The following is a 109,542-nucleotide window of genomic DNA, read 5'->3' on the forward strand; positions in this document are numbered from 1 at the left end:
CTCAACACCATCGACACGCTCGTCATCGACGAGATCTCCATGGTCAACGCCGACCTGCTCGACGGGATCGACCGCAGCCTCCGGCAGGCGCGGCAGCGGCGCTCCGAGCCGTTCGGGGGCGTGCAGGTCGTCCTCTTCGGCGACCCGTTCCAGCTCGCACCCGTTCCCGGCGATCCGGAGGAGCGCGCCTACTTCGCCGACCGCTACCGCTCGCTGTGGTTCTTCGACGCCCTCGTCTGGCAGGAGGCGCCGCTGCGGATCGTCGAGCTCGGCCGGATCCACCGGCAGAGCGACGAGCGCTTCAAGTGGATGCTCAACGCGGTCCGCTTCGGCATGGTGACGAAGGAGATCGCCGACGTGCTGAACGCCGCGGGCGCGCGGACGCCTCCGGCGGACGACGCGATCACGCTCGCGACCCGCAACGACACGGTCAACCGCATCAACCAGGCGGCGCTCGCGCGGCTGAAGGGCCCCCTGAAGACCGCCTCGGCCGAGATCAGCGGCGACTTCGGCGGGCGCGCCTATCCGGCGGACCAGAACCTCGAGCTCAAGATCGGCGCGCACGTGATGTTCCTGCGCAACGACTCCGAGCAGCGTTGGGTGAACGGCACGATCGGCCGGGTGACGAAGGTCGCGGGGACGGTGTGGGTCGAGGTGGACGGTGAGGTCCACGAGGTCGAGCCCGCGACCTGGGAGCGCTACCGCTACTCCTACTCCGCCGCGACGAAGAAGCTCACCCGCGAGATCGTCGCCGAGTTCGCGCAGTTCCCGCTCCGCCTGGCGTGGGCGGTCACGATCCACAAGTCGCAGGGCAAGACCTACGACTCCGCCGTGGTCGACCTCGGGCAGCGCGCCTTCGCCCCCGGGCAGACCTACGTGGCGCTCAGCCGCATCACGAGCCTCGAGGGGCTCTACCTGACGCGGCCGCTCCGGCCGAGCGACATCATCGTCGACAAGGACGTGCTGCGCTTCATGTCCGAACGGCGAGCCGAGCCGGCCGCCGTCGCGGAGGCGTCCGCGGACTGACGCCCCGCGGAGGACGTGGGAGCAGGGGCCTCAGGCCGCCGCGCAGGTCCGGGCGAGATCGCGGAACAGCTCCGTCGTCAGCCGGTACGCCTCCGCGACCTCCGCGATGACCCGCTCGCGCTCCTCCTCGTCCCAGCCCGCGGCGTCGAGCTGCTCGCGATAGGTGGCGCGGAAGGCCGACGGTGCGGCGATCTCGCCGAAGAGGAAGAAGCCGACGCCGTTGGTCTCGAAGCCGAACCGCCGCTGCAGCAGCCCGCGGACGATCGCGCAGCCGGAGAGGTCACCGAGGTAGCGCGTGTAGTGGTGGGCGACGAAGCCGCCGCTCCAGCCCGAGGCCACGGTGCGGATCCGGTCGACGTAGGCGCTGGTCGAGGGCAGCGGGCGGATGCGCTCGCGCCAGTCCTCGCCGACGAGGAAGCGCAGGTCCTCCGCGATCGCGGGGAGCCGGGTGAGCTTGGCCGAGAGGAAGGGCTCCGCGACCGGATCGCCGGCCATGTCCTCCGCCACGGCCTCGAGGGCCTCGTAGACGAAGTAGTGCTGCGAGATGAGCGCGATGTAGTCGTCGCGACTGCCGGAGCCGGTCATCAGCGAGGTCATGAAGGCGGCGCCCTCGTCGTCCGCGCCGGACTGCCCGATGCGCAGGCGCAGGGCCTCGGAGAACGGGATGACGTTCGACACGGTGGCCTCCCTCGGCGACTGAGGTCTGCCTTACCTTAGCCGAGCGGAGCCGCTGGGACCAGAGGCGTCAGTGCCCGTGTCCGCCGTCGACGACGGAGTGCATCATCCCGCCCATGTCGCCCGAGCCGCCCGAGGAGGCGGCCATGGCGGGGGTGGCGAGGGCGGAGACGGTGAGCGCGCCGGCCAGGAGTCCTACGAGAGCTCGCGACGGCGAGACGGCCTTCTCCTCGACGCGCGGAGAGCGGAGCGAGACGGCCACCACGGCGACCGCGATCAGCTGGAGGACCGCGGCGGCCAGCGCGGGGAGGGGCTCGGCGAGTGCGCCGAGGGCCAGAGCGAGGGCGAACGCCGCCAGGGAGGCGACCGCGACCACCAGCGCGGAGATCGGCACGACGATCCGGCCGCGTGCCAGGACGAGGATCGCCCAGAGGATCTCGACGGCACCGAGCACTCCGATCACCGGGGCCTGCACGCCCTCGCCGCCGGCGGCGAGCGAGAGGTGGACGAGCCCGGCGCCGAGTCCGGCGAAAGCGGCGTTGCAGCGGGCCACGGTGGTCATGGCGGCTCCTTCGCTGGATCGGGGAAGAAGAGGAGGCCCCGGATCGACACACCGCATCGTGTCGTCCGGGGCCGTTCAGTCCGTCCGCCGCGGAAAACGGCGGGCCCACGGCGGACGGAGTAGAGGGGGGCGGCGGGTGCCGCCCGGGTCAGGCGGTCGCGGTGGTGCGCGTCCTCGCCGTCTTCTCGGTGCCGAGTCCGACTCCCAGGAGCACCAGCGCGCTGGCCAGGTGCAGGAAGTGGTCGGCGGTGTTCAGCGCCAGCACGTTCAGAGCGGTGTCGACCAGGAAGAAGCCGACGATGCCGAGCAGCAGGTACACCGCTCCGACGGTCACGTTGACGGTCTTCGCCGCGGCGACGGTCGACAGGCCCGCGATCAGCAGCGCGCCTCCGATGAGCAGGTGGGCGATGTTGTGCAGCGGGTTCACCTCGAAGATGCCGAGCAGGAGCCCGCCTTTGGTCGAGAGGAACTGCACGCCTCCGGTCACGACGAAGCCGAGGAGCCCGACGACGACGTAGACGGCTCCGAAGAGAGTCGCCAGCAGTCGATTGGGGGATCTGCGCATGGTCTCTTACCTCCTTCGAGCAGCGCCTCTGCGCTGTACTCCCTCTCTTCGTAACCCGGCGCCTGCCGGTTTGGGAACGGGGTGGACTCCGCCGGTCACGGTCAGGACACGAATCGCGATCGCGCGCTCAGCGGCCCTCTCCGGCCCGACGGAGCCCCCGTACAGTGGTGCCGTTCGCAGACGACGGGGGAGTCGCACGGCATGGGATCTCGCAGACGGACGCGGACGGGGCTGCTCGTCGTCCCGGTCCTCGTGCTCGCACTGGCTGGCTGCACGCCCGCCGCCGCCTCGCGCGTGGCGGAGGCGCCCGCGCAGGCGGCGTCGGAGGAGCTCGCCTCCGCCCTGTCGGGGTTCCTCGACGAGACGGTCGGCGTCGCCGGCGCGACCGGAGCGGTCGCCGGGGTCTGGTCGCCGTGGGGCGGCAGCTGGGAGGGCGCGGTCGGCTGGGAGTCGGACGAGCGCACCACCGCCCTCACCACCGACGTGCACCTGCGGCTCGGCACCGGCGGCACCGAGGCGATGACCTGCGACGTGGTCCTCGCCCTCGCCGACTCCGGCCGGGTCGACCTCGACGCCGACGTCGGCGAGATGCTGCGCTCCCTGCCCGGCATCGACGGGCTCACCCTGCGCGAGCTCTGCGCGCACACCTCCGGCCTGGCCGACTTCCGCTCGGCGCTCTGGCCGACCGTGCTCCAGAACCCCCCGCGGCAGTGGCCGACGCTCGAGCTGCTCGCCGCGGCCCAGGTGCGCGGTGCCTCGGCCGAGCCCGGAGCGGCGTGGTCCGACTCCGCCACCGGTCCGCTGCTCGCCGGCATCGTCGCCGCGCAGGTGACCGGTCGGAGCATCGGGGAGCTCTACGACCAGTACGTGGTGCCGCGGTACGGGCTGCGGAGCACGGAGCTGCCCGGCGCCTCCGAGGTCGACCTGCCCGCTCCGTCCCCCCGCGGCTATGCGGTCGCGCTCGACCCGGCGACCGGGGAGAAGCGCTGCGACGTGCGCCTCGACGTCACCGCCGCGTCCCCGTCCGCCCTCGGCGCCGCCGGCGGAGCACTGACCGATCTGGAGGACCTCCGGCGGCTGGCGACGGGTCTCGCGGCCGATCCCGCGGACGACGCCATGTGGCGGGACCCGGTCGTCCAGGGCCAGGGCCGCGCCGACTACCTCCGCGCCGGGCTCGGCGGGCACGAGGCGGGACCCCTCCGCGGCTTCTCGGGCCTCGCGCCCGGCTTCGTCACCGCGGCGTACTCCGACCCGGTCTCGGGCCTGACCGTGGCCGTCTCGATCAACAGCTCGACGCCCGGCGGGGACTTCGCCGCGACGGTCGCCCGCACCCTGGCCGCCATCGCGGTCGAGCAGGGAGCCGCGGCGGGAGCCGAGGGCCTGCCCCAGCTCCCGTGGACGGCCGACGGCGAGCGCGGCGCCGTGCAGGGGACCCCGACGCGCTGCTGATCCGGCGGCGCCCTACTCTGGTGCCATGCCGATCACTCCCGACACCAAGGACTGGACCTGGGTCCTCGAGCGCCCGTGCCTCGAGTGCGGTTTCGACGCCTCGCTCGTCGACGCCGACGAGGTCGCCGAGCTCATCCGCGAGAACGCCGCCGCCTGGCCCTACGTGCTCGACCGCGACGACGCGGCGGGCCGGCCCGACGACGAGACCTGGTCGCCGCTCGAGTACGCCGCGCACGTGCGCGACGTGCACCGCATCTACCGCACCCGTGTGCAGCTGATGCTCGCCGGCGACGACCCGCTCTACCCCAACTGGGACCAGGACGTCACCGCCGTGGAGGAGCGCTACGACCAGCAGGACCCCGCGACGGTCGGCCGCGAGCTGGTCGAGGCGGCTGAGCGCATCGCCGAGGTGTTCGACTCCGTCGCCGGCGCCCAGTGGCAGCGCCGAGGCCGCCGCAGCGACGGCGCGGCGTTCACGGTCGACACGATCGCCCGCTACTACCTGCACGACGTCCAGCACCACCTGCACGACGTGCAGGGCTGAGCTCAGGTGTCGATGAGCTGGGGATTGAGGAACGAGAGCGTCCGCGCGTAGGCGAGCGCCGCGGAGGCGGGGCTGACCGCGTCGCGCAGGTTGCCGTTCGCGAAATGCCGCTGCGTGTCCGGGTAGGTGTGCGCCGTGACCGGCGTCCCCGACTCCTTCAGCCGTCCGACGAACGACTCCGGGTCGTCGCCCGCGGGCCACTCGTCGCTCTGCGCGTAGTGCAGGAGGGTGGGGCACGGGACCAGCACGTGCTCCTCCGCACCGAGGGTGGCGTAGTACGCGACCACCGCGTCCACGAGCCCGGTGCCCGCGGCGAGCAGCCCGAGGCGGCCGCCGAAGCCGAAGCCGATGACGGCGCTGCGCGGCGCCCCGGCCGCGACTCCGGTGCCGACCGCCTCGGCGACGGCGGCGAGGGTGCGGTCCTGCGCGGCCATCGCGGCGAGGTCGCGCGCGTCCTCCGGGGAGAGCGTGGCCCAGCCGTCGTAGAGGTCGGGCACGAGCACGTGGTAGCCGTGCTTCGCCACGGCCTCGGCGAACGGCTCCAGCCACGGCAGGCGCCCGAACACGTCGTGCAGCACGACCACCACGGGCCGGCCGGGGTGCCCGTACTCGAGGGCGACGCCCGGCGACGGGATCTGGACGAGCTCTGTCACCCCTCCACCCTGCCCTCTGCGTCCCGCGATCCCGCGCGCTGCCGCGGATCCGCCCGGCGTGTCGCGTCGAAACGCCGCGCGGGCGCCTCACCGCTCCGCGCGGCCGTGCGGCTTCAGCGGCAGGACGACCTGCTCGCGCAGGTGCTCGTAGACGACCGAGGTGCGCACGTCGGCGACCTCGCGGCGCTGCGTCAGCTCGTCGATGACGAAGGCGTAGAGGTCCTGGTTGTCGCGGACGGCGACGTGGATGATGAAGTCCTCCGAGCCGGAGGTGACGAACACGCCGACCGTCTCGTCGAGGCCGGCGACCCAGTCGCGGAAGGCCTCGATGATCTCGCGCGACGGCGGACGGATGCGGACCGCGATCAGCGCCTGCACGCCGCGCCCGAGGGCCGCGAAGTCGAGAGTGAGCGTCGCGCCGGTGATGACGCCGCGGCGCCGGAGGCTCCTCGTGCGGTCGAGGGCGGTGGTCGGCGAGACGTGCACGGCGGCTGCGAGGTCACGGTTCGTGATCCGTGCATCCGACTGCAGGACCTGCAGGATCCGGACGTCGAGTTCGTCGAGTGCCGCTCCTGGGCCGTTCTGCTGGTCGTTCATACGGAGATCCTGCCGAAGGGGAGCCCTCCTGCCTACTCTTCGTGACGTCACTTCGCACGAACCGAGGAGCAGCATGACCATCCCCGCCCCCGACGCCGTCGGCTTCCACCCCGACGAGATCGACACCGCCGCGCCCACCCGCTCGGCCCGCCTCAAGTGGGTGGTCGTCGTCGACGAGTCCCTCCCCGCCGGCCGCGCCGTGAACGCCGCGATCTGCGTGGGCGCCGCGACGGCCGCGCACGTCGCGGGACTGCTCGGACCGAGCCCCGCCGACGCGTCCGGATCGCTGCATCCCGGTCTGCCGTGGGCCGGCTGCACGGTCCTCGCCGCCGACGCGGCCACCCTGCTCACGATCCGCGCGAAGGCCGAGGCGCACGACGGGACGTTCGTCGCCGACATGCCCGCGTCGGCGCAGGCCACCCGGGTGTACGACGAGTACCGGGAGGCGGTGGCGGCGAGCGGCTCCGACGAGCTGCAGTACCTCGCGGTCAGCCTGGTGGGGCCGAGGAACCGGATCGACAGGATCGTCGGGCGGCTGCGGCTGCTGGGATGACGGTCGCCGCTGCGCTGCCGGACGCCGCTGGGCTGACGGACGCCGCTGGTCTGCCGGTTGCCGCTGCAGCGCCGGAGGAGGAGCCGCTCGCGTCGGGCCGGAGGAGGAGCCGCTCGCGTCGGGCCGGAGGACCGGCCGCAGACGAGGGGGGGAGGAGAGCGAGTGACGGGAATCGAACCCGCGCCATCTGCTTGGGAAGCAGAAGTTCTACCATTGAACTACACTCGCGTGGCGCCGCTCGGGCGCACCAGGACATCGTAGCAAGGCCCGGAGCCGGCCCATGCCCCCGGGTCGCGCCACGCCCTAGGATCGCAGCGTGCTCCTCTCCGACCGCGACATCTCGCTCGAACTCGCCTCCGGCCGCGTGGGGCTCGCCCCGCACGATCCGTCGATGCTGCAGCCGTCGTCCGTCGATGTGCGCCTCGACCGCTTCTTCCGGCTGTTCGACAACCACCGCTACCCGTACATCGATCCGGCCGAGGACCAGCCCGAGCTGACCCGCCTGGTCGAGACGCCGCAGGGCGAGCCGTTCATCCTCCACCCGGGAGAGTTCGTGCTCGGCTCGACCTACGAGGAGGTGTCGCTGCCGGACGACATCGCGGCGCGCCTCGAGGGCAAGAGCTCGCTCGGACGGCTCGGACTGCTGACCCACTCGACCGCCGGTTTCATCGATCCGGGCTTCACCGGCCACGTCACCCTCGAGCTCAGCAACGTCGCGACGCTCCCCATCACGCTCTGGCCGGGGATGAAGATCGGCCAGATGTGCTTCTTCCGCCTCAGCTCGCCCGCCGAGAAGCCCTACGGCTCGGCGGAGTACAGCTCGCGGTACCAGGGCCAGCGCGGTCCGACCGCGTCGCGGTCGGCGCTCAACTTCCACCGCACGGACGTCTACACCGACTGACTCCGGCGCAGGGATCAGGGCGCGGGGGTCAGCCCAGCAGGCGGGGGAGCTGCAGCACGAGCCAGGGGGAGAACGCCCAGGGGGTCGAGCGGACGGCGGCGAGCGTCGCCTCGGCGTCGACCCACTCGTAGTCCATGACCTCGTCGAGGCGCGGATCGAGGGCGTCGCGGCTCGACAGCGTCGCCGTGTAGACGGGGCAGATCTCGTTCTCGACGACGCCGGACGCGTCGACCGCGCGGTAGCGGAAGTCCGGCAGGGCGACCTCCAGCGTGGCCAGCCGGGCGCCGAGCTCGCGCTCGGCCCGGCGGACGACGGCGTCCTCGATCCGCTCGCCCGGGGCGGGGTGCCCGCAGAAGGAGTTGGTCCAGACGCCCGGCCAGGTGCGCTTCTCGAGTGCGCGGCGGGTCACCAGAAGCGCGCCGTCCGGGGAGAAGACGTGGCAGGAGAACGCGAGGTGCAGGGGAGTGGCCGTGTCGTGCACGGTCGCCTTGTCGGCGACCCCCACGGCGTTCCCTGCCTCGTCGAGGAGGACCACCTGCTCGATCCGGTCCGTCTGCACAGTGGCGGCTGGCGAAGTCATACCCGCAAGTCAAGCACGCCGCAACACATCAGCCGGCTTATCGTCCTGGTTCTCCCCTTTGTTAGCCTTCCCACGTGGATACGCGCGACCCCGTGGTTCTGTCCCGGTTGAGGCAGGAGCACGTCGATGCCGTCCTGGACAGGTTCTTCTCGTTGGCGAGGTCCCGGGCGGTGCGTCTCGGACCCCGCTACCTGACCCTCTGGCAGACGCTGGAGGCCAACACCCGCGGCGGCAAGCGCTTCCGCCCGCTGATGGTGATCTCGGCGTACGAGGCCCACGGCGGCCAGGATCCGGAGGCCGCCGCCCATCTCGGCGCGGCGTTCGAGCTGCTGCACACCGCGCTGATCGTGCACGACGACGTGATCGACCGCGACTTCGTGCGCCGCGGCGGCCCGAACGTCTCGGGCAGCTACCGCGACGAGGCGACGACCGCGGGCCTCTCCATCCCGATCGCCGAGCACCGCGGCACCTCGGTGGCCGTGATCGCCGGGGACCTCGCCCTCACCGGCGCCCACCGCCTCGTCGAGGGCGTCGGCGCCTCCGACGGCGTGCGGGCCCGCCTGCTCACCCTGCTCGACGAGGCCGTCTTCGCCTCCGCCGCGGGTGAGCTGGCCGATGTGGACTTCTCCCTCATGCCGGGCATGCCCTCGGTCGACGAGGTGCTCGAGATGGAGCGCCTCAAGACGGCCGTCTACTCGTTCGAGGCGCCGCTGCAGGCCGGAGCGATCCTCGCCGGGGCCTCGGACGCCGCGGTGGACGCCCTCGGCGAGTTCGGCCGCTGGATCGGCATCGCCTATCAGATCGTCGACGACCTGCTCGGGGTCTTCGGCTCGGAGGGGCAGACCGGCAAGACCACGCTGGGCGACCTCCGCGAGGGCAAGCGCACCGTCCTCATCGCCCACGCGGCCGGCACCGACTGCTGGCCCGACATCGAGGCGCTGATCGGCGACGAGCACCTCGCGCCCGAGACCGCGGAGAAGGTGCGCGGCATCCTCGAGGAGTGCGGCGCCCGCAGCTACGCCGAGGGGCTCGCGAACCAGTTCGCCGATCGCGCCTGGGCGGCTCTGGAGACGCCCGCGGTGTCGGAGGCGTTCCGCAACGAGGTCCGCCCGCTCGTGGCCAGCGTGGTCGGGCGCACCCGATGAGCGCTGTCCGCCACGCGCGGATGCGCGCGACGATGCGCTCCGCCCGGCCGAGCCCCCGTACGGTGGCACGATGAGCCGCCAGAGCGAACTGTACGACCGCGTCGCGCACGAGTCGTCCGCGCAGGTGATCCGCCGCTACTCCACCTCCTTCGGGCTGGCCACGCGCCTGCTCGCCCCGGGCGTCCGCGAGCGGGTGGAGGACGTCTACGCCCTCGTGCGCGTCGCCGACGAGATCGTCGACGGCGTCGCCGAGGAGGCCCGTCTCGACCGGGCCGCGGTGGAGGAGTCCCTCGACGCCTTCGAGGCCGAGACCGAGCGCGCGCTCGCCTCCGGCTACAGCTCCAACCTCGTGATCCACGCCTTCGCTCGGACCGCGCGGGCGACCGGATTCGGCACCGAGCTCACCCGGCCGTTCTTCGCGTCGATGCGCGCCGACCTCCGCGAGACCGAGCACACCCCCGAGTCCTTCGAGGCCTACGTCTACGGCTCCGCCGAGGTCGTCGGGCTGATGTGCCTGCACGTGTTCCTCGCGGCGCCGGACGCGGGGCTCGTCTCCGAGGCCGCCCGCGAGCGGCTCGTGGCCGGAGCGCGCCGCCTGGGCGCCGCGTTCCAGAAGGTCAACTTCCTCCGCGATCTCGCCGCCGACGTCGACGGCCTCGGCCGCAGCTACTTCCCCGGAGTCGACCCGCGGGCGTTCTCCGAGCGCGACAAGGCCTCGCTGCTCGCCGACCTCGACGACGACCTCGCCGAGGCCGCCGCCATCGTGCCCGAGCTCCCGCGCTCGAGTCGGCGCGCGGTCCTGCTGGCCCACTCCCTCTTCGCCGCCCTGGCCGACCGGATCCGCGCGACGCCCGCCGAGGAGCTCCTCCGCGCCCGCGTCAGCGTGCCCACGGCCGCCAAGGCGGCGCTCGCGGCGAAGGCGGCCGTGTCGACGCTCGGCCCGCGCCTGGGCCCCGGCCCCGTCCGCGCGACCCGCTCGAGGACAGGCCCGCACCGCGCCGTCGTCATCGGCGGGGGGATCGGCGGACTCGCCTCCGCCGCGCTGCTCGCGCGCGACGGCTACGACGTGACCCTCCTGGAGGCGCGCGAGGCCGTCGGCGGCCGCGCCGGCTCGTGGGAGCACGAGGGCTTCCGCTTCGACACCGGTCCCTCCTGGTACCTGATGCCCGAGGTGTTCGACCACTTCTTCCGCCTCATGGGCACCAGCGCCGAGGAGCGCCTCGACCTCGTCACGCTCGATCCCGGCTACCGGGTCTACAGCGAGGGCGTCGACGAGCCGATCGACGTGCTCGCCGACCTCGAGTCGAACCTCGCGCTCTTCGAGAGCATCGAGCCCGGAGCGGGCGAGCGGATGCGCGCCTACCTCGACTCCGCGCGCGACACCTACGAGATGGCCAAGCGCCGCTTCCTCTACACGAGCTTCTCGTCCTTCCTCCCGCTGCTGCGCCGCGACGTGCTCAGCCGGACCGGGAGGCTCGGCCGCCTGCTGCTCACTCCGCTCGACACGTTCGCGGCGACGGCGGTCACCGACAACCGGCTGCGCCAGATCCTCGGCTACCCGGCCGTCTTCCTCGGCTCCTCGCCGTTCGCCGCGCCGAGCATGTACCACCTGATGAGCCACCTCGACCTCGCCGACGGCGTGCTCTATCCGATGGGCGGATTCACGAAGCTGATCGAGGCGGTCGCCGACGTCGCCGAGGAGGCCGGCGTCACCGTCCGCACGTCCTCGCCCGCGACGCGGATCCTCACCGCCCGCTCGCCCCGCGGCCGACGCCGCGGCGCCGAGGTCGTCGGAGTCGAGTTCACGGGCCCCGACGGCACGGAGCGGATCCCCGCCGACCTGGTCGTCAACGCCTCCGACCTCTTCACCACCGAGCAGTCGCTCCTCCCCGAGGAGCTGCGGACCTACCCGCCCGCCTACTGGGAGAAGCGCGAGCCCGGCCCGAGCGCCGTCCTCGTCCTCCTGGGCGTGCGCGGGGAGCTGCCCGAGCTCGAGCACCACACCCTGCTCTTCACGAAGGACTGGCGCGACAACTTCGACAAGATCTTCGGCGAGCACCCGACCGTCCCCGATCCCGCGTCGATCTACGTCTGCCGCCCGAGCGCGACCGACGCGAGCACGGCTCCGGAGGGGCACGAGAACCTGTTCGTGCTGGTGCCGATCCCGGCCGACACCTCGATCGGCCACGGCGGAGTCGACGGCGCGGGCGACGCGCGCGTCGAGGCCATCGCCGACCAGGCCATCGCGCAGATCGCGTCCTGGACCGGCGCGACCGACCTGGCCGAGCGGATCGTCGTCCGCCGCACCATCGGCCCGGCCGACTTCGAGAGCGACCTCGGCGCCTGGCGCGGCTCGATGCTCGGACCGGCCCACGTCCTCTCGCAGAGCGCCTTCTTCCGGGCCGGAAACGTCAGCCGGCACGTCGACGGCCTGCTCTTCGCCGGCAGCTCCACGATCCCCGGCATCGGCCTGCCGATGTGCATCATCAGCGCCGAGGTCATGCTCAAGCGCGTGCGCGGCGACGTGTCGACCGAGCCGCTGCCCGTGCGGGAGGCGCCGTCCGCTCCGGTCGCGCCCGTCGCCGTGGGGGAGTAGGCGTGGGGATCCTCTACCTGCTCGCGCTCCTCGTCTCGATCACCGGGATGATCGTGCTCGACCGCCGCTTCCGGCTGTTCTTCTGGGCGGACGCGCGACGCGCGGCGATCGTGCTGCCCGTGGGCGTCGCGTTCTTCCTGGTCTGGGACCTCGTGGGGATCGGCCTGGGCGTCTTCTTCCGCGGAGAGACCTCCTACATGACCGGCCTGCAGATCGCGCCGGAGCTCCCGGTCGAGGAGGTCCTCTTCCTCACCCTGCTCTGCTACCTGACGATGGACGTGCACGGCTTCCTCTCGCAGCGCGTCGCCCGGCGAGCGGAGGCGCGCGCGTGACCTACCTCCTCCTCAACGCCGTGTTCCTCGCGGTGGTGCTGGTGCTGCTGCTGCTCGCGCTGCGCCGACGCGTCCTGCGCCTGCCCGCCGTCCTCGGCACGCTCGCCGTGCTGCTGGTGATGACCGCCGTGTTCGACAACATCATGATCGGAGTGGGCCTGCTGGTCGCCTACGACGACGACCTGATCTCGGGCATCCGGATCGGTGTCGCTCCGATCGAGGACTTCGCCTACGCGATCGCCGCGGCCCTCGCCCTCCCGGCGCTCTGGGTGCTCCTGCCCTCGCGTCGTCGGAGCGAGCCGTGAACCGGCTGCGCGCGCTGTTCGTCTCGAGCCGCCCGCTGAGCTGGGTCAACACCGCCTACCCGTTCGCCGCGGCGTACCTGCTGACCACCCGCGAGATCGACCTCGCCTTCGTGCTCGGCACGATCTACTTCCTCATCCCCTACAACCTCGCGATGTACGGGATCAACGACGTCTTCGACTACGAGTCCGACCTGCGGAACCCCCGCAAGGGCGGCGTCGAGGGCGCCGTGCTCGACCGGAGCGAGCACCGCGCGACGCTGATCGCGGCGGTGGCCACGAACGTGCCGTTCCTGGTGGCGCTCGTGCTGCTCGGATCCCCGGTCTCGTGGCTGGTCCTCGCGATCAGCGTCTTCGCGGTGATCGCCTACAGTGCGCCGGGGCTCCGCTTCAAGGAGCGTCCGTTCGTCGACTCGCTGACCTCGGCGACCCACTTCGTCAGCCCGGCCGTCTACGGGATCGCCCTCGCGGGCACCGTGGTCACCGGACCTCTCGTGGCGCTGCTCGTGGCGTTCTTCCTCTGGGGGATCGCGAGCCACGCCTTCGGCGCGGTGCAGGACATCCTGGCCGACCGGGCGGGCGGCATCGGCTCGATCGCGACCGTGATCGGAGCGAAGGCGACCACGCGCTTCGCCATCGCCGCCTACGTCGCGAGCGGCCTGCTCCTGCTCCTGCTGCCCTGGCCGGGGACTCTCGCGGCGATCCTCGCGGTGCCGTACGCGGTGAGCATCTGGCCGTACCGGTCGCTCGAGGACGCCGAGGCGGAGCGGGCGAATGCGGGCTGGAAGCGCTTCCTCGCGCTGAACTTCCTGACCGGCTTCCTCGTCACGCTCCTGCTGATCGTGTTCTGGATCGCCACGGTCTGATCCGCGGCCGCCGGCGCGGGGAGGTCCTCGCCCGCGTCTCCGCGGGCCGGGCCCCGTCAGTCCCGGCGGGCGGGCGGCGCGAGCCGCGGCTCCGGCACGACGGGGGCGGTGGCCGGCGGGCGGCGCACCGGCAGGAGCAGCACCAGCCCCACGGCGAGGACGAGGACGAGCCCGAGGATGCCCCAGTACTGCACGTTCGCCTCGCCGCTGCCCGAGACGGCCGCGGCGATCGAGACGGCGGCTGCGAAGGCGGCGGGCGCGAGGAACGAGGCCGCCCGCCCGGTGGTCGCGTAGAGGCCGAAGATCTCGCCCTCGCGTCCCTCCGGGATGAGGCGGGCCAGGTAGCTGCGGCTCGCCGACTGCGCCGGGCCGACGAACAGGCACAGCAGCAGGCCGAAGATCCAGAACACCGTGCTCCCCCCGTCGTGCAGGACGAAGACGGCGGTGCCGCAGACGACCAGGCCGATGAGCGAGGCGACGATCACGGCCTTGGGGCCGATGCGGTCGTCGAGCGCGCCGACCGAGATGGTCGCCACTCCGGCCACGACGTTCGCGGCGATGGCGAAGAGGATCACCTCGCCGGCGTCGAAGCCGAAGGTGCCCTGCGCCAGCACGCCGCCGAAGGTGAAGACCCCGGTGAGCCCGTCGCGGAACACCGCGCTGGCGATGAGGAAGGCCACGGTGCTGCGGCTCTCGCGCCAGAGGGCGGCGACCTGCGCGAAGAGCGCGCGGTAGGAGGCGATCACGCCGACGCGCTCCGCCCGGCTCGCGCGCGCCGGCGTCTCCGGCACCGCGACCAGCACAGGGAGGGCGAAGACGGCGAACCACACGCCGGCGACCAGGATCGAGACGCGCACGTCGAGGCCGTCGTCCCCCGTCACTCCGAAGAGCCCGACCTCGGGCGAGATGAAGCCGAAGTACACGATCAGCAGCAGGACGATCCCGCCGACGTAGCCCATGCCCCACCCGAAGCCGGAGACGCGGCCGATGGTCGCCCGGGTCGAGACCTGGAGGAGCATCGCGTTGTAGTTGACGCTCGCGAACTCGAAGAAGACCGTGCCGACCGCGAGCAGTCCGAGTCCCAGCCAGAGGAGGGCCGGGTCGGGGCGCACGAGGAACATCAGCAGGATGCAGAGGACGACGACGGCGGAGTGGATCCCCAGCCAGAGTCGGCGGCGCCCGCCGAGGTCGGCCCGGCGGCCGGTGATCGGCGCGATGACGGCGACGACCACGCCGGCGGCGGCGAGGGACCAGCCGAGCGCGGCCGAGACTCCGCTCGAAGTGCCGAAGAGCCCGTCGGTGGTCAGGTAGACGGTGAAGACGAAGGTGGTCACCACCGCGTTGAAGGCCGATCCGCCCCAGTCCCACAGGCCCCAGGCGAGGACGGGCCAGCGGCCGGTGCGCGTCGTCATGGGCCCACCGTAGGGGGAGGAGGTGAACGGCCGGAAGCGGCGGGACCCGTGAGTCCGAGAGTTGAGCCGATGCGACTCAACTTCTCGCCTCCGGACTTGACGCGAGACGACAGATGCGTAAACTTGAGCGTGCGGGGCTCAACTCCCGCAGAGGATTCCGCACCACCCGTCAACTGACCGGCAGCCGCCCGCGCGACGCCGATCGCGAAGGAGAACAACGCATATGTCCCGTGCCGTAGGCATCGACCTGGGAACCACCAACTCTGTCGTGGCCGTCCTCGAGGGAGGCGAGCCCACCGTCATCGCCAACGCCGAGGGCTTCCGCACCACGCCGTCCGTCGTGGCGTTCACCAAGGACGGGGAGGTGCTCGTCGGCGAGACCGCGAAGCGCCAGGCCGTCACCAACGTCGACCGCACCATCGCGTCGGTCAAGCGCCACATGGGCACCGACTGGACCTTCGGCGTCGAGGACAAGAAGTACACCCCGCAGGAGATCTCGGCCCGCATCCTGGGCAAGCTCAAGCGCGACGCGGAGCAGTACCTGGGCGACAAGGTGACCGACGCGGTCATCACCGTCCCGGCCTACTTCAACGACGCCGAGCGCCAGGCGACCAAGGACGCCGGCGAGATCGCCGGACTCAACGTCCTGCGCATCATCAACGAGCCCACCGCGGCCGCGCTGGCCTACGGCCTCGACAAGGGCAAGGAGGACGAGCTCATTCTCGTCTTCGACCTCGGCGGCGGAACGTTCGACGTCTCCCTCCTCGAGGTGGGCAAGGACGACGACTTCTCGACCATCCAGGTCCGTGCGACCTCGGGCGACAACCGCCTCGGCGGCGACGACTGGGACCAGCGCGTCGTCGACCACCTGGTCAAGCGCTTCAAGGACTCGACCGGCGTCGACGTCTCGAAGGACAAGATCGCGCGTCAGCGCCTCAAGGAGGCCGCGGAGCAGGCGAAGAAGGAGCTCTCCTCGAGCACCTCGACCAGCATCCAGCTGCCCTACCTCTCGCTCACCGAGAACGGCCCGGCGAATCTCGACGAGACGCTCACCCGCGCCAAGTTCGAGGAGCTCACCAGCGACCTGATCGAGCGCACCCGCAAGCCCTTCACCGACGTCATCGCCGAGGCGGGCGTCAAGGTCGAGGACATCGCGCACGTGGTCCTCGTCGGTGGCTCGACCCGCATGCCGGCCGTGGCCGAGCTCGTCAAGAAGCTCACCGGCGGCAAGGAGCCCAACAAGGGCGTCAACCCGGACGAGGTCGTCGCCGTCGGCGCCGCGCTGCAGGCCGGCGTCCTCAAGGGCGAGCGCAAGGACGTCCTCCTGATCGACGTGACCCCGCTCTCGCTGGGCATCGAGACCAAGGGCGGGATCATGACCAAGCTCATCGAGCGCAACACCGCGATCCCGACCAAGAGGTCCGAGACCTTCACCACGGCCGACGACAACCAGCCGTCCGTCGCGATCCAGGTCTTCCAGGGCGAGCGCGAGTTCACCCGCGACAACAAGAACCTGGGCACGTTCGAGCTGACCGGCATCGCGCCGGCCCCGCGCGGCATCCCGCAGGTCGAGGTCACCTTCGACATCGACGCCAACGGCATCGTCCACGTGTCCGCGAAGGACAAGGGCACCGGCAAGGAGCAGTCGATGACGATCACGGGCGGCTCGTCGCTGCCCAAGGACGACATCGACCGCATGGTCCGCGAGGCCGAGGAGCACGCCGCCGAGGACAAGGCCCGCCGCGAGGCCGCCGAGATCCGCAACAACGCCGAGACCCTGGCGTACTCGATCGACAAGCTGATCAAGGACAACGAGGACAAGCTGCCCGAGGACGTCAAGTCCGAGGTGCAGGGAGACGTCGACGCGCTGAAGACCGCGCTCGCCGGCGACGACGACGCGGCCGTCAAGACCGCGTTCGACGCCCTCAACGCCTCGCAGACCAAGATCGGCCAGGCGATCTACTCCCAGGACCAGGCCGCGCAGAGCGCCCCCGCGGACGCTCCGGCCGACGGTGACAAGAAGGACGACGAGGACATCGTCGACGCCGAGGTCATCGACGAGGACGAGCCGAAGGACACGAAGTAGCCATGGCAGCCGAGAACGAGCCCCAGGACCTCCCCGAGGAGCAGCCGGCCACCGGCGGCGAGGCGGGAGCCGAGGCGGCGCAGGACGCCCAGGACCAGGAGGGCCTCATCGAGGCCGAGGGGCCCGACGTCGAGACCAGCCTCTCGGACGCCGACCTCTCGTTCCTCTCGGGACAGTCCAGCGCCGAGACGCTCGCGGCCGAGCACCTCGCCGACCTCCAGCGGGTGACCGCCGAGTACGCGAACTACCGCAAGCGCACCGAGGCCAACCGCCAGGTCGACAAGGAGCGGGCGATCGGCGACGCGGTGAAGGTCATCCTCCCCGTGCTCGACGACCTCGACCGCGCCGAGAAGCACGGCGACCTCGCCGAGGGCGGGCCCTTCACGGCCATCGCGCAGAAGCTGCGCGGCGGAGTGGAGAAGCTCGGCCTGGTGAAGACCGGCGCCGTGGGCGACCTGTTCGACCCGAACATCCACGAGGCGATCTTCCAGCAGCCCACCCCCGGCGCCGAGACCTCCACGGTCGCGGACGTCGTCGAGGCGGGCTACTACCTCGGAGGCTCGCTGCTGCGGGCCGCCAAGGTGGTCGTGGCAGTCCCCGCCGACTGACCCCGCCACCGGCACCACCACCGCGGAGGACCCCGCCCCGCTCGGCAGCACGCTGCCGGACTTGGGCGGGGTCCCTCGCCGCATTCGACACAGGAAGAGGCACATGGCCAGCCAGGATTGGTTCGACAAGGACTTCTACAAGGTCCTCGGCGTGTCCAAGGACGTCTCCGCCGCGGACCTGAAGAAGACCTACCGCAAGCTCGCCCGCCAGTTCCACCCCGACTCCAACCCGGGGGACGCGAAGGCCGAGGCGCGCTTCAAGGAGATCAGCGAGGCGTACACCGTGCTCTCGGACGCCGAGCAGCGCAAGGAGTACGACCAGATCCGCGCCATGGGCGGCGGGGCGCGCTTCACCGCGGGCGGCCAGCCCGGAGGGTTCGACGACGTCTTCGGCGGCATGTTCGGCCAGGGCGGGCGCACCTCCTACAGCACCCAGCAGGGCCCGCCGCCCGGCTTCGAGGACATCCTCGGCGGCATGTTCGGCGGCGGAGGCAGCCGTTTCGGCCAGCCCAGCGGCGGCTACCGCGGCTTCGGCGGCCCGCAGAAGGGCGCCGACGTCACCGCCAGCACCACCATCGACTTCCGCACCGCGACCCGGGGTGACACCGTCCAGCTGCAGACCGGCGACGGGCGCACCCTCTCGGTGCGCATCCCGGCCGGCGTGGCCGACGACCAGAAGATCCGCGTCCGCGGCAAGGGCCGCCCCAGCCCGGACGGCGGTGATCCCGGCGACCTGGTGCTCACTGTCTCGGTCCGCAAGCATCCGGTGTTCGAGCGCGACGGGCTGAACCTGCGCGTGACGGTCCCCGTGACCTTCGTCGAGGCGGTCTTCGGCGCGACGATCGAGGTGCCGACCCTCGGCGGCGAGCCCGTCAAGCTCCGGGTCGCCGCAGGCACCCCGAGCGGCCGCGTCCTGCGTGTCAAGGGCCGCGGCGTCACGACTCCCAAGGGCACGGGCGACCTGCTCGCCGTCCTGCAGGTTGCCGTCCCGAGCCACCTGTCCGCCGCCGCCCGTGAGGCCCTCGAGGCCTACGCCGCCGCCGAGCCGGACGAGGACCCGCGCGAGGACATCCTGGAGAAGGCCCGCTACTAGCACCGGATCGGCGCGACCGGTCGGAGGAGGAGACATGGACGAGAACACGCCCGTCTTCGCGATCGCCGTCGCCGCCGAGCTGGCGGGGATGCACCCGCAGACGCTCCGGCAGTACGACCGGCTCGGGCTCGTGAGCCCGACCCGCACCGCGGGCAAGTCGCGCCGCTACTCGATGCGCGACGTGGTGCAGCTGCGCGAGGTCGCCCGGCTCTCCTCCGAGGGCGTCTCTCTCGAGGGCATCGCGCGCATCCTGCAGCTCGAGAACCAGGTGCAGTCGCTCTCGCAGCGGGTGCGCGAGCTGGAGTCGGCCCTCGCCGACGAGCTCCTGAACCGACCGGGCCGCCGCGTGTTCGCCGCCGGACTCGAGGGGGACGTGGTCACTCTGCGCCACGGCACGCGCGCGCAGCGCCGGACCGAGCTGGTCGTCTGGCGCCCCGCGCCACGATCAGGGGCCGCCGACGACGCCACACCCTGAACGAGGGGTAGCCTGACCGGGCGCCGCCCCGTCATCGCGGCGCCCGTCCCTCCGCTCGGGGCGGAGAGCAGGAGGACCGCCGTGGACCACGACAGCAGCACCCCGCGCGACGAGCGCGACGCCCGCCGGGAGCAGGCCGCCCAGGAGCAGTCCACCCAGGAGCAGGTGTCGAACGCTGCTCGACAGGAGCAGGCCCCGGACTCCACGCGCGCGTCCCGCAGGACGCCCGTCGTCCCCGACAACGGGTTCTCCCGCGAGTCCTACGCGATCCACGCCACCCGCAGCGACCTCCCCCTCTTCTCGGAGGCGCTGAACGCCGGCCGCGACGACTCCGGCTGGCTGTCGTCGCTCTCGAGCACCCTCGCCGGACCCACCGGGCCGGTCGGCTCCCCGGACTCGGCCGCCGAGACGGCGCAGGCCGCGCTCGACCGCCGCACCCGCCGTCGGAGAGACGAGTCCGACTCCTGAGCCGCGGCTCCGGCTAGTCGCGCAGGCGCGTGGCGGCCATCCGGGCGTCGACCAGGCGGCCGCCGCTGAGGCGGGCGAGGATCACGGAGCCGAACGGCAGCGCGCGCACGAGGGGCAGACCCTCGACCCGCTCCTCGTCCGTGTAGCCGAGGAGGACGTACATCCCGACCACGGCGATCGCGGCGATCGTCGCGACCCGCGCCGGGATCTGGTCCATCGTGCCGCCTCCGCCGTCGATCGGCTCGGCGAGCGTGACGCACATGAGGAAGATCGACGCGTAGACCGCCAGGTGCACGTGGGAGCGGCTCCACGGGCGCGCGAGCGCGGCGATCGGCAGGATCCAGAGGGCGTACCAGGGGTGGATGGCGGTCGACGCCGTCACGAACGCGAGCAGCGCACCGGACAGGCGGGCGAGCGGATCGATGGAGCGCCGCGACAGCATGAGGCGCGCAGCGATCAGGCCGGCGAGCCCGAGCGCGAGGATCTTGACCACGGCGATCGCCGCGGCGGGGTCGTGACCGGTGAACTCGACGGCGCGGGAGACCGAGACCGTGACGAACGACATCGGCGCGTACCAGTGCAGGATCGAGCCGGGCACGACCATCGCCGCGACCCAGCCGACCCCGACGCCCGCGAGCAGCCCGACGGCGACCACGAGGCCGAGCGCTCCGGCGCCCGTCCAGAGCCAGCCGCGGGTGCGCTCACGCCACGTCGCGTCGTGGCGCAGCCACAGGAGCGCGAGCACGGGGAGCGCGATCACGGCGATCGGCTTGATCGCGATCGCTCCGGCCATCAGCACGACGGCGGCGATGCGCCGGTCGGTCTGGGCGTAGTAGAGCGACGCGAGGATGAGCGCCAGCATCACGGAGTCGTTGTGGCCGGCGACGACGAAGAGCACGAGGGTCAGCGGGTTGGCGACGATCGTCCAGGCGGTGAGCGGGACCGAGAGGCCGCGCAGGCGCGCCAGGCGGAGCGCGTAGACGGCCATGACGGCCACGCCCGCGACCGACACGGCGCGGAGCATCGCGATCGAGAGCTCCGGTGCGCCGTAGCCCGCGAACTGCACGGCGGTGCGCTCGATCAGGAGGTAGAGGGGCCCGTAGGGCGTGGGCGTGTCGGCCCAGAGCGGGTCGACGCCGAGGTCGAACCAGCCCGGGAGCGTCGCGACGCCGTGGGTGTAGGGGTCGATGCCCTGGGTCATCAGGCGACCCTGCGCCACGTAGGAGAACATGTCGTGGCTGAACAGCGGCACCGTCACGAGGAGCGGAGCGGTCCAGGCGAGGGCCGCCACCACGATGGTGCGGACGGAGCCGGGGCCCGCCGCGAGCGCGACCGTGCGCAGGCGGAGCCACGCGATCAGCAGCAGCATCCCGCCGCCCACGACGAGGGCGCCGCTGGACTCGGTGAGCCAGCCCGTGGCGCGGATCGAGGCGACGAGAGGCCAGTCGCGGATGGGTGAGCCGGCGGGCAGGTAGCCCACGCCGAGCGAGCCGAGGAGGATCGCGATCGAGCCAAGCAGGCCCGTCGCCAGCGGTGCGGCCTCCATGAAGCGGAGCCGCGGTCGGCGCTGCCGTCCCGTTGCCCGGGCCGTGTCCGGCCGCTCGATCGTCCCCCGTGAAGCCATCGGAGCCACGCTAAAGGATGGGACTCCGAAGTGCATGGACGGCCGGTGAACGGTTGATCAGTCGGCGCTCAGGTTGTACAAGCACCCTCACGTGCACCGATCAGGGCAGGCGCGGCACCGGGGCCGGCTCCGCGAAGCGCAGCTGGTTGCCGAACGGATCGATCACGTCGAGCGCGAAGCCGAACGGCGTGCGGGTGATCCGCGGGTTGAGGTAGGGGTACGCCTTCGCGTCGAGCTCGGCGTGCAGCTCGCGGACACCGCGGAGGGCGACGTGCACCGCGGCGCCGGGACTGCCGTCGCGGTGGTGCTCGCTGAGGTGCAGGCGGAGCCCCGAGCGCGACACCTGCAGGTAGAGGGGGGCGTCGAGCGCGGCGCGGTGCTCCCAGTCCACCTCGAAGCCGAGGTAGTCGACGTAGAACTCGCCCGCCTTGGCGACCGAGAAGATCCGCAGGATCGGCACGGCCGCCTCCAGTCGCACCGGCTCGAGCCGGTCCGGCTCCTCCGCGCTCGACCGGTCCCGTGCACGCCGTCTCGTCTCCACGCCACGAGGCTAGCCGCCCCGCGGTCGGCCCGGAGCCGGAGGGTCAGTCGACGAGATCGAGACCGCGCAGCAGCCGGAGGGTCTCGACCCCGGCGGGCGGGCAGCGGCCCGCATCGGAGCCGTCGACCCAGTGCAGCGAGTCGACCTCGCCGCTCGGGCGCGCCTCGCGGTCGAGCTCGGCGGCGAAGACGCTCATGTGGACCTCCCGCCCCTCCGGCTCGCCGTGCGCCTGGGTGCGGACGGTGAACAGGGGCTCGAGGCCGAGCGCGACGGCGCCGAGCTCCTCGCGGGCCTCCCGGGCCGCCGCCTCGATCCCGCTCTCGCCCTCGTCGACCTTGCCGCCGGGGAGGTAGAGGACGTCGCGGCCCCGCGCCGTGACCATCAGGACGTGCCGGTCGCGGAGGACGGCGACGGCGGACACGACGATCGGCGGGAGGGTGCTCATCCGCTCATCATGCCCGCCGCGGGCGGACCGGCTCGGCGCCCCCGCGGCTACCATGGGGGCACACCAGAAGGACGCGCGCAGCCGGCGCGCGCCGGGGCCCCGTGCGCCCGAACAGCTGAGGAGCAACCCGTGGCAGAACCCACCACCCTCGACAAAGTCATCACCCTCGCGCAGCACAGGGGATTCGTCTTCCCCTCGGGTGAGATCTACGGGGGCACCCGCTCCGCGTGGGACTACGGGCCGCTCGGCGTGGAGTTCAAGGAGAACATCAAGCGCCAGTGGTGGAAGACCTTCGTGCAGGGCCGGGGCGACGTCGTCGGCCTGGACTCCGCGGTCATCCTGCCCACGGCGATCTGGCACGCCTCGGGACACGTCGGCGTCTTCTCGGACCCGCTGACCGAGTCGCTGATCACCCACAAGCGCTACCGCGCCGACCACCTCTTCGAGAAGTACGAGGAGGTCAACGGCCACCCGCCCGTGAACGGCCTCGCCGACATCCCGGACCCGGAGCACCCCGACAAGGTCGGCCAGTGGACCGAGATCAAGCAGTTCTCGGGCCTGATGAAGACCTACCTCGGCGTCGTCGACGACGAGTCGGGTCTGCACTACCTGCGTCCCGAGACCGCCCAGGGCATCTTCACCAACTTCGCGAACGTGCTGCAGAGCGCCCGTCGCAAGCCGCCCTTCGGCATCGGCCAGATCGGCAAGGCGTTCCGCAACGAGATCACCCCCGGCAACTTCATCTTCCGCACCCGCGAGTTCGAGCAGATGGAGCTCGAGTTCTTCGTCGAGCCCGGCACGGACGAGGAGTGGCAGGAGACCTGGATGCAGCTCGCCTGGGACTGGTTCGTCGGGCTCGGGATGAACCCCGAGAACATCCGGCAGTACGAGCACCCGAAGGACAAGCTCTCCCACTACTCCAAGCGCACCGTCGACATCGAGTACCGCTTCAGCTTCGCCTCGGGCGAGTGGGGCGAGCTGATGGGAGTCGCGAACCGCACCGACTACGACCTCAAGACGCACATCGAGCACTCGGGCAAGGACCTCTCGTTCTTCGACCAGAACAAGAACGAGCGCTACGTGCCGTTCGTGATCGAGCCGTCGTTCGGCCTCACCCGCGCGCTCATGGCGTTCCTCGTCGACGCCTACGAGGAGCAGGAGCTGCCGCCGAACGCCAAGGGCAAGGTCGAGACGCGGACCGTGCTGCACCTCGACCCGCGCCTGGCGCCGGTGAAGGTGGCTGTGCTGCCGCTCTCGCGCAACGAGGCCCTCTCGCCGCTCGCGCGCCGCGTCGCCGACCAGCTGCGCCAGCTCTGGAACGTCGACTTCGACGACTCCGGAGCGATCGGCCGCCGCTACCGCCGCCAGGACGAGATCGGCACCCCGTACTGCGTGACCGTCGACTTCGACTCGCTCGAGGACGACGCCGTGACCGTCCGCGACCGCGACACGATGAAGCAGGAGCGCATCCCGCTCGAGCAGCTCGAGTCGTACCTCTTCACCGGGCTCCGCGGGGCCTGACGCTCCTCCCGGGACGCCGCCGACCGGACGGGCCGGCGGCGTCCCGGAGGGCGCGGACCAGCCGGCCCTGCGGTCAGCGCTCGCGGGCGAGCAGGGCGAAGACGAGGGTCGAGGTCCACTCGCCCTTGCAGAACTCGTCCTCCCGGTGGTGCGCCTCGAGGCGCATCCCGAGGCGCTCGCAGAGGCGGGCGGAGGCGGTGTTCCGAGCGTCGAGCTGCGCGATCACGCGGTGGGCGCCGAGGGTGTCGAACGCGAGGTCGAGCAGCGCCCGGGCGGCCTCGGTCGCGTAGCCGCGCCCCTGCGCCTCCGGGTGCAGAACCCAGCCGATCTCGACCGCCTCCTGCTCGACGGACGTCGCGATGAGCGTGAGGTCGCCGATCATCCGCCCGGCGAGGACGCCCTCCCGGGGGACGATCGCCAGCACGGCCACGTCGCCGTCAGCGGCGAGCCGTGTCGAGGGGAGGCGGCGCTGCAGGTGCGCCCGCGACTCCTCGGGGGTGCGCACCGGCCAGCGGAGGAACCGGACGGCGTCGGCGTCGCCCTGGTAGCGCGCGTGGTCCTCGGCGTCCTCCGGTCCGAGGGGACGCAGGAGCAGGCGCTCGGTGAGCAGCGGCGCGGAGCGCAGCGGCTCCGCGTCGAAGGGGAGCCGGAGGCTCACGCGGTGGCGGCGTCCGCGTCGGGGCGGGCGGCGGCGGCGGGCTCGGCCGGGACCTCGATGCCGAAGAGCGCCTCGAGCCCGGTGAGGTAGGCCCCCTGGGCTCCGGCGCGCGCGTAGTCGCGGGCGCGGACGCTCGGAGTGTGCAGCAGGACGCCGGCGAGGTGGCGGAGCGCCTGCTCGGTGCGGCCGTCCTTGTCGCCGCGCGAGCGGGCCCGCTCGATCTCGGCGTCGAGCGCGTCGAACACGTGGGCGCGCAGGGCGACGACGGCCGGAGTGAGGCTCTTCTCGTCGGCGACGTCCGAGAACTTCCGGGCCGCCTTGTCGACGAGCGCGCGCGCCTGTTGCGACGCGTCGAGCACGTCGAGAGGTGCGTGCAGGCTGATCGTCTCGAGGTCGAGGAGCTCGACGCCGGCGACCGAGGTGACGTCGGAGGCGACGTTGCGCGGCAGGCCCAGGTCGATCACGAGCTGGCGCTCGCGGGAGAAGCCCTGGAGGCGCCCGGCGGCGAGCAGGGCGGCGTCGAGCACCGGCTCCTGGGTCGTGGTGCAGGTGATGACGATGTCGGCCGAGACCGCCTCGAGCGGGAGATCGGAGGCGGCGATGGGCCGGAGCGAGCGGCGGGCGGCGAAGCCCTCGGCACGGCCGGAGGGGGAGTGCACGGCGATGTCCACCACTCCGCGGTCGCGCAGGGCCGCGACGGTCGCCCGCGCGTAGCTGCCGGTGCCGACGAGGAGGACGCGGGCGGCCCGCCAGTCGGTGACGCGGCTCGCGGCGAGGTCGAGCGCGAGGCGCACGATCGAGCGGCCGGCGCTGCCGAGGCCGGTGCGGTTCTTGATGCCGCGCGAGGTCTGCGAGGCGCGCTGGAACAGCCGCTCGAGCTCGGAGGAGGTGGTGCCGAGGCGGCGCGCCTCCTCGAGGGACCGGCGGACCTGGCCCGCGATCTCGCCCTCGCCGACCACGACGGACTCGAGCCCGCTGGAGACGGCGAAGAGGTGCTCGGCCACCCGGTCGCCCGAGACGACGTCGACGCTCCCGCGCAGCTCGTCCTGCTCGACGCCGGTCGCGGCGCTGACGGCGGCGGTGGCGGCCTCGACGGCGACGGCCTGCGCGGCGGTCAGCGGCTCCTCGATGTCGAGGTAGGCCTCGAAGCGGTTGCAGGTCGCGACGACGACGGCTCCGGAGACGAAGTCGATCCCCTCGGAGAGGGCCGCGGTCACGGCGGAGGAGTCGACGGAGAGCTTCTCGAGGAGATCGAAGCTGGCGTTCTTGTGCGACGCCGTCAGACACAGAAGCACCACGTCAGTCTACCCGCGCTCTGCGGGGCGGGGTCCCCGGACTGGGGAGGAATGCACGGATGCGCCTGGAATAATGCCGCGGTGACCTCCCCCACCGACGGCCTGCTCGATCCGCTGCACCCCCTCTCCGCCGGCCGCACGGCCGACTCGCTGCTCCTGCGCGCCTACCGCTCCGAGCGGGGCGAGAGGACGCCCGTCTGGTTCATGCGACAGGCCGGCCGCAGCCTCCCGGAGTACCGGGCCCTGCGCACCGACACGAAGATGCTCGACGCCTGCCTCGACCCGGCGCTGGCGAGCGAGATCACCCTGCAGCCGGTGCGGCGCCACGGAGTGGACGCGGCCATCTTCTTCAGCGACATCGTGATCCCGCTGCGGCTCGCGGGCGTCGGCGTCGACATCGTCCCCGGTCGCGGTCCGGTGCTCGAGAAGCCGGTGCGCACGGCCGCCGACGTCGCCGAGCTCGCCTCGATCGACCCGTCCGTCCTCGACGAGACGCTCGAGCCCATCCGCGAGGGCGTGCGCCTCACCGTCGCGGGCCTCGGCGACACACCGCTCATCGGCTTCGCCGGCGCTCCCTTCACCCTGGCCGCCTACCTGGTGGAGGGCGGCCCGTCCAAGGACCACCTGCGTGCGCGGACGATGATGCACGCCGACCCCGCCGCCTGGGCTCAGCTGATGGAGTGGACCGCCGAGGTCACCGGCCGCTTCCTCCGCGCGCAGGTGCTCGCCGGGGCCAGCGCCGCGCAGCTCTTCGACTCCTGGGCCGGGGCGCTCTCGCTCTCGGACTACACGACCCATGTCGCTCCCGCCTCCGCGCGCGCCCTCGTCCACGTGCGCGACCTCGCATTCGACCACGGGGAGACGCGCCGCAACGTCCCGATCGTGCACTTCGGCGTCGGCACCGGCGAGCTGCTCGGAGCGATGCACGGCATCGGCGCCGACGTGGTCGGCGTCGACTACCGGATCCCGCTCGACGAGGCCAACCACCGCCTCGGCGGCTTCGTGCCGGTGCAGGGCAACGTCGACCCGGCGCTGCTGACCGCGCCGTGGGAGGTCCTCGAGGCCCACGTCGACGACGTGCTCCGCCGGGGCCTGAGCGCCCCCGCGCACGTGCTCAACCTCGGCCACGGCGTGCCGCCCGAGACCGACCCCGACGTGCTCACGCGCCTCGTCGCGTTCGTGCACGCCTGGCGGCCGTGAGCGAGGAGCGCCCCCGCGACGCGGCGTCGTACGACGTCGCGGTCGTCGGCGGCGGAGTGGCGGGGCTCGCCGCCGCCGCGGAGTGCCTGCGCATCGGCCTGCGCGTCGTGGTGCTCGAGGCGGGGGAGCGGGTCGGCGGCTCCGTCTCTCCGCTCGCGCTGGCCGGAGCCGCGCTCGATGCGGGCGCCGAGAGCTTCGCCACCCGCGGCGGCCACGTCGAGCGGGCGCTCGCCGCGCTGACCCTCGACGGCGTCCCGCTCGCCGAGTCGATCGTCGAGCCGCGGACGCACGGCTCGTGGCTGCACCTCTCGAACGGCCGCTCCGTGCCGTCGCCCCGGGCCGGCATCCTCGGCATCCCCGGCACGCCGCTCGCCCCCGACGTCGTGCGGGCGATCGGCCGCCGCGGTGCCTGGCGCGCCTGGCTCGACACCCTGATGCCCGTGCTGCGCATCGGCCGCGCCCACTCCCTCGCCGAGCTGGTGCGAACCCGTATGGGCGAGCGCGTGCTCGAGGACCTGGTCGCGCCGGTCGTCTCGGGCGTGTACTCGAGCCGGCCGGACGACATCGACGTCGACCTGGCCGCACCCGGACTGAACGGCGCGCTCACCCGCGCGGGCTCACTCGCCCGGGGCGTGGCCGCCCTCCGCGCGAACCTCCCGGCCGGAGTCGCGATCCGCGGGCTCGAGGGCGGGATGCACCGCCTGGTCGCCGCGCTGGTCCAGCGGATCGACTACCTCTCCGGCGAGATCCGCACCGGCGCCTCCGTGCAGCGGCTCGAGGGCTCCGACGGGGACTTCGTCCTGACCCTCGCCGACGGCGCTCTGAGCGCCCGAGCGGTGATCGTCTCGACCCCGGAGCGCGACGCCCGGGCGCTGCTCGCCGGCCTCGCCCCCGCCGTCGCGGAGCGCGCCGACGAGGCGCCCCACGACTCCGTCGAGCTGGTGACCCTCGTCCTCGATGACGCCCGCCTGGACGCAGCCCCCCGCGGCTCCGGTGTGCTCGTGGCGCCCACCGCCACCGACGTCACGGCCAAGGCGATCACGCACGCGACCGCGAAGTGGGACTGGCTGGCCGCCTCCCTCCCTCCCGGGCGCCACGTGCTGCGCCTCTCCTACGGGCGCCCGGGCGAGCGCCCGCCGCTCGAGGGGCGCACCGATGCCGAGGCGGCCGCGATCGCCCTGCTCGACGCCTCGACGCTGCTCGGACTCGCCCTCGATCCGGCGTCGCTCGTCGACTCCGCCCGGGTGCGCTGGGCCAACGTCCGGCCCGCCGCGGCGCTGGGCCGCCGCGCGCACCTGGAGGCGTTCCGCGAGGCGCTCCTCCCGATCGAGGGAGTCGCCGTGACCGGCACCTGGATCGCGGGCACGGGCCTCGCCTCGGTGCTCCCGCACGCCGCCGAGACGGCCGCCCTTATCCGGCGCCGACTGGTGCGTCAAGGAGTCGGGCTGCCGAGCGACGCCCACGACGCCGACGGCTACTCTTAGGCCCAGGCATCCGCGCGAGCGCGCGGCGTGCCCCGGCACGAGTGGTCACCGACCGCGTGGACGATCGCGAGAGCGACCCAGGACGAGGAGTAGGCGTGAAGGGCAAGATTCTTTTCGTGGCAGGAGCCGCAGCCGGGTACGTGCTGGGAGCACGCGCCGGCCGCAAGCGGTACGAGCAGATCGCCTCGGCGGCAGGCCGCTTCTGGCGGACCCAACCGGTGCAGGACGTCGCGGGCGCCGTCGGCGGTGCCGCGAAGACCCAGCTGAGCAGCGTCTCGGACAAGGCGTACGAGGTCGTGCGCTCGGTGGTCGTCAAGGCCGTGTCCGGCGGCAGGAAGGCCCAGGGAGCGAGCGACGCGGAGGCGTCGGCCGCCGCCCGCAAGGCGGCCTCGAAGGTCGACGAGGCCGCGGCGTCGGCCGGCTCCGGCGGGTCGACGACGTCCACCTCCACCAGCAGGGCCTAGTGCTCATCCCTCCGGCCGTGCCAGGCGCGCGCCGGCCGGCACGTCCCACCCTCGAGGAGCTCCCGTGGTGAACGAACGCAATCCCAAGAACGCCCGATCACTGGGAGAGCTGGTCAGCGACCTGCCCGGCCTCGTGATCGAGCTCGTCAAGGCCGAGGTCGCCTCGCTGAAGAACGAGCTGGCGGGCAAGGCGAAGAGCGCGGGTCTGGCCGTCGGCCTGTTCGCGGTCGCGGCCTTCCTCCTCCTGACCGCGTGGGCGACGCTGGTCGCCTTCGCGATCATCGGCATCGCCTCCTGGCTTCCGGCCTGGCTGTCGGCGCTGATCGTGACGGTCTTCTTCCTCCTGGTGGCCGTGATCCTCGCCCTCGTCGGCGTGCGCACCATCAAGAAGGCCGTGCCGCCGGTGCCGCAGGACTCGATCGACAGCATCAAGAAGGACGTCCAGGCGTTCAAGGGAGTGGGCAGCTATGACAACTGAGCGATCCGTCAGCAGCACCACGCCCCGCTTCGTCGACCCGGCGGAGCTGAAGCCCGGCCAGCTGAAGGCCGACATCGAGCGCGCTCGCTCCGAGCTCGCCGCGACCCTGGACGCGATCGAGTACAAGGTCAACGTGCCGCGCAAGGTGCGTACCGCCCAGCGGACGATCGAGCGGAAGCTCCAGGTGGTGCGCCGCCAGAACCCCTCCGCGCTGATCGCCGGGGCGGTCGGCGCCGCCGCCGCCGTGGGCCTCGTCGTCTGGGGCGTCGCGAAGCAGATCATCGAGGACTGAGTGCCGGCGGGCCCGGGGCGCTAGCGTCCCGGGCCCTCCGGCGCCAGAGCCCCCGCCGCTTTTGTGCATCGGCACGAGCGGAGGGATGATGGATCAATGACCGATCAGACCGCCGGCACGGCGGGTCCCGTTCAGTCCGCCCCCGACACGAGCGCCGCCGCTCCGGCGCCGCAGCCCCCCGCCGATCAGGATCACTCCGATCAGGCCCTGGGATACACGCTCTGGGCGGTTCTCCGCAGGGATCCCGCACGTCCGTTCACCCTCTCCAGCGACGCCGTGGATCCCGCGGTGAAGCAGTACGAGCACCTCGTCGCCCAGCTTGAGGGCCAGGGTGTGACCGTTCGCGGCACCTACGACGTCTCGGCCCTGCGCGCCGACGCCGACATCATGCTGTGGCTCACGGGCCCGGCGCCCGAGGAGCTGCAGCGGGCCTACCGCGAGCTGCGGCGCACGGAGCTGCTGGTCGGCCTCCTGCCGACGTGGAACGCGATGGGCGTGCACCGCGACGCTGAGTTCAGCTCGAACCACCTCCCCGCCTACATGCGCGGGAAGGCGCCGGCCCGCTGGCTCACGGTCTACCCCTTCGTCCGCTCCTACGAGTGGTACATCCTCCCCGAGGAGGAGCGCCGCGCGATGCTCGCCCAGCACGGGCGCCAGGGCTCGCGGTTCCGCTCCGTCCTGACCAACACGGTCGCCTCGTTCTCGCTCGGCGACTACGAGTGGATCCTCGCCCTCGAGGACGAGGAGCTCGTCAACCTCGTCGACCTCATGCGCGACCTGCGCGCCACCGAGGCCCGCCGCCACGTGCGCGAGGAAGTCCCCTTCTACACAGGCCGGCGCATCGACGCCGACCAGATCGCCGAGGTGCTTCGATGAGCGACACGACCAGCGAGCCGATCCTCGTCCGCGGGGCCACCCCTGCGGCGGCGTCCGGCCCCGAGCACGTCGAGGTCCCCGTGGCCTACGACGCGATCCTCCTCGCCGGCTTCGGCGGGCCCGAGGGCCAGGACGACGTCATCCCGTTCCTCCGCAACGTCACCCGCGGCCGCGGCATCCCGGAGGAGCGCCTCGAGGAGGTCGCCCACCACTACCGCCACTTCGGCGGCGTCAGCCCGATCAACGCGCAGAACCGCGCGTTGAAGAAGGCGCTCGAGGCCGAGCTCGCGAACCGCGGCATCGACCTCCCCGTGCTCTGGGGCAACCGCAACTGGGCGCCCTACATGAGCGAGGCCGTCGCCGAGGCGAAGGAGCGCGGGTTCACCAACCTGCTCGCCATCGCCACCAGCGCGTACTCCTCCTTCTCGTCCTGCAGGCAGTACCGCGAGGACTACGCGGCGGCGCTCGACGCGACCGGCCTCGAGGGCGAGCTGCGGATCGACAAGGTGCGCCAGTTCTTCGACCACCCCGGCTTCGTCATGCCGTTCGTCAAGGCCGTCCACGACGGGCTCGACGAGCTGCGCGAGCGGATGCCCGACCTCGATGTCACGTCCGAGGTGGAGGTGCTGTTCTCGACGCACTCGATCCCCATGGCCGACGCCGAGCGCAGCGGACCCCACGAGCGCCACGACGACGGCACCGTCGTCGACGTGCACGAGTTCGGACCGGGCGGCGCCTACGAGGCGCAGCACCTCGCCGTCGCCGAGGTCGTCATGGCCGCCGCCACGGACGAGGACGTGCCCTGGCAGCTGGTCTACCAGTCGCGCTCCGGCCCGCCCACCCAGCCCTGGCTCGAGCCGGACATCAACGACGCCATCGCGGAGCTGCCGGCCCGCGGCCGCCGCGCGCTGCTGATCGTCCCGCTCGGCTTCGTGTCCGACCACATGGAGGTCATGTGGGACCTCGACAACGAGGCCCTCGAGACCTCGGAGGAGCACGGACTCGTCGCGCTCCGCGTCGCGACCCCCGGCACGGACCCGGTCTACGTCTCCGGCCTGATCGACCTGGTCCTCGAGCGCGTCAACGGCGTGCCGACCGAGGACCGGCCCTCGATGACGGCGCTCGGCCCCTGGTACGACGTCTGCCGCCCCGGCTGCTGCGAGAACGTGCGAGCGGGGTTCAAGCCCGCCCTGGCGGGAGTCGCACCGTGATGAGGAGTCGTCTGTCGTGAGCATCAGAGTCGGCACCCGCGCGAGCGCGCTCGCGGTGGCGCAGACCCGGATGACGGCCGATCTGATGTCGGCCGCCGCGGGGGTCCCCGTGGAGCTGGTGCGCATCGAGTCGGACGGCGACCGCATGCGCGGCTCGCTCGCCTCCCTCGGCGGCACCGGCGTGTTCGTCAGCGCTCTGCGCGACGCGCTGCTCGCCGGGCGCTGCGATGCGATCGTGCACTCGTTGAAGGACCTGCCCACCGCTCCGGTGGAGGGCCTGCTGCTCGGAGCGGTCCCCGAGCGGGAGGACCCGCGCGACGCGCTCTGCGCCCGCGACGGGCTCACCCTGGCGACTCTGCCGGTCGGAGCCCGCGTGGGCACGGGCTCGCCCCGCCGGCGCGCGGCGCTGCTGGCCGCCCGTCCGGACCTCGAGATCGTGGACATCCGCGGCAACATCGACACCCGGCTCCGGAGGGTGCTGCCCGGCAGCGACTCGCCGCTGGACGCGATCGTGCTCGCCCTGTCCGGCCTGCGCCGCCTCGGCCGGGTCGACGCGATCACCGAGGTGCTCGGCTTCGACGTCTCCCCGCACGCCCCCGGTCAGGGAGCGCTGGCCATCGAGGTGCGCGACGAGGAGCCGTCGGAGGAGCTTCGCGCCGCTCTCGCAGCGGTCGAGCACGCGCCGACCCGCGCGGCGATCACGGCCGAGCGGTCGCTCCTCGCCTCCCTCGAGGCCGGGTGCGCCGCTCCGATCGGAGCCTCCGCGGTCGTCGAGGAGGACCGCGTCGTCCTGCACGGCGTGGTCTTCGCCGTCGACGGCACGGCGTCCCTCGCACGGGAGGTCGCCGAGCCGGTCGATAACGGTTCGGTCGGCGGTGGTCGACACCGGGCGGATCCGCAGTATGGTGGTCGCGAACTGCCCGTCGTCGAAGCCGCGTTCCGTTGCGGCTCTCTGCTCGCTGACGCGCTTCTCGGTGCGGGTGCCGCCGAACTCGCACCCCTGGGAGCCCCTTCGTGATCGTCCCCGCCGCCTACTCCCAGTGGGAGAAGCCGTTGCAGGGGTGGCGCATCCTCGTCCCCCGCGGAGGCCCGTGGGGGGACGGTGTCGCCGCCGCTCTCCGTGCCAAGGGAGCCTCGCCCGTCGTCGCTCCGATGATCAACTTCGCGCCGACCGACGACTTCCCCGCGCTCGAGCAGGCCCTCGCCGACCTCGAGGCCGGCGCCTTCGACTGGATGACCGTCACGAGCGCCACCACGGTCGACGTCCTCTCCCTCCTGCGCACCACCGTGCCCGCGAGCACCAAGGTGGCGGCGGTCGGCGAGACCACGGCGGCCGCGCTCGTCGCCGCCGGCTACTCCGTCGACCTCGTCCCCTCCGAGGACAACTCCGCCCGCGGCCTCCTGGCCGAGTGGGAGGAGGCGACCGGCGGTCGGCACCCCTTGCGCGTGCTGACGCTGCGGTCCGAGATCGCCAAGCCGCTGCTCACCGAGGGCCTCACCCGCATCGGGCACGACGTGCGCTCCGTGGTCGCCTACCGTACGGTCGGCGTCCCGGTGGAGGAGCGCGTCGTGGCGGATGTCGCCGGCGGAGCCGTGCACGCGATCCTCGTCACCTCGGGCAGCGTGGCGGAGCAGGTCCAGAAGCAGCTCGGCCCGGTGCCCGAGTCGATCCTCGTCGCCGCGATCGGCCCGCAGACCGCGAAGGACGCCCGCGCCTTCGGCCTGCGCGTCGACGTCGTCGCCGACGAGCGCTCGGCCTCCTCCCTCATCGACGCGGTCGCCGCCGTCGCCACGGAGCGCGCTCCCCGCTGAGCCGCCTCCCCGGCGCGACGTCGGCCGGGAGGGGCGGGCCTCGCCCCGCAGGCCAGGGATCCGCCTCTCGGCTGATGTCGTGCGTCCGGAGCACCTCCACGGGGTGAGGCGTTCGCGCTCCCGGGAGGTGCTCGGCGGGGCGGGATTACGCTGGAGGACATGACTGCCATCCGCCCGCGCCGCCTCCGCACGACCCCCGCACTCCGCCGTCTCGTCCAGGAGACGCGCATCCACCCGGCGCAGCTGATCCTGCCCCTCTTCGTGGCCGAGGGGACCACCGAGGCCCGGCCGATCGGGTCGATGCCGGGGGTGATGCACCACTCGCTGGACAGCGTCCGCGGAGCGGTGACGGAGGCGGCCGAGGCGGGGATCGGCGGCGTGATGCTGTTCGGCGTGCCCACCACGCGCGACGCGGTCGGCTCCGGTGCGACCGACCCCGACGGCGTGCTCAACGCCGCGACGCGGGTCGTCGTGGAGGAGGTCGGCGACGCGCTGGTCGTGCAGAGCGACCTGTGCCTGGACGAGTTCACCGACCACGGCCACTGCGGCGTGCTCGACGACCGCGGGCGCGTCGACAACGACGCCACGCTCCTCCGCTACGAGGAGATGGCGCTCGCCCAGGCCGAGGCCGGCTCCCACCTGCTCGGGCTCTCGGGGATGATGGACGGCCAGGTCGGAGCGATCCGCGCCGCTCTCGACGGCGCCGGGCACCTGGACACCGCGATCCTCGCGTACTCGGCGAAGTACGCCTCCAGCTTCTACGGTCCGTTCCGCGAGGCCGTGCAGTCCACGCTCGAGGGCGATCGCCGCACCTACCAGCAGGACCCGGCGAACCGCCGCGAGGGCCTGCGCGAGGCGACCCTCGACCTCGCCGAGGGTGCCGACGTGGTGATGGTGAAGCCCGCCATGAGCTATCTCGACGTGCTCTCGGACGTCGCATCCGTCTCGGACGTGCCGGTCTGGGCGTACCAGGTGTCGGGGGAGTACGCGATGATCGAGGCCGCCGCCGCGAACGGCTGGATCTCGCGCGAGCCGGCGATCCTGGAGTCGGTCACGGGGATCCTCCGCGCGGGGGCCGACGCGGTTCTCACGTACTGGGCCGTCGAGATCGCTCGCGACCTGCTGAAGTAGCCGCTCCTCCTCCCGGGAGCGAGCCTCGGCATCTCGTCCGAAAGCGCCTCTCCGGCGCGAGGGCGCCGGGCGGCGCGCGTACCCTGGAGGGGTGACCACCTCGGCGAACGACACCCTGTACGAGCGTGCCCGGCACGCGATCCCCGGAGGCGTCAACTCGCCCGTCAGAGCGTTCCGCTCGGTCGGCGGGACCCCGCGCTTCATGGTCTCGGCCGCCGGCCCGTACATCACGGACGCGGACGGGCACGAGTACGTCGACCTCGTCTGCTCCTGGGGCCCCGCGGTCCTCGGGCACGCGCACCCCGAGGTCGTCGCGGCGGTGCAGGAGGCGGCCGCCCGCGGTCTCTCGTTCGGCGCGTCCACTCCCGCCGAGACCGACCTCGCCGAGCTGGTCGAGGCGCGGATCACGGCCGGGGGAGTCTCGCCGATCGAGAAGCTCCGCCTGGTCTCCACCGGCACCGAGGCGACGATGACGGCGATCCGCCTCGCCCGCGGCGTCACCGGCCGCGACCTGCTGATCAAGTTCTCCGGCCACTACCACGGCCACTCCGACGGACTGCTCGCCGATGCCGGCTCCGGTCTCGCGACCCTCTCGCTGCCCGCCTCCGCCGGCGTCACGGCCGCGACCGCGGCCCAGACGATCGTGCTGCCGTACAACGACCTCGAGGCGGTGCGCGCGGTCCTGGCCGAGCGCGGCGCCGACATCGCGGCGGTCATCACCGAGGCCGCGGCCGCCAACATGGGCGTCGTCGCTCCGGACCCGGGCTTCAACGCGGCCCTCGCCGACCTCGTGCACGCGAACGGCTCGCTGCTGATCATGGACGAGGTGCTCACCGGCTTCCGCGTGAGCGCCGGCGGCTGGTGGGGGCTCGAGAACCGCGGCGCCGAGGCTCCGTACCGGGCCGACCTCTACACCTTCGGCAAGGTCATCGGCGGAGGGATGCCGGTCGCGGCTCTCGGCGGCCGTGCGGACGTCATGGACCACCTGGCGCCGCTCGGGCCGGTGTACCAGGCGGGCACCCTCTCCGGGAACCCGGTCGCGGTGGCCGCGGGCATCCGGACGCTGCAGCTGGCCGACGACGCGGTCTACGCCTCGCTGGACGCCACGGCGCTGACGCTCCAGCGCGAGGTGTCGGCGGCGCTGACGGCCGAGGGCGTCGCGCACACGGTGCAGACGGCCGGGAGCCTCTTCAGCTTCATGTTCACGGACCTGGGCCGGCCGGTGCGCGACTACGCCGAGGTCCAGGCGCAGGAGTCGTTCCGCTACCCGGCGTTCTTCCACGCGATGCTCGACGCGGGCGTCTCGTTGCCGCCGTCGGTGTACGAGGCCTGGTTCGTCTCGGCCGCGCACGACGACGCGGCGATCGGGCGCATCGTGGACGCGCTGCCGGCGGCGGCGAAGGCCGCGGCGGCCGCTCGGGCGTAGGCTCCGGGGCCACCCGCGGATCAGTCGGAAGGCGCCCGCCGCGCTGAAGCGGCGGACGTCCCGCGCGCCCGGCCGCCGGCGTGCGGCGACCGGGCAGGGGCCCTCAGCCCCGGCGCGAGACCGACTTCGGCAGCACGAACACCAGCGCGAAGGCGGCGACCGCCATCAGGGTGCTGAGGAGCATCGCGGGAGCCGCGGCGTCGAGGAAGCCCGAGGCGACCGTGTCCGGACCCGTGATGACGAGGCTCCCGAACAGCACGCTGCCGATGACCGCGATGCCCACGGCCGAGCCGATGCGCTGGATCGCCGAGATCACGCCGCTCGCCGCGCCCGCGTCCTGCGGGTCGACGGTCGAGACGATGAACTGCACGTTCGGGGCGATGAAGAAGCCGTTGCCGAGGCCTGCGATCAGCAGCGGCGGCAGGAGCTGCCAGTTGCTGATCGAGTCCGGGGTCGCGGTCAGCAGCACCAGCCAGACCCAGCCGAGCCCGATGGCGAGGAGCCCGCTGCCCATCACCAGGACGTTGCGCCCCAGGCGCGCGGTCATCCGGTTGCTCTGCGAGGAGCTGATGATGCTGCCGATCGCGAAGGGGATCGACACCAGGCCCGACTCGAGCGCGGTGTGGCCGAGGCCCGACTGCCAGAGCAGCGAGATGGTGAAGAAGATGCTCGTGAAGGCCGCGAAGTAGACCAGCGCGAGGATCACGCCTCCGGTGAAGGCCGGGTGGCGGAACAGCGACGGCGGCACCAGGGGAGCGCGGCCGCGGCGGACGTGGAGGACCTCCCAGGCGCCGAACGCGGCGAGGAGCAGGACTCCGCCGGCGATCGAGAGGAAGGTCCACAGCGGCCAGCCCTCGTCCTCGCCCTGGATGAGCGGGACGAGCAGGGCGACCAGGCCGCCGGAGACGAGCACGAGGCCGAGCCAGTCGACGCCTCCGCTCGGGGCGCGGTCGCCGGCCTCGAGGTCGCGGCGGGCGGGGAGGAGGACCGCGGCGGCGATCAGGGTCGCGACGCCGATGGGCAGGTTCACCCAGAAGACCAGGCGCCAGCCGTTCTCGTCGCCGAAGGCCTGGATGATCAGGCCGCCGATGATCGGGCCGAGCGCCGACGAGACGCCGAGGACCGCGCCCATCACCGCGAAGGCCTTGCCGCGCGAGGGACCGCGGAAGAGGAGCTGGATGTAGGCGTTGACCGCCGGGACGAAGACGCCGCCCGCCAGGCCCTGCACGATGCGGGCGACGACGAGCTGGGTGTCGTCCGCGGCCAGTCCGCACGCGAAGCTGGCGACGGTGAAGAGGGCGATGCCGCTGACGAAGACCCACTTGTGCCCGAAGCGGTCGCCGAGGCGGCCGGCAGGGATCAGGGCGAGGCCGAACGCGAGGGCGTAGCCGGAGATGATCCAGGAGAGCGTCGACTCGGAGGCGTCGAGCGTGGTGCGGATGGTGGGAAGCGCCACGTTCACGATGGTCGTGTCGAGCAGGGCGATGAACATGCCCGCGAGCAGGACGATCAGCGAGCGCCAGGCGCGCTTGTCGGGGGCGGGAGGGGCGCCGGTCGATCGGGCGGTCGACGTCTCGGTCATCGCAGGAGTGCCTTTCGAGCAGGGGGGGGAGGGGTGGTCCGTCAGACCTGTTCGAGGGACGCGACCGGATGTGAATGCTCGCAGGAGAAACCGGGTTTCCGCACGCCGGGATCTGTGGGGGCCTTCAGACGGAGGGCATGCCGCAGGCTCGCCTCGCGGGGCGTCAGCGGATGCGCGACTCCGCTAGCCGGGCGCAGTCGATGCAGAGCTCGGCCGTGGGCCGGGCGGCGAGGCGGGCGGCTCCGATCGGGCGGCCGCACGAGGCGCAGTCCCCGTAGCCGCCGGTGCCGAGGCGGGTGCGAGCGGCGTCGAGCTCGCGCGCCGTGCGGGCGAGAGCGTCGCGGACTCCGGCCATCCGCGACCACTCGGCCGAGAGCGGCGTGCCCTCCGGGTCGTGCTCGTCATCGGCGGTGCCGTCGGCACGGTCGCGCAGGAGCTCGGCCAGCGAGGCCTCGAGCCGGGCCGCCTCGTCGCGCGTCTCGGCCTGCCGCTCGGCCAGCAGCGCGTCGAGGAGGCGCGCCTCGTCCGGATCCATCGGCATCCGACCATGCTGCCACCCACGCGGGCGGCGGGGCATCGTTGTGCGATCCGGCGCTGACCCGGCGGCGGGCGGCGGGGCAGACTAGAGGCATGCCCGTCGTGACCGTGCTCCCCGACCGCCTCGAACTCCGCCTCACCGCGGCCGAGCGACTGCTCGCGTTCCACCGCAGCGACGTCGTCGTCGACCGGTCGAGCATCCGCTCGGCGACGGTCACCGAGGACCCCTGGATCTGGGTGCGGGGCATCCGCGCGCCGGGCACCGCGGTGCCGCTCACGCTCGCGGCCGGCACGTGGAAGTTCCACGGCGGCAAGGACTTCCTGCTGATCAAGCGCACCGCCTCGGCCGTCGTGATCGACCTGGTCGACGAGGACTACTCCCGCCTGATCGTGAGCACCAAGCACGCTCCCGAGCTGATCGCGGCCCTCCAGCTGGGAACGACGACCGCGGCGATCCCCGTGATCGAGACCGACGACCTCGTGATCGTCCCCGAGGTCGCCGAGCAGGCGGAGCGGGCCCAGGCGGCCGCCGCGGAGAAGCGCGCGAAGAAGAAGGCGAAGGCGGCGGAGGCCGCGGCGGTGGCCGCGGAGGCGGCGGGTCCGGCGACGGTGGTCGAGGGCCGGGAGGCTGCGAGCAGCGGGAGCGCGGCGACCGCGACTCCGGAGGCGGACGGCGCCGCGGAGGACGTCGCGGCGCCGACGGAGTCAGGAGCGGGGGGCGCTCCGAAGAGCCCGAAGGCCACGCCGAAGGCCGCTCCGAAGACGAGTGCTCGGACCGCCGCGAGCACGCCGGCCGGGTCCGGGGGGTCCGCGCCCGTGGACGTCATCGGCTCCGAGCCGATCGAGTCCGCAGCCCCGATGAAGCCCGCGGAGCCGAAGCCCGCCGAGCCGAAGCCCGCGGAGCCGAAGCCCGCCGAGCCGAAGTCCGCGGGATCGAAGCCCGCCGAGCCGAAGCCCGCCGGATCCGAGTCCGCCGAGCCTGCCCCCGCGAAGCCGGCTCCGGCCGCGAAGCCCGCGCCGAAGCCCCGCACGCCGGCGAAGCCCCGCGCCGCGCGCCCCGACTCCTCCGTCGGTCACGCGTCGGCCGAGCCGAGCGGCGCCACCGAGGCCGCGGAGTAGCGCACCGCCGCACGAGCAGCCGCCCCGCAGCGCCGGCCGAGGCGCCCCCTCCTCCACGCTCGAGGCGGGCGGACGCCCTCCGGCGAGGCCGAACCGTCAGGCGCGGACGTCCACCACAGTCCGACCGTGCGAGCGGCCGGCGAGCACGTCCTCGGCCGCGTCGACCGCCCCGCCGAGCGGCACCGTCGTCGTCAGCTCGTCGAGCAGCTCCAGGTCGAGGTCGTGAGCGAGGCGGCGCCAGGCCTCCTCGCGGAGCTTGCGCGGCGCCTCCACCGAGTTGATGCCGGCCAGCGTCACTCCGCGCAGGATGAACGGCATCACGCTCACCGGCAGGTCCGGGCCCTGCGCGAGACCGCACGCCGCCACGGTGCCGCCCCACCGCGTCTGCGCGAGGGCGTTCGCGAGCGTGTGCGAGCCGGCGGAGTCCACCGCTCCCGCCCAGCGCTCGGACTGCAGCGGCTTCCCGCCCTCCTGCAGCTCGGCGCGGTCGATGACGTCGGAGGCGCCCAAGCGCTGGAGCAGAGCGCCGTGCTCGCCGAGCCGGCCGGTCGAGGCGACGACCTCGTGGCCCAGGCGCGCCAGGAGCGCGACGGCGAGCGACCCCACGCCTCCCGAGGCCCCCGTCACCAGGACGGGACCGCTGCCCGGCCGCACGCCGTGCCGCTCGAGCGCCAGCACGGCCAGCATCGCTGTGAAGCCCGCGGTGCCGATCGCTCCGGCCCGTGCCGCCGAGATGGCGCCGGGCAGCCGGAGCAGCGACGCGGAGTCGACACGCGCCCGCTCGGCGAGCCCGCCGTCGTGGCGCTCGCCGAGGCCGGCGCCGTTGAGCACCACCCGGTCGCCGGAGTCGAAGCGCTCGCCCGCCTCGCCGTCCGCGTACTCCACGGTGCCGACCAGGTCGATGCCGGCGACGAGCGGGGTGCGGCGCACGATCCCGGGCCGCCCCGCCAGCGCCAGGGCGTCCTTGTAGTTGACGCTCGAGTACTCGACGGCGATCGACACGTCGCCGTGCGAGCGGTCGGGATCGTCGCGCTCGAGGAGGCGGGCTCGGTTGGGGGTGTCGGTGTCGGAGTCGGAGTGCCGCTCGACGACGATGGCTCGGTACATGGGCCCACGCTACGCCCGCGGGCCCGCGGCCGGGCGGTCAGTTCAGGGGCCGGGTGCCCTCGGGGAGCGATCCGCCGGAGTAGAGGGCGGAGGCCGCGTCCTGGAGCGCCGTCAGGGCGACGCGCTGCGTCCACGGACCGTAGGAGACGCGGGCCAGCCCGAGCTCCTCGAAGCGGGCGGGGGACTGCGATCCGGGGACGCCGATGACGCTGACGCGCTGCCGCCCGAGGGCGGCGACGAGGGACTCCAGCTCGGCGTCCTGGAGCAGCCCGGGGACGAAGAAGCAGGTGGCGCCGGCGTCGAGGTAGGCGCGGCCGCGCTCGATCGCGTCGGCCAGGACCTCGCCGCGGTCGCGGTCGCCGGCGCGGAGGAGCACGTCCGTGCGGGCATTGAGAGCGAAGGGCACCGCCTCCTCCTCGGCCGCGGCGACGGCCTTCTCGACCGCCCGCAGCGCCTCCGGGAGCGGCTTCGCCTGGTCCTCCAGGTTCGCGCCCACGACGCCGATCCCGATCGCGCGGCGGACCGTCTCGCCCGTGTCGCCGTAGCCCGCCTCGAGGTCGGCCGAGACCGGGACCTCGACGGCGGCGACGATGCGCTCGATCATGCCCAGGTGCAGCTCCAGCGGGATCCGCTCGCCGTCCTCGTAGCCGAACGCCGCCGCGATGGAGTGGCTGGCGGTCGCGAGCGCCCGGGTCTCCGGGAGTGCGGCGATCGTGGTCGCGCTGATCACGTCCCAGACGTTCACCACCTGCAGCAGCTCGGGGGCGGTGTGGAGGTCGACGAGGGTGCGTCCGCGCGCTTCGATGCTCATGGCACGAGCGTAGGGCCCGCGTGCGCGGCGCAGGCCGCCGCATCGCAGTCGGCGCAGACCACGAGCTGGGCGCGGCAGGAGAGGTCGGTGCAGTTGCGCATCCGGCTGGTCGGCGCGGCGCACGAGGTGCAGCGGCCGAGCGCCTCGGCGTCGGGGGAGAAGGAGACGGAGCCGCGGCCGTCGAAGACGTACAGGGCCCCCTTCCACAGACCGCGGTCGCGCCGCGCCTCGGCGTAGCGGACGACGCCTCCGTCGAGCTGGTACACCTCGCCGAAGCCGCGCGCCGTCATCAGGCTCGACAGCACCTCGCAGCGGATGCCGCCAGTGCAGTACGTGACCACGGGCCGGCCCTTGAGGTGGTCGTAGACGCCGGCGTCGAGCTGCTCGACGAACTCGCGGGTGCTGGAGACCCCCGGCACGATCGCCCCCTCGAACCTGCCGATCTCGGCTTCGAAGGCGTTGCGGCCGTCGAAGAGCACCACGTCGTCGCGCTCGGCGACGAGGGCGTCCAGCTGGTCCGGGTCGAGCCGCGGCGCCGTCCCGACGACCCCGTCGGCGTCGACCCGCAGCTCGTCGGGCGCGCCGAACGAGACGATCTCGTCGCGCACCTTCACCGAGAGACCGGGGAAGTCGAGGCTGCGGCCGTCGTCGTCGAGGCCGGAGCCGTCGCTCCACTTCACCTCGAGCCCGTGGAAGGCCGAGTGCTCACGGGTGCGGCGGACGTAGCGCTTCAGGGCGTCCATCCCGCCGCCCAGCGTGCCGTTCACCCCGTGCTCCGAGATCAGCAGGCGCCCGCGCAGGCCCAGCGACTCGCACAGCTCGCGCTGCCACAGCCGCACGGACTCGGGGTCGGCCAGCGGCACGAAGCGGTAGAACAGCAGGATCTTCGGCAGCACCGGCACATCCTACGAGGACGTCCGGACCGGGGCGCGGCGTGTGGCAGCATCGTCGGGTGCCCGACGCCTCCGCCCCCGTGCCGCACTCCCGCCTCGAGGACGTCTTCGGTCTCGTCACCGGTGCGTTCGTCGTGTCGCTCGGCCTCTACCTGCTGCGCGCGAGCCAGGCGGTCACGGGCGGCACCGCGGGTCTCGCACTGCTGCTGGGGTACCCGCTCGACATCCCGTTCGGCGTGATCCTCGTCACGGTCAACGTGCCGTTCCTCGCCCTCTCGCTGTGGAAGAAGGGCTGGCGCTTCACGCTGCGGACCATGTTCTCGATCGTGCTGGTCTCGGTCCTGGCGGGCCTGCACCCGCTGGCGTTCGGCGAGCTGCGGATCGAGCCCGTCTACGGCGTCCTCACGGGCGACGTGCTCGCGGGGATCGGCCTCCTGATCCTCTTCCGGCACGGGTCGAGCCTGGGCGGATTCAGCATCGTCGCCCTGATCGCGCAGGAGCGGCTCGGCTGGCGGGCGGGCTACGTGATGATGGCGCTCGACGCGTGCGTGGTCGCGGCCGCGCTGCTGGTGGTGCCTCCGCTGAACGTGCTGATCTCGGCGGCGGGAGTGGTGGTGCTCAACCTGGTCCTGGCGTTCAACCACCGGCCCGGGCGCTATCTCGGGTCCTGACCCCCTCCGCAAGCCCTTCGGCGCGCACCGCCGGGTTCCTAGGCTGAGGGCGCGGGCCCCCGCCCGCCCTTCCCGAACGGAGAAACCGGATGTCCGACTGGACCTACGACCCCTACGCCCGCCTCGGCGAGGTGCCGACCTTCGCGCTCGAGAGCGACGACATCGCCGACGGTGCGCCCCTGTCCGCCCGCCACTACGGCGAGGGCTCCGGCGGGGAGGACGTCTCGCCGCACCTGCGCTGGTCGGGAGCCCCCGCCGAGACGAAGAGCTTCGCCGTGACGGTGTTCGACCCCGACGCGCCCACCGGCTCCGGCTTCTGGCACTGGGCCGTCTACAACCTCCCGGCCGACACCACGGAGCTCCCCACGGGAGCCGGAGCCGCCGGCTTCGAGCTGCTCCCGGCGGGCGCGCAGACGCTGCCCAACGAGATGCGGCTGCGCCAGTTCGTCGGAGCGGCGCCGCCGGACCGCGAGCACCGCTACTTCTTCGTGGTGCACGCCCTCGACGTCGAGTCGCTCGACCTCGATCCGGAGTCGACGCCGGCGATCCTCGGCTTCAACGCGCACTTCCACACCCTCGCGCGGGCGCAGATCGTCGCCACGGCGACGCCGGACGGCGCGAAGGGCTGACCCGCTCCGCGGGGAGCGCGCGCTACCCGAAGAGGGTGCGCGCCTCCTCGTAGCGGGCGTCCGGGACCGTCTTGAGGGTGCCGAGCGCCTCGGCGAAGTCCACGTGGTAGATGTCGGTGCCGCGCAGGGCGACCATGCGGCCCCAGTGCTCGGCGACGACGGAGTCGATGGCGGCCATGCCCAGGCGGGTCGCGAGGACGCGGTCGAACGCGGTGGGCGTGCCTCCGCGCTGGATGTGGCCGAGCGTCGTGGCGCGGGTCTCGATGCCGGTGCGCTCCTCGATGAGCGGAGCCAGCAGCTCGCCGATGCCGCCGAGGCGGGGCCGGCCGAAGGCGTCGAGGCCGCGCTCGGAGTGGGCGTCGTCCATCGTGTCGAGCGAGAAGCCCTCGGCGACCACGACGAGCGGTGCGCGCCCGCGGTCCTGCGCGCTCTGCACCCACTCGACGATCTGGTTTAGGGAGGTGCGCTTCTCCGGGATGAGGATGACGTGGGCGCCCGCGGCCATGCCGGAGTGCAGGGCGATCCAGCCGACGTGGCGGCCCATGACCTCGGCGACCATGCAGCGGCCGTGCGAGTCGCCGGTGGTGCGGAGGCGGTCCATCGCGTCGGTCGCGATGCCGACGGCGGTGTCGAAGCCGAAGGTGTAGTCGGTGGCGCCGAGGTCGTTGTCGATGGTCTTCGGGACGCCGACGATCTTGAGGCCCGCGTCCGTGAGGCGCTTGGCCGCCGCCAGGGTGCCCTCGCCGCCGATCGCGATGATCGAGTCGATGCCGTTGCGGTCCATCATCTCGGCGATCTTCTCGGGGCCGCCGTTCTCGCCCTCGAAGGGGTTCGTCCGGCTGGTGCCGATGATCGTGCCGCCCTGCTTGGCGATGCCCTGGATCTCGGGGCGGCCCAGGGGCAGGAGGTCGCCGTCGACCACTCCGCGCCAGCCGTTCCGGAAGCCCACGAACTCCTGGTCGTAGACCTTGATGCCCTTGTAGACGGCACCGCGGATGACGGCGTTGAGGCCGGGGCAGTCGCCACCGGAGGTCAGGATCCCGATCTTCACCCGCTCAGGTTAGAGGACCCGGTGAACGGATGTGCACGCGGACGACGACGGGCCCCTCCTCGCCGCCTCGAGGAAGGGCCCGTCGTCGTGCTCTGTGCTGGTGGGACTAGGTCGTGACGAGCTCGCCGTTGACGCCGCGGGGGAAGAATCCGCCGGTGCGCGTGCCGGCCGCGGGGTTCAGGTACACGATGTTGAGGACCTGGCCCGGGGTGCGGCTGAACGCGATGGAGCTGCCGTCGGTCGGGACGATGTTCGCCTGGCCGTTGACCTTGACGCCCTGGTCGAGGTCGGTCTTGCCGTCGAGGCTGTCGCGCGCGTCGGAGAGCTTGTTCGCCGAGTCGGACAGGTCGGCGGCGTAGATCGCCGAGCGGATCGCGCCCGCGTGGTACGCCTCCACCGCGAGGATGCCGGCGGCCGCGTCGAGGTAGGTCTTCGACTGGATGAGCGGGGCGGCGCCCTTGTAGGCGGTCACTCCCACGTCCTCGAAGACGAAGGCGCCGAGCAGGAAGTTCGACTCGCTCGCGAACGGGTCGAACGACTGACCGGCCTTGATCAGCCCCGCCGCAACGGCGGCGGAGTTGAAGCTGTCCTTCAGGTTGATCGCCGGGCGGGCCACCTTCGCGGTGCCCAGCGCGGCCCGCAGGAACTGCACGTGGGCCTTCTCGTCGTTCGCGACCTCGGTGGCGAAGCTCTTCAGCCACGGGGTCTTGAAGTCGACGGGGCGGCCGCCGATGACGCCGCCGGGCGTGCCCTTGCCGGTCACGTCCGAGCCGCCGAGGCCGGTGCCGTAGACGGCGCGGAGGTAGAACTCGGCCTCGAGGTACTCGAGGTTGAGGGCGAAGTTGAGGATCGAGGCGTCGCTGGGGCCGCTGGCAGCGACCTCCTCGGCGGAGGCGGTGGGCGCGGCGAGGGCGGCGGCTCCGATGCCGAGGCCGGCGACGCCGGTGGCCTCGAAGAAGCGGCGACGGTCGAGAGCGGTCTCAGAGCTCTTGACGATCGCGTTGCGGATGAAGGTCGTGTCGAACATGTGCGCATCTCCAGTGTTAGGCGGGTGCCGGGCAGCTGGAGCGCCGCCGCGACAGCGCGAAGCTACGCCCGGGACCGACCTGCTGACCAGTGGAAACGGGCGATCGGATCCGCGCATGTGTTCACGCCGTCTGAACCAATCCGCCGGGCGTGTCGCTCCGAACACGTCGTGGATGGGGGTTCTGCGGAGGAGCGTCCGATCCGGTGTCGGAGCCGCCGGTTAGCATCACTGCGTGTCGATCCCCGCCCCCGCTCCCGAGCCCTCCTGGGCGACGGTCTACGCGCCGGCGGAGCCCGTGAGCCTCGAGCTCACCCTCCGCACGCTGCTGCGGGGCTCGGGCGACCCGACCATGCTCCTCGACGCGTCCGGCTTCTGGCGGGCGTTCCGCACGCCGCTCGGCCCGGGCACGCTGCATCTGCGGCAGGCGGCGGACGGCGCGATCCACGCGCGCGCCTGGGGCGGGGGAGCGGAGTGGCTGATCGACGCGGTCCCCGAGCTCCTCGGCCACGGCGACGACTGGAGCGGGCTCGACCTGTCGGCCCACGCGCCGCTCGCCGAGGTGCTCCGCCGCTCGGCGGGCCTGCGCCTCACGCGCACGAACCTGGTGTTCGAGATGCTCGCGCCGTCGGTCCTCGAGCAGAAGGTCACGAGCACGGAGGCGTGGCGCGCCTACCGGGTGCTGGTGCGCCTCCACGGGGAGCCCGCCCCGGGGCCGGTCGCTCTGCACGTGGCTCCGAGCGCGCAGCAGTGGCGGCGCGTGCCCTCGTGGGACTGGCACCGCGCGGGAGTGGATCCGCGGCGCTCGCGGACCGTCCTCACCGCCGCGCTCGTCGCCTCCGGCCTCGAGCGGACCCTCGCGCTCGGGCGGGGCGGCGACGAGGTCGCCCGCCGGCTGCAGTCGGTGCCGGGGATCGGGCCGTGGACGGCGTCCGAGGTGATGATGCGGGCCCACGGCGATCCGGACGCGGTCAGCGTGGGCGACTACCACCTGGCCGCGGCCGTCGGCTTCGCGCTCACGGGCCGGCTCGGGGTCGACGACGACGGGATGCTCGAGCTCCTCGAGCCGTGGCGCGGGCACCGGCAGCGGGTCATCCGGCTGATCGGCTGCAGCGCAGCGAGGAAGCCGCGGCACGGCCCGCGGATGACCATCCAGGACCACCGCCGGCACTGATCCGCTCCTCCACAGGGGCGGCTCGCGGGCGAGTCGGCGCGACCACCGCGTCACGCCGCGTCCGGGCGGCGGGTCGGGCTTAGCCTCGGAGGATGCAGCAGTCGACGACCCCAGGTGTGCCCGGCAGCGACCCGGAGCGCGAGCCCGACGACGCGGCCGTGCGGAGCGGCGTCGACGCGACGGTCGGTGGTCGGACGCCGGAGGGCGGCACGGGGTCGGACGACGAGGTCGAGGCCGGGGAGGCGCGCGACTCCGTGAGCGGGGCCGAGGTCGTGCCGGCGCCGGAGTCCGCGTCCGAGGACGTGGCCGATCCTCAGGACGAGCAGGAGTCCGACGCTGAGGACGAGGACCTGCGCGAGCCCGGTGTTCAGGACGAGGACGAGGTCGTGCGCGACGCTCAGGACGAGGCCGTGAGCGAGCCCGATGCCGACGACGAGGTCGTGCGCGATGCTGAGGACGAGGTCGTGCGCGGGCCCGACGCCGCGTCGGAGTCGGAGCACGCGGCGCCCGCTGCCGCCGAGCCCGAGGTCGACGACCGCCCGATGATCGAGCGCGTCGAGTCCCTGGTCCGCCGCTGGATCGCGCGCAGCGGCGAGTTCCCGGTCGAGCCCGCCGCCCAGCGGCTCGCGGGCGTGCTCCAGGACCCGAACGGACTCGACTTCACCGTCGGGTTCGTCGACGGCGTCGCCCGGCCCGAGGACCTCTCGGTCGCGGCCGAGAACCTCGCGGCGCTCACCGCGAAGACGCCCGCCTTCCTCCCCTCCTACCTGCGCGCCGCGATCAGCACCGGCGGCGCCGTCGGCCCCGTGCTGCCCTGGGTGGTCGTGCCCGCGGCCCGCCGGGTCCTCCGCCGCCTCGTCGGGCACCTCGTGGTCGACGCCTCGGAGGCCCGTCTCGGCGCGGCCGTCGCCGCGCTGCGCGAGGGCGGCGACCGGCTCAACCTCAACCTCCTCGGCGAGGCCGTGCTCGGCGAGCGTGAGGCCCGCCGCCGCCTCGAGGGGACCCTCCGCCTGCTCGAGCGGCCGGACGTCGACTACGTCAGCGTCAAGGTCTCGAGCGTCGTCAGCCAGCTGTCGATGTGGGCCTTCGAGGAGGAGGTCGACCGCGTCGTGGAGCGTCTCACTCCGCTCTACCAGGCCGCCGCGTCCGGAGCCGACCCCACCTTCATCAACCTCGACATGGAGGAGTACCGCGACCTCGACCTGACGGTCGCCGTGTTCCGGCGCCTCCTCGAGCAGCCGGGCATGCTCGACCTCGAGGCGGGCATCGTCCTGCAGGCCTACCTGCCCGACTCCGTCCGCGTGCTCGACGAGCTGACCGAGTGGGCGCAGGAGCGCCGGGCCCGCGGCGGAGCCCCGATCAAGGTGCGCGTCGTGAAGGGCGCGAACCTCGCGATGGAGCGGGTCGACGCGGCCCTGCACGACTGGCCGCTCGCGACCGTCGGCAGCAAGGTGGAGGCCGACACGAACTACAAGCGCCTGCTCGACCGGGCGCTGCGGCCGGAGCGCGTCGACGCGGTGCGCGTGGGCGTCGCCGGGCACAACCTCTTCGACCTCGCCTGGGCGTGGCTCACGGCGACCGAGCGCGGGGTGACCGGCGCGGTCGAGATCGAGATGCTGCTCGGGATGGCGACCGGGCAGGCGCGCGCCGTCCGCGAGGACGTGGGACGACTCCTCCTCTACACGCCCGTCGTGCACCCGCACGAGTTCGACGTGGCCATCTCGTACCTCATCCGCCGGCTCGAGGAGAACAGCAGCCCCGAGAACTTCCTCTCGGCCGCGTTCCGCCTCGACGACGAGGAGGTGCTGCAGCGGGAGCTCGGCCGATTCCGCGCCTCGCTCGAGGCCCTCGACGACTCCGTCCCGCCGCCGAACCGCACGCAGGACCGCCTGCGGGAGTGGTCCTCCGGCTCCGGCCGCCGCCTCGTGCAGGAGCACGCCCGCGCCGGCGAGCGGGCGCAGGACCCGGCCGCCGCGGGCCTGACGCAGGCCGTCCTCGGCCTCAGCCGCGGCTCCGGCGCGGCCGCCGCGACCGCGGGCTTCCACAACGAGCCCGACACCGACCCCGCCCTCCCCGGCAACCGACGCTGGGCGCGCCTGATCACCGAGCGCATCGCCGGGTCGACCATCGGAGCGGGCACGGCCGACGCCGCACGCGTGAGCACCGAGGCGGAGCTCCAGGAGGTGCTGCGCACGGTGTCCCGCCGCGCGGAGCGCTGGGGCGAGCGCCTGGGCTACGACCGAGCGGCCGTGCTCGACCGCGCCGGCCTCGTCCTCGCCGCGAACCGCGACCGCCTGATCGAGGTGATGGCCTCCGAGACCGGCAAGACGATCGCCGAGGCCGACCCCGAGGTCTCCGAGGCCATCGACTTCGCCCACTACTACGCCACCCGCGCCCGCGAGCTCGACGCCGTCACCGGGGCCACCTTCGTCCCCGCTCGGGTCACCGTCGTCGCTCCGCCGTGGAACTTCCCGGTCGCCATCCCGGCCGGATCGATCCTCGCGGCGCTCGCCGCCGGCTCCGGAGTCGTGGTGAAGCCGGCGCCCCAGGCCCGCCGCTCGGCCGCTGTGCTCGTCGAGGCGCTCTGGGACGCGGGCGTCCCGCAGGAGCTCCTCGCCCTGGTCGACCTCGACGAGGAGGAGCTGGGACGGGCGCTGATCACCGACCCCCTCGTGGACCGCGTGCTGCTCACCGGCTCCTACGAGACCGCCCGCCTCTTCCGCTCCTGGCGGCCCGGCCTCGCACTGCAGGCCGAGACCAGCGGCAAGAACGCGATCATCGTCACTCCCCACGCCGACTACGACCTCGCCGTCGCCGACATCGTCCGCAGCGCCTTCGGGCACGCCGGCCAGAAGTGCTCCGCCGCCTCCCTGGTGATCCTGGTCGGCTCGGTCGCCCGCTCCAAGCGCTTCCGCGCTCAGCTGGTCGACGCCGTCACGTCGCTCCGCGTCGGCCGGCCCGACGACCCGTCGGCGGTGATGGGGCCGCTCATCGAGGAGCCCACCGGCAAGCTCCTGCACGCGCTCACCACGCTGGGCGGAGGCGAGTCGTGGCTCGTCGAGCCGCAGCGCCTCGACGAGAGCGGCACGCTCTGGTCCCCCGGGATCCGCGAGGGCGTCACCGAGGACAGCTACGTCCACCTCACCGAGTTCTTCGGCCCGGTGCTCGGGATCATGCACGCGGCGACCCTCGAGGACGCCGTCCGGATGCAGAACGGCACCGAGTACGGGCTCACGGCCGGGCTCCACTCCCTCCACGCCGACGAGCTCGCCCTCTGGATCGACTCGGTCGAGGCGGGCAACCTCTACGTCAACCGGGGCATCACCGGAGCGATCGTCCGGCGCCAGCCCTTCGGCGGCTGGAAGCGCTCGTCCGTCGGCGGCGGCGCGAAGGCGGGCGGACCCAACCATCTCATCGGCCTCGGCTCCTGGAAGCCCTCGCCCGCGCGCTCCTCCTCGACGCTGCACCTGCGCGGCCTCGACGACCGCGCGCGCCAGTTCATCGAGGCGGCCCAGTCCTCGCTCCGGTTCGAGCAGTTCGACCTGCTCCGCCGCTCCGCACTCTCCGACCAGCTCGCCTGGGCGACCGAGTTCGGAGTCGTCACCGACATCTCGAAGGTCGGCTTCGAGCGCAACCTGTTCCGCTACCTCCGCGTGCCGATCGCGCTGCGCCTGGCCGACGGCGGCGACCTCGGAGAGCTCCTCCGCGTCATCGCCGCCGGTCTGCTGACCCGCTCCCGGATGGACATCTCCACGTCCCTCCCGCTCCCGCCGCGGGTCCAGGAGATGCTCGGCGGCGACGAGCTCGCCGAGATGGCGGGCCTCGTCCCGCGCATCGTCGTCGAGACCGACGCCCAGTGGCTCGAGCGCGCCGCGGCCGGCCGCATCACGGCGCCGCGCATCCGCATCATCGGCGACATCGTCTCCGACCGCGTCGACGGCTATGCGGGCCCGCAGGCCCCCGGCAGCCCGACGCACGGACAGCAGGCCGTCGTCCGCCGATCGTCCGACTCGACCGGCTCCTTCACCGACGTCGTCGCCGGCATGACCCGCGGCAGCACGGGCACGCCGGTCCCTCTCACCCGCGCCGACGGATCCCGCGTCCCCCTCGCGACCGCCCTCGCCGAAGCCCTCGGCGGCGCCCTCGACACCGCCGTCTACGCCGACCCGGTCACCCCCGCCGGCCGCGTCGAACTGCTGCCCTTCCTCCGCGAGCAGGCGATCTCGATCACGAACCACCGCTTCGGCAACCCGATCGATCTGAGCGACGACGTGCTGTAGTCGATTCCACGCCCGTCCCTGACGGGCGTGGCGCGGTCGGCATCTCGACGGGGTGCGTTCTGTGGAGCGGGGGGCGTTCGGCTGCAGCGATCCGCTGGTACGCGGATCGCTGGTTCGCCTCGGGGGCGGTGCTCGCGGGGATGGTGTGGATCGGGCGTGGCGCGGTCGGCTTCGCGACGGGGTGGGTTCTGCAGGGCGGTGTGCGTTCGGCTACAACGATCCGCTCGCACGCGGATCGCTGGTTCGCCTCGGGGGCGGTGCTCGCGGGGATGGTGTGGATTCTGTGTGGCGCGGTCGGCTTCTCGACGGGGGGCGTTCTGCAGGGCGGGGTGCGTACGGCTGCAGCGATCCGCTGGTACGCGGATCGCTGGTTCGCCTCGGGGGCGGTACTCGCGAGGATGGTGGGATCAGGCGGGCGCGGGTCGGCGTCCCGACGGAGCCTCGGGACGCGGCTCGACGAGGGGCGACGGGGGACTTACTTGTCGCGGCAAGTAGTGGGTAGGGTGGAGGGATGAGTGCGCCCGAGACACGTTGGCTGACGCCCGATCAGCTCGACGCCTGGCTGCGCTTCATCGCGGTCGTGGAACTGCTGCCGGGCGCCCTCGACACGCAGCTGCAGCGCGACGCGGGACTCACGCACTTCGAATACCTGACGCTGGCGATGCTGTCCGAGGCGCCCGACCGCGCCCTCCGGATGACCACGCTCGCCGCCCGCACCAACGCGACCCTGCCCCGCCTCTCGCACGTGGTGACCCGCCTCGTCGCCCGCGGCTACCTCGAGCGCCGCCCCTGCGCCTCCGACGGCCGCGCCACGAACGCGGTGCTCACCGACGCCGGCCTCCAGAAGATCGTCGACACGGCGCCCGGTCACGTCGCGACCGTGCTGGCCGACGTCATCGATCCGCTCGACGCCGAGCAGATCCCGCAGCTGGCCGACATCATGTCGCGCATGCTCGCCCGGCTCGACCCCGAGGGCAGGATGACGGTCGACGCCGTGCGCTCCTCGCTCGGAGACCCCGACACCCGCTTCTGCTGAGCGCACCGACCCCTCGCTCCCGGGGCGGACCGGCCTCGGCCGCGGCCGAATTCATGTACAGGGACTCCCGGACGTGCCCGTCAGGGTCCTCGAGGCCGCGCCCGCATGGAGCCGAGGTTCTGCACCGCGACCGGCTCGGCGCCGCCGGAGGCCGGCCCGTTCCCGAGCACCTCGCCGACCTCCTCCCGGCTGCCGACGCTCAACGCGAAGGGGCCCTGCACCCGGGAGCGCGCGTCGATGATCCCCTTCGACCTGGAGGTCGAGAAGGAGGGGTGCGGGACGACCATCGCGGACACGTGCTCGGAGGCGACGGAGCAGGCGGCGTCGTCGCTGAACAGAGGATTCAGGCCTGAACAGAGGATTCAGGCTCCGGCCGAGCGCCGTGGAGAACGCCCTCGAGCGCTGCGGATCCGTGAACGGGAGGTCGACGAGGATCGAGTCGACGGCCCTCCTCGTCAGTACAGCGATCGGCCGCGCGACACGCGGGAGTCCGTGCCATCATCGCCTCGTGCAGTTCACCACGACGCTCTTCCAGATCGGCAACAACACCGGCATCGAGGTGCCGCCCGAGGTCCTCGAGGCACTCGGCGGCGGCAAGCGTCCCGCCGTCGCGGTGACGGTGAACGGCTACCGCTTCACCAGCACGGTCGGAGCGATGGGCGGACGCGCGCTCATCCCGTTCTCGGCCGAGAAGCGCCGCGAGACGCAGCTCGCCGGCGGTGACGCGATCGACGTCGTGATCGAGCTCGACACCGCGCCGCGCGAGGTCGTCGTGCCGGAGGACCTGGCGTCCGCGCTGGCCTCGGCGGGCGCTGCGGAGCGCTTCGCCGCGCTCTCGCCCAGCGCGCGGAAGGCCCACGTCACGTCGGTCGAGGGCGCGAAGGCCGCCGAGACGAGGGCGCGCCGCGTCGCCTCGATCGTCGCGGCACTCGCCGGCTGACGGGCGCGCCACGGTCCGTGACGCGACCTCCCCGCCGGATAGGCTGCCTCCGGCGCCCCACGGCGGAGCGCCCTGGAAGCGGAGTCGGGGGACTTGATGGGTGCGGTTCGGCGTTGGGTGTTCCCGATCGTATGGATGGTCATCATCGGAGCGGCGAGCATCGCCCTGGTGAAGATCGCGTTCTTCCCGGACGGCGCGGCCGAGGCCGATCCGACGCAGCCGACCGGTGAGATCACCGAGCCGACCGTCACGGTCGCCCGCGGCACGGTCACCAACGACCTCACCCTCCAGGGCACCGTCGCCGCCGACCCCGCCGTGCCGCTGAAGGCGACGGCGGCCGGAACGGTCGACGACGTCTACGTGCAGCAGGGCGCGGCCGTCGCGTCGGGCGATCTCATCTACGACATCCGCGTCGAGACTCCGCGCGACCCGGTCGAGACGACCGGCCCGGACGGCGCCGTCACCCTCACCCAGCAGGAGCCCTCCGTGCGCTTCGAGCGGGTCTACGCCGCGACCGGCGGCACCCTCAGCGCGCTCGGCGTCATCCACGACCAGGCCGTCACGGTCGGCGAGGTGACCGGACAGGTCGCGCCGCCGAGCTACGCCGTCACCGGCACGATCGACGCGCAGCAGCTCTACCGCATCCAGAACCGGCCGACGGAGGCGCAGGTCGCGATCACCGGCGGGCCCGCCGGCTTCACCTGCACCGGCCTCACCATCAGCACCCCTCTCGCCGGAGCCGGCGAGGGCGGCACGACCGGCGGCGCGACGGACGGCGGCGGCGGGACCTCCACCGGCGGCTCCGGCACGAGCTTCACCTGCCAGGTGCCGACGGAGGTCACCGTGTTCCCCGGGCTCGCCGCCTCGGTGACGCTCGCGGGAGGCAAGGCGGAGGACGTCCTCGTCGTGCCGACCACCGCGGTCGAGGGCACCGCCCAGTCCGGCGTCGTGTTCCGCCGGGCGGACGACGGCAGCACCGAGGAGGTCCCGGTGACGCTGGGACTCACCGACGGCAGCTCCGTCGAGATCACCGGCGGAGTGGAGGAGGGCGCCGAGCTCCTGCAGTTCGTGCCGGGCGCGGAGGAGGCTGCTCCCGACGTCCAGCTGGGCGGCGACTGCATCGCGCAGCCCGACGGCTCGGTCTTCTGCTCGTGACGATCCTCCGGCTCGAGGGGATCCGCAAGGTCGTCCCGCTGCCCGACGCACCGCCGCTGACGATCCTCGACGGCGTCGATCTCGAGGTGGGCGAGGGCGACCACGTCTCGGTCGTGGGGCGCAGCGGCTCCGGCAAGTCGACGCTGCTCAACATCCTCGGACTCATCGACGAGCCCACCGAGGGGCGGATGCTGCTCGAGGGCGCTCCCACCGAGACCCTGTCCTCGCGGGCCCGCGCGCGCATCCGCGGCGGCAGCATCGGCTTCATCTTCCAGCAGTTCAACCTGCTGGAGGGGCGGACCGCCCGCGAGAACGTGATGACGCCCCTGCTCTACGCGACCGGATCGGAGTTCTGGCGCCGCCGCGACCTCGCGGCCGAGATGCTGGAGCGGGTCGGCCTCGGGCACCGCGTGGACTCGATGCCCGGGCGCATGTCCGGCGGCGAGCAGCAGCGGATCGCGATCGCCCGCGCCCTGGTGCGCCGACCGCGGCTGATCCTCGCCGACGAGCCGACGGGCGCCCTCGACACCGACACCGGCGAGAGCGTGATGGGCCTGCTCGACGAGATCGCCCGCGAGTCCGGCTCCGCGCTGGTCACCATCACCCACGACCCGGCCATCGCGGCGCGGGCCGAGCGCCACTACCGGCTCGACCACGGCCGCCTGGGCTCGACCGCGGATGCGGGCCCCGTCGCCGAGGCGGCGGTCCTCTGATGCGCGCGCTCGTCGGGATCGCCGGCGCGATCGTCGAGGCGTGGACCGAGCTGCGGATCCACCGCGGACGCGTGCTCCTCTCGCTGATCGGAGTCGCGGTGGCCGTCGCCGCCCTGACCGCGGTCGTCGCCGCCGGTGGCATCGCCCGCCAGGCCAGCATCGAGCAGGCCGAGCGCTCCAGCGGGCGCCCGGCGAGCCTCTTCCTCTCCGCCTACCCCTCCGGTACCGGCACCGCCGAGGTGGATGCCGACGCACTCCAGGCCGCGTGGACCGGTGCGCTCGAGCGCTACTCCATCACCTACGCGAGCCGCTCGACCTACGGCAGCGCGCGCGTCCAGTTCGCCGACGGCGCCGTCGACGTCGCGGTGCAGGCGGTCGACCAGCCCTTCGCCGAGATGCACCGGCTGAAGATCGTGGACGGCTCCTGGTTCACCGCCCGCGACTCCCAGCGCCTCGCTCCCGCCCTCGTCGTCAACGAGCGCTTCTGGGAGCGGATCGGGAGCCCGGATCTGCGCACCCACCCGGTGGTCACCCTGCTCGGCTCCGAGCGCGACGTCACGGGCGTGGTGGTCGGCGTGACTCCCTCCTCGCAGTTCGAGACGGACCCGTCGATGATGATGCTCGCGGACGCCTACCCGGCGGTCGCCCGCGACGCCGACCCGCAGTACGGCGGGCAGGGCGTGCCGAACTACGAGATGTGGGTGCCGCTCGACCTGGCCGAGCCCCTCGCCGCGGCGGTGGAGCGCGACGTGGCCGGCGCCCTGGGATCCGACTTCGAGGTGTCGGTCGACCGGCAGGACTACCTGGTCTACGACTCCGACCCCTTCGGCGTGCTGACCTGGGTGATCGGCGGCGTGGCGGGCCTGGTGCTGGCGCTCGGCGCGCTCGGGCTGCTCAACATCGCCCTGGTCACCGTCCGGCAGCGGATCCGGGAGATCGGCATCCGGCGCAGCTTCGGCGCCTCCTCCGGCCGCATCTTCTTCTCGATCATGATGGAGAGCGTCGTGGCGACCGTGGTCGCCGGAGTGGTCGGCGTGACGATCGCGGTCATCCTCGTCACCAACCCGTGGACGGTGGCCTTCGTGCAGGACAACGGGATCGCCGACATCCCGCCTTTCCCGGCCGAGGCGGCGCTGCTCGGGCTCGGGGCGGCGACCCTCGTCGGCGCGCTCGCGGGCCTGGTGCCGGCGATCGTCGCCGTGCGGGTGAAGGTGATCGACGCGATCCGCTACTGAGGCCCGCCGAGGGTGACGACGAGCTCGTCGCCCTCGAGCGCGGCGTGCGCGTCGGAGTAGTGCGCGATCCGGGGCAGCCCCCGGGTGCTCGCACTCTCGTGGCTCCCGACGACGATGACGCGCATGCCGGCGTCCAGACCCGCCCGGATGCCGGCCTCGGCGTCCTCGAACACCAGCGCGTCCTCGGGGGAGACGCCGAGCAGGGCCGCGGCGGCGAGGTAGCCGTCGGGAGCAGGCTTGCCGTTCGCGACGTCGTGCGCGGTGACGACGGTGTCGGGGGAGGGGACGCCCGCCGCGGCCAGACGGGCGGCCGCCAGTGCCGGGCTCGCGGACGTGACCAGGGCGACGCGCTCGCGGGGGAGTGAGGCGAGGAACGCCGTCGCGCCGGGGATCTCGACGGTGCCCTCGGTGTGCTCGAGCTCGTACGCGTCGAGCTCCGCGACGATCGCGTCGACGTCGCTGCCGGCCGGAGCGAAGCGGCGGACGCTGTCGGCGGCGCGGACACCGTGAACGGCGCCGAGCACCGCGTCGTGGTCGAGAGCGAAGCGCTCGGCGAAGGCGCCCCAGATGGTCTCGACGACGGCCGTCGAGTCGACGAGCGTCCCGTCCATGTCGAAGAGGGCGGCGCGGGCTCGGAGGAGGTGGGGCATGCGTCCATCCTGGCGGTCGGCGGCCTCCGGCGTCTGCCGGAGCGGACAGCGCTCGGACAGCGCGCGATCAGCCCGCCCTCAGGCCATGCATCGTGTCGCGGCGCTACGGTGGTCCGAGATCGCGGGCAGACGCCCGGAGGGGAGTGGAGGACGCCATGACGGACGACAACGGAACCGGCACGGACCAGGGCGCGAGCACGGGCGGCGAGGCCTCCGGACCCCGCGCCGGGTGGTACCCGGACCCGGCGGGCTCGTCCCGTCAGCGCTGGTGGGACGGGACCGGCTGGACGGAGTCGCTCCGCGACGCGCCGGCGGCCACTCCCACCGCCCCGGCCGAGAGCGGGTCGGCGCAGGCCGCCGCGACTCCCGTTCCGCCGACCGCACCGACTCCGCCCGCGCCGCCCGCCGAGCGTCCCGCCTACGGGGAGACGTCGAGCGGAGCGGCGACGAGCTACGGGCAGTCGGCCTCGGGTCGGTATCCGCAGCAGCCGTCGTCCGCCGACCCGCAGCAGAGCTACGGGCAGCAGGGCTACGGGCAGCAGGGCGCCGGTCAGCAGCCGCAGCCGCAGCAGCCCTCCGGCCAGCAGCAGCCGCAGCAGGGCTACGGCCAGCAGGCTCCCCAGCAGTACGGCCAGCAGGGGTACGGCCAGCAGCCCTACGGCCAGCAGCAGCAACAGCCTTACAACCAGCAGCAGCCGCAGTACCCGGCCTACGCCGCGGCTCCCGGAGCACCCGTGCAGCAGCGCGACACGAGCATCGTCACGTCCACCCCGTGGATCTGGGTGGTGGTCCTCCTGCCGCTGCTCTCGGCGCTGTCGATCTTCCTCCTCCCGCCGAGCGCGATCGTCGACTCGTCGATGGCCTCGACCTACGGGCCGAGCTCCTCGATGGGGATGTCGACCGCCTACCTCGTCGGCCTCGGCGTGCTCCAGGTCGTCGGCTTCCTGATCTACGCGGCGGAGGTCGTCTTCGCCTTCCTCGACTGGCGCCAGCTGAAGCGAGCCGGCCTGCAGCGTCCGTTCCACTGGGCGTGGGCCTTCCTCGCCGCTCCCTACGTCTACGTGATCGGCCGAAGCGTGGTCGTGAAGCGCGTGACCGGCGGCGGACTCCTCCCGCTCTGGGTCTTCCTCGGCGTCGTGGTCGTGTCGTTCCTCATCGCGATCGGCTGGACGGTGTCGCTCTTCTCCCAGATGACGCAGGCCTTCGCTCCCGCGGGCTTCTGAACCCGTGCGCGCCGCCGGTCTCGTCCTGACCGGCGGCGCCGTCTTCACCGCCGACGCCGTGCGCTCCCGAGCGCACGGCGTCGCTGTCGTCGGAGGGCGGATCGTCGCGGTCGGCGCCGACGCCTCCGACCTGATCGGGCCGCGCACCGAGGTGGTCGACCTCGAGGGCCGGATGCTCGTCCCCGGCTTCCAGGACGCCCACGTGCACCCGGTCTGGGGCGGCGCCGCGCTGCTGCGCTGCTGGCTCGGAGCGGGAGGGTCGCCCGCCGAGCACCTGGCGACGGTCGCCGAGTACGCGGCTCGGGAGAGCGGAGCGGAGTGGATCCTCGGCGGCGGGTGGAACCTGCCCGACTTCCCCGGAGGCACCCCGACCGCCCGCGAGCTCGACACGGTCGTCCCTGACCGGCCCGCCTTCCTCACCAACGCCGACGGGCACGGTGCCTGGGTCAACTCCGCCGCACTGCGCCTCGCGGGGATCGACCGCACGACGCCGGACCCCGCCGACGGCCGCATCGAGCGCCTGGCCGACGGGACCCCCTCCGGCACCCTGCACGAGGGGGCGATGGACGCAGTCCGCCGCCACCTCCCGCCCGCGAGCGCGGACGAGCTCCACCGGGCGCTGCTCCTCGGGCAGGAGACCCTGCACTCGTTCGGAGTGACGGCGTGGCAGGACGCGATCATCGGCTCCTACGGCGATGTGGGCGACCCCGGTCCGGTGTACCGCCGCGCGGCGCTGAGCGGCGAGCTGACCGGGCGCGTCCGCGGTGCGCTGTGGTGGGACCGAGGCCGCGGCGTCGAGCAGATCCCGGAGCTCGTCGAGCGGCGCGCGGCGCTCGCCGCCGACCGCTTCGCGCCGACGACCGTCAAGATCATGCAGGACGGGGTCGCCGAGAACTTCACGGCGGCGATGCTCGAGCCCTACCTCGACGGGCACGGCGGCCACGGTCACGGCGACGGCCTCTCGATGGTCGACCCGCGCCTCCTGAACGAGGCCGTGCCGCTCCTGGACGCGGCCGGGTTCCAGGTGCACCTCCACGCGATCGGTGATCGTGCCGTACGCGAGTGCCTGGACGCGGTCGAGCGGGCGATCCAGGCGAACGGGCGCCGCGGCAACCGCCACCACCTCGCCCACCTGCAGGTCGTGCATCCGGACGACCTGCCGCGCTTCCGTGCGCTCGACGTCGCGGCCAACCTGCAGATGCTGTGGGCCTCGCTGGAGCCGCAGATGGTGGAGTTGACGCTGCCGTTCCTCGGTGAGCGGCGCGGCTCGTGGCAGTACCCGTTCGGCGACCTGCTCCGCTCGGGCGCGGTGCTCGCCGCGGGGAGCGACTGGCCGGTGTCGACGCCCGACCCGCTCGCCGCGATCCACGTCGCGGTGAACCGGCTCTCGGCGCCGTCCGAGCGCGAGCCGGGGTGGAGCGAGGAGGTGTTCCTCCCGGGGCAGCGCCTCGACCTCGCCACCGCCCTCTCCGCCTCCACGGCCGGCTCGGCGTGGGTGAACGGCCTGGAGGGCGAGTCGGGCTCGATCGCCGTGGGACTCGCGGCGGACTTCGCCCTGCTGGACCGGGACCCCTTCGCCGGCGACCCCGGGGCGATCGGGGACACCCGGGTGCTGGGCACCTGGATCGGCGGAGAGCGCGTCCACACCGCAGCGGACGCGCCCGCCTGATCCGGGTCGTTCAGGAGGCGGCGCTCAGCAGGTGATCGCTCCGCCGATGATCCCCGCGAGCAGCCCGCCGGTCGCGGAGGCGATCGCGCCGGGACCGGAGATCGCACCGATCACCCCGCCGGTCGCGGCACCGCTGACGCCGCTTCCGGCGACGCAGTGGCCCCACTCGGGCGAGCTCCAGTCGCTGTTCAGGCGCAGGCCGCGCACCGCGGAGCGGGACGCCGAGTCCGGGGCGAAGTGGAAGGTGAGCGTGTCGGAGTCGTCGATCGACCAGTGGCCCGACACGGTGCGGCCGCGTCCGACGTCGATCCTCTCCGGGAGTGCGTCGGACGTCTCGGCGCCGTCCGTGAAGCCGACCCCGCCGCCCGCCAGCTCGACGATCCGCGTGCCGTCGGTGACGTCGAAGGTCACCGTCGACGCCGATCCGCCCCGTGCCTCGAGGTGCACCCGGCTGCTCGTCTCCTGCCTCGCCGGCTCGGCGTGCGCGGCCTGCGCTGTGAACAGCGGCACCGCCAGCAGAGCGGCCGCCGCCGCGACCAGTGCCGTGCTCGTCCTCTGTCGTTCCATCGTCGTTCCCTCCCTCGGATTCCGATCCAGGAGGGAGGGCTCAGCGCCGCCGGTCGACGAGGGCGAGGACGACGGACGCCACCGCTGCCGCGACGGCGGCGGTGACCACGACGTCCCACGGATCCTCGGCGCCCACCGCGGTCGCGACGAGGTGCCCGGCCAGGACGCCGACGAACAGAGCCGGCAGCATCAGCCAGATGCGCCGTCTGCGTCGTGCCGCCGTACCGGCCTGTTCCCTGTCGCTCATGCTCGCCCTCCTGGATTCACCATACAGGTATGGAGTACCAGGCGGTCGCGACGCGCGTCGAGGAGGTGGCGCGATCCGTCAGGCCTCGCTGCGCTGGATGAGGCGGGAGAGGACGATCGCGGAGCGCGTGTGGTCGACGTTGGGCGCGATGCGGACCTTCTCGAGGGCGAGCTCGAGGCTGGGGATGTCGCGCGAGCGGATGTGGACGATCGCGTCGGCGGAGCCGGTGACCGTGCCCGCGTCGACGACCTCGGGGACCGCGGAGAGGATGCGGCGGAGCTCGTCCGGAGCGACGGTGCCGCGGCAGAAGAGCTCGACGTAGGCCTCGGTGGCCATGCCGTCGACCGCGGGGTCGACCTTGATCGTGAAGCCGCGGATCACGCCGTCGGCCACGAGGCGGTCGACGCGGCGCTTCACCGCGGAGGCGGAGAGCCCGACCACGCCGCCGATGTCGCCGTAGCCCGCGCGGGAGTTCTGGCGCAGCAGATCGAGGATCTTCCGATCGATGTTGTCCATGCTCCGAGGATAGGCGCGGCCGGAGCGGCGCCTGGACGGCAGCAGAGTGCCACTGGAGATTCGTGACGCCCGGCTATATAGTTGCTCTCGGTCAATAGTTGATTGCAGTCAACTAGATCCGCCGCCGTGATGAAGAGGAGCCCATGTCACACCCCGAACACCGCGCCGCATCGCGCGGAACCACCGCGCCGCACGCCCCCGCCGGGCCGGACGGCGCCATGTCGCACCGCCAGGTGCTCGAATCGCTCAGCGGCCTGCTGCTGGGCATGTTCGTCTCGATCCTCGCGGGCACGGTCGTGTCGACCTCGCTGCCCCGGATCATCTCCGACCTCAAGGGCGACCAGAACGCCTACACCTGGGTCGTCACCGCGACCCTGCTCGCGACCACGGTCTCCACTCCGCTCTGGGGCAAGTTCGCCGACCTGTTCAACCGCAAGCTGCTGATCCAGCTCGCCCTCGGCCTGTTCGTCATCGGCTCCGCTCTGGCCGGCTTCTCGCAGGACACGAACATGCTGATCGTCTTCCGCGTGTTCCAGGGCCTGGGCGCCGGCGGACTCGCCGCGCTGAGCCAGATCATCATGGCCGACATCATCAGCCCCCGTGAGCGCGGCAAGTACGCCGGCCTCTTCGGCGGCGTGATGGCGATCGGCACCGTCGGCGGCCCGCTCCTGGGCGGCGTCGTGACCGACGCGTTCGGCTGGCGCTGGAACTTCTTCATCGCGATGCCCGTCGCGATCGTCGCGATCGTCCTCCTCCAGATGACCCTCCGCCTCCCCGCGCACCCCAAGCGGAAGGTGCGGATCGACTACCTCGGCGCCGTGCTCATCGCGGGCGGAGTCTCGCTCCTGCTGATCTGGGTCTCCCTCGCCGGCAAGAACTTCGACTGGGCCTCGTGGGAGACCGCGGTCATGGTCGGCGGTGCCGTCGTGCTGCTGATCGCCGCCGTGATCACCGAGCTCACCGTGGCCGAGCCGATCATCCCCATGGGGATGTTCAAGAACCGCACCTTCAGCCTCGCCGTCGTGGCGAGCATCTCGGTCGGCGTCTCGATGTTCGGCGTCGCCGTCTTCCTCGCGCAGTACATGCAGCTGGCCCGCGGAGCCACGCCGACCCAGTCGGGCCTGCTCACCATCCCGATGATGGCCGGCCTGCTGATCGCGTCGACGATCTTCGGCGGGATCATCTCCCGCACCGGCAAGTGGAAGGCGATCATGATCAGCGGCGGCGTGCTCGCCGTGATCGGAACCTCCCTCCTCAGCACCCTCCGCTACGACACGGACCTGGTCCTCGTCGGGATCTACATGGCCGTCCTCGGCGCCGGCCTGGGCATGCTGATGCAGAACCTCGTCCTGGTGGTGCAGAACTCGATCGAGGTGAAGAACCTCGGCGTCGCGACCAGCGCGGTCACGTTCTTCCGCAGCCTCGGCGGCACCGTCGGAGTCTCGGTCCTGGGCTCGATGCTCGGCACCGTGATCGCCGACCGCATCAAGACCGGCATCGCGGGGCTCGCTCCCGCCGACCAGGCTCTCGCCGCGCAGGCGCTGGGCAGCGGCACGATCCCGCAGCCGGCCACCCTGCCCGACGCCGTGCGCGTCGTGGTCGAGAGCGCCTACGGGATCGGCGTCGGCGACGTGTTCCTCTACAGCATCCCGCTCGCCGTGGTCACGCTGATCGCCGTCGTCCTCCTGCCCAACGTGAGTCTCGGCTCGAAGAACGCGGTGCAGCTCAAGGCGGAGCCGACCACTCCGCTGCAGGCCGCGGAGGACGCCCTCATCGCCGCCTCGGACGGCCAGGCGGCGCTCCGCCCCGTCGGCCAGGCCCGGCGGACGGACGACGCGACGCACGCCCGGGAGGGTCGCGAGGCCACTCCCGCCGGACACGGCCGCCACGCCGACGACGAGCGGCAGGAAGAGCCGGTCGGGCACGCACGCCACGCCGCTCCCACCGGCTCCGTCGACGTGATCGAGCGCTCCTGATGCCCGCCGCCGCGCCCTCGGCCGAGGCGCTGCACGAGGTCGAGGAGCAGATCACCGTGCTCGCCGTCCAGGTGCGCCTCGCCGTCCGGGACGCGGCGGCGTCGATCGACCCGGCGCTGCCGCCCTTCGGACTGCGGCTGCTGCGGATCCTCGAGCGCTGCGGTCCGGTCCACTCCGGCGCCGCGGCGGAGCGGCTCGGGGTCGACCGCAGCGCGATCAGCCGCCAGGCCCGCCAGCTCGCCGAGCTGGGCCTGGTCGAGATGACCTCCGATCCCGCCGACGGCCGAGCGCGGTTCCTCTCGCTCAGCGCGGCCGGATGCGAGCGGATGCGCGACCTCGGCGGCCGTCAGCGGCAGCGGATGCAGGAGGCGCTGAGCGCCTGGCCCGAGGAGGACCTGCGTGCGTTCGCGGGATACCTGGAGCGGCTGACCGCGGCCGAGTGAGCCGCGTGATCTGAACGAGTGGCGCGGACCGATGCGGTCCGCGCCACTTCTGCGTGCCGCCGGACGCGGCGCGGGCGCGCTGACCGCGCGCCGTCTCGCGCCACCCGGTGCCGACGCCGTCGTGGTCGTTCTACATTTCCTGAGATGTTCTCACTCAGGAGGCGATGACCCTGTTCTCTTTCGACCACGCAGCAGCGGCGGAGCTGGTCCGCGCCTCGGACGAGGCGGCGGAGGCGCTCGCCTCCCAGGGGCTGCTGAGGTCCGTCGCTGCCGAGTACGCGCTGGGCGAGTTCCGCGGCGCGTACGCCGAGCTGTTCCGCCGGGTCTGCGTCTGCGACAGGGAGAATCGCGGTCGGCTGAGCGCCGAGCTGCACGAGCTCGCCGACACGGTTCGGCTCGTGGCACGGAAGGCCGAGGAGGAGCGTCGGCGCCGGGAGGAGTACCTAGCCTGGGAGCGGCGGGCGGACGAGCGCGAGCAGCAGCGCCGCCTCGATCCGGTCGCGGCCCTCGCGGCGGGAGTCGAGGAGGTCGTCGACCGGCCGCCGTCCGATCGGCCGGTCGTGCCTCCGCCGATCCGTGCGCTGTTCTCCCCCCGGTCGGTGCCCCGCACGTCCCCGGGCGGCCCCGCCGCGGGAGGCACGACCTCCGCCGACCCCGAGCGCCTCGACGTCTTCGTCTCGCAGACCCGGCAGGCGGACGAGGCGATGCGCTCCCGGCTCCAGGATCTGATGGCCGCCTGGGGAGCCTTCGGCAACCGCTGCTCGTGGGCGCCGGTCGAGTCCTTCTCGGTGCTCCGGGGCTTCCGCGAGCTGCTGTCGATCGGTGCGGCCGACGCGACCTGGGTCGAGCAGATCTCCCTGGCCTTCACCGCCGCGGGGGGAGCGGCGCTCTCCGTTCCGGTCCTCGACGCCGTCGGCACCCTGGCGCGGCCCCGGGGCGGCCGGAGCCTGCTCGACTCCCTCGCGGCGCTCTCGTCCGACGATCTCGCGACACTCCTGGCGGCGTCGCCCGACCTCGCGGCGCGCCTCGGGCGACTGGCTCCGACCCTCGTGAACGACTGGTGGCGGGGCCTCGACTCCACGGACGGCGCGCGCTTCTCGCCGCAGCAGGAGGCGCTGGTCGCCGGTCTGCCCGGGGTGATCGGGAATCTGGAGGGTGTTCCCTACCGCGCCCGGGTGAGGGCGAACGAGAGGGCGCTGAGGGCGCGGATCGTGGCGCTGAGGAGCGAGGCGGCGGGCCTGCGCGGGAAGGCGGGCGACGGGGAGCGACTCGCGGCGGTGGAGTCGCAGCTGGTGGCGCTGAGGGACGTGCGGGCATCGCTCCGGCGCGGTCTCGGTCAGGACCCGCGCTTCCTCATCTCCCTGACCGCCGACGAGCCTCCGCTCGCCGCCGTCTCGATCGGCGATCCCGACACCGCCACGAACGTCACCTACGCCGTCCCCGGGATGGGACAGACGACGGAGAGCATGACCCGATGGACGAAGGCGTCGCAGAATCTGCAGTCGCTCCTCCCGCCCGGCAGCGCCGTCGTCTCCTGGATCGGCTACGAGACCCCGCCGATGGCGCGGCTCGGCGGGAACGGCATGGACGTCCTCACCTCGAACCAGGCGGTCGCCGGCGGCGCCGCACTCGCCTCGGCTGTCCAGGGGCTCTCCGCGGTCCGGGGCGACGACCTGCCGAAGCCGAACGTCGTCGCCCACTCCTACGGCAGCACCGTCATGGCCGTCGCCGCCTCGCGCTCGGACGTCGAGCTCGGGGTCGTCGTGACGCTGGGCTCGGCCGGCCTCCCGGACAGCGTCGACGAGGCGAGCGACCTGCACGCGGAATCCGTCTTCGCGGGGCAGGCGCGGGACAAGTACCTCGGCGAGACCGAGAGCGGCGACGAGGCCGCGTGGATGGGCCGCGCCTTCAGCTGGAACCACCACACGGATCCCGCTGACGAGGACTTCGGCGCGCGCGTCTTCGGTGTGGAGACCGGAGGCGACGCCGGGAGGATCGTGACGGATCACGCTGCGCTGAAGAGCGACGACGGCGATCTCGCGGGGTATCTCGACATGAACACCGAGTCCCTGCAGAACGCGGCGTGGGCCGTCTCCCGGCGACTCGACCTGCTGACCGAGAACCGGCCGCTCGGACCGACCGCCTTCCAGAAGGTGGTCGTGGGAGCCTCCCATGGCGGGTAGAGGCTCTCCTCAGCGGACGGGCGTCGCGCTGACCGTCGCCGCTCTGCTCGTGATGTCGATGACCGCTTGTGCAACGGAGAAGGAGGCGAGACCGGTGAGCACGATGAGTCCTCGGGAAGGTCGGGATCGGGCGGTGGAGTTCGTGCGGGACTCCGCGGGGCGGCTCGATGTGGAGGGGTGGTGGCCGCGGAGCGGCGCGGCCAGGCCCGATGTGTGCGGCCCCGGCGACCGGGTGAGCGGTGCGAGCTACAGCTACGCCTGGTGGGCCCCGGCGGGCACCGATGTCGAGGGGGATGCGCGGAAGGTCGCGGACTACTGGGAGTCGCTGGGGATGACGGTGAGAGTGACCGATTCGACTCCGCGCCCGACGGTCTACGGGCAGGGCGGACCGGTGCTGCGGGCGAGCTTCGTCACCGGCGCTGTCGAGGAGATGTACATGATCGGGGCGGAGATGCCGTGCGCGCCCGGCGATTTCGAATCACTCCTCCTCGAGGACGAGGCTCAGCGCGCGGCGGGTGCGGTCCTTCCGGGTGATGAAGGCGTCGTCCCGAAGCCGGATCCGTGGGACCTCCCACTCCCCTCCGATCCGTCGGGTTCCGGCTCGGAGGGATGAGCCGCCCCGTCCACCGCGTCCTGATCGGAGATGCCGACGTCGCTTCCGTTGCCGGGGGAGGGGTCGGCCTCAGCGCGGTGCGCCCACCAGCTGCGCGACGTGCACGACGAAGGCGCGGCGGCGGTCGCGCGTCTCCTCCCCGCCCCGGGAGGCGAAGGGGGTGAGGTGCCAGATCTCGCAGAGGCCGAGGAGGGCGATGAAGAGGTCGTCGGCGGACCAGCTCGCGTCGACGACGCCGGTGCGCTGCCACTCGAGGACCCGGGCCTCGGGGGCGGGGACCCCGCCGAGCTGCTCGCCGGCCTCCTCCCAGACGCCGGCTCCCTCCAGGCGCGCCCACGTGAGCAGGCGCAGGAACTCCGGGTGCTCCCACACATGGTCGAACATGCGGCCCGCGAGGTCGGGGAGGTCCGCCGCCTCGGCGAGGAGCGTCTCGTCGAGAGCGCCGAGCGCCTCGACGACGGTCGCGACGAACAGGCCGCGCTTGCCGCCGTAGTAGGCGTAGAGCCGCTCCTTGTTCAGACCCGCCGCCGCGGCCACACGGTCGACCCGGGCGCCCGCGAAGCCGTGGGCGGCGAACTCGACGGAGGCCGCGCGGAGGATCCGCTCGCGCGCGGGCAGCGCCGCATCGGATGTCGGCTCCATGGTTCACCTCCGGGCGCTCGAACGATACACTCTTCTTCGCCCAACCAACTGGTTGGGGTGGTTCGGCCCCGATGACGCGGCTCGGATCCGGACCCGCCGGTCCCGCTCCGCTCCGTGTGAAAGGCCGCCATGCCCTCCCCGTCCGCTCCCTCCTCCGCCCGCCGCTGGTGGGTGCTCGTGATCCTCGCGCTCACGCAGCTCGTCGTCGTGCTCGACGGCACCATCGTCACGATCGCCCTCCCCGCCGCGCAGGCCGACCTCGGCCTCACCGACGTCGAGCGCCAGTGGGTCGTCACCGCCTACGCCCTCGCGTTCGGCGCGCTCCTGCTCCTGGGCGGCCGCATCGCCGACTACACCGGCCGCAAGCGCACCTACCTGATCGGGATGATCGGCTTCGGCGCCGCCTCCGCCTGGGGCGGCCTCGCCACCTCCGGCACCGAGCTGATCGCCGCCCGCGGGCTGCAGGGCGCCTTCGCCGCGCTGCTCGCTCCGGCCGCTCTGGCCCTCCTCACCGTCTCCTTCCCCTCCGGCCGCGAGCGGGGCACGGCCTTCGCCGTCTTCGGAGCGGTCGCCGGAGCGGGCGCCGCCGTCGGCCTCGTGCTGGGCGGGCTGCTCACCGAGTTCGCCGACTGGCGCTGGTGCCTCCTCGTCAACGTCCCCGTCGTCGTGGTCGGCGCGATCGCCGGCCAGCTGCTCGTCACCGAGAGCCGCGCGGAGGGGCGCAACCGCTTCGACGTCGCCGGGACGATCACCGTCGCGCTCGGGCTCGCGAGCGTCGTCTACGGCTTCACCCTCGCCGAGCAGGGCTGGCTCCGCGTCGACACCCTCGGCTTCCTCCTCGTCGGCGTGCTGCTGCTGGCCCTCTTCGTGCGGATCCAGGCCCGCTCCGACCACCCGTCGCTGCCGCTGCGCATCGTCGCCGACCGCGTCCGCGGCGGAGCCTTCCTGGTCCAGGCGATCGTCGGCAGCGTGATGATCGGCTCCACCCTCTACCTGACCCTGCACCTGCAGCTGGTCCTGGGCCTGCCGCCGCTCGAGGCGGGCCTGGCCAATCTGCCGATGACGGTGACGATCATGATCGTCGCCGGAGTCGCCGCCAAGCTGCTGCCGCGCACCGGCCCGCGCGTGCTGATGATCGTCGGCCCGCTGATCGCGGCGGCCGGGCTCCTCTACCTGAGCCGTATCACCCCCGACGGCGGCTACCTCCTCGAGGTGCTGCCCGCGCTGATCCTCCTGGGCGTCGGCATGGCGATGGTCTTCGTGCCGCTGCAGAACCTCGCGCTCACCGGAGTCGCGGCCCACGACGCCGGTGCCGCCGGAGCGACCGCGAACGCCGCCATGCAGATCGGCGGCTCGATCGGGCTGTCGATCTTCACGACCCTCTACGCGGGAGTCGCGGGCGAGCAGCAGTCGCCGGTCGCCTTCGTCGACGGCTACTCCGCGGTCTTCGTCGCGGCCGCGATCGGGCTGGTCGTCGCCTCCATCGTCGCCGTCGCGATGATCCGGGTGAAGAAGGAGGAGTTCCTCGCCCAGGCTCCGAAGGAGGCCGTCGCCCACCTGGGCTGATCCCGGCCTAGGCTCGGAAGCGCCATGCAGCCACTGACCGAGACCGAGATCCGCGAGTCCTTCGTCAACGCCTCCCGCAAGGAGGTCGCCGATCTCGCGCTGCCGAAGGACTTCGACGCGCTGGACTGGTCGGTCATCGACCATCTCGGGTGGCGCGACCGGAGGATGGGCCGCCGCGCCTACGTCGTCGTGCCGCTGGAGGAGCGCCTCGTCGGGGTCCTGCTCACCCAGGCCGACGCCCTGCCGCGCTCGCGGGCGCAGTGCTCGTGGTGCCGCGACGTGCAGCTCCCGAACGACGTCGTCTTCTTCGGGGCGCGGAAGGCCGGAGCGGCCGGGCGGGCGGGGGACTCGCTCGGCACGCTCGTCTGCTCCCGCTTCGAGTGCTCGGTGAATGTGCGGCGGCGCCCGTCGGTGGCCTACATCGGGTTCGACCTCGAGGCGGCGCGGGCGCAGCGGATCGCGACTCTGCGGGCGCGCACCGAGGGCTTCGCGCGCGAGGTGCTCGGCGAGGCGTGACCGCGCTCAGCGGCGCGTGGACGCGCGCACGTGCATCCGCTCGCCCTGGCGGCCGAAGAGGCTGAGGAACTCGACCTGCTGCTCGTCGGCGCGGCCGAACCAGTGCGGCACCCGGGTGTCGAACTCGGCGGCCTCGCCGGCCGGCAGCACCAGATCGTGCTCGCCGAGCCGCAGGCGGAGCCGCCCGCTCAGCACGTAGAGCCACTCGAAGCCCTCGTGCGCGCGCTGCTCCGCCGGCTCCGTCACCGGCCCGGCCGGGAGCGTGTGCTTGAACGCCTGGAGCGCGCCCGCGTCGCGGCTGAGCGGCTGGATGACCATGCCGTTCCGGCGCACCGGCCGCCCGTGCACGCGGGGATCCTCCGGCGCGGCGCCGACGAGCTCGTCGAGCGGCGCCCCGAGGGCGCGGGCGATCGGGAGGAGCAGCTCCAGCGTCGCGCGGCGGCCGCCGCTCTCGAGGCGCGAGAGGGTGCTCGCCGAGATGCCGGTCTCGGCCGCGAGGGACGCGAGCGTGCGGTCGCGGCGGGTGCGCAGGCGCCGGAGCCGTGGCCCGACGGCGGCGACGATCTCGTCGTCGGACGGGGCGGGCGGGGTTTCGGGCACGACGCCATCCTGGCACGTGCGGTCGCGCCGCATGCCGGAACGGCACGGATCCTCGCGGCCCAGCCCGGGGCGGCGGAGCATCGACCCATGACCTCCACCGACGCCCCCACCGGCCCGCCCGTCCCCGCCCCCGCCGACGTCCTGATCCTCGGCGCCTCCTTCGCCGGCCTCGCCGCTGCCACCGCCCTCGGCCGCAGTCTCCGCGACGTCCTCGTCGTCGACGGCGGACCTCCACGCAACGCACCCTCGCCCGGTGCCCACAACGTGCTGACCCGCGACGGCGTCCCGCCCACGGAGCTGGTGCGCCTGGCGCGCGCCGAGGCCGAGGGCTACGGTGCCCGGGTGGTCGAGGGCGAGGCGGTCCGCGCCTCCGCGGGTGCCGAGGGCGTGACCGCGACCCTCGCCGACGGCACGGTCCTCCGCGCGCGCCGCCTCCTGCTCGCGACCGGCGTCCGCGACCTGCTGCCGGAGATCCCCGGGCTCGGCGCCCGCTGGGGACGGGACGTCCTGCACTGCCCCTACTGCCACGGCTTCGAGGTGCGCGGCCGGCGGATCGGCGTGCTCGGCAGCTCGTTCGCCGGGCACCAGGCGCAGATGTTCCGGCAGCTCAGCGACCGGACGTCGATCCTGCTCCACGGCGCACCCGCGCCCGTCGGCGACGAGGCGGCGGCGCTGGCCGCCCGCGGGATCGCTCTCGTGCCGGGTCGCGTCGAGAAGGTCCTCGTCGAGGACGACCGCCTGGTCGGCGTGGTGATCGACGGTCGACGGCACGAGCTCGACGCGCTCGTCGTCGGCCCGCGGGTCGAGGGGCGGCTCCCCGAGGGGCTCGGCCTCGAGCTCGCCGACCACCCGTCGGGAGTCGCGCGGCACCTCGCCGTCGATCCGATGGGCCGGACCGGCGTCGCCGGGGTCTTCGCCGCGGGCTCGCTGGTCGAGCCGATGGCGCAGGTCGTCGCCTCGTCCGCCGACGGGCTGCGCGTGGGCGCGGCGATCAACCACGACTTGATCGAGGAGGAGATCGCCGACGCGCTGCAGGCCGCCTGACGCGCGCTCAGCGGCGGCGGTACTCCAGCTCCGGGCGGCCGGGGGAGCCGTAGCGGGGCGCGCGGTCCGCGACTCCGGAGTCGGCGAGGTGCTCGAGGTAGCGGCGGGCCGTCACCCGCGAGATGTCGAGGCGGGTGGCGAGCTCGGCCGCCGAGAGGCCGACGGGACCCAGCAGCGCGGTGACGGCCTCGAGGGTCTGCGCCGAGAGCCCCTTCGCCAGACCCGGGGCGTTGGAGGTGCGGAGCGCCGCGAAGGCCCCGTCCACCTCGTGCTGGCTGGCGACGTCGGCGCCGTGCATCCGCTCGCGGTACGACCGGTAGCTGGCGAGCTTGGCGGCGAACGCGCTGAAGACGAACGGCTTGATCAGGTACTGCACGATGCCGGCGGCGACGGAGGCGCGCACGTTCGCGGCGTCGCGGACGGCGGTGATCGCGATGACGTCGACGTCCAGGCCCGCCGCCCGGACGGCCCGGCAGAGGTCGAGGCCGCCCATGTCCGGCAGGTTCATGTCGAGCAGGATCAGCGCGATGCCCGGGTCCGCGCGCAGCGCCCGGATCGCCTCCGCCCCGCTGCCGGCGACCGCGGCCACCTCGAAGCCCTCGACCCGTCGGACGTAGTCGGCGTGGGCGCTCGCGGTCAGCGGCTCGTCCTCGACGACGAGCACCCGGATCACGACGCCACCCGCGCGGGCAGCGGCAGCTGCACCGTGAACACCGCGCCGACGTGGCGCGAGACCTCGATCGAGCCGCCGAGGCGCTCCACCACCTGCTGCACCAGCGCCAGGCCGATGCCGCGGCCGAAGCCGTCCGACTCCTTCGTCGAGTAGCCGCGCGCGAAGACGTCGGCGGCGCTCGCGACTCCGGGGCCGCTGTCCGACACCTGCACCACCAGCTCGCCCTCCGCGAGGCCGAGGTAGACCTCCACCCACGGCTCGCGGTCCGGAGCGGAGGAGGCGGCCGCGTCGAGGGCGTTGTCGATCAGATTGCCCAGCACCGTCACGAGGTCCCCGGGCTCCAGCCCCTGCGTGCCGGGCTCGAGGTGCGTCTCGAAGTGCAGCTCGACGCCGCGCTCGCGGGCCTGCGCGGCCTTGCCCAGCAGCAGGGCGGCGATCACCGGCTCCTGCACGGAGCCGAGGACCCGGTCGGCCAGGCGCTGGCTGAGGTTCAGCTCGCCGGCGGCGAACGCGAGCGCCTCGTCGGGCCGGCCGAGCTCGATCAGCGACGCGATGGTGTGCAGGCGGTTCGAGAACTCGTGGGTCTGCGAGCGCAGCGCGTCCGAGAGGGTGCGCAGCGACTCCAGCTCACCGCTCACCCGCTGCAGCTCGGTGCGGTCGCGGAGCGTGACGACCGTGCCCAGGGGGCGGGCGCCGGGGGAGGCGGCGGGCCGCTCGTTCACCACGAGGATCCGCTCCCGGGCCACGACCAGGCGGTCCGAGACGGGCTCGTCGTCCTGCAGCAGCTCGCGCAGGGCGACGGGGAGGTCGAGCTCGGCGACCGGCACCGGCGTCCGCACGCCCTCGAGCCCGAGCAGCTCCAGCGCGTGGTCGTTGGCGAGCACCAGCCGGCCGCGGTCGTCGACCAGTAGCAGCCCCTCCCGCACCGAGTGCAGGACGGACTCGTAGTAGGCGAAGACCTGGCTCATCTGCTCCGGGCCCCGCCCGCCCGTGACCCGCCGCAGGTAGCGGGCGAGGAGCCACGAGCCGACCGCGCCGAGCGCGACCGCGCCGAGCGCGCCCCACGCGACGACCTGCACGCGGGCGGCGAAGGAGGCGTCCACGGCCGAGAGCGTGACGCCCGCCGACACGAGCGCGACGACCGCGCCGTCGGCGTCCTCGATCGGTGCGACGGCGCGGACGGAGGGCCCGAGCGTGCCGGTGTACGTCTCGGTGAAGGTCCGCCCCTCCAGCGCGGGCTCGATCGTGCCCTGGAACGGCAGGCCGATCCGGTCGCGGTCGCGGTGGGTGTACCGGGTGCGGTCGGGGGCCATGATCGTGAGGAAGTCGACGCCGGTGTCCCGCATGACCTCCTCGGCGTACGGCTGCAGGCTCGCGGAGGGATCCGCACCGGCCGTCGACTCGAGGACGAACGGATTGTCGGCCACCGTCCGCGCCACGACGAGGCTCCGCTGGGCGGCCTCGTCGCCCGCCCGGCTCCGCGCGTCGAGGGCCAGCACCGCGACGGCCGCCGCGGCGATCAGCAGGATGCTCAGCAGCTGCACGGCGAACAGGCGCGCGGCGATGCTGCCGCGCGGTCCGCGTGCGCTCGGCGTCCTGACCATGCCACTCCCTCGTGAGCGAGCGCTCGGGGCGCCCCGCCGTGAACAGTATGAACGCAACCGTGCCGGGCTCCGGAGGCGGGGCCACCATCGTCCTACCCCCTCACCTCGACGAAGAGAAGGACACCCCCATGGCGAAGACGCCTCAGACGCCGTCCGACCGGTTGATCCCCGCGGTCACCCCTCCGAAGACCCGGCGGCGCATCGACCGGAACCACTGGCTCTACATCGCCGTCATCATCGCCGTGGTCGCCGGCGTCGTGGTCGGACTCGTCGCTCCCGCCTTCGCGGCGACGCTCGAGCCCGTCGGCAAGGCCTTCGTCGGACTGATCAAGATGATGATCGCGCCGATCATCTTCTGCACCATCGTCATCGGCATCGGCTCCATCGCGAAGGCCGCCACGGTCGGCAAGGTCGGCGGACTCGCGCTGGGCTACTTCATCGTGATGTCGACCTTCGCCCTGGCGATCGGCCTCGTCGTCGGCAACATCCTGCACCCGGGCGAGGGCCTCGACATCTCGAGCGCCACCTACGACACCAGCGACCTCAAGGCCGAGAGCACCAGCGACTTCGTCCTCGGGATCATCCCCGTCTCGCTGTTCTCCTCGCTCGTGGACGGCAGCATCCTGCAGACCCTCTTCGTCGCGCTGCTCGTCGGCTTCGCGCTGCAGAAGATGGGCGCCAAGGGCCAGCCGATCCTCGGAGCGATCAAGCAGCTCCAGGTCCTGGTCTTCCGCATCCTCTCGATGGTGCTCTGGGTCGCCCCGATCGGCGCGTTCGGCGCCATCGCCGCGGTCGTCGGCAAGACCGGCTGGGGAGCGGTCGTCGCTCTCGCCACCCTGATGATCGGCTTCTACATCACCTGCGCGATCTTCGTGGTCGTCGTCCTCGGCCTGCTGCTGCGCCTGGTGACCGGCGTCAGCATCTTCTCGCTGATGAAGTACCTGGCCCGCGAGTACCTGCTGATCGTCGGCACCTCCTCCTCGGAGGCGGCGCTGCCCCGCCTGATCGCGAAGATGGAGCACCTCGGCGTCTCCAAGCCCGTCGTCGGCATCACCGTGCCCACCGGCTACTCCTTCAACCTCGACGGCACGGCGATCTACCTCACGATGGCGTCGCTGTTCATCGCCTCGGCCACCGGAGCGCCGATGTCGATCCCGGAGCAGATCGGCCTCCTCCTCTTCATGATGATCGCCTCGAAGGGCGCCGCGGGCGTCACCGGAGCGGGCCTGGCCACGCTGGCCGGCGGCCTCCAGTCCTTCCGTCCCGACCTGGTCAACGGCGTCGGCGTGATCGTCGGCATCGACCGCTTCATGTCCGAGGCCCGCGCGGTCACCAACTTCACCGGCAACGCGGTCGCCACCCTTCTCGTGGGCACCTGGACCAAGCAGATCGACATGGTGCAGGTCCGCGAGGTCCTCGGCGGGCGCTCGCCCTTCGACGAGACCACGCTCGGAGCGGACGAGCACGAGGCCCCCGCGTCGGGCACCTCGATCACCGAGGGGATCGCCTCGATCCAGGACTCCGATGAGGCGTCGCGGATGCGTGCGGAGATCGCGGCCAAGCGCTAGCCGATCCGATCACGACGGCCCCGCCTCCCGGAACCGGTCCGGGAGGCGGGGCCTCCGTCGTCCGCGGGTCAGTGCCTCCGCACCCCGAGCAGAGGCAGGGTCACCGAGCAGAGCGGCCCGATCAGCACCGCGAAGAGGAGGGTGCCGAGGCCGGCGTCGCCGCCGAGGGCCCAGCCGATGAGCAGCACCGTGAGCTCGACGCCCGAGCGCGCCACCCAGATCGGCAGGCCCGTGCGGGTGTGCAGGCCCAGCATCAGTCCGTCGCGGGGCCCCGGACCGAGGTGGGCGCCGATGTAGATCCCGCTCGCGACCGCCAGAAGCACGAGGCCTCCGGCGAAGAGCAGGCCGCGGGCCCACCACTCGTCCGGCGTCGCCAGCACGCGCAGCCCGACATCGATCATCGTGCCGACCACGAGCACGTTCAGCACGGTGCCGAGACCGGGCCGCTGTCGGAGGGGGATCCACAGCAGCAGGACGAGCAGGCCGATCACGTTCGTGAGCAGTCCGATCCCGAGCCCGGTCTGGTGCGCGACCCCCTGGGCGAAGACGGTCCACGGGTCCACGCCGATCGCCGCGCGGATCATCATCGCGTCGGCGAATCCGTAGAGGATCAGGCCCACCAGCAGGCGCGGCACGGGTCGGAGGCGCCACTGGCCAGCCGGGGGAGCGGCGGCGGCGACGGGAGCGGTGAGCGTCATGGACTCATCACAGCGCGACATTGGCCTTCTTCGCGCGGTCCAATCCGGCTACCTTGGACGCATGGCTGATGTCCACTTCGGCGCGCGCGCCCTGCAGACCCTCCTCGGCGACTGGCGCGAGCAGCGCGGCACCCGGCCCGCCTACCTCGCGCTGGCCGATCGGATCCGCCTCCTCGGGATCGACGGCCGCATCCCCGCGGGCAGCCGCCTTCCCGCCGAGCGCGAGCTCTCGGCCCGCCTCGGCGTCAGCCGCACGACCGTGGCCGCCGCGTACCGCGAGCTGCGCGACAGCGGCTACCTCGTCAGCGTGCGCGGCTCCGGCAGCGTCACCCGCCTGCCGGGAGCGGCCGTGCACGTGGTGCCCTCGCTCGCGCCGGACTTCCTCGACTTCACCAAGGCGGCCCTGCCCGCCGTCCCCGAGCTGGCCGAGGCGTACACCCGCGCGGCGCAGGCGGCCCCCGAGCACTTCGACTCCGGCTCCTACGACACGGTCGGTCTGCCGGTGCTGCGCCGCGCGATCGCCGAGCGCTACGCCGCGCGGGGTCTGCGCACCGAGCCCGGCCAGATCATGGTGACCATCGGCGCGCAGCACGCGATCGCGCTCGTCGCCCGCACCCTGCTCGCGCGGGGCGACCGGGCGCTGATCGAGGCCCCGACCTACCCGCACGCCTACGAGGCCCTCCGGCTGGCCGGCGCGCGGCTCGTGCCGGTGAACGTCGACGGGGCGGACGGCTGGGACGGAGAGGGCCTGATCGCCGCGCTGCGCGGCACGAGCCCGAGCCTGGCCTACCTGATGCCCGACTTCCACAACCCGACCGGCCGCTCCATGGCCCCCGAGCTGCGGGAGCGGGCGATCGCCGCCGCGGCCCGGCAGGGGACCCTGATCATCGCCGACGAGACGACGGCCGAGCTCGACATCGACCGGCGGATGACGCCGCTGCCGTTCGCCGCCTACGGGCCCGAGGGGACGGTGCTCTCGATCGGCTCCGTCGGCAAGACGCTGTGGGGCGGCATCCGGATCGGCTGGATCCGCGCCGAGCGAGCGGTGATCCGCAAGCTGGCGCTGGCGCGCTCGGCGAGCGACCTCGGCACGCCGATCCTGGAGCAGCTCCTGGTCGCGGACATGCTCGGCCGGATGGACGGCGTGCTGGAGCTGCGGCGCTCGCAGCTGCGCGCGGGCCGCGACCACCTCGAGGCGGCCCTGGCGCGCGCGATCCCGGAGTGGAGCGTGCCGCGGGTCTCGGGCGGCCTCTCCACCTGGGTGGGCCTGGGCCGGCCGGCGAGCTCGCAGCTGGCGCTCGCCGCCCGGACGGCGGGCCTGCTGATCACCGCGGGCCCGCGCTTCGGGATCGACGGCGCCTTCGAGCGCTTCCTCCGCATCCCGATCGGCTACTCGCCCGAGGCGACCGACCGGGCCGTGGAGGCGCTCGCGACGGCGTGGGCGCAGGTCGCCCGGCACCCGGCGGCCGACCCGGGGTACCTCGCCGACGTGGTCTGAGGTGGAGTGCCCGTCGGGCGTGTGAGATCGTTCTCTCATGAGCGACGGGTACGGCTACCTGCTGGTCCACTTCGTGGAGGACCGGACCGGCCACAGCGAGAAGATCTTCCTCTCGCTCAGCCGGGGCGACGATCCGCTGCGCTGGCGCGCGCTCGGGCCGGTGCTGGAGTGGACCGGCGGCACGGGCGGCGTCCGCGACCCCCACATCGTCCGCGGGCCGCGGGGCTTCCACCTCGTCGCCACCGACCTCCGCGTCTGGCGGCCCGAGGGCCCGGACTGGGACCTCTACCGGCACCGGGGGAGCCGCGACCTCGTGGTCTGGGACTCCCCGGACATCCTCGAGTGGTCCGAGCCGCGAGCGGTCGCCGTCGCTCCCGAGGGCGCGGGCATGGCCTGGGCGCCGGAGTCGGTCTACGACCCGGTCTCGGGCGACTTCCTCGTGCACTGGTCCTCCGGCCTGGCCGAGGACGGCGACCCCGCCACCGGCGAGACGGGCGACAGCCGCATCCTGATGTCCCGCACGCGCGACTTCCGCACGTTCACCGAGCCCGAGACCTACCTGCGGCTGCCCGGCGGAGTGATCGACATGACGCTGCTGATCGAGCGCACGGCCGTCCACCGCTTCGCCAAGCAGCACGACGAGGCCCCCGACACGATGCAGGTGTTCCAGCAGGTCGGCTCCTCCCTCCTCGCGGACGACTTCGCCACCGTCGCCCGGGGGATCGGGCAGGAGCTCGGCCCGAGCATCGAGGGGCCGCTGGTCTTCCGGCACCACCGCGAGGAGCGCTGGTCGCTCTGGGTCGACCAGTACGCCCTCCGCCCCTACGGCTACCGCGCCTACACGAGCACCGATCCGGCCTCGGGCCGCTGGGAGCTCGCGGAGGAGTTCGACCTGCCCGAGGACACCAAGCACGGAGCGGTCCTCCCGCTCACCCGATCCGAGTACACGGCGCTCGACGAGCGCCACCCCGTTTGAGAGGCCCCGCATGACCGACTTCAGCCCCCGTCTCGCCGACGCCCTCGTCACCGTCCTCGGTGCCGACGGCGCTCCGCTCGCCCACGCCGACGTGACGGTCGAGCAGCGCCGCCACGCCTTCGCCTTCGGCTGCACCCCTCCGAGCACCGACCCCGCGCGCGCCGAGGAGCGCCGGCTCTGGCTCGACCTGTTCGACACAGCGACGCTCCCCGTCTACTGGGGCCGCTTCGAGCCGGAGCGCGGCCGCACCGCGACGGAGGAGGTGCTCGCCGAGGCGCGCGCGCTCGCCGCGGACGGCGTCCGGCTGAAGGGGCACCCGCTGGTCTGGCACTACGTGAAGCCGGAGTGGCTCGACGCGCTGCCGCTGGACGAGGCCGAGCAGCTCCTCCGCGCGCGCATCCGCCGGGAGGTGGGCGCCTTCGCCGGGCTGATCGACACCTGGGACGCGATCAACGAGGTCGTCATCATGCCGCGCTTCGCGAACGAGCCGGACGGCGTGACGAACGCCGTCACCCGCCTCGCCCGCGAGAAGGGACGCGTCGGCATGGTCGAGCTGGCCTTCTCGGAGGCGCGCAGCCTCGGCACCGGACCGGTGCTCGTGCTGAACGACTTCGACCTCGGGCCCGAGTACGAGCGGCTGATCGAGGACGTGCTCGAGGCCGGGATCCGGCCCGATGCGATCGGCCTGCAGTCGCACATGCACCAGGGGTTCCGCGGGGAGGAGCAGATCACGGCGATCTGCGACAGGTTCGCGCGCTTCGGCCTGCCGCTGCACTGGACCGAGACCACCCTCGTCTCGGGCGAGCTGATGCCCGCCGAGATCGAGGACCTCAACGACCACGTGGTCGAGCACTGGCCGACCACTCCGGAGGGGGAGGCGCGGCAGGCGGACGAGATGGTGCGGCACTACGAGACGCTGGTCGCGCATCCGGCGGTCGAGGCGATCACCTACTGGGGCTTCGACGACGCCGGCGCCTGGCTCGGAGCGCCGGGCGGGTTCCTCCGCCGCGACGGGAGCCCGAAGCCGGCCTACGAGGCGCTGCGCTCGCGGATCCGCGGGGACTGGTGGCTCGAGCCGACGGTGCTCCGGACGGACGCCGAGGGGCGCGTCGGAGTCCGGGCCTTCGCCGGGGACTTCGCGCTCTCGAGCGCGGGGGCGGGCGCTGTAGTGAGCCTCCCTGTCGGGTCGTCGACGGCGGAGGTCCGCCTGGGCTGAGGGCGTCCGGGCCGGCCGGTGGCGCGGGTCGCCCCGTCGCGCGCCCCGGAACGCCGCGTCCCTCCCAACACTCAGTCGGCTGATGGAAGACTCGGAGGGTGCATCTCCTCGCGGTCCTCAGCATGAAGAACCGGGCGCTCATCGCGCTCGTCACCGTCGTCATCGCCGTCTTCGGCGGAGTCGCCCTGACCGGGCTCAAGCAGGAGCTCGCGCCGTCGATCTCCTTCCCGCAGCTCGCTGTCGTCACGTCCTACCCGGGCGCCGCTCCGGAGGTGGTCAACGACGACGTCTCGACGCCGATCGAGACCGCCATCCAGGGGGTGCCGGGGCTCGAGACGACCAGCGCGACGTCCTCCACGGACTCCTCCCTCATCTCGGCGTCCTTCACCTACGGCACCGACCTCGCCACCGCCGAGCAGAAGATCCTGCAGGCGATCAACCGGATCAAGAGCACGCTCCCGGACGGCGTCGACCCGCAGGTGGTCACCGGCTCCCTCGACGACCTGCCGGTGCTGCAGCTCGCCGTGTCGAGCGACGGCGACGCGGACGCGCTGGCCGAGCGCCTGCGCACCACGGTCATCCCGGACCTGGAGAAGGTCGAGGGCGTGCGCGAGGCGGCGCTCGTCGGCGAGACCGCCCAGCGCGTCACGATCACTCCCGACGACGCGGCGCTCGCCGCGGCCGGCCTCTCGACCGGCGACATCCGCTCGGCCCTGCAGCAGAACGGCGTGCTCGTCGCGGGCGGACAGATCACCCAGGACGGGTCGACCTTCTCGGTGCAGTCGGGCGTCAAGCTCGACTCGACCGACGCGATCGCGGCGCTGCCGCTGCTGCCGTCCGCAGGTGCCTCCGCGGGTGCGGGCGGCGCCGGTGCGTCAGCGGGCGCGGGTGCCTCCGCGGGCTCCGGCGCTTCGGCGGGCGGCTCCGACGCCGGAGCAGCGGCGGGAGGCGCGGCCGTGACCGCAGAGCCGACGGTCACCACCCTCGGCTCCGTCGCGACCGTCGCCGTCACCGACGCCCCCGTCACCTCGATCTCGCGCGTCAACGGCCAGCCCGCCCTGACCCTCTCGATCACCAAGCTCCCGGCCGCGAACACCGTCGACGTGTCGACCGGCGTGGCCGCGCTGCTCCCGGACCTCGAGGAGTCGATCGGCGACAACGCCGCCTTCACCCCGGTCTTCGACCAGGCGCCCTACATCCAGGAGTCGATCGCGTCGCTCGCGCAGGAGGGGGCGCTCGGCCTCGTCTTCGCCGTGCTGGTGATCCTGCTGTTCCTGCTGTCGGTGCGCTCGACCCTGGTCACGGCCATCTCGATCCCGACCTCGGTGCTGATCACCTTCATCGGCCTGCAGACGGCCGGCTACACCCTCAACATCCTGACCCTCGGCGCGCTCACCATCGCGATCGGGCGTGTGGTCGACGACTCCATCGTCGTGATCGAGAACATCAAGCGGCACCTCGACGCGGGCGAGGACCGGGCCCGGACCATCGCGGTCGCCGTCCGCGAGGTCGCCGGCGCGATCACCGCCTCCACGATCACCACGGTCGCGGTCTTCCTGCCGATCTCGTTCGTCGGCGGCACCACGGGCGAGCTGTTCCGGCCCTTCGCGCTGACCGTGTCGATCGCCCTGCTCGCCTCCCTCGTGGTGGCGCTGACGATCGTGCCGGTGCTCGCCTACTGGTTCCTCCGCCCCTCGAAGCGGCCGGCGGTGCGCCAGGCCGCGCAGGCGGCGCTCGCGGAGGAGCGCGCGGCGGCCGGAGGGGCACCCGCCTCGGGCGTCCCGGCCGACACCGCCGCGCCGGTCGAGGAGGCCCCGCACCACGGCGCCCACGCCGCTCGCCGCCGGGCGCGCGGGCTGCAGTCGGTCTACGGCCCGATCATCCACTGGACGCTGAAGCACTCGGTCGTCACCGTCCTCCTGGCGCTGCTCGTGCTCGTCGGGACCGGTGCGCTGTACCCGCTGATGAAGACGAACTTCCTCGGCTCCAGCGGGCAGGACACCTTCACCGTCACCCAGACGGTCCCCGTCGGCCAGAGCCTCGACGCGCAGGACGCGACGGCGCAGCAGGCGAGCACGGCGATCCTCGGCGTCGACGGCGTCGAGACCGTCCAGCTCACCGTCGGCTCCTCCGGCGGCCTGCAGAGCGCGTTCGGCGGGGGAGGCGGCGGCGGCACCTCGATCCGCTACTCCGTCACCACCGACGAGTCGGCCGACCAGCAGGCCGTGCAGGCGGACGTCCGCGACGCGCTGTCGGGCGTCGCCTCGGCCGAGGACATCAGCGTCGCCGCCTCCTCCGGCTTCGGCGCCTCCTCGGACATCGAGGTCGACCTCTCGACCGCCTCGCAGAGCGACCTCCAGAGCGCGAGCGACCAGCTCCTCGAGGCCCTGCGCGGGACCGACGGGATCAGCCAGGCCGAGAGCAACCTCTCCTCCTCGCTGCCCTACATCGCGGTGCGGGTCGACCGCGACGCCGCGGCCCGGGCGGGTCTCAGCGAGGTCGCCGTGGGCACGATCGTCAGCCAGGCGCTCCAGCCCAGCCAGGTCGGCAGCGTCGTGATCGACGACCGCACCCTCTCGATCTACCTGGCCGACGGGCAGCCGCCGGCCACCGTGGACGAGCTGCGGAACCTCGAGGTGCCGACCCTCACCGGCACCGTTGCGCTCTCCACCCTCGCGGCGGTCGAGCAGACGGACGGTCCGGCGAGCGTCACCACCGAGCGCGGGCAGCGCACCGCGACCATCACCGTCACCCCGGAGGGCGACGACCTCGCCTCGGCCAACGTCGCCGTGCAGAACGCGATCGACGCGACGGCGCTTCCGGCCGGTGTCGACGCCTCCCTCGGCGGAGTGACCGCCGACCAGGCCGACGCGTTCTCGCAGCTGGGCATCGCGCTGCTGGTCGCGATCCTGATCGTCTACGTCGTGATGGTGGCGACGTTCCGCTCGCTCCTGCAGCCGCTGCTCCTGCTCGTGTCCGTGCCGTTCGCGGCGACCGGCGCGATCCTCCTGCAGGTGATCACCGGCGTGCCGCTGGGCGTGCCGTCCCTGATCGGCGTGCTGATGCTGATCGGCATCGTCGTCACCAACGCGATCGTGCTCGTGGACCTGGTGAACCAGTACCGCGATCGCGGGATGCCGGTGCGGGAGGCGCTGCTGCACGGCACCGAGCGGCGGCTCCGGCCCATCCTGATGACCGCCCTCGCGACGATCTTCGCCCTCCTGCCGATGGCGCTGGGGATCACGGGCCACGGCGGCTTCATCTCGCAGCCGCTGGCGATCGTCGTGATCGGCGGCCTGGTGTCCTCGACGGTGCTGACCCTCGTGGTCCTGCCCGTCGTCTACAACCTTGTCGAGGGGTATCGTGAGCGGCGGCGTGCCGCCCGCGCCGGGAAGGCGTCGGCATGACGGACATCAGGGATGCGGCCGAGACGGTCGGCTCGCGCTGGCGCAGCGGCCCGGAGCGCGCCACCGCGGTCCTCGACGAGATCGGTCCGGAGCGCTTCGTGGCCCGCGACTTCCGCCCGGGCACGCTCCGGCACCTCGTCCTGATCCGCTTCCGCCCGACGGCGCTGGTCGCCGAGGCGGACGAGGTCACCCGCCGCTTCCTCGCCCTGGCCGACGAGTGCGTCCGCGACGGACGGCCCTACATCGAGTCGATCGAGACCGGGCCGCAGCTGAGCATCGAGGGCGCGGGCGAGGGCTTCGACCGCGCGTTCCTGCTGACCTTCTCCTCCGAGGGCGACCTGCACTACTACCTGGGCCGGCCGGCCGTCGAGGACCCCGCGCACTGTGATCCGGCGCACGACGCGTTCAAGGAGTTCGTCGGGCCGTTCGTCGACACGGCCGGCATCGTCGCGTTCGACTTCCGACCCGAAGAGCACTGATGGCGACTCCCGACTTCGTGCTGCGACTGCGCGAGCGGATCGGGACCGAGCTGCTCTGGCTCACCGGCGTGACCGCGGTGATCCTCCGCGAGGAGCCGGCGCTCGAGGTCCTGCTCGTCCGGCGCGCCGACACCGGCGCCTGGACGGCCGTCACCGGGATCATCGACCCGGGCGAGACCGTCGCCGGGACCGCCCGCCGCGAGGCGCAGGAGGAGGCGGGTGTCGAGATCGAGGTCGAGCGCCTCGTGCAGGTGCACACCCTCCCGCCGATGCAGTACCCCAACGGAGACCGCTCGCAGTACCTCGACCACGTGGTGCGCTGCCGCTGGATCTCGGGGGAGGCCCACGTCGCGGACGACGAGTCGACCGAGGTCGGCTGGTTCGCGCCCGACGCGCTGCCGCCGATGTCGGACGAGCACCGCGCGCGGATCGAGCGTGCGCTGTCGGACGAGCCGGGCTGCTCGATCGACTGACGGCGGGGGTGCGCGCCGGACGAGGGCGGGGCCGCCTCCCGGGAGCGGCACTCGGATCGGAACGGGCGTCCTGCCGTGTCGGCCTCCGACCGGACGGGCCCTCGGGCCGGGCTCCTCGGACCAGGCTCGCCTCGGAGCGGGCGCTGCTCAGACCGGACGCGCGAAGCAGAGCACCGCGTCGTCGCCGACGTGGGCTCCGAAGCCGTCGATCGCCGTGAAGCCGAGCGCCCCGGCCGCTGGGGCGAGCTCCGGAGCGGCGGCCAGGCGCAGCGTGCGGATCCGCTGCACCCGCGCCCACGACTCCGCCGCCGCGACGAGCCGTCGGGCGACTCCCGTGCGCCGGTGGACGGAGGCGACCACGAGCTCCAGCACCTCGGCGAAGTCGTCCGGGCCGGGAGCGAGCACCAGCACGCCGGCCGCCGCCCCGTGGATCCGGGCGATCAGGACGCGGGCGTGCGGGGGTGGGACCGCGGCGAGGAGGCCCTCCGCTCCGGCTGCGTCCTCGAGGCGGACGACGACTCCGCTCACGAGCCCAGGTGGGCGCGGAGGAACTCGACGACTCGAGCACGCAGAGCGTCGTCGAGGAGCGCGATCGAGTGCAGCGAGCCGGGGAGGACGAGGAGGTCGACCCTCGAGCCCGCTGAGCGCAGCGCCTCGGCGAAGCGGGCCGACTGGCTGAGCGCGACCCGTTCGTGCGCCGCGTGCGCGATGAGGAACGGCGGCTCGGAGCCGTCCACCTGCGCGAGGGGCGAGGCGGCGGTCGCAGCGGGGCAGGAGGCGAGGTCCGCGCAGTCGAGGTAGCTGCGCACGGCGGCCGCGACTCCGACCACCGGGTCGTCGTCGGCGAGGCCGGCGGCGCTGAGATCGGAGGGGCCGCTCAGGTCGACCACGGCGGCCAGGCGCGACGAGGTCGACGGCAGCGTGCCGAGCAGAGAGGCGAGGTTGCCGCCGGCCGAGCCGCCGAAGGCCGCCACCCGCTCCGGATCGATGCCGAAGCGCGCGGTCTGCTCCGGCTCGAGCAGCCAGTCGAGGGCGGCCGTCACATCGTCGAGCTGCGCGGGGAACACGGCGGCGGGCGCGAGGCGGTAGTCGACCGAGACGGCGACGAACCCCTCCGATCCGAGCCACTGGCAGATCGGACGCCAGTTCGCGTCGGCCTTGCCTCCACGGGCCCAGCTGCCGCCGTGCACGACGAGGACGGCGGGCCGCGGCTCCGCCGACGGGGCAGGGGAGGAGCAGACGTCGGCGCTCTGCCCGGTGCTCGCGTCGTAGACGACGTCGGCCGTCACGCTCACGCCGGACCAGTCGGGTGCGGGTGCCGCTCCGAGCGCCTGCGCCACCGGCTCCGAGACGGGAGTGGTGCTCGCGCAGCCCGAGAGGAGGAGTGCGAGGGCGGCCAGGACCGCGGCGACGCGTCGCGGGGATCGGGTGGGCTCGCGCATGAGTGCGATCAGCGTACGGGGTGCCCGGCGCCCCGGATGCGGCACCCCCGCGATCAGGGGGTGCCGGGCTCGCGCTGCAGCCGGACCAGGACGACCCCCGCGAGGATCAGCGCGCCGCCGCCGAACTGGATCGGCGCGGGCAGCTCGCCGAGGATCAGCCACGCGGCCGCGATCGAGAACAGCACCTCCGTCAGGCCGACGAAGGAGGCGATCCGCGTGCCGAGACGGCGTCCGCCCTCGATCCCGAGCAGATACGCCAGCACCGTCGACATGCCGAGGATCACGCCCGCGGGGAGGAGCCAGCTGACCTCCGCTCCGACGAACACCACCTCTCCGAAGGTCGCGCGCAGCGGTGTGACGCGGAGCGCCCCGAGTGCCAGCAGGATCGCGGCGCCGACCGTCATCGCCCCCGCCGTGAGCGCGATCGGCGGCAGCTCCGGATCCACCCGGCCGGCGATGACGTAGTAGACGCACAGGCCGAGCGAGGCGGTCAGCGCCCAGGCGATGCCGACCAGCTCGGGGGTCGACTCGCCGGACAGGTCGAGCACGAGCACCAGGCCGCCGAGCGCGAGCGCGGAGCCGGCGAGGGTGAAGCGGCCGGGGTGCCGGCGCGTGCGCGCCCAGGCGAGGAGGACGAGGAACACCGGCGCGAGGTACTCGATCAGCAGGGCGACGCCGACCGACATGTGCTCGATCGCGCTGTAGAAGCAGAGCTGCGCGGCGATCACGGCGAAGACTCCGTAGAGGGCGATCGTGCCGAGGTTGCGGCGGAGCACGGGCCAACGGCCGCGGAGGGACAGGACCGCCGGGATCGCGAGGATCAGGGCGGCGCCGCCCGCGCGCCAGAGGACCGCGGACGCCGGCGTCCAGCCCGCCTCGAGGAGCGGCTTCACGAACGGCCCGCCCAGACCGAACGCCGCCGACGCGGCCAGCGCCGCGACGAGGCCGGAGCCGAGGCGCCGTGCAGGCGCGGGCGCGCTCGCGGCGGGGAGGGTGACGGCAGCAGTGCTCTCGGCGGTCATGGCCGGCTCCTTCAGGAGTCAAAAGGATTACACTCGTGACAGCGAGCTGATCGCACACTACTGAGCCGCACTGTCAGGAGTCAACATGGTGTTCGCCTATGACGTCGAGGCGTCGCTCACCTCCACCGCCACCCTCGTCAACACGCTCCCCGAGCTGTCGCCGTCCGGCGAGGACGAGATGGCGACGATCGAGCAGCTGGACGACTTCCTCCTCGAGAACCGGTACACGGGCAGCCGCGACGGATCGGCCGAGGAGCTGGAGGCCGTGCGGGCGATTCGCTCCTCCCTCCGCACACTCTGGCTCACGCGGGCCGAGGAGGACCTCGTCCCCGTCGTCAACGGGATGCTCGACTCCGGCCGCGCGCTCCCGCAGCTGGTCCGGCACGGACCCTACGGCTGGCACCTCCACGCGACGCGCGACGAGAGCCCGCTCGCCACCCGCATCCTGGTCGAGGCCGCCATGGCGTTCGTCGACGTGATCCGCGGCGACGAGCGCGAGCGGATCCGCGTCTGCGCGGCGGAGGACTGCGAGGCGGTGCTCGTGGACTTCTCCCGCAACCGCTCGAAGCGCTACTGCGACACGGGCAACTGCGGTAATCGCGCGAACGTGGCCGCGTACCGGGCCCGGCGGGCGTCGCAGTAGCGGACGGGCGGTCGTTGCGCGCGGGCGCGCGTCGATCGTGCTGCGGCTCGGGGCCGGGGGGCTGTATGCGGGGCGACTCCGCGGGGGACCGGTTGCGGAGGTGCACGACTCCCGGGCTTCGCGGCTCCCGACCTGAGCGGCTCCTGGCCGCACGTCTCCCCGCCCTAGCCAGGCTCCGGGGCCGCGTGTAGACTCGCTCGGTCGGCTCTTGACACCGTGCGTTCTCGTGCGGATGGGTTTGTTAGTCAAGTGGGCCGAGTCTCCGACAGTCGTCGTGAGACGAATCACATGTGTGAATCGGCCCCGGTCAATGACTCGCCCGGGTTCTCCCCCTGCTGCCCAGCAGCAGTCCAGCGCACGGACGCCCCTCACGACGGGGCTCCTCCGGCGTCGCCTCCTCGCGCACGACCTGAACCCAGGAAGAACTGCCATGCCCAAGAACAAGAAGCCTGCCGGTGGACGTCCGGCCAAGAACTTCGAGCCCAACCGCTTCGGCGCCTCGAGCGGCAAGTCCCAGCTCGGCGGCCGCTCGCGCTTCCCCGGCGCCAAGCCGGGCTCGCGCAGCGAGGGCCACCGCGGCTTCCGCGCCGTCGACGAGAACGCCCCCAAGAAGGCGCGCTGGAACGCCGACGAGCGCGCCGAGCGAGCCACCGAGCGCGCCGATCGGCCCGCCCGCGGGTACGACCGCGACGAGCGGCCCTCGCGCGGCTACGACCGCGACGCGCGTCCGGCCCGCTCGAACGACCGTGACGAGCGTCCGGCCCGCGGGTACGACCGCGACGCACGCCCGGCCCGCTCGAACGATCGCGACGACCGTCCGGCGCGTTCCTACGGGCGCGATGAGCGTCCTGCGCGTTCCTACGGGCGCGATGAGCGTCCGGCGCGTTCCTTCGACCGGAGCGACCGCCCGGCCCGTTCCTTCGACCGCGATGCGCGTCCGGCCCGCTCGAACGATCGCGACGATCGTCCGGCGCGTTCCTACGGGCGCGACGACCGTCCGGCCCGCACCGGCGACCGCGACGAGCGCCCCTCGCGCGGCTACGACCGCACCGAGCGTCCCGCCCGCTCGTTCGACCGCAGCGACCGCCCGGCCCGCTCCTTCGACCGGGACGCGCGTCCCTCGCGCGGCCACGACCGCGGCGACCGCCCGACCCGCTCGTTCGACCGCGACTCCCGGCCCTCGCGCCGCGACTCCGGCTCGGACTTCTACCCCAGCCGCGACGCCCGTGCGCCGCACCAGGCCGACGACGTCGTGCTCGAGCGCCTCGAGGCGACGGCCACGCTCGCCGTCGACGTCGAGGGCGTCACCTTCGGCGACCTCGGCCTGGGAGGGAACATCGTCCGGATGCTGACCGAGCTCGGAGCGGCCGCGCCGTTCCCGATCCAGGCCGCGACCATCCCCGAGGTGCTCGCCGGCAAGGACGTCCTCGGACGCGGCAAGACCGGCTCCGGCAAGACCATCGCCTTCGGCGCCCCCGTCGTAGAGCGCCTGATGGAGAACAACGGAGCGAAGGGCCGCAAGCCGGGCCGGGCTCCGCGCGCGCTCATCCTCGCGCCGACCCGCGAGCTCGCCATGCAGATCGACCGGACCATCCAGCCGATCGCCCGCTCCGTCGGCCTGTTCACGACGACCATCTACGGCGGCGTCCCCCAGTACAAGCAGGTCGGAGCCCTCCAGCGCGGAGTCGACATCGTCATCGCGACGCCGGGCCGACTCGAGGACCTCGTCGAGCAGGGCCGCCTCGACCTCTCGAACATCACCATCACGGTGCTCGACGAGGCCGACCACATGTGCGACCTCGGCTTCCTCGAGCCGGTGCAGCGCATCCTCCGTCAGACCGCCGACGGCGGCCAGCGGCTGCTGTTCTCGGCCACGCTCGACAAGGGCGTCGCGACGCTCGTCGACGAGTTCCTGGTCGAGCCGAGCGTCCACGAGGTCGCCGGCGAGGACCAGGCGTCCTCGACCATCGACCACCGCGTGCTCCTGATCGAGCACCGCGACAAGGCCGAGATCATCGAGCAGCTCGCCGCCCGCCAGGGCAAGACGCTGATCTTCGCCCGGACCCGCGCGTTCGCGGAGCAGCTCGCGGAGCAGCTCGACCACGCGGACATCCCCGCGACGAGCCTCCACGGCGACCTCAACCAGTCGCGCCGCACCCGCAACCTCGCGCTGCTCACCAGTGGACGCGTCGACGTGCTGGTCGCGACCGATGTGGCCGCGCGCGGCATCCACGTCGACGACATCGACCTGGTGATCCAGGCGGACGCTCCCGACGAGTACAAGACGTACCTCCACCGCTCCGGCCGCACCGGCCGCGCGGGCAAGACGGGCACGGTCGTGACGCTCATCACGCGCAACCGCCGCCGCCGCATGGAGGAGCTGCTCGACCGTGCCGAGATCGAGGCCGAGATGATCGAGGCCCGCCCCGGCGACCGCGTCCTGCGCGAGATCAGCGCCCCGGCCGAGTAGCTGCCGACCGCACTACGACGAGGCGCGGACCCCCTGCATCGGGGTCCGCGCCTCGTGTCGTTCGTGGTGAGTGCTGTGGTGCGGAGTGACGGCGAGTGCCGGGTCGTGGTGACCCTCCGACTCCGCGCTGCGCAGGGCTCCTCGCTGTGCGGCTTCCCGTTCGGACAGCTCTGCGTTGCGCGGCTCTGTGCTGGACGACTCTGTGCCGGACGACTCTGCAGTGTCCGGCTTCGCGGAGGGCTTCTGCACGCACGAACGCCGAAGGGCGGACACCTCGCGGTGCCCGCCCTTCGGCGTGTTCACCGGCCGGAGCCGGTGAGGGGAATCAGCTGGCCGGGGGGGTCAGCACGGTGTCGATGAGGTAGACGGTCGCGTTGGCGGTCTGGACGCCACCGCAGATGACGGACGCGTCGTTGACCTTCAGGTCGTCGCCGGAACCGGTGACGGTGAGGTTGCCACCCTGGACGGTGGCGTGGTCGCCGGCGATCGCGTCAGGGGCGATCTGGCCGGGGACGACGTGGTAGGTCAGGATCGAGGACAGAGTGGCGGCGCCCTCGGGGGTCTTGAGGGAGTCGACGGTCGCGGCGTCGAGCTTGGCGAACGCGTCGTCGACCGGGGCGAAGACGGTGAACTCGCCGCTGTTCAGCGTGTCGACGAGGTTGACGTCGGGGTTGAGGCCACCGGAGACCGCAGCGGTCAGGGTGGTGAGCAGCGGGTTGTTCGACGCGGCGGTCGCAACGGGGTCGAGCGACATACCCTCGACCGAGCCGGCGCCGTCCGGGACCTGCTCGGCGTACGCGGCACAGCCGGGACCGACGAGGTTCGCGGCCGGGTCCATGGTCGCCATGGGGGTCGAGGAGGCGGAAGCCGACGAGGTGGCCATCGGGGTCGACATCTCGGTCGCCGCGTCGCTGGCGGCGGTGGTCGAGCCGCTTCCGCTCGAGCAGGCGGTGAGGCCGAGGGCGGCGGTGCCCAGCAGGGCGAATGCGGCGAGGGCGGAACGCTTGGTGGATCGCATGGGATTACTCCTTCGTGAGACGGCCCCCACGTGATGCGGAGGACCTGTTCTGTGTGGACCGTTTCGCGGCCGTTGACATGTGTTCGGAGCCCTCCCTGCGGGGGTTTGGATTTCTTTCGGTGATCTAGGTAACGGCTTCGTAACGGCAGGGAACCGGGACGGCGGGGAGCTGCTCCGCCGCGTCGATTACCCTGGAGACGTCGCGCGCACGCGTCGACGCGACGAGAGGACGGGCGAGTGCAGACCCGAGGTGCACGAGTGGCTCGCGGCGTCGCCGCCGCTCTCGCAGCGACCGCCACGGCCGCCGCCTCCCACACGCTCGCGGGCGCCGAGACCCCCGCTCCTGCCGTGCTCGCCCTCGCCGCGGCGTTCGCCGTCGTCGTCTGCGTCCTCCTCTCGGGGCGCCGTCTGTCCCTTCCCCGGCTGACGCTCTCCGTGCTCCTCAGCCAGATCGCGTACCACGGCCTCTTCCTCATCACGGGCAGTGGTGGGGAGGTGAGCGTGGTCGGGACGACGGGCACCGGCGCGCACTTCCACGACGGGTCGACCATCGAGCTGATCGCCGGCGGAGGCGGACACGCGGCTCACGCGCCGGTGATGCTCGTCGCCCACCTCGCTGCGGCTGCCTTCACGATCGCGTCGTTAAGGTACGGCGAGCGCCTCTTCTGGACGCTGGGAGCAGGCCTCCACCGCGTCGTCGTACGGATCGTCGCCCGCGCGTCCGCGGTCGCGCTCCCGTCGGCACCCGGCGTCTCGATGACGGGCACCCCCGAGCCGCGGGCGCCCCGATCCCTCGACGCGGTCCTCTCGATCCTCCGGCACCGCGGGCCGCCGCTGCGGGTCCTCCGCGCCGCCTGACGCCCCTCCCGTGCGGGAGCGGCTCCGGTCGGCGCCCCGCACGCACCGCGGACCCGCGCTGCGTCCAGAACTCCCGGCCCCGCGCCGGATCTCCCCCGAGGACACGACCGTCATGACCCGTTCTTCTTCTTCTTCTTCCTTCTCGCGGCTCCGCCTCGTCGGCAGCGGCGCACTCGTCGCCGCCGGATCGATCGCGCTCGCTGTCGCCGCGCCCACGGCGGCCAGCGCCCACGTGACCGCGGCGGCGAGCAGCACCGCCGCCGGCTCGTACACGGTGGTGACGTTCTCGCTGGCCCACGGCTGCGAGGGCTCGCCGACGACGGGACTCACGATCACGATGCCCGACGGCATCAACTCGGTCAGCCCGACGATCAACCCGAACTGGGACGTCGTGAAGAACGAGGTCGCGATCGCCGACCCGGTCACCGACTCCCACGGGAACACCGCGACCAAGCGGGTCTCGGACGTGGTCTACACGGCGAAGACGCCCCTCGCCGACGGCTACCGCGACACCGTCGCCCTCCAGCTGCAGCTCCCCGAGGACGCGGCGGGCTCCACGCTGGAGTTCCCCGTGCTGCAGACGTGCGAGACCGGCAGCACCGCCTGGGACCAGCCGACCGTCGACGGCCAGGACGAGCCCGAGCTGCCCGCTCCCACCGTCGCGGTGACCGCGGCGGTAGCGGGGTCCGGCCACGGGGGCGGACACGACGACGACGGCGACGGTGACGACGCGGTCGCGACCACCGCCTCGGCGACGACGGCCACGAGCGGCGACGACGTGCTCGCCCGCATCCTCGGAGTCGGCGGGCTCGTCGTCGGCGCGGTCGGCGTGGCCGTCGGGCTCGCCTCCCGCCGCCGCGGACCCCGGGCGTCGGCGTGACCCGTCGGAAGGCCCTCGTTGCCGCTACCGCGATCGGGCTGCTCGGCTCGATCGCGGTGGCGGCGCCCGCCAGCGCGCACAACTACCTCGTCTCGACGACTCCCGCTGCGGACTCGACCGTGACGGAGCAGCCGGGAACGCTGGTGCTGACGACGAACGACGACCTGCTCGTCCTCGGGACGGACGGAACGGCGGCGGCTCTGCGCGTCGTCGGGCCGGACGGGCTCTACTACGGCGACGGCTGCGTCAGCGTCGTCGGGCCGGAAGCGTCGATGCCGCTCGAGCTCGGCGCGGCGGGGGAGTACGAGGTGACCTGGCAGGTCGTGTCCACCGACGGGCACCCCGTGTCGGGCCAGTACGCGTTCGACTGGGCGCCGTCCGACGGGACCGCGCTCGCCGACGGGTCGGACTCGGTCCCGGACTGCAACGGCACCGTCGCGGTCTCAGGAGGACATGCCGAGTCAGCCGACGAAGCGCAGGCGACGTCCGGATCGGACCCCGCACTCCTCGGGGACGTCCTGTGGATCGGCGGCGCTCTCGCCGCGGTCGCCGCCGCCATCGGAGTGACGCTCCTCGTGCTGCGACGGCGACCCCGCGACTGAGGCTCGTGAGCCTCCTGGGGTGGCGGTCGGTCAGTTCAGGAGGCTCGCGAGGGGCCCTTCACCGAGACCGGTCAGGACGGCCGCCGCGTCCTCGTAGACGGCGACGGCCCCGGCCTCGCGGAGTTCGTGCTCCGAGGTACCGCCGGAGAGGACTCCGACCGTTGCCAGGCCCGCGCGCTCGGCGGCCAGGACGTCCCAGGTCGCGTCGCCGACCATGACGGCGCGGTCGACGGAGACGCCCGCGCGGTCGAGCGCGATCGAGATCAGGTCGGGTGCTGGCTTGGCGGTCGAGACGTCTGCGCCGCTGGTGACAGCGTGGACGGAGCCGCCGAAGTCGAGGACGTCGAGAAGCACGTCCAGCTCGTTCTGCGGTGCCGAGGTGGCAAGGACGACGTGGACGCCTCGACCGACGAGCGTCGCGACGAGCTCGCGAGCTCCCGGGAGTGGAACGATGCGTGCTGTCGTCTCGGCGTAGTTCTTGGTGTGCAGCGACTTCACCAGTGCGCGCTGCTCCTCCTTCACGTCGTCCTCGAGGAGCATGTCGAGCAGCTCCGACGAGTCTGCGCCGATCGCTCGTTGGATGCGCCAGGCGGGCACGACGAGGTCGGCCTGCCAGAAGGCGCGCGACCACGCCTCGACGTGGAGGAAGTTCGTGTCGGCGAGGGTCCCGTCGATGTCGAAGAGCACCGCGGAGGTCCCCGTCGTCGCGTCTTTCCTGTCCTTCGTTCCTGCCATGTCGCTGCCCCTCTTGTCGCTTCCGCGCCTATCGGCCCGTGCCGTCCACGCTACGCGGGCGCGCCGAAGCGGGCCCGCCCCTTGACCTGCCCGTCCACGCCACCCGACCTGCCCCTTGTCACGCCCCGCCGGTCCCGGTCGGATCGTGTCCGCCCTCCGTCCCGTTCCCCGGCTCCCCGGGCCGGGTGACATGCTGCCGTCCCGTCGGGCTCGTCCAGTGCAGCGTGCCGTCCGGCTCCTGCCGGTGGGTCCACCCCGTGGTGTGGCGGAGCCGGTGGTGGTGTCGGCAGAGGTGTGCGAGGTTGTCGGCCGATGTGGTGCCTCCGTGCTGCCAGTCGTTCGTGTGGTCGACGTCCGCGTGGCGGGTGCTGCGGGTGCATCCCGGGAACCGGCAGGTCCCGTCGCGGTGCTGGAGGTGGCGACGCAGGTCCGCCGGCACCCGGTAGGAGTCGCGTCCGACGGAGAGGACCGCTCCGCTCTCCGGATGGGTGAGCAGCCGCGTGAACGAGGGAGCACCTGCTGTGAGACGCCGCGCGGTCTCCGGATCGACGGGTCCGTATCCGTCGAGGACGGCGGGCTGGTCGGACCGCCCGAGGAGGGTCAGCGCCGGCACGGTCACCGCGACATCGGCGCGCACTCCCGTCGGCATCGACGTGCCGTCTCCCTCGGCCGATGTCTCCCCGTCGACCAGCAGCGCAGCGGCGATGTCTGCGCGGAGCTGGCCCAACGTCCGCTCCTCGTCCGGCAGATCCGCGAGGGAGCGGGCGGCCCGGTCGATCCTGTCCATCGCGCCGAGCACATCGGGAGCTGCGGTGTAGAGGTGCAGGATCGCCATCCCGTCGTCGAGGCCCTCCACCCAGAGCGCGCGACGACGGGCGCAGTCCCGATGACGTTCGCTGAGCGTCTGCGGGTGCAGCCGTTCCCGGAGCGACCGGAGGGCGCGTCGCAGCTGGGGCGGCGTGCAGGCGACCGCGATCGTGGCGGCCTCCTCGTCGAAGCGCCCACGGACCTCGGCCGGGACGTCGAGCGCTCCTCGCACCACGAGTCGCGCGTGCTCGGGGGAGAGCGCTCCGTCCGCGAGTGCGCGCAACGTCGCCGGGAGGTCGTTCACCAGCAGGCGTGCCTCGTCGACCAGTGCAGAGGCGTGCGCCTCCGAGACCCGGAGTCTCGTCGCGAGCTCCGCGATCAGCGCCCGGTGCGCCGCCTCCGCCCGATCCACCTGCACCTGGACGTGCTCGCCGACGAGCGCCGCCGGTGCCGCCATCGCGAGGCGGCGTGCCTCCTCGACTGCCCGGTACCGGGATGCCTCGACGGCGGACCGCTCAGCGTGCCGTGAGCCGGCGAGCGCGAGCGCCTCCGTGAGCGCGTCGTCTACTGTCGCCGATTCCTTCATGCCCTGATCTCACCGGACGAAGTCTCGCCGTGGGCCTCGGGAGCGCCGTTTCATCGGACAGCATCGCGAAGAACCGTCTGTGGAGGAGCGTCGCCCCCCTCACACCTTCCGCGGCACCGTGAACACGGTCTCCACTCCCGCCGAGTACAGCACCGAGTCCGGCGCGCGCGTCGCCAGCCCGGGGAAGCCCGCGGCGTCGAGCAGCCCGTCGTCGAGCGCCAGCAGCTCCGCGCGGCGCAGCGGCCACGGCCGGTGCAGGTTGCGGCCGTACCAGGTGGAGCCAAGGTGGCGCTCGTGGTAGGCCCAGCGTGCGGTGAGGAACGAGGCGAGCGGGTCCTCGCCGACCGGGTCGCCCGGGCGGACGACGATCCGGGAGCGGGCGGCCGAGTCCGAGTGCCGGATCGTGTCGTAGATCACCGCGCCGTGGCGGTGCTCGATGCTCATCCGGGCCCAGCGGTAGGGGAGCCCGAACACCGCCTGCGCGGTGAGCACGGGAAGGAGGTGGGAGGCGTCGAGCGAGACGAACACGACTCCGCGTCGTCCCTGCTCGTCGACGGAGTAGAGCCGGACGTTCACCTCGGGGAAGGTGCCGAGCCAGGGCACCCGCGGGCCGCCGAGGAAGGCCGTCCGCGAGAGCCGGAACGGGATCAGGCCCACCCAGGAGGAACCGTCGTGCTCGTCGGGCCTCGTCCCGGCCGGGAGGTGGGGCGCCACCAGGGCGGGGTCGACCCGCCAGTGCAGGAACGTCGCCTCGGTCCAGCGCTGTTTCAGGATGCGCGGTCCGCCGAGCGCGGGCGCGGAACGGGTGACGGGTTCGACGGATCTCACGCGCCCATCGTGCTCCGATGTGCTGCGAGCTCGCCCGTGCAGGCGCGCTCAACGGCGTGCGACGAGTGCCTTCAGTGTCTCCAGCACCAGGGCCACCGGTGCGGAGGAGGCGGCGGAGTTGCGCACGACGGCCTCGAGGGAGCGGACGGGCCGGGGACGGACGACGGGCACGGCGCGGACGCCGTCCGGCAGGCGGTGGGCCGCGAGCTCCGGCAGGACCGTCACTCCCATGCCCGCGGCGACGAACGCGGCGGCGGTGATGTGGTCGTTCGCCTGGACGTGGAAGGGCGGCGCGAACCCGGCGGCGGCGCAGGCCTCCACGACGTTCCGGCGGCACCAGCCGGTGGGCAGGTCGTTGTCGACCCAGCGCTCGTTCGCGAGCTCGGCGAGGTCTATCTCGCTCCGGGAGGCGAGCGGATGACCGTCGGGCAGGACGACGAGGTAGGGGTCGTCGAGGAGGTGGTGCGCCGTGAATCCGGGGGCGGTCGGCTCGGAGGAGGCGACGAGGAGCTGCACGTCGGGGCGCGCGCCGAGGTCGTCGTCGAGCTCCTCTCCCAGGCGCAGGTCGAGGGCGAGGCCCGGGAACGCGGCGCTCAGCCGGCGGGCGACCTCCGGCATCCAGGCGCTGCCGACGGAGGCGAAGTACGTCACGGAGAGGCGGCCGGAGCGGCCCTCGCGCAGCTCCTCCACCACGGCCTCCGCTTCGGCGAGGCGCTCGAGGACGCGGTCCGCCTGGGCGGCGAGGGCGCGTCCGGCGGGGGTCGGGCGGACGCCGCGGCCCACCCGCTCCAGCAGGGTCAGTCCGGTCTCGCGCTGCAGAGCGGAGAGGTGCTGGCTGACGGCGGACGGCGTGTAGCCGAGGCCGGAGGCGGCTCCCGCGATCGAGCCGGAGGCGACGACGGAGCGGAGGATGCGGAGCCGGTGCACGTCGAGCATGAGACGACCGTACAGTCCGGCTGAACGATCCGACAGTGAACGGAACTGGTGCTGAATCCCCGGCAGCGCCACGATGGCCTCATGACCGACGTCTCCTCCTCCGCCCCGCCCTCCACGAGGGACGCCCTCCTGCTGTGGGGCGCGATCGCGGTCACCGTCCTGCTCTGGGCGTCGGCCTTCGTCGGCATCCGCGCCACGACGGAGGACTTCGGCCCGGGCACGCTGACCCTCGGCCGCATCGTGGTGGGGTCGCTCGCGCTCACGGTGGTGCGCGTCGTCCTCACCGCCCGGAGGCGCCGCTCGGAGGCGGCTCCGGATCCGCGCACGGCGGTCCCGCGCGGGCGCCTCCTCCTGCTCGTGCTGGGCTGGGGGGTCGCCTGGTTCGGGGTATACAACCTGGCGTTGAACGCTGCGGAGCGGCACGTCGACGCGGGGACGGCGGCGCTGCTGGTGAACATCGCGCCGATGATCACCGCCGTGCTCGCCGGGCTGCTGCTGGGGGAGGGGTTCCCCCGCCGTCTCCTCGCCGGGATGCTCGTGGCGCTGACCGGCGTCGCGGTGATCGCGTTCTCCACCTCCACCGGGCAGTTCGACGTGATCGGCGTCGCCCTCGGCCTGGTCGCCGCCGTCGTCTACGGCAGCGCGGCGACCCTTCAGAAGCGCCTGCTGGGACGGATCGACGCACCGACGATGACCTGGCTCGGCTGCCTCGCCGGCACGGTCGCGTGCCTGCCCTTCGCCCCGGAGCTCGTCGAGGCGCTCGCCGCCGCTCCGCTCTCCTCGATCCTGGCCGTGGTCTACCTCGGGATCTTCCCGACGGCCGTCGCCTTCACGACGTGGGGGTACGTCCTCGCGCGCTCCAGCGCGGGTCGCACCGCGGCGTCCACCTACGCGGTGCCCGCGGTGGTCGTGCTGCTGTCCTGGCTCGTCCTGGGCGAGACCCCGCCGCTCGCCGCGCTGCTCGGAGGCGCGCTCGCCCTGGCCGGAGTCGCGGTGGCGACGCTGCGGAGGCGCCCGAAGGCGGTCTGACCGGCGGCGGATGCTCCTCCACAGCCGCCCGATCGCGTCGAGTCCTCGGACGAGGCGGCTCGCGGGGATCCCGCGGGAGGGCCCGGGATATGCTGGGCGGACGTTCATCCCAGTCGGCGCCGAGCGCCAGGAACGGTGAGGATCCCGATGACCGAGGCCCTGCAGCCGCCCGTCCAGAACGCCCTCTCGCTCACGCCTCCGGAGCCGGTGGCAGCGGTGCCGACCACCTCGGCGCCGTCGATCGCGCCGAAGGTGCCGGAAGCCGCCCTGCCCGGCCTCGAGGCGAAGGTCGACGGCTACCTCGACACGCTCCTGGCGACGGAGTCCCGCAGCCCCGAGTTCGCGACGCGGGCCAACGACATCCGCACGATGGGCGACGCCGACATCCGCTCGGCCGCCGACTCGTCGAACCGGCTGCTGAGCACGCCGGTGCGCGCCCTCCAGGAGGGCGGGCTCTCCGAGGGGTCGACCATCGGCAAGACGCTGCTCGAGCTGCGCCGCACGGTGGAGGATCTGGACCCGTCCGAGGACAACCTGCAGAAGAAGATCCTGGGCTTCATCCCGTTCGGCAACAAGATCACCGACTACTTCCGCCGCTACGAGAGCGCCCAGTCGCACCTGAACGCGATCATCCAGGCCCTGTACGACGGGCAGGACGAGCTGCGGAAGGACAACGCGGCCCTGAATCTCGAGAAGCAGAACCTCTGGGAGACGATGACCCGTCTCAACGAGTACATCTACGTCGCCGAGCGGCTCGACGTGAAGCTCTCGGCGAAGATCGCCGAGCTCGACGCGACCGATCCGGAGCGGGCGAAGGCGCTGCGCGAGGACGTCCTCTTCTACGCGCGCCAGAAGCACCAGGACCTGCTGACCCAGCTGGCCGTGTCGATCCAGGGCTACCTCGCGATCGACGTCGTCATCAAGAACAACGTCGAGCTGATCAAGGGCGTCGACCGCGCGACGACCACGACCGTCTCGGCGCTGCGCACGGCGGTCATCGTGGCGCAGGCGCTCGCCAACCAGCGCCTCGTGCTCGATCAGATCACGGCGCTGAACACCACGACGTCCAACATGATCGAGGCCACCTCGCGCATGCTCGCCGACCAGTCGGCCTCGATCCAGTCGCAGGCCGCCTCGGCCACGGTCGGGCTGCCGCAGCTGCAGGCCGCGTTCGCGAACATCTACCAGACGATGGACTCGATCTCGGACTTCAAGATCAAGGCGCTCGACAGCATGGCCCAGACCGTCGGAGTCCTGCAGACCGAGACGGCGAAGGCCGGCGAGTACGTCGAGCGGGCCCGCCGCAGCAACTCGGACATCGACGCGACGTCCTCGCTCGATCTCGGCCGCTAGCCGATGGGCTGGTTCTCCCGACTGTTCACGGGTGCCCCCGCGGCGCCGGAGGAGACCGCGCCCGCTCTGCCGAGCGTCCCGACGAGCGACGACATCCTCGCGGCGCTCGACCGGGTCGGCGCGCGGACGGAGGGCCGGGTGCCCGGCATCGTCGCGGCGCGCATCCAGCGGATCGACGAGACGGTCCGCGAGATGGTGCCCCGTCTCGACCGCCTCGGCGGGATGAGCCGTCAGGGCCACACCGTCGTCGCGACCGCGACCAGCTACCTCCCCGAGGCGGTGGAGGGCTACCTCCGCCTGCCGAGGGACTTCGCCGACCGCCGCGCCGTGCACAGGGGGAAGACCTCGCTGATGATCCTCTGCGACCAGCTCGACCTCCTCGGAGGCACGCTCGACCGCATCTCGGACGCCGTCTCGCGGCAGGACGCCTCGGCGCTGATCGCGCACGGGCAGTTCCTGGCCGAGAAGTTCACGGAGTCCTCGCTCTCCCCGAGCGGTCTCGACGCGCCTCCGCAGCCGGGAGCGCCGTCCGGATCCGGCTCGCTGACCCCGCCGAGCGCCTCGTGACCGCGCTCGCCCCAGCGCTGGACGCCCTCGTGCTCGCGGGGACGGCCGCCGGCCTCGACGCCGCGGCCGTCCGCGACGAGGGTGCGCGGCTGGCCGCCGCCGTCGCCGAGTCGATCCGCGGCGCCGGACAGGACTGGCTCGCCGCGACCGGCGCGACGGGCGGTCTGGAGGCGTTCTTCACCGCCGCCTCGAGCGGCCGGCGCTGGCGGTCGGGGCCGACCGATCAGCTGGCCGCCCTGGTCGGCGCGGGCTCTCACCACTCCTCCGCCTACGCCCGCGCCCTGACCGAGGTCGTCTCGGCGGCCAGCGCTCTCGGCGACCCGGGCATCGGCGGCATCGCCTCCGCCTCCGCGACCGCCGCGGCCCAGCTCTCCGCCGTCCCGGGCGCCCGGGGCGCCGCTCCGACGACGAGCGGAGGAGTACCGCACACGACCGGCCGGACGCCGGACGGTGCCGCGAGCGCCGACCTGCCGACCGGTCTGCCCGCCGGCGTGCCCGGGGTCGACGAGATCCTCGAGCGCCTCCGCCGGACCGAGCACGACGGTCCGCAGGACGAGCCGGCGCCCGCCGCCGCTCCCGCCGCGGAGCCCGCCTCCGAGCCGGAGCCGCTCGACCCGCCGGAGTCCATCGACGACCTGCTCGCCGAGCTCGACGCGCTGATCGGCCTCGACCGGGTGAAGAGCGAGATCAAGCGGCAGACGCAGCTGCTCCGGATCGGCACCCTGCGCCAGGCCGCCGGACTCAGCACGCCCACGCTCACCCGCCACCTCGTCTTCACGGGGAATCCCGGCACGGGCAAGACGACGGTGGCGCGGCTGGTCTCGCGGATCTACCGCTCGCTCGGCATCCTCTCGAAGGGCGTGCTCGTCGAGGTCGACCGATCGGAGCTGGTGGCCGGCTACCTCGGGCAGACCGCGACGAAGACCGCGGAGGTGATCGCCTCCGCGCGCGGCGGCGTCCTCTTCATCGACGAGGCCTACGCGCTCGCGCTCGACCAGTACGGTGCGGAGGCGGTCACCACCCTCGTGAAGGACATGGAGGACCACCGCGGCGACCTCGTCGTGATCGTCGCCGGCTACTCCGGGCCGATGCAGGGCTTCCTCGACACGAACCCGGGACTCGCCAGCCGCTTCTCGACCACGATCGACTTCGCCGACTACTCCGACGACGAGCTCTCGGCGATCTTCGGCCGCCTCGCCGCCTCCGCGGACTTCGAGCCGACGGAGGAGGCGCTCGCCGCGTTCGCGGGCCTCGCCTCGGCGCAGCAGCGCACGGAGGCGTTCGGCAACGGGCGCTGGGTCCGCAACGTCCTCGACGCGGCGATCGCCCGGCACGCCTGGCGCCTCCGCGACGTGGAGGAGCCGACGCTCGACGAGCTGCGCATCCTGCTCCCCGAGGACGTGGTGGAGAGCCCCGAAGCCTCGAGCAGCCCGGACGGAGCCGGCGACGACGACGAGGGCTCGGTCGAGGGCTCGGAGGAGGCCCTCGGGCAGGCGGACGCCGCCCCGAGCGGCACGGCCGCCCCCGTCACCGACGACCCCGAGGAGGAGAGCCGTTGAGCACCGCACCCGCCGCGCCGCCCGCGCAGAGGATCCCCGAGCCGCCCCTCGTCCAGGTCGCCAACCGGCCGGCGCAGCGGAAGCCGTCGCTGCTCGCCCGCGCGACCGCGACCACTCCGGCCACCCTGCGCCTCCTGCTCGCCCTGACGGCGCTGGCGGCCGTGCTGTTCGGCGTGTTCGCGCAGCAGGCAGGAGCGATGCAGGCGCGCGCCGCGACCACGGCCCGGGAGCAGTCGGCGCAGCTGCTCGGCGTGCAGAACGTCCGCACGCTGCTGGTGGACGCCAACGCGATCGCGGCCAACACCTTCCTCGTCGGCGGACTGGAGCCGACCGAGCTGCGGGCGTCGTACGTCTCGAGCCTCACCGGCGCCGCCTCCGCGATCGCCGGACTCTCGGCCGCCGACTCGGCGGACACCCGGGCCCTCGCCCGGGTCGCCAGCAGCATCACGACCTACAGCGGGCTGATCGAGCAGGCGCGGGCCAACAACCGGCAGGGCTTCCCCGTCGCCTCGGCGTATCTCGACCAGGCGTCGACGGCCCTCTCGGGAGACGGCGGCATCCTCGAGGACCTCGACGGGCTCGTCGACTCCGGTGCCGACCGGGTCGCGGCCGCCTACGACGCCGTCCGCTGGAGCGTCCTGCTCATGATCGGCTCGCTCGTGATGCTGGTCCTCCTCCTGGCGGCGCAGCTCTGGCTCGCCCGCCGCACGCACCGCTACCTCAACCGCCCTCTCGCCACGGGGACCGCCCTCCTGCTGGTCGTCGGCGTCGGCGGGGCGCTCGCCTACGGATCGGTCGCGGCGGACGCGGGGACGGCGCGGGTCGAGTCCTACCGCGAGGCGCTCACCGTGTCGAACGCGCTCATCGCCGCGAGCGACGCCAAGTCGCTCGAGAGCTTCACGCTGATCAAGCGCGGCTCCGGCGCCGCCCTCGAGGAGCGCTACACCCAGGCAGTCGACTCCGCCCGGGAGAAGCTGTCGGGCGACCTGCAGGACGAGCTCGCGAGGACGCGGCTCGTCGACGAGTTCGGGCAGTGGCAGTCGTTCCACGAGGAGATCCGGGAGGCGGACGACGCCGGGAACTGGGACCAGGCCGTCCGCGTCGCCACGATCACCGGGAACGGCACGCCGAACGACCTCTTCACGACCTTCTCCGACGACGCCCGCGACGTGGTGCAGGAGAAGGCCCTGGCCGCCGCCACCACGCTCGACAGAGGCGCGGAGTTCGCGACCCTCGTCTCGTGGATCCTGCTGGCGGCCGGTCTCGCCGGAGCCGTGTTCGCCTGGCGCGGCATCGCCCAGCGACTGGAGGAGTACCGATGAACCGCCTGCGCGCCGCCGCCCTCGCCCTGGCCACCGCCGCGGCTCTCGCCCTCACCGGCTGCACGACGGGGGCGGACGACCTCGGCACGCCCCTCGCCGCGGCGACCCCGACTCCGACGGCGAGCGCGTCCGCTCCCGCCGCTCCTGCCGCGCCGGACTGCTCGCCCTCGGCGGTCACCTCCTACGCGCCGACCGGCGTGACCGACAGCACCAGGCTCGCGGAGATCCGCGGGCGCGGGACCCTGCGCGTCGGCGTCTCGGCCGACACCCTCCTGATGAGCGCCCGCAACCCGATCACGGGGGCGATCGAGGGCTTCGACGTCGACATCGCCCGCGAGGTCGCCCGGGCGATCCTCGGCAGCGACTCCATCGACTACGTCGTGATCACCTCCGCTCAGCGCCTCCCCGCGCTCACCGGCGGCGACGGCGCCCCGCAGGTCGACATGGTGGCTCGCACCCTCACGATGACCTGCGATCGCTGGAGCTCGATCGCCTTCTCGTCCGAGTACTACGACGCCGGCCTCAAGGTGCTCGTCTCCGACGACCCCGACGGCGTCCCGATCACGGGCATCGGCGACCTCGACGGCGAGAGGGTCTGCGCGCCCAGCGGCACCACGACGCTCAGCCGCCTGCAGAACGACTACCCGGAGGTCGAGGCCGTCGAGGCCGCCACGCACTCGCAGTGCCTCGCCCTCTTCCAGGCAGGAGAGGTCGACGCCATCGCGGGCGACGACACGATCCTCGCGGGCTTCGTGGCGCAGGACCCGTACGCGAAGGTCGTCGGCGACGCCCTGAGCTCAGAGCCCTACGGCCTCGGCCTGCCCGCCGACGACCCCGACTTCGTGCGCTTCGTCAACGCCTCGCTCGAGAGCATCCGCAGCGACGGCCGCTGGCAGAGCATCTACGAGCGCTGGCTCGGGGTCCTCGGCGAGGCCTCGCCGCCGGCCCCGGTGTACGGCCGATGAGCACCGGTCTCGCGGAGGGGACCCCCGTCGCTCCGGGCCGGCTCGGGGAGGCCGCGCCGCAGCGCGAGCTCTTCGAGTACCTCGCCGCTCTCACCCGCTGGCTCCAGCGGACCACGCGCGAGCTCTCGCGGCTGGACGCCGCCGCGCTGGCGTCGCCGCAGGCCGAGAACTACACGGCCGACGTGGTGCTCGCCCAGTCGCTCCGCGAGTCCGTCACCCGGCGCCTCGCCGAGCTCGAGGCGGTCTGGGACTCCGGCCGCGTCGACGTCGTGGCGCGCGAGCGGATGTCGCAGCTGATCTGGGGCCGTCTCGACGCCTCCGGGAGCGGCGCGGTCTCGCTGGTGGAGGCGGTGCGCCTCTGCGACGCGGTCGTCGGCCAGCTGCGCTCCCGGCTCGAGCTCGACCCCAGCGGCACCGACGTCGCCGGGCGGATCGTGGGGGTGCGCGCCGAGATCGAGCGCTGCCGCGACCTCACCCGTGACGGCGGCGGCACGGTCGACCGCGAGCGGGCGGAGCGGGTCGCCGTGCTGCGCTCCCGCCTCGACGCGCTCGCCGAGCGGGCGGGCCGGGGAGCCGACGTGTCGGGGCCGCTCGGCCAGCTCGAGAGCGACTCCGCCCGGCTCGAGCGCGACCTGATCATCGCCGCGTCCGAGCGGCGCGGACTCGAGCGCGACCGCCGTCGGGCGCGCGAGCTGGCGGAGGCGGCCGAGCGACGCGAGGCGCCGCTGCGCGAGCTCGTGGCCCGCTGCCGCCGCGAGATCGCCGACCCGCCGCGGCTGGCCGTGCCCGACGTCTCCCGGCTGGGCGATCCTCCGTCCGACCGCGAGGCGCTCGACGCGCACCTCGCCCGGCTCACCGCCGTCGGCCGCGCGTTCGACGCGGTCGAGGCCGCCTACACCTCGCCGCTGCGCGAACGGGCCGCCCTCGGCTTCCGCCTCCGGGCGCTGCGGGAGCGTGCCGAGGGCAACGGCCGCGCTGCCACCGCCGTCGGCGTCGCGGCCGAGGAGGAGGTGCGCGCAGCCCTCGACACGGTGCCGTGCTCCGTCCCGCTCGCCCGCCACCTGGTCGAGCAGTACGACGTCGTCACCCGCGACCTCCCGCACCCCGACCCCGCGCACCACCGGAAGGCCACCCCATGAACGGCGCCCCCTGCACCGCGACTCCCGGCTGCACCGGGACGATCGAGGACGGCTACTGCAACGTCTGCGGCCTCCCGCCCGAGGAGGGCGCCGCCGCCTCCACGCTGACCGCGCGCCGCGCCGCTCCGGCCTCCCCGTCGGCCACCGCCTCCGCCGCCTTCGGCACCGGCTTCGTCGAGGGCACCCCCGGCGCCACGGCACCCGGGCCCGCGGAGGAGTCGGCCACCGCGCGCAGCACGCGCACCTCCTCCGCCCGCCTCGCCACCGCCGCCCTCGGCTCCGCCCGCACGGCGCAGACCGGCTCGAAGGTCACCCGCCGCGTCGGCACCACCTCGACCCGACTGCGCGGCCCGAGGCTCGGCGCCGGGCTCACCACCGTCCCGTCCCGCCCGGCCGCCGACCCGATGGCCGCTCTGATGACCGAGGCGGTCCTCCCCGAGCGCAAGCGCTTCTGCTCGCACTGCGGCACCGCCGTCGGCCGCGGGCGCGACGGTCGGCCCGGCCGCACCGAGGGGTTCTGCCCCAACTGCCGCACGCCGTTCTCGTTCACACCGCAGCTGGTGAAGGGCGATGTCGTCGGCGGCCAGTACGAGGTCGTCGGCTGCCTGGCCTACGGCGGCCTCGGCTGGATCTACCTCGCGCGCGACCGGAACGTCTCGGGGCGCTGGGTGGTGCTCAAGGGCCTGCTCAACTCCGGCGACCCCGACGCGTACGCCGCGGCCGTCACCGAGCGCCGGTTCCTGGCCGAGGTCGAGCACCCGCTGATCGTCGAGATCTACAACTTCGTCCTGCACGACGGCGCCGGCTACATCGTGATGGAGTACGTCGGCGGGCCGAGCCTCAAGCAGATCCTGAAGGAGCGGCTGGACGCCAACGGCGGCGCCGCGGATCCGCTGCCGGTGGACCAGGCGCTCGCCTTCGTGCTCGAGGTCATGCCCGCCTTCGCCTACCTGCACGACCACGGCCTGCTCTACTGCGACTTCAAGCCGGACAACATGATCCAGGTGGGCGACCAGGTCAAGCTGATCGACCTCGGCGGAGTGCGCCGGATCGACGACGAGGACTCCGCCATCTACGGCACCGTCGGCTACCAGGCTCCGGAGGTCGCCGACCTCGGTCCCTCGGTCGCCTCCGACGTCTACACGATCGGCCGCACGCTGGCCTCGCTGGTGCTCGACTTCCGCGGCAACCAGACGACCTTCGTCGCCTCGCTGCCGCCGGTGTCGGAGACGCCGCTGTTCCAGCGCTACGACTCCTTCTACCGCCTGATCGCGAAGGCGTGCGCTCCCGACCCGCAGGACCGCTTCGCCACGGTGGACGAGATGCGCGGCCAGCTGCTCGGGGTGCTGCGCGAGGTCGTCGCGACCGACCGCGGTCCCGGACACCCCGCGCTGCACTCGACGGAGTCGGCCCTGTTCGAGGCGCCCGTGGCCGACGTGGTCGACCGCGTCCCGCCGTGGGACGCGCTGCCGGCGCTCCGCCGCGACGAGTCCGATCCCGCCCGGTCGTGGCTCGCGGGCGTGAACGTCGCCGACCCGATCGTGCGCCTGCGCGCTCTCGCGCTCGCGCCCACCGTGACGGTCGAGGTGCGGCTCGCCCGCGCCCGGGCGGCGATCGAGGCGCAGCGCTGGGAGGAGGCGGCCCGCGCGACGGGCGAGATCCTCACGGAGGACCCGTGGGAGTGGCGGGCGGTCTGGATGAGCGGTCTCGCGCAGCTCGCGCGCGGCGACGACATCGGGGCCCGCGCCTCCTTCAACACCGTCTACGGCCAGGTCCCCGGCGAGCTCGCCCCGAAGCTCGCGCTCGCCGCGGCGTGCGAGGCGAGCGGTGAGCCCGAGGTCGCCGAGTCCCTCTACGTGATCTGCGCCCGCGCCGACGCGAACTACACGGCACCCGCCGCCTTCGGTCTCGCGCGGGTGCGGCAGCTGCGCTCCGACCTCGACGGGGCGCTCGACGCGCTCGACATCGTCGCGCCCACGCGCTCCTCCTACTCCGACGCGCGCCGCCGCCGGGCGGAGCTGCTGGCGGAGTCGGGCCGCGGGCTGCCCGCGCTCTCGGCCGCCCTCGCGAGCGTCGACTCCGTGTCGATCGATCAGCGGACCCGCCTCGAGCTCACGACTCAGGTCCTCGCCTCCGCCCTCGAGCTGGTGCGGCGCGACGGCCCGGCCGAGGGAGCGACCCTCGGCGGGGTCGAGGCGAACGAGGCCGCCATCCGCGACGGCCTCGAGGCCTCCTACCGCGCGCTCGCCGCCTCCACTCGCGAGCGCGACGAGCGCCTGCGCCTCGTCGACCGGGCCAACGAGGTCCGACGCTGGACGCTGACATGAGCGGCGCGCTGTCGACTCCCTGCCCGAACTGCGGCGAGCCGGTCACGACGGGCGACGCGTTCTGCGAGGCCTGCGGGACGCCGCTGATCGTCGCGGCCACCCCCTCCGCTCCGCCCGTCGCCGTCGGAGGATCCGCCGCCTGCGTCTACTGCGGGGGAGCGGTCGCCGAGGACGGCTACTGCGAGCAGTGCGGACGCCCCGCTCCGACCGAGCGCGAGCACTGGGCCGAAGCGCCGCACCCGCTGGTCGGCGGCGTCTGCGACCGCGGGCTCCGGCACCCGGCCAACGAGGACGCGATGGCGCTCGGGGCGACCACCGGCGCCGACGGCTCTCTGAGGACGGCGCTGCTCGTGGTCTGCGACGGGGTCTCCTCGACCCCCGACTCCGACAAGGCGTCGCTCGCCGCGGCCCGTGCGGCACTCAGCGCGCTGCAGGCCGAGGTCGGCGGGGAGAGCGCGATAGCGGACCGCTGGCGCGCGCTGCTGCAGATGGCCACCGCGCGCGCCTCCGGAGCGATCGACGCGGCCGTGCCCGAGAAGCGGTCGAATCCGCCCTCGTGCACCTTCACCGCGGCGGTGCTGGACGGCGCGCTGCTCGTCACGGGCAACGTGGGCGACAGCCGCAGCTACTGGATGCCGGACGCGGGCGAGCCGCGGCAGCTCACGGTCGACGATTCGTGGGCGCAGGAGCAGATCGCCTCGGGAGTGCCGCGGGAGCAGGCCGAGACGGCGCCCGACGCTCACGCCATCACCCGCTGGCTCGGCGCCGACGCGCACGACGAGGAGCCGCGGGTCGCCTCCGAGGAGCTGACCGAGCCGGGCTGGGTGCTGGTCTGCTCCGACGGGCTCTGGAACTACGCGTCCGCCGCCGAGGACCTCGCGCGCGTGCTGCGCGAGGCGCAGGAGAGGGTGGGCGCGGATCCGGTCACGCTCGCGGAGGCGCTGGTCGCCTGGGCGAACGAGCGCGGCGGGCACGACAACATCACGGCGGCGCTGGCGCGGTTCGACCCGGCGGGTGCGCCGGAGGCAGCGGCTGAAGCGTCCGCTGCCGAGGTGCGCGGTGAGGAGACCGGCACAGCCGAGCAGGGTGCCGCCGACTCCGGTGCCGATCCCGATGGTGCGGAGCCGGACGCTGCCGAGCCGGACGCTGCGGAGCCGGACGCTGCCGACGCCGGCGCCGCCGACCTCGGCGCTGCGGATCCCGGCGCTGCGGGCCCGAGCGCGGCCGACCCCGCCGCCTCGAGCCCCGACGCGGCCACCCCTTCGCCCGACGCCGACGCCTCCCGTCCCACCGACTGAGCGCGCCGATCCGTCCAGACCACCCCTCCACCGCTGGACGGATCGGCACCCCCGCGGCCGTGGTCACGCCCCTACAGTCGTCGCCATGAGCATCGCCGAGCCCGCCACCGCCCTGTCCGTCGTCGGCCACTGGATCGACGGGGCTCCCTCCGACTCCTCGTCCGGCCGCACCGCTCCCGTCTACGACCCGGCGCTGGGAGTCGCGACCAAGGAGGTCGCGCTCGCCGACTCCGCCGAGGTGGACGCCGCCGTCGCCTCCGCGAAGGCCGCCTTCCCCGCCTGGCGCGACACGTCGCTCGCGAAGCGGCAGCAGATCGTCTTCCGCTTCCGCGAGCTCCTCGAGGCGAAGAAGCAGGAGCTCGCCGAGCTGATCACGTCGGAGCACGGCAAGGTCGTCTCGGACGCGCTCGGCGAGATCACCCGAGGCCAGGAGGTCGTGGAGTTCGCGACCGGGCTCGCGCACCACCTCAAGGGCGAGTACTCGGAGCAGGTCTCCACCGGCGTCGACGTCTACTCGACCAAGCAGCCGCTGGGCGTTGTCGGGATCATCTCCCCCTTCAACTTCCCCGCGATGGTGCCGATGTGGTTCTTCCCCATCGCCATCGCCGCCGGCAACACCGTCGTGGTGAAGCCCTCCGAGAAGGACCCGTCCCCGGCGATCTGGCTCGGCGCCCTCTGGAAGGAGGCCGGCCTCCCCGACGGCGTCTACACGGTGCTCAACGGCGACAAGCAGGCCGTCGACGGGCTGCTCGAGCACCCCGACGTGCGCTCGATCTCGTTCGTCGGCTCGACCCCGATCGCGCAGTACGTCTACGAGACGGGCACCCGCCACGGCAAGCGCGTCCAGGCCCTCGGTGGGGCGAAGAACCACATGCTGGTGCTCCCCGACGCGGACCTCGACCTCGTCGCCGACTCCGCCATCAACGCCGGTTTCGGCTCGGCGGGCGAGCGGTGCATGGCGATCTCGGTCGTCGTCGCGGTCGAGCCCGTCGCCGACGAGCTGATCGCGAAGATCCAGGAGCGGGCCGCGACCCTGCGCACCGGCGACGGACGCCGCGGCTGCGACATGGGTCCGCTGATCACCGAGGCGCACCGCGACAAGGTCGCCTCCTACATCGCGATCGCGGAGGAGGACGGCGCCGAGGTCGTGATCGACGGGCGCGGGATCGAGGTGGACGGCGACGCGAACGGCTTCTGGCTCGGCCCGACCCTGATCGACAAGGTCCCCACCACCTCCCGCGCCTACACGGAGGAGATCTTCGGACCGGTGCTCTCCATCGTCCGCGTCGCCTCCTACGAGGAGGGCGTCGCCCTGATCAACAACGGCGCGTTCGGCAACGGCACGGCCATCTTCACCAACGACGGAGGAGCGGCCCGCCGCTTCCAGAACGAGGTCGAGGTCGGCATGATCGGCATCAACGTCCCCATCCCCGTCCCCGTCGCCACGTTCTCCTTCGGCGGCTGGAAGGCGTCCCTCTTCGGCGACACCAAGGCCCACGGAGCAGAAGGCGTCCGCTTCTTCACCCAGCAGAAGGCCATCACCAGCCGCTGGCTCGACCCCTCCCACGGCGGCATCAACCTCGGGTTCCCGCAGAATTCATAGGCTCTCTCCTCCTGGCGTCGTCGATCGCCCGCAGTCGGCCGGGGAGGGTGGGCGCGTTCTGCAGGGCGTCCTGCGTTCCGCGCACGTCGATCCGCTGAGACGCGGATCACCGGTTGCGCTCCGCGGCGCTTGTGAGGCTCTCTCCTCCTGGCGTCGTCGATCGCCCGCAGCCGCGGCGCTGGTGAGCCTCTCTCCTCCTTCGTCGTCGATCGCCTGCGGTCGGCTGGGGAGGGTGGTTCCGTTCTGGAGGGCGTCGTGCGTTCCGCGCACGTCGATCCGCTGGGACGCGGATCACCGGTTGCGCTCCGCGCCGGCGGGAGGCGCTGGGTCGACCGGAGAGGCTCACCAGCACGGCTGAGCGCAACCGGCGATCCGCGTGTGAGCGGATCGTCGTGCGCGGTACGCGACCCGCTCTTCCCAGCGCGACCACCCTCCCCGGCCGACCGCGGCCGATCGACGACGCAGGAGGAGAGAGGCTCTTGAGCACCGCGCAACCGGCGATCCGCGTGTGAGCGGATCGTCGTGCGCGGTACGCGACCCGCTCTTCCCAGCGCGACCACCCTCCCCGGCCGACCGCGGCCGATCGACGACGCAGGAGGAGAG

General features: G+C 73.2%; 105 protein-coding genes and 1 tRNA gene (1 of these 106 only partly in view). 68 read left to right on the forward strand and 38 right to left on the reverse strand.

Annotated elements, in window-relative coordinates:
- On the forward strand, nucleotides 1-1,026 hold the 3' portion of the coding sequence (locus tag C5C46_RS06660; protein WP_104222908.1) for an ATP-dependent RecD-like DNA helicase. Its footprint begins 276 nt before the window's first position; only the last 1,026 of its 1,302 coding nucleotides appear in the window; its start codon lies off the left edge, out of view; the stop codon is at nucleotides 1,024-1,026.
- 30 nt (nucleotides 1,027-1,056) lie between these two features.
- On the opposite strand, the gene C5C46_RS06665 is transcribed toward C5C46_RS06660, so the two are convergent.
- The 3 genes from C5C46_RS06665 to C5C46_RS06675 all read right to left on the reverse strand — a co-directional run bounded on the left by C5C46_RS06665 (nucleotide 1,057) and on the right by C5C46_RS06675 (nucleotide 2,828).
- A complete protein-coding gene (locus tag C5C46_RS06665; protein ID WP_104226125.1) occupies nucleotides 1,057-1,704 on the reverse strand; it encodes a heme oxygenase (biliverdin-producing) in 648 nt (215 codons plus the stop codon).
- A 67-nt stretch (nucleotides 1,705-1,771) separates the two neighbouring features.
- The gene (locus C5C46_RS06670) at nucleotides 1,772-2,263 is read right to left on the reverse strand and encodes a hypothetical protein (protein WP_104226126.1); all 492 of its coding nucleotides are present in this window, start codon (nucleotides 2,261-2,263) and stop codon (nucleotides 1,772-1,774) included.
- Nucleotides 2,264-2,411: 148 nt separating this feature from the next.
- The gene (locus C5C46_RS06675; RefSeq protein WP_104226127.1) at nucleotides 2,412-2,828 is read right to left on the reverse strand and encodes a DUF4383 domain-containing protein; all 417 of its coding nucleotides are present in this window, start codon (nucleotides 2,826-2,828) and stop codon (nucleotides 2,412-2,414) included.
- Between the two features lie 201 nt (nucleotides 2,829-3,029).
- On the opposite strand from C5C46_RS06675, the gene C5C46_RS06680 reads away from it, so the two are divergent.
- Complete coding sequence (locus tag C5C46_RS06680; RefSeq protein ID WP_104226128.1) at nucleotides 3,030-4,277, forward strand: serine hydrolase; 1,248 nt, start codon at nucleotides 3,030-3,032, stop codon at nucleotides 4,275-4,277.
- Nucleotides 4,278-4,302: 25 nt separating this feature from the next.
- On the forward strand, nucleotides 4,303-4,821 hold the full coding sequence (locus C5C46_RS06685; protein WP_104222903.1) for a DinB family protein: 519 nt from the start codon (nucleotides 4,303-4,305) through the stop codon (nucleotides 4,819-4,821).
- Between the two features lie 2 nt (nucleotides 4,822-4,823).
- On the opposite strand, the gene C5C46_RS06690 is transcribed toward C5C46_RS06685, so the two are convergent.
- Complete coding sequence (locus C5C46_RS06690) at nucleotides 4,824-5,474, reverse strand: dienelactone hydrolase family protein (RefSeq protein ID WP_104226129.1); 651 nt, start codon at nucleotides 5,472-5,474, stop codon at nucleotides 4,824-4,826.
- An 87-nt stretch (nucleotides 5,475-5,561) separates the two neighbouring features.
- A complete protein-coding gene (locus C5C46_RS06695; RefSeq protein ID WP_104226130.1) occupies nucleotides 5,562-6,071 on the reverse strand; it encodes an Lrp/AsnC family transcriptional regulator in 510 nt (169 codons plus the stop codon).
- Between the two features lie 73 nt (nucleotides 6,072-6,144).
- Here C5C46_RS06695 and C5C46_RS06700 point away from each other — a divergent pair, with 73 nt between their 5' ends.
- Nucleotides 6,145-6,624, forward strand: a complete 480-nt coding sequence (locus tag C5C46_RS06700) for a DUF2000 domain-containing protein (RefSeq protein ID WP_104226131.1) — start codon at nucleotides 6,145-6,147, stop codon at nucleotides 6,622-6,624.
- A 157-nt stretch (nucleotides 6,625-6,781) separates the two neighbouring features.
- Here C5C46_RS06700 and C5C46_RS06705 read toward each other — a convergent pair.
- Nucleotides 6,782-6,852, reverse strand: a tRNA-Gly gene (locus tag C5C46_RS06705).
- 88 nt (nucleotides 6,853-6,940) lie between these two features.
- Between C5C46_RS06705 and dcd the strand changes: the two genes are divergently transcribed.
- The gene (gene dcd / locus C5C46_RS06710) at nucleotides 6,941-7,525 is read left to right on the forward strand and encodes a dCTP deaminase (RefSeq protein WP_104222898.1); all 585 of its coding nucleotides are present in this window, start codon (nucleotides 6,941-6,943) and stop codon (nucleotides 7,523-7,525) included.
- 28 nt (nucleotides 7,526-7,553) lie between these two features.
- Here dcd and idi read toward each other — a convergent pair whose 3' ends face one another.
- Nucleotides 7,554-8,105, reverse strand: coding sequence for an isopentenyl-diphosphate Delta-isomerase (gene idi, locus C5C46_RS06715; RefSeq protein ID WP_104222897.1), 552 nt, complete (start codon nucleotides 8,103-8,105; stop codon nucleotides 7,554-7,556).
- Between the two features lie 170 nt (nucleotides 8,106-8,275).
- Between idi and C5C46_RS06720 the strand changes: the two genes are divergently transcribed.
- The 5 genes from C5C46_RS06720 (at nucleotide 8,276) to C5C46_RS06740 (ending at nucleotide 13,346) form a co-directional block, all read left to right on the forward strand.
- Nucleotides 8,276-9,250: a polyprenyl synthetase family protein gene (locus tag C5C46_RS06720; RefSeq protein ID WP_244229492.1), complete on the forward strand. Its 975-nt coding sequence runs from the start codon at nucleotides 8,276-8,278 to the stop codon at nucleotides 9,248-9,250.
- A gap of 70 nt (nucleotides 9,251-9,320) precedes the next feature.
- Nucleotides 9,321-11,846 carry a phytoene desaturase family protein gene (crtI, locus tag C5C46_RS06725; protein ID WP_104226133.1) on the forward strand — a complete coding sequence of 842 codons (2,526 nt, stop codon included), beginning with the start codon at nucleotides 9,321-9,323 and terminating at the stop codon, nucleotides 11,844-11,846.
- A gap of 2 nt (nucleotides 11,847-11,848) precedes the next feature.
- Complete coding sequence (locus C5C46_RS06730; protein ID WP_104222894.1) at nucleotides 11,849-12,178, forward strand: lycopene cyclase domain-containing protein; 330 nt, start codon at nucleotides 11,849-11,851, stop codon at nucleotides 12,176-12,178.
- Nucleotides 12,175-12,483, forward strand: a complete 309-nt coding sequence (locus tag C5C46_RS06735; RefSeq protein ID WP_104222893.1) for a lycopene cyclase domain-containing protein — start codon at nucleotides 12,175-12,177, stop codon at nucleotides 12,481-12,483. Before C5C46_RS06730 ends, C5C46_RS06735 begins: the two co-directional genes overlap by 4 nt.
- Nucleotides 12,480-13,346, forward strand: coding sequence for a prenyltransferase (locus tag C5C46_RS06740; protein WP_104222892.1), 867 nt, complete (start codon nucleotides 12,480-12,482; stop codon nucleotides 13,344-13,346). The genes C5C46_RS06735 and C5C46_RS06740 overlap by 4 nt, the downstream gene beginning before the upstream one ends.
- Nucleotides 13,347-13,402: 56 nt before the next feature.
- Here C5C46_RS06740 and C5C46_RS06745 read toward each other — a convergent pair whose 3' ends face one another.
- Entirely contained in the window at nucleotides 13,403-14,758 is a 1,356-nt protein-coding gene (locus tag C5C46_RS06745) for an MFS transporter (protein ID WP_104226134.1), read from the reverse strand.
- A gap of 223 nt (nucleotides 14,759-14,981) precedes the next feature.
- Between C5C46_RS06745 and dnaK the strand changes: the two genes are divergently transcribed.
- The 5 genes from dnaK to C5C46_RS06770 all read left to right on the forward strand — a co-directional run bounded on the left by dnaK (nucleotide 14,982) and on the right by C5C46_RS06770 (nucleotide 19,488).
- On the forward strand, nucleotides 14,982-16,844 hold the full coding sequence (gene dnaK / locus C5C46_RS06750; RefSeq protein WP_104222890.1) for a molecular chaperone DnaK: 1,863 nt from the start codon (nucleotides 14,982-14,984) through the stop codon (nucleotides 16,842-16,844).
- Between the two features lie 2 nt (nucleotides 16,845-16,846).
- Nucleotides 16,847-17,452 (forward strand): nucleotide exchange factor GrpE, encoded by a 606-nt coding sequence (locus C5C46_RS06755; protein WP_104222889.1) that lies wholly within the window; start codon nucleotides 16,847-16,849, stop codon nucleotides 17,450-17,452.
- Nucleotides 17,453-17,555: 103 nt separating this feature from the next.
- A complete protein-coding gene (locus C5C46_RS06760; protein WP_104222888.1) occupies nucleotides 17,556-18,545 on the forward strand; it encodes a DnaJ C-terminal domain-containing protein in 990 nt (329 codons plus the stop codon).
- Between the two features lie 34 nt (nucleotides 18,546-18,579).
- Nucleotides 18,580-19,020: a heat shock protein transcriptional repressor HspR gene (locus C5C46_RS06765; RefSeq protein ID WP_104226135.1), complete on the forward strand. Its 441-nt coding sequence runs from the start codon at nucleotides 18,580-18,582 to the stop codon at nucleotides 19,018-19,020.
- 81 nt (nucleotides 19,021-19,101) lie between these two features.
- Entirely contained in the window at nucleotides 19,102-19,488 is a 387-nt protein-coding gene (locus tag C5C46_RS06770) for a hypothetical protein (protein WP_104226136.1), read from the forward strand.
- 13 nt (nucleotides 19,489-19,501) lie between these two features.
- Here C5C46_RS06770 and mptB read toward each other — a convergent pair whose 3' ends face one another.
- The 3 genes from mptB to C5C46_RS06785 all read right to left on the reverse strand — a co-directional run bounded on the left by mptB (nucleotide 19,502) and on the right by C5C46_RS06785 (nucleotide 22,098).
- Entirely contained in the window at nucleotides 19,502-21,112 is a 1,611-nt protein-coding gene (gene mptB, locus C5C46_RS06775) for a polyprenol phosphomannose-dependent alpha 1,6 mannosyltransferase MptB (protein WP_146078786.1), read from the reverse strand.
- Between the two features lie 100 nt (nucleotides 21,113-21,212).
- Nucleotides 21,213-21,653 (reverse strand): glyoxalase superfamily protein, encoded by a 441-nt coding sequence (locus tag C5C46_RS06780; protein WP_208543318.1) that lies wholly within the window; start codon nucleotides 21,651-21,653, stop codon nucleotides 21,213-21,215.
- Nucleotides 21,654-21,696: 43 nt separating this feature from the next.
- Nucleotides 21,697-22,098 (reverse strand): NUDIX domain-containing protein, encoded by a 402-nt coding sequence (locus tag C5C46_RS06785; RefSeq protein WP_104226139.1) that lies wholly within the window; start codon nucleotides 22,096-22,098, stop codon nucleotides 21,697-21,699.
- A gap of 129 nt (nucleotides 22,099-22,227) precedes the next feature.
- Here C5C46_RS06785 and C5C46_RS06790 point away from each other — a divergent pair, with 129 nt between their 5' ends.
- Entirely contained in the window at nucleotides 22,228-23,619 is a 1,392-nt protein-coding gene (locus tag C5C46_RS06790) for a glycine--tRNA ligase (protein ID WP_104226140.1), read from the forward strand.
- Nucleotides 23,620-23,692: 73 nt separating this feature from the next.
- Here the strand turns inward: C5C46_RS06790 and C5C46_RS06795 are convergent, their stop codons facing one another.
- Both C5C46_RS06795 and C5C46_RS06800 read right to left on the reverse strand, forming a co-directional pair.
- Nucleotides 23,693-24,277, reverse strand: coding sequence for a GNAT family N-acetyltransferase (locus tag C5C46_RS06795; protein WP_258059379.1), 585 nt, complete (start codon nucleotides 24,275-24,277; stop codon nucleotides 23,693-23,695).
- Nucleotides 24,274-25,572, reverse strand: coding sequence for a glutamyl-tRNA reductase (locus C5C46_RS06800; RefSeq protein WP_104226219.1), 1,299 nt, complete (start codon nucleotides 25,570-25,572; stop codon nucleotides 24,274-24,276). The genes C5C46_RS06795 and C5C46_RS06800 overlap by 4 nt, the downstream gene beginning before the upstream one ends.
- A 51-nt stretch (nucleotides 25,573-25,623) precedes the next feature.
- Between C5C46_RS06800 and hemE the strand changes: the two genes are divergently transcribed.
- The 11 genes from hemE (at nucleotide 25,624) to hemL (ending at nucleotide 35,946) form a co-directional block, all read left to right on the forward strand.
- Nucleotides 25,624-26,772: a uroporphyrinogen decarboxylase gene (gene hemE, locus C5C46_RS06805; RefSeq protein WP_104226141.1), complete on the forward strand. Its 1,149-nt coding sequence runs from the start codon at nucleotides 25,624-25,626 to the stop codon at nucleotides 26,770-26,772.
- Complete coding sequence (locus C5C46_RS06810) at nucleotides 26,769-28,256, forward strand: NAD(P)/FAD-dependent oxidoreductase (protein ID WP_258059380.1); 1,488 nt, start codon at nucleotides 26,769-26,771, stop codon at nucleotides 28,254-28,256. The genes hemE and C5C46_RS06810 overlap by 4 nt, the downstream gene beginning before the upstream one ends.
- Nucleotides 28,257-28,372: 116 nt before the next feature.
- On the forward strand, nucleotides 28,373-28,720 hold the full coding sequence (locus tag C5C46_RS06815; protein WP_146076886.1) for a YtxH domain-containing protein: 348 nt from the start codon (nucleotides 28,373-28,375) through the stop codon (nucleotides 28,718-28,720).
- Between the two features lie 67 nt (nucleotides 28,721-28,787).
- The gene (locus tag C5C46_RS06820; protein ID WP_244229489.1) at nucleotides 28,788-29,198 is read left to right on the forward strand and encodes a phage holin family protein; all 411 of its coding nucleotides are present in this window, start codon (nucleotides 28,788-28,790) and stop codon (nucleotides 29,196-29,198) included.
- Nucleotides 29,188-29,490, forward strand: a complete 303-nt coding sequence (locus tag C5C46_RS06825; RefSeq protein WP_104222879.1) for a DUF3618 domain-containing protein — start codon at nucleotides 29,188-29,190, stop codon at nucleotides 29,488-29,490. Before C5C46_RS06820 ends, C5C46_RS06825 begins: the two co-directional genes overlap by 11 nt.
- A gap of 96 nt (nucleotides 29,491-29,586) precedes the next feature.
- Nucleotides 29,587-30,366, forward strand: a complete 780-nt coding sequence (gene hemQ, locus C5C46_RS06830; RefSeq protein ID WP_104226142.1) for a hydrogen peroxide-dependent heme synthase — start codon at nucleotides 29,587-29,589, stop codon at nucleotides 30,364-30,366.
- Nucleotides 30,363-31,577: a ferrochelatase gene (locus tag C5C46_RS06835; RefSeq protein WP_104226143.1), complete on the forward strand. Its 1,215-nt coding sequence runs from the start codon at nucleotides 30,363-30,365 to the stop codon at nucleotides 31,575-31,577. The genes hemQ and C5C46_RS06835 overlap by 4 nt, the downstream gene beginning before the upstream one ends.
- A gap of 16 nt (nucleotides 31,578-31,593) precedes the next feature.
- Complete coding sequence (gene hemC / locus C5C46_RS06840; RefSeq protein WP_104226144.1) at nucleotides 31,594-32,595, forward strand: hydroxymethylbilane synthase; 1,002 nt, start codon at nucleotides 31,594-31,596, stop codon at nucleotides 32,593-32,595.
- Complete coding sequence (locus C5C46_RS06845; protein WP_104222950.1) at nucleotides 32,595-33,389, forward strand: uroporphyrinogen-III synthase; 795 nt, start codon at nucleotides 32,595-32,597, stop codon at nucleotides 33,387-33,389. Before hemC ends, C5C46_RS06845 begins: the two co-directional genes overlap by 1 nt.
- 159 nt (nucleotides 33,390-33,548) lie before the next feature.
- The gene (gene hemB / locus C5C46_RS06850) at nucleotides 33,549-34,520 is read left to right on the forward strand and encodes a porphobilinogen synthase (RefSeq protein WP_104226145.1); all 972 of its coding nucleotides are present in this window, start codon (nucleotides 33,549-33,551) and stop codon (nucleotides 34,518-34,520) included.
- Nucleotides 34,521-34,611: 91 nt separating this feature from the next.
- On the forward strand, nucleotides 34,612-35,946 hold the full coding sequence (hemL, locus tag C5C46_RS06855) for a glutamate-1-semialdehyde 2,1-aminomutase (protein WP_104226146.1): 1,335 nt from the start codon (nucleotides 34,612-34,614) through the stop codon (nucleotides 35,944-35,946).
- Between the two features lie 103 nt (nucleotides 35,947-36,049).
- Here hemL and C5C46_RS06860 read toward each other — a convergent pair whose 3' ends face one another.
- Nucleotides 36,050-37,528 (reverse strand): MFS transporter, encoded by a 1,479-nt coding sequence (locus tag C5C46_RS06860; RefSeq protein ID WP_104222873.1) that lies wholly within the window; start codon nucleotides 37,526-37,528, stop codon nucleotides 36,050-36,052.
- A gap of 163 nt (nucleotides 37,529-37,691) precedes the next feature.
- Entirely contained in the window at nucleotides 37,692-38,069 is a 378-nt protein-coding gene (locus tag C5C46_RS06865) for a TraR/DksA family transcriptional regulator (RefSeq protein WP_258059381.1), read from the reverse strand.
- Nucleotides 38,070-38,158: 89 nt separating this feature from the next.
- Between C5C46_RS06865 and C5C46_RS17345 the strand changes: the two genes are divergently transcribed.
- On the forward strand, nucleotides 38,159-39,184 hold the full coding sequence (locus tag C5C46_RS17345) for a hypothetical protein (protein ID WP_308471128.1): 1,026 nt from the start codon (nucleotides 38,159-38,161) through the stop codon (nucleotides 39,182-39,184).
- 96 nt (nucleotides 39,185-39,280) lie between these two features.
- Here C5C46_RS17345 and C5C46_RS06875 read toward each other — a convergent pair whose 3' ends face one another.
- From C5C46_RS06875 to C5C46_RS06885, 3 genes are read right to left on the reverse strand one after another with little or no spacing between them, the layout of a single operon-like run.
- The gene (locus C5C46_RS06875; RefSeq protein WP_104226148.1) at nucleotides 39,281-40,291 is read right to left on the reverse strand and encodes an MDR family oxidoreductase; all 1,011 of its coding nucleotides are present in this window, start codon (nucleotides 40,289-40,291) and stop codon (nucleotides 39,281-39,283) included.
- Between the two features lie 37 nt (nucleotides 40,292-40,328).
- A complete protein-coding gene (locus tag C5C46_RS06880; protein ID WP_104226149.1) occupies nucleotides 40,329-41,102 on the reverse strand; it encodes an isocitrate lyase/phosphoenolpyruvate mutase family protein in 774 nt (257 codons plus the stop codon).
- Nucleotides 41,099-41,998, reverse strand: coding sequence for a rhodanese-related sulfurtransferase (locus C5C46_RS06885; protein ID WP_104226150.1), 900 nt, complete (start codon nucleotides 41,996-41,998; stop codon nucleotides 41,099-41,101). Before C5C46_RS06885 ends, C5C46_RS06880 begins: the two co-directional genes overlap by 4 nt.
- 56 nt (nucleotides 41,999-42,054) lie before the next feature.
- Here C5C46_RS06885 and C5C46_RS06890 point away from each other — a divergent pair, with 56 nt between their 5' ends.
- Nucleotides 42,055-42,666 (forward strand): YitT family protein, encoded by a 612-nt coding sequence (locus C5C46_RS06890; RefSeq protein ID WP_244230588.1) that lies wholly within the window; start codon nucleotides 42,055-42,057, stop codon nucleotides 42,664-42,666.
- A gap of 89 nt (nucleotides 42,667-42,755) precedes the next feature.
- Nucleotides 42,756-43,295, forward strand: coding sequence for a YbhB/YbcL family Raf kinase inhibitor-like protein (locus C5C46_RS06895; protein WP_104222867.1), 540 nt, complete (start codon nucleotides 42,756-42,758; stop codon nucleotides 43,293-43,295).
- Between the two features lie 22 nt (nucleotides 43,296-43,317).
- Here C5C46_RS06895 and C5C46_RS06900 read toward each other — a convergent pair whose 3' ends face one another.
- Nucleotides 43,318-44,346: a 6-phosphofructokinase gene (locus C5C46_RS06900; RefSeq protein ID WP_104226151.1), complete on the reverse strand. Its 1,029-nt coding sequence runs from the start codon at nucleotides 44,344-44,346 to the stop codon at nucleotides 43,318-43,320.
- Between the two features lie 106 nt (nucleotides 44,347-44,452).
- Nucleotides 44,453-45,373 (reverse strand): ferritin-like domain-containing protein, encoded by a 921-nt coding sequence (locus C5C46_RS06905; protein WP_104222865.1) that lies wholly within the window; start codon nucleotides 45,371-45,373, stop codon nucleotides 44,453-44,455.
- A gap of 232 nt (nucleotides 45,374-45,605) precedes the next feature.
- On the opposite strand from C5C46_RS06905, the gene C5C46_RS06910 reads away from it, so the two are divergent.
- The 3 genes from C5C46_RS06910 (at nucleotide 45,606) to C5C46_RS06925 (ending at nucleotide 51,860) form a co-directional block, all read left to right on the forward strand.
- Complete coding sequence (locus C5C46_RS06910) at nucleotides 45,606-46,544, forward strand: DNA-3-methyladenine glycosylase (protein WP_258059382.1); 939 nt, start codon at nucleotides 45,606-45,608, stop codon at nucleotides 46,542-46,544.
- 542 nt (nucleotides 46,545-47,086) lie between these two features.
- Complete coding sequence (locus C5C46_RS06915; RefSeq protein ID WP_104226222.1) at nucleotides 47,087-50,824, forward strand: proline dehydrogenase family protein; 3,738 nt, start codon at nucleotides 47,087-47,089, stop codon at nucleotides 50,822-50,824.
- A 511-nt stretch (nucleotides 50,825-51,335) separates the two neighbouring features.
- Nucleotides 51,336-51,860, forward strand: coding sequence for a MarR family winged helix-turn-helix transcriptional regulator (locus tag C5C46_RS06925; protein WP_104226153.1), 525 nt, complete (start codon nucleotides 51,336-51,338; stop codon nucleotides 51,858-51,860).
- Nucleotides 51,861-51,940: 80 nt separating this feature from the next.
- On the opposite strand, the gene C5C46_RS06930 is transcribed toward C5C46_RS06925, so the two are convergent.
- Nucleotides 51,941-52,156, reverse strand: a complete 216-nt coding sequence (locus C5C46_RS06930) for a hypothetical protein (RefSeq protein WP_104226154.1) — start codon at nucleotides 52,154-52,156, stop codon at nucleotides 51,941-51,943.
- A gap of 212 nt (nucleotides 52,157-52,368) precedes the next feature.
- Between C5C46_RS06930 and C5C46_RS06935 the strand changes: the two genes are divergently transcribed.
- The 4 genes from C5C46_RS06935 (at nucleotide 52,369) to C5C46_RS06950 (ending at nucleotide 55,903) form a co-directional block, all read left to right on the forward strand.
- A complete protein-coding gene (locus C5C46_RS06935) occupies nucleotides 52,369-52,800 on the forward strand; it encodes a YdeI/OmpD-associated family protein (protein WP_104222863.1) in 432 nt (143 codons plus the stop codon).
- Nucleotides 52,801-52,935: 135 nt separating this feature from the next.
- On the forward strand, nucleotides 52,936-53,955 hold the full coding sequence (locus C5C46_RS06940; RefSeq protein ID WP_104226155.1) for an efflux RND transporter periplasmic adaptor subunit: 1,020 nt from the start codon (nucleotides 52,936-52,938) through the stop codon (nucleotides 53,953-53,955).
- Nucleotides 53,952-54,668, forward strand: coding sequence for an ABC transporter ATP-binding protein (locus C5C46_RS06945; protein ID WP_104222861.1), 717 nt, complete (start codon nucleotides 53,952-53,954; stop codon nucleotides 54,666-54,668). The genes C5C46_RS06940 and C5C46_RS06945 overlap by 4 nt, the downstream gene beginning before the upstream one ends.
- Complete coding sequence (locus C5C46_RS06950) at nucleotides 54,668-55,903, forward strand: ABC transporter permease (RefSeq protein WP_104226156.1); 1,236 nt, start codon at nucleotides 54,668-54,670, stop codon at nucleotides 55,901-55,903. The genes C5C46_RS06945 and C5C46_RS06950 overlap by 1 nt, the downstream gene beginning before the upstream one ends.
- On the opposite strand, the gene C5C46_RS06955 is transcribed toward C5C46_RS06950, so the two are convergent.
- Entirely contained in the window at nucleotides 55,897-56,553 is a 657-nt protein-coding gene (locus C5C46_RS06955; protein ID WP_104226157.1) for an HAD-IA family hydrolase, read from the reverse strand. The two genes, C5C46_RS06950 and C5C46_RS06955, sit on opposite strands and share 7 nt — an antisense overlap.
- A gap of 155 nt (nucleotides 56,554-56,708) precedes the next feature.
- On the opposite strand from C5C46_RS06955, the gene C5C46_RS06960 reads away from it, so the two are divergent.
- Nucleotides 56,709-57,776 carry a DUF2510 domain-containing protein gene (locus tag C5C46_RS06960; RefSeq protein WP_146078945.1) on the forward strand — a complete coding sequence of 356 codons (1,068 nt, stop codon included), beginning with the start codon at nucleotides 56,709-56,711 and terminating at the stop codon, nucleotides 57,774-57,776.
- Nucleotides 57,777-57,780: 4 nt separating this feature from the next.
- A complete protein-coding gene (locus C5C46_RS06965; protein WP_104226159.1) occupies nucleotides 57,781-59,445 on the forward strand; it encodes an amidohydrolase in 1,665 nt (554 codons plus the stop codon).
- A 24-nt stretch (nucleotides 59,446-59,469) separates the two neighbouring features.
- Here C5C46_RS06965 and C5C46_RS06970 read toward each other — a convergent pair whose 3' ends face one another.
- The 3 genes from C5C46_RS06970 to C5C46_RS06975 all read right to left on the reverse strand — a co-directional run bounded on the left by C5C46_RS06970 (nucleotide 59,470) and on the right by C5C46_RS06975 (nucleotide 60,775).
- Nucleotides 59,470-60,012, reverse strand: coding sequence for a hypothetical protein (locus tag C5C46_RS06970; protein WP_104226160.1), 543 nt, complete (start codon nucleotides 60,010-60,012; stop codon nucleotides 59,470-59,472).
- Nucleotides 60,013-60,052: 40 nt separating this feature from the next.
- Entirely contained in the window at nucleotides 60,053-60,259 is a 207-nt protein-coding gene (locus C5C46_RS16555) for a hypothetical protein (protein ID WP_146076614.1), read from the reverse strand.
- 78 nt (nucleotides 60,260-60,337) lie between these two features.
- Nucleotides 60,338-60,775, reverse strand: a complete 438-nt coding sequence (locus C5C46_RS06975; protein ID WP_104222855.1) for an Lrp/AsnC family transcriptional regulator — start codon at nucleotides 60,773-60,775, stop codon at nucleotides 60,338-60,340.
- Nucleotides 60,776-60,993: 218 nt separating this feature from the next.
- On the opposite strand from C5C46_RS06975, the gene C5C46_RS06980 reads away from it, so the two are divergent.
- The 4 genes from C5C46_RS06980 to C5C46_RS06995 all read left to right on the forward strand — a co-directional run bounded on the left by C5C46_RS06980 (nucleotide 60,994) and on the right by C5C46_RS06995 (nucleotide 65,990).
- Nucleotides 60,994-62,751: an MDR family MFS transporter gene (locus C5C46_RS06980; RefSeq protein WP_104222854.1), complete on the forward strand. Its 1,758-nt coding sequence runs from the start codon at nucleotides 60,994-60,996 to the stop codon at nucleotides 62,749-62,751.
- A complete protein-coding gene (locus tag C5C46_RS06985) occupies nucleotides 62,751-63,194 on the forward strand; it encodes a MarR family winged helix-turn-helix transcriptional regulator (RefSeq protein WP_104222853.1) in 444 nt (147 codons plus the stop codon). Before C5C46_RS06980 ends, C5C46_RS06985 begins: the two co-directional genes overlap by 1 nt.
- Nucleotides 63,195-63,358: 164 nt before the next feature.
- Complete coding sequence (locus C5C46_RS06990; RefSeq protein ID WP_104226161.1) at nucleotides 63,359-65,377, forward strand: alpha/beta hydrolase; 2,019 nt, start codon at nucleotides 63,359-63,361, stop codon at nucleotides 65,375-65,377.
- 49 nt (nucleotides 65,378-65,426) lie between these two features.
- On the forward strand, nucleotides 65,427-65,990 hold the full coding sequence (locus tag C5C46_RS06995) for a hypothetical protein (RefSeq protein WP_146078946.1): 564 nt from the start codon (nucleotides 65,427-65,429) through the stop codon (nucleotides 65,988-65,990).
- Between the two features lie 69 nt (nucleotides 65,991-66,059).
- Here C5C46_RS06995 and C5C46_RS07000 read toward each other — a convergent pair whose 3' ends face one another.
- Nucleotides 66,060-66,632 (reverse strand): TetR family transcriptional regulator, encoded by a 573-nt coding sequence (locus tag C5C46_RS07000; protein ID WP_104222850.1) that lies wholly within the window; start codon nucleotides 66,630-66,632, stop codon nucleotides 66,060-66,062.
- Between the two features lie 129 nt (nucleotides 66,633-66,761).
- Here C5C46_RS07000 and C5C46_RS07005 point away from each other — a divergent pair, with 129 nt between their 5' ends.
- A complete protein-coding gene (locus C5C46_RS07005) occupies nucleotides 66,762-68,198 on the forward strand; it encodes an MFS transporter (protein WP_104226163.1) in 1,437 nt (478 codons plus the stop codon).
- Between the two features lie 24 nt (nucleotides 68,199-68,222).
- Entirely contained in the window at nucleotides 68,223-68,714 is a 492-nt protein-coding gene (locus C5C46_RS07010) for an FBP domain-containing protein (RefSeq protein WP_104222848.1), read from the forward strand.
- Nucleotides 68,715-68,720: 6 nt separating this feature from the next.
- Here the strand turns inward: C5C46_RS07010 and C5C46_RS07015 are convergent, their stop codons facing one another.
- Nucleotides 68,721-69,314 (reverse strand): helix-turn-helix domain-containing protein, encoded by a 594-nt coding sequence (locus C5C46_RS07015; RefSeq protein ID WP_258059383.1) that lies wholly within the window; start codon nucleotides 69,312-69,314, stop codon nucleotides 68,721-68,723.
- Nucleotides 69,315-69,401: 87 nt separating this feature from the next.
- Here C5C46_RS07015 and C5C46_RS07020 point away from each other — a divergent pair, with 87 nt between their 5' ends.
- On the forward strand, nucleotides 69,402-70,358 hold the full coding sequence (locus tag C5C46_RS07020; protein ID WP_104226165.1) for an NAD(P)/FAD-dependent oxidoreductase: 957 nt from the start codon (nucleotides 69,402-69,404) through the stop codon (nucleotides 70,356-70,358).
- 7 nt (nucleotides 70,359-70,365) lie between these two features.
- On the opposite strand, the gene C5C46_RS07025 is transcribed toward C5C46_RS07020, so the two are convergent.
- Nucleotides 70,366-71,031 (reverse strand): response regulator, encoded by a 666-nt coding sequence (locus tag C5C46_RS07025; protein ID WP_104226166.1) that lies wholly within the window; start codon nucleotides 71,029-71,031, stop codon nucleotides 70,366-70,368.
- Nucleotides 71,028-72,635, reverse strand: a complete 1,608-nt coding sequence (locus C5C46_RS07030) for a sensor histidine kinase (RefSeq protein WP_104223810.1) — start codon at nucleotides 72,633-72,635, stop codon at nucleotides 71,028-71,030. Before C5C46_RS07030 ends, C5C46_RS07025 begins: the two co-directional genes overlap by 4 nt.
- A 128-nt stretch (nucleotides 72,636-72,763) precedes the next feature.
- Between C5C46_RS07030 and C5C46_RS07035 the strand changes: the two genes are divergently transcribed.
- A complete protein-coding gene (locus C5C46_RS07035; RefSeq protein ID WP_104223811.1) occupies nucleotides 72,764-74,203 on the forward strand; it encodes a cation:dicarboxylate symporter family transporter in 1,440 nt (479 codons plus the stop codon).
- A 68-nt stretch (nucleotides 74,204-74,271) separates the two neighbouring features.
- Here the strand turns inward: C5C46_RS07035 and C5C46_RS07040 are convergent, their stop codons facing one another.
- Nucleotides 74,272-74,901, reverse strand: coding sequence for a YitT family protein (locus tag C5C46_RS07040; protein ID WP_374952930.1), 630 nt, complete (start codon nucleotides 74,899-74,901; stop codon nucleotides 74,272-74,274).
- A gap of 61 nt (nucleotides 74,902-74,962) precedes the next feature.
- Between C5C46_RS07040 and C5C46_RS07045 the strand changes: the two genes are divergently transcribed.
- The 6 genes from C5C46_RS07045 (at nucleotide 74,963) to C5C46_RS07070 (ending at nucleotide 82,950) form a co-directional block, all read left to right on the forward strand.
- Complete coding sequence (locus C5C46_RS07045) at nucleotides 74,963-76,399, forward strand: PLP-dependent aminotransferase family protein (RefSeq protein WP_104226167.1); 1,437 nt, start codon at nucleotides 74,963-74,965, stop codon at nucleotides 76,397-76,399.
- A gap of 37 nt (nucleotides 76,400-76,436) precedes the next feature.
- A complete protein-coding gene (locus tag C5C46_RS07050; protein ID WP_104226168.1) occupies nucleotides 76,437-77,375 on the forward strand; it encodes a glycoside hydrolase family 43 protein in 939 nt (312 codons plus the stop codon).
- Between the two features lie 10 nt (nucleotides 77,376-77,385).
- A complete protein-coding gene (locus tag C5C46_RS07055) occupies nucleotides 77,386-78,591 on the forward strand; it encodes an endo-1,4-beta-xylanase (protein WP_104226169.1) in 1,206 nt (401 codons plus the stop codon).
- Between the two features lie 98 nt (nucleotides 78,592-78,689).
- Nucleotides 78,690-81,998: an efflux RND transporter permease subunit gene (locus tag C5C46_RS07060; RefSeq protein ID WP_104226170.1), complete on the forward strand. Its 3,309-nt coding sequence runs from the start codon at nucleotides 78,690-78,692 to the stop codon at nucleotides 81,996-81,998.
- A complete protein-coding gene (locus C5C46_RS07065) occupies nucleotides 81,995-82,477 on the forward strand; it encodes a Dabb family protein (RefSeq protein ID WP_104226171.1) in 483 nt (160 codons plus the stop codon). Before C5C46_RS07060 ends, C5C46_RS07065 begins: the two co-directional genes overlap by 4 nt.
- On the forward strand, nucleotides 82,477-82,950 hold the full coding sequence (locus tag C5C46_RS07070; RefSeq protein ID WP_104226172.1) for an NUDIX domain-containing protein: 474 nt from the start codon (nucleotides 82,477-82,479) through the stop codon (nucleotides 82,948-82,950). The genes C5C46_RS07065 and C5C46_RS07070 overlap by 1 nt, the downstream gene beginning before the upstream one ends.
- Before the next feature lie 147 nt (nucleotides 82,951-83,097).
- Here C5C46_RS07070 and C5C46_RS07075 read toward each other — a convergent pair whose 3' ends face one another.
- Genes C5C46_RS07075 through C5C46_RS07085 form a run of 3 tightly spaced genes read right to left on the reverse strand, consistent with a single transcriptional unit; the run spans nucleotide 83,098 to nucleotide 85,414 of the window.
- A complete protein-coding gene (locus C5C46_RS07075; protein ID WP_104226173.1) occupies nucleotides 83,098-83,478 on the reverse strand; it encodes a GNAT family N-acetyltransferase in 381 nt (126 codons plus the stop codon).
- Nucleotides 83,475-84,392, reverse strand: a complete 918-nt coding sequence (locus C5C46_RS07080; protein WP_104226174.1) for an alpha/beta hydrolase — start codon at nucleotides 84,390-84,392, stop codon at nucleotides 83,475-83,477. The genes C5C46_RS07075 and C5C46_RS07080 overlap by 4 nt, the downstream gene beginning before the upstream one ends.
- A gap of 53 nt (nucleotides 84,393-84,445) precedes the next feature.
- Entirely contained in the window at nucleotides 84,446-85,414 is a 969-nt protein-coding gene (locus C5C46_RS07085) for a DMT family transporter (protein WP_104226175.1), read from the reverse strand.
- An 85-nt stretch (nucleotides 85,415-85,499) separates the two neighbouring features.
- On the opposite strand from C5C46_RS07085, the gene C5C46_RS07090 reads away from it, so the two are divergent.
- Nucleotides 85,500-86,057 (forward strand): CGNR zinc finger domain-containing protein, encoded by a 558-nt coding sequence (locus C5C46_RS07090; RefSeq protein ID WP_104226176.1) that lies wholly within the window; start codon nucleotides 85,500-85,502, stop codon nucleotides 86,055-86,057.
- Between the two features lie 430 nt (nucleotides 86,058-86,487).
- Entirely contained in the window at nucleotides 86,488-88,527 is a 2,040-nt protein-coding gene (locus tag C5C46_RS07095; protein WP_104226177.1) for a DEAD/DEAH box helicase, read from the forward strand.
- Between the two features lie 325 nt (nucleotides 88,528-88,852).
- Here the strand turns inward: C5C46_RS07095 and C5C46_RS07100 are convergent, their stop codons facing one another.
- Nucleotides 88,853-89,545 (reverse strand): fasciclin domain-containing protein, encoded by a 693-nt coding sequence (locus tag C5C46_RS07100; RefSeq protein ID WP_104223824.1) that lies wholly within the window; start codon nucleotides 89,543-89,545, stop codon nucleotides 88,853-88,855.
- 237 nt (nucleotides 89,546-89,782) lie between these two features.
- Here C5C46_RS07100 and C5C46_RS07105 point away from each other — a divergent pair, with 237 nt between their 5' ends.
- The 3 genes from C5C46_RS07105 (at nucleotide 89,783) to C5C46_RS07115 (ending at nucleotide 91,885) form a co-directional block, all read left to right on the forward strand.
- A complete protein-coding gene (locus C5C46_RS07105; protein WP_146078947.1) occupies nucleotides 89,783-90,403 on the forward strand; it encodes a hypothetical protein in 621 nt (206 codons plus the stop codon).
- Nucleotides 90,404-90,515: 112 nt separating this feature from the next.
- Nucleotides 90,516-91,283, forward strand: a complete 768-nt coding sequence (locus tag C5C46_RS07110) for a YcnI family protein (RefSeq protein WP_104226179.1) — start codon at nucleotides 90,516-90,518, stop codon at nucleotides 91,281-91,283.
- Entirely contained in the window at nucleotides 91,280-91,885 is a 606-nt protein-coding gene (locus C5C46_RS07115) for a copper resistance CopC family protein (protein WP_104226180.1), read from the forward strand. The genes C5C46_RS07110 and C5C46_RS07115 overlap by 4 nt, the downstream gene beginning before the upstream one ends.
- Nucleotides 91,886-91,915: 30 nt before the next feature.
- On the opposite strand, the gene C5C46_RS07120 is transcribed toward C5C46_RS07115, so the two are convergent.
- From C5C46_RS07120 to C5C46_RS07135, 4 genes are all read right to left on the reverse strand, one after another.
- Nucleotides 91,916-92,620 carry an HAD family hydrolase gene (locus C5C46_RS07120; protein ID WP_104226181.1) on the reverse strand — a complete coding sequence of 235 codons (705 nt, stop codon included), beginning with the start codon at nucleotides 92,618-92,620 and terminating at the stop codon, nucleotides 91,916-91,918.
- A 118-nt stretch (nucleotides 92,621-92,738) separates the two neighbouring features.
- The gene (locus C5C46_RS07125) at nucleotides 92,739-94,013 is read right to left on the reverse strand and encodes an HNH endonuclease signature motif containing protein (protein ID WP_104226182.1); all 1,275 of its coding nucleotides are present in this window, start codon (nucleotides 94,011-94,013) and stop codon (nucleotides 92,739-92,741) included.
- 99 nt (nucleotides 94,014-94,112) lie between these two features.
- Complete coding sequence (locus C5C46_RS07130) at nucleotides 94,113-94,841, reverse strand: YqjF family protein (RefSeq protein WP_104226183.1); 729 nt, start codon at nucleotides 94,839-94,841, stop codon at nucleotides 94,113-94,115.
- Between the two features lie 48 nt (nucleotides 94,842-94,889).
- On the reverse strand, nucleotides 94,890-95,777 hold the full coding sequence (locus C5C46_RS07135; protein ID WP_104226184.1) for a LysR family transcriptional regulator: 888 nt from the start codon (nucleotides 95,775-95,777) through the stop codon (nucleotides 94,890-94,892).
- Between the two features lie 81 nt (nucleotides 95,778-95,858).
- Here C5C46_RS07135 and C5C46_RS07140 point away from each other — a divergent pair, with 81 nt between their 5' ends.
- The 10 genes from C5C46_RS07140 to C5C46_RS07185 all read left to right on the forward strand — a co-directional run bounded on the left by C5C46_RS07140 (nucleotide 95,859) and on the right by C5C46_RS07185 (nucleotide 108,939).
- Entirely contained in the window at nucleotides 95,859-96,806 is a 948-nt protein-coding gene (locus C5C46_RS07140) for a DMT family transporter (RefSeq protein WP_104223832.1), read from the forward strand.
- 147 nt (nucleotides 96,807-96,953) lie between these two features.
- Nucleotides 96,954-98,159, forward strand: coding sequence for a toxic anion resistance protein (locus C5C46_RS07145; RefSeq protein WP_104223833.1), 1,206 nt, complete (start codon nucleotides 96,954-96,956; stop codon nucleotides 98,157-98,159).
- A 3-nt stretch (nucleotides 98,160-98,162) separates the two neighbouring features.
- Nucleotides 98,163-98,726 carry a hypothetical protein gene (locus C5C46_RS07150; protein WP_104226185.1) on the forward strand — a complete coding sequence of 188 codons (564 nt, stop codon included), beginning with the start codon at nucleotides 98,163-98,165 and terminating at the stop codon, nucleotides 98,724-98,726.
- Nucleotides 98,723-100,285 (forward strand): AAA family ATPase, encoded by a 1,563-nt coding sequence (locus C5C46_RS07155; protein ID WP_104226186.1) that lies wholly within the window; start codon nucleotides 98,723-98,725, stop codon nucleotides 100,283-100,285. Before C5C46_RS07150 ends, C5C46_RS07155 begins: the two co-directional genes overlap by 4 nt.
- The gene (locus C5C46_RS07160) at nucleotides 100,282-101,607 is read left to right on the forward strand and encodes a hypothetical protein (protein ID WP_104226187.1); all 1,326 of its coding nucleotides are present in this window, start codon (nucleotides 100,282-100,284) and stop codon (nucleotides 101,605-101,607) included. The genes C5C46_RS07155 and C5C46_RS07160 overlap by 4 nt, the downstream gene beginning before the upstream one ends.
- Nucleotides 101,604-102,572, forward strand: a complete 969-nt coding sequence (locus C5C46_RS07165; RefSeq protein ID WP_104226188.1) for a glutamate ABC transporter substrate-binding protein — start codon at nucleotides 101,604-101,606, stop codon at nucleotides 102,570-102,572. Before C5C46_RS07160 ends, C5C46_RS07165 begins: the two co-directional genes overlap by 4 nt.
- Nucleotides 102,569-103,711 carry a hypothetical protein gene (locus C5C46_RS07170; protein ID WP_104226189.1) on the forward strand — a complete coding sequence of 381 codons (1,143 nt, stop codon included), beginning with the start codon at nucleotides 102,569-102,571 and terminating at the stop codon, nucleotides 103,709-103,711. The genes C5C46_RS07165 and C5C46_RS07170 overlap by 4 nt, the downstream gene beginning before the upstream one ends.
- Complete coding sequence (locus C5C46_RS07175) at nucleotides 103,708-106,038, forward strand: serine/threonine-protein kinase (RefSeq protein WP_104226190.1); 2,331 nt, start codon at nucleotides 103,708-103,710, stop codon at nucleotides 106,036-106,038. The genes C5C46_RS07170 and C5C46_RS07175 overlap by 4 nt, the downstream gene beginning before the upstream one ends.
- Complete coding sequence (locus C5C46_RS07180) at nucleotides 106,035-107,336, forward strand: PP2C family serine/threonine-protein phosphatase (RefSeq protein ID WP_104226191.1); 1,302 nt, start codon at nucleotides 106,035-106,037, stop codon at nucleotides 107,334-107,336. The genes C5C46_RS07175 and C5C46_RS07180 overlap by 4 nt, the downstream gene beginning before the upstream one ends.
- An 85-nt stretch (nucleotides 107,337-107,421) precedes the next feature.
- Entirely contained in the window at nucleotides 107,422-108,939 is a 1,518-nt protein-coding gene (locus tag C5C46_RS07185; RefSeq protein ID WP_104226192.1) for a CoA-acylating methylmalonate-semialdehyde dehydrogenase, read from the forward strand.
- The last annotated feature ends 603 nt before the right edge of the window (nucleotides 108,940-109,542 follow it).

This window comes from Rathayibacter sp. AY1E6 (genome assembly GCF_002931115.1).
Taxonomy (GTDB): Bacteria; Actinomycetota; Actinomycetes; order Actinomycetales; family Microbacteriaceae; genus Rathayibacter.

What these genes read in the sequence shown, in the direction of transcription:
- C5C46_RS07120 (WP_104226181.1), bottom strand. Translation starts at nt 92,620, where the DNA reads ATGGCAGGAACGAAGGACAGGAAAGACGCGACGACGGGGACCTCCGCG.
- C5C46_RS06980 (WP_104222854.1), top strand. Translation starts at nt 60,994, where the DNA reads ATGTCGCACCGCCAGGTGCTCGAATCGCTCAGCGGCCTGCTGCTGGGC.
- C5C46_RS06700 (WP_104226131.1), top strand. Translation starts at nt 6,145, where the DNA reads ATGACCATCCCCGCCCCCGACGCCGTCGGCTTCCACCCCGACGAGATC.
- C5C46_RS07040 (WP_374952930.1), bottom strand. Translation starts at nt 74,901, where the DNA reads ATGACGCTCACCGCTCCCGTCGCCGCCGCCGCTCCCCCGGCTGGCCAG.
- C5C46_RS07095 (WP_104226177.1), top strand. Translation starts at nt 86,488, where the DNA reads ATGCCCAAGAACAAGAAGCCTGCCGGTGGACGTCCGGCCAAGAACTTC.
- mptB (WP_146078786.1), bottom strand. Translation starts at nt 21,112, where the DNA reads ATGGCTTCACGGGGGACGATCGAGCGGCCGGACACGGCCCGGGCAACG.
- C5C46_RS06865 (WP_258059381.1), bottom strand. Translation starts at nt 38,069, where the DNA reads ATGCCGATGGATCCGGACGAGGCGCGCCTCCTCGACGCGCTGCTGGCC.
- C5C46_RS07055 (WP_104226169.1), top strand. Translation starts at nt 77,386, where the DNA reads ATGACCGACTTCAGCCCCCGTCTCGCCGACGCCCTCGTCACCGTCCTC.
- C5C46_RS06765 (WP_104226135.1), top strand. Translation starts at nt 18,580, where the DNA reads ATGGACGAGAACACGCCCGTCTTCGCGATCGCCGTCGCCGCCGAGCTG.
- C5C46_RS07085 (WP_104226175.1), bottom strand. Translation starts at nt 85,414, where the DNA reads ATGACCGCCGAGAGCACTGCTGCCGTCACCCTCCCCGCCGCGAGCGCG.
- C5C46_RS06695 (WP_104226130.1), bottom strand. Translation starts at nt 6,071, where the DNA reads ATGAACGACCAGCAGAACGGCCCAGGAGCGGCACTCGACGAACTCGAC.
- C5C46_RS06760 (WP_104222888.1), top strand. Translation starts at nt 17,556, where the DNA reads ATGGCCAGCCAGGATTGGTTCGACAAGGACTTCTACAAGGTCCTCGGC.
- hemB (WP_104226145.1), top strand. Translation starts at nt 33,549, where the DNA reads ATGACTGCCATCCGCCCGCGCCGCCTCCGCACGACCCCCGCACTCCGC.
- idi (WP_104222897.1), bottom strand. Translation starts at nt 8,105, where the DNA reads ATGACTTCGCCAGCCGCCACTGTGCAGACGGACCGGATCGAGCAGGTG.
- C5C46_RS06785 (WP_104226139.1), bottom strand. Translation starts at nt 22,098, where the DNA reads ATGAGCACCCTCCCGCCGATCGTCGTGTCCGCCGTCGCCGTCCTCCGC.
- C5C46_RS07050 (WP_104226168.1), top strand. Translation starts at nt 76,437, where the DNA reads ATGAGCGACGGGTACGGCTACCTGCTGGTCCACTTCGTGGAGGACCGG.
- C5C46_RS06880 (WP_104226149.1), bottom strand. Translation starts at nt 41,102, where the DNA reads ATGAGCATCGAAGCGCGCGGACGCACCCTCGTCGACCTCCACACCGCC.
- C5C46_RS07030 (WP_104223810.1), bottom strand. Translation starts at nt 72,635, where the DNA reads ATGGTCAGGACGCCGAGCGCACGCGGACCGCGCGGCAGCATCGCCGCG.
- crtI (WP_104226133.1), top strand. Translation starts at nt 9,321, where the DNA reads ATGAGCCGCCAGAGCGAACTGTACGACCGCGTCGCGCACGAGTCGTCC.
- C5C46_RS06825 (WP_104222879.1), top strand. Translation starts at nt 29,188, where the DNA reads ATGACAACTGAGCGATCCGTCAGCAGCACCACGCCCCGCTTCGTCGAC.
- C5C46_RS07005 (WP_104226163.1), top strand. Translation starts at nt 66,762, where the DNA reads ATGCCCTCCCCGTCCGCTCCCTCCTCCGCCCGCCGCTGGTGGGTGCTC.
- C5C46_RS06955 (WP_104226157.1), bottom strand. Translation starts at nt 56,553, where the DNA reads ATGCCCCACCTCCTCCGAGCCCGCGCCGCCCTCTTCGACATGGACGGG.
- C5C46_RS07065 (WP_104226171.1), top strand. Translation starts at nt 81,995, where the DNA reads ATGACGGACATCAGGGATGCGGCCGAGACGGTCGGCTCGCGCTGGCGC.
- hemQ (WP_104226142.1), top strand. Translation starts at nt 29,587, where the DNA reads ATGACCGATCAGACCGCCGGCACGGCGGGTCCCGTTCAGTCCGCCCCC.
- C5C46_RS06975 (WP_104222855.1), bottom strand. Translation starts at nt 60,775, where the DNA reads ATGGACAACATCGATCGGAAGATCCTCGATCTGCTGCGCCAGAACTCC.
- C5C46_RS06875 (WP_104226148.1), bottom strand. Translation starts at nt 40,291, where the DNA reads ATGTACCGAGCCATCGTCGTCGAGCGGCACTCCGACTCCGACACCGAC.
- C5C46_RS07180 (WP_104226191.1), top strand. Translation starts at nt 106,035, where the DNA reads ATGAGCGGCGCGCTGTCGACTCCCTGCCCGAACTGCGGCGAGCCGGTC.
- C5C46_RS07110 (WP_104226179.1), top strand. Translation starts at nt 90,516, where the DNA reads ATGACCCGTTCTTCTTCTTCTTCTTCCTTCTCGCGGCTCCGCCTCGTC.
- C5C46_RS07135 (WP_104226184.1), bottom strand. Translation starts at nt 95,777, where the DNA reads ATGCTCGACGTGCACCGGCTCCGCATCCTCCGCTCCGTCGTCGCCTCC.
- C5C46_RS07045 (WP_104226167.1), top strand. Translation starts at nt 74,963, where the DNA reads ATGGCTGATGTCCACTTCGGCGCGCGCGCCCTGCAGACCCTCCTCGGC.
- C5C46_RS07150 (WP_104226185.1), top strand. Translation starts at nt 98,163, where the DNA reads ATGGGCTGGTTCTCCCGACTGTTCACGGGTGCCCCCGCGGCGCCGGAG.
- C5C46_RS07010 (WP_104222848.1), top strand. Translation starts at nt 68,223, where the DNA reads ATGCAGCCACTGACCGAGACCGAGATCCGCGAGTCCTTCGTCAACGCC.
- C5C46_RS07000 (WP_104222850.1), bottom strand. Translation starts at nt 66,632, where the DNA reads ATGGAGCCGACATCCGATGCGGCGCTGCCCGCGCGCGAGCGGATCCTC.
- C5C46_RS06685 (WP_104222903.1), top strand. Translation starts at nt 4,303, where the DNA reads ATGCCGATCACTCCCGACACCAAGGACTGGACCTGGGTCCTCGAGCGC.
- C5C46_RS06755 (WP_104222889.1), top strand. Translation starts at nt 16,847, where the DNA reads ATGGCAGCCGAGAACGAGCCCCAGGACCTCCCCGAGGAGCAGCCGGCC.
- C5C46_RS07165 (WP_104226188.1), top strand. Translation starts at nt 101,604, where the DNA reads ATGAACCGCCTGCGCGCCGCCGCCCTCGCCCTGGCCACCGCCGCGGCT.
- C5C46_RS07125 (WP_104226182.1), bottom strand. Translation starts at nt 94,013, where the DNA reads ATGAAGGAATCGGCGACAGTAGACGACGCGCTCACGGAGGCGCTCGCG.
- C5C46_RS07020 (WP_104226165.1), top strand. Translation starts at nt 69,402, where the DNA reads ATGACCTCCACCGACGCCCCCACCGGCCCGCCCGTCCCCGCCCCCGCC.
- C5C46_RS06860 (WP_104222873.1), bottom strand. Translation starts at nt 37,528, where the DNA reads ATGACCGAGACGTCGACCGCCCGATCGACCGGCGCCCCTCCCGCCCCC.
- C5C46_RS06915 (WP_104226222.1), top strand. Translation starts at nt 47,087, where the DNA reads ATGATCGAGCGCGTCGAGTCCCTGGTCCGCCGCTGGATCGCGCGCAGC.
- C5C46_RS06970 (WP_104226160.1), bottom strand. Translation starts at nt 60,012, where the DNA reads ATGGAACGACAGAGGACGAGCACGGCACTGGTCGCGGCGGCGGCCGCT.
- C5C46_RS06680 (WP_104226128.1), top strand. Translation starts at nt 3,030, where the DNA reads ATGGGATCTCGCAGACGGACGCGGACGGGGCTGCTCGTCGTCCCGGTC.
- C5C46_RS06675 (WP_104226127.1), bottom strand. Translation starts at nt 2,828, where the DNA reads ATGCGCAGATCCCCCAATCGACTGCTGGCGACTCTCTTCGGAGCCGTC.
- C5C46_RS06960 (WP_146078945.1), top strand. Translation starts at nt 56,709, where the DNA reads ATGACGGACGACAACGGAACCGGCACGGACCAGGGCGCGAGCACGGGC.
- C5C46_RS07140 (WP_104223832.1), top strand. Translation starts at nt 95,859, where the DNA reads ATGACCGACGTCTCCTCCTCCGCCCCGCCCTCCACGAGGGACGCCCTC.
- C5C46_RS07080 (WP_104226174.1), bottom strand. Translation starts at nt 84,392, where the DNA reads ATGCGCGAGCCCACCCGATCCCCGCGACGCGTCGCCGCGGTCCTGGCC.
- C5C46_RS06925 (WP_104226153.1), top strand. Translation starts at nt 51,336, where the DNA reads ATGAGTGCGCCCGAGACACGTTGGCTGACGCCCGATCAGCTCGACGCC.
- C5C46_RS07100 (WP_104223824.1), bottom strand. Translation starts at nt 89,545, where the DNA reads ATGCGATCCACCAAGCGTTCCGCCCTCGCCGCATTCGCCCTGCTGGGC.
- C5C46_RS06985 (WP_104222853.1), top strand. Translation starts at nt 62,751, where the DNA reads ATGCCCGCCGCCGCGCCCTCGGCCGAGGCGCTGCACGAGGTCGAGGAG.
- hemE (WP_104226141.1), top strand. Translation starts at nt 25,624, where the DNA reads ATGCACGGATGCGCCTGGAATAATGCCGCGGTGACCTCCCCCACCGAC.
- C5C46_RS07170 (WP_104226189.1), top strand. Translation starts at nt 102,569, where the DNA reads ATGAGCACCGGTCTCGCGGAGGGGACCCCCGTCGCTCCGGGCCGGCTC.
- C5C46_RS07175 (WP_104226190.1), top strand. Translation starts at nt 103,708, where the DNA reads ATGAACGGCGCCCCCTGCACCGCGACTCCCGGCTGCACCGGGACGATC.
- C5C46_RS06835 (WP_104226143.1), top strand. Translation starts at nt 30,363, where the DNA reads ATGAGCGACACGACCAGCGAGCCGATCCTCGTCCGCGGGGCCACCCCT.
- C5C46_RS06990 (WP_104226161.1), top strand. Translation starts at nt 63,359, where the DNA reads ATGACCCTGTTCTCTTTCGACCACGCAGCAGCGGCGGAGCTGGTCCGC.
- C5C46_RS07070 (WP_104226172.1), top strand. Translation starts at nt 82,477, where the DNA reads ATGGCGACTCCCGACTTCGTGCTGCGACTGCGCGAGCGGATCGGGACC.
- C5C46_RS06745 (WP_104226134.1), bottom strand. Translation starts at nt 14,758, where the DNA reads ATGACGACGCGCACCGGCCGCTGGCCCGTCCTCGCCTGGGGCCTGTGG.
- C5C46_RS07035 (WP_104223811.1), top strand. Translation starts at nt 72,764, where the DNA reads ATGGCGAAGACGCCTCAGACGCCGTCCGACCGGTTGATCCCCGCGGTC.
- C5C46_RS16555 (WP_146076614.1), bottom strand. Translation starts at nt 60,259, where the DNA reads ATGAGCGACAGGGAACAGGCCGGTACGGCGGCACGACGCAGACGGCGC.
- C5C46_RS07090 (WP_104226176.1), top strand. Translation starts at nt 85,500, where the DNA reads ATGGTGTTCGCCTATGACGTCGAGGCGTCGCTCACCTCCACCGCCACC.
- C5C46_RS17345 (WP_308471128.1), top strand. Translation starts at nt 38,159, where the DNA reads ATGCCCGTCGTGACCGTGCTCCCCGACCGCCTCGAACTCCGCCTCACC.
- C5C46_RS06905 (WP_104222865.1), bottom strand. Translation starts at nt 45,373, where the DNA reads ATGTTCGACACGACCTTCATCCGCAACGCGATCGTCAAGAGCTCTGAG.
- C5C46_RS06950 (WP_104226156.1), top strand. Translation starts at nt 54,668, where the DNA reads ATGCGCGCGCTCGTCGGGATCGCCGGCGCGATCGTCGAGGCGTGGACC.
- C5C46_RS06895 (WP_104222867.1), top strand. Translation starts at nt 42,756, where the DNA reads ATGTCCGACTGGACCTACGACCCCTACGCCCGCCTCGGCGAGGTGCCG.
- C5C46_RS06940 (WP_104226155.1), top strand. Translation starts at nt 52,936, where the DNA reads ATGGTCATCATCGGAGCGGCGAGCATCGCCCTGGTGAAGATCGCGTTC.
- dnaK (WP_104222890.1), top strand. Translation starts at nt 14,982, where the DNA reads ATGTCCCGTGCCGTAGGCATCGACCTGGGAACCACCAACTCTGTCGTG.
- C5C46_RS07185 (WP_104226192.1), top strand. Translation starts at nt 107,422, where the DNA reads ATGAGCATCGCCGAGCCCGCCACCGCCCTGTCCGTCGTCGGCCACTGG.
- C5C46_RS06670 (WP_104226126.1), bottom strand. Translation starts at nt 2,263, where the DNA reads ATGACCACCGTGGCCCGCTGCAACGCCGCTTTCGCCGGACTCGGCGCC.
- C5C46_RS07145 (WP_104223833.1), top strand. Translation starts at nt 96,954, where the DNA reads ATGACCGAGGCCCTGCAGCCGCCCGTCCAGAACGCCCTCTCGCTCACG.